At 71.3% G+C, this 111,606-nt stretch carries 102 protein-coding genes, 3 tRNA genes, 1 other RNA gene and 2 pseudogenes (1 of these 108 only partly in view); 58 read left to right on the top strand and 50 right to left on the bottom strand.

Annotated elements, in window-relative coordinates; all coding sequences use genetic code 11:
• The 5 genes from ACFOY6_RS04540 to ACFOY6_RS04520 all read right to left on the bottom strand — a co-directional run.
• Positions 1 to 798: the 5' portion of a cryptochrome/photolyase family protein gene (locus ACFOY6_RS04540; protein ID WP_379649185.1), read on the bottom strand. The gene continues 633 nt to the left of window position 1, outside the view; the window shows 798 of its 1,431 coding nt (coding positions 1-798); its start codon is at positions 796 to 798; its stop codon lies beyond the left edge, outside the window.
• Positions 795 to 1,502, bottom strand: a complete 708-nt coding sequence (pdeM, locus tag ACFOY6_RS04535) for a ligase-associated DNA damage response endonuclease PdeM (protein WP_379649183.1) — start codon at positions 1,500 to 1,502, stop codon at positions 795 to 797. Before pdeM ends, ACFOY6_RS04540 begins: the two co-directional genes overlap by 4 nt.
• Positions 1,503 to 1,590: 88 nt before the next feature.
• A complete protein-coding gene (locus ACFOY6_RS04530) occupies positions 1,591 to 4,143 on the bottom strand; it encodes a ligase-associated DNA damage response DEXH box helicase (RefSeq protein ID WP_379649181.1) in 2,553 nt (850 codons plus the stop codon).
• Positions 4,144 to 4,208: 65 nt separating this feature from the next.
• The gene (locus ACFOY6_RS04525; RefSeq protein ID WP_245906029.1) at positions 4,209 to 4,709 is read right to left on the bottom strand and encodes a hypothetical protein; all 501 of its coding nucleotides are present in this window, start codon (positions 4,707 to 4,709) and stop codon (positions 4,209 to 4,211) included.
• Complete coding sequence (locus tag ACFOY6_RS04520) at positions 4,706 to 5,200, bottom strand: hypothetical protein (RefSeq protein WP_181377954.1); 495 nt, start codon at positions 5,198 to 5,200, stop codon at positions 4,706 to 4,708. Before ACFOY6_RS04520 ends, ACFOY6_RS04525 begins: the two co-directional genes overlap by 4 nt.
• A 146-nt stretch (positions 5,201 to 5,346) precedes the next feature.
• On the opposite strand from ACFOY6_RS04520, the gene ACFOY6_RS04515 reads away from it, so the two are divergent.
• The gene (locus tag ACFOY6_RS04515; protein ID WP_109515024.1) at positions 5,347 to 6,126 is read left to right on the top strand and encodes an OBAP family protein; all 780 of its coding nucleotides are present in this window, start codon (positions 5,347 to 5,349) and stop codon (positions 6,124 to 6,126) included.
• Between the two features lie 46 nt (positions 6,127 to 6,172).
• Here ACFOY6_RS04515 and pcaB read toward each other — a convergent pair whose 3' ends face one another.
• From pcaB to ACFOY6_RS04480, 7 genes are all read right to left on the bottom strand, one after another.
• Positions 6,173 to 7,525 (bottom strand): 3-carboxy-cis,cis-muconate cycloisomerase, encoded by a 1,353-nt coding sequence (gene pcaB, locus ACFOY6_RS04510; RefSeq protein ID WP_109515025.1) that lies wholly within the window; start codon positions 7,523 to 7,525, stop codon positions 6,173 to 6,175.
• A gap of 5 nt (positions 7,526 to 7,530) precedes the next feature.
• Positions 7,531 to 8,085, bottom strand: a complete 555-nt coding sequence (pcaG, locus tag ACFOY6_RS04505; RefSeq protein ID WP_379634977.1) for a protocatechuate 3,4-dioxygenase subunit alpha — start codon at positions 8,083 to 8,085, stop codon at positions 7,531 to 7,533.
• Entirely contained in the window at positions 8,082 to 8,798 is a 717-nt protein-coding gene (pcaH, locus tag ACFOY6_RS04500) for a protocatechuate 3,4-dioxygenase subunit beta (protein ID WP_379649178.1), read from the bottom strand. The genes pcaG and pcaH overlap by 4 nt, the downstream gene beginning before the upstream one ends.
• Positions 8,795 to 9,952, bottom strand: a complete 1,158-nt coding sequence (pcaDC, locus tag ACFOY6_RS04495; RefSeq protein WP_379649176.1) for a bifunctional 3-oxoadipate enol-lactonase/4-carboxymuconolactone decarboxylase PcaDC — start codon at positions 9,950 to 9,952, stop codon at positions 8,795 to 8,797. Before pcaDC ends, pcaH begins: the two co-directional genes overlap by 4 nt.
• Before the next feature lie 83 nt (positions 9,953 to 10,035).
• Positions 10,036 to 11,358, bottom strand: coding sequence for a TRAP transporter large permease (locus ACFOY6_RS04490; protein ID WP_379649174.1), 1,323 nt, complete (start codon positions 11,356 to 11,358; stop codon positions 10,036 to 10,038).
• Positions 11,355 to 11,858: a TRAP transporter small permease gene (locus ACFOY6_RS04485; RefSeq protein WP_379649172.1), complete on the bottom strand. Its 504-nt coding sequence runs from the start codon at positions 11,856 to 11,858 to the stop codon at positions 11,355 to 11,357. The genes ACFOY6_RS04490 and ACFOY6_RS04485 overlap by 4 nt, the downstream gene beginning before the upstream one ends.
• Before the next feature lie 138 nt (positions 11,859 to 11,996).
• Positions 11,997 to 13,040, bottom strand: coding sequence for a TRAP transporter substrate-binding protein (locus ACFOY6_RS04480; RefSeq protein ID WP_379649170.1), 1,044 nt, complete (start codon positions 13,038 to 13,040; stop codon positions 11,997 to 11,999).
• Between the two features lie 221 nt (positions 13,041 to 13,261).
• Between ACFOY6_RS04480 and ACFOY6_RS04475 the strand changes: the two genes are divergently transcribed.
• Positions 13,262 to 14,605 carry a globin-coupled sensor protein gene (locus ACFOY6_RS04475; protein WP_109515032.1) on the top strand — a complete coding sequence of 448 codons (1,344 nt, stop codon included), beginning with the start codon at positions 13,262 to 13,264 and terminating at the stop codon, positions 14,603 to 14,605.
• 21 nt (positions 14,606 to 14,626) lie between these two features.
• Here ACFOY6_RS04475 and ACFOY6_RS04470 read toward each other — a convergent pair whose 3' ends face one another.
• Positions 14,627 to 15,541: an ABC transporter permease gene (locus ACFOY6_RS04470; RefSeq protein WP_379649168.1), complete on the bottom strand. Its 915-nt coding sequence runs from the start codon at positions 15,539 to 15,541 to the stop codon at positions 14,627 to 14,629.
• A complete protein-coding gene (locus ACFOY6_RS04465) occupies positions 15,531 to 16,349 on the bottom strand; it encodes an ABC transporter ATP-binding protein (RefSeq protein WP_379649166.1) in 819 nt (272 codons plus the stop codon). Before ACFOY6_RS04465 ends, ACFOY6_RS04470 begins: the two co-directional genes overlap by 11 nt.
• Positions 16,350 to 16,559: 210 nt before the next feature.
• Between ACFOY6_RS04465 and ACFOY6_RS04460 the strand changes: the two genes are divergently transcribed.
• Together ACFOY6_RS04460 and ACFOY6_RS04455 are read left to right on the top strand one after the other, a co-directional pair.
• Complete coding sequence (locus tag ACFOY6_RS04460) at positions 16,560 to 18,005, top strand: NAD(P)H-hydrate dehydratase (RefSeq protein WP_379649164.1); 1,446 nt, start codon at positions 16,560 to 16,562, stop codon at positions 18,003 to 18,005.
• 109 nt (positions 18,006 to 18,114) lie between these two features.
• Positions 18,115 to 19,512 (top strand): malonyl-CoA decarboxylase, encoded by a 1,398-nt coding sequence (locus tag ACFOY6_RS04455; protein WP_109515036.1) that lies wholly within the window; start codon positions 18,115 to 18,117, stop codon positions 19,510 to 19,512.
• A 63-nt stretch (positions 19,513 to 19,575) separates the two neighbouring features.
• Here ACFOY6_RS04455 and ACFOY6_RS04450 read toward each other — a convergent pair whose 3' ends face one another.
• A complete protein-coding gene (locus ACFOY6_RS04450; RefSeq protein WP_379634951.1) occupies positions 19,576 to 20,358 on the bottom strand; it encodes an EAL domain-containing protein in 783 nt (260 codons plus the stop codon).
• A gap of 168 nt (positions 20,359 to 20,526) precedes the next feature.
• Here ACFOY6_RS04450 and ACFOY6_RS04445 point away from each other — a divergent pair, with 168 nt between their 5' ends.
• Positions 20,527 to 22,920, top strand: a complete 2,394-nt coding sequence (locus tag ACFOY6_RS04445) for a 1-deoxy-D-xylulose-5-phosphate synthase N-terminal domain-containing protein (RefSeq protein WP_379649161.1) — start codon at positions 20,527 to 20,529, stop codon at positions 22,918 to 22,920.
• Between the two features lie 48 nt (positions 22,921 to 22,968).
• Here ACFOY6_RS04445 and ACFOY6_RS04440 read toward each other — a convergent pair whose 3' ends face one another.
• A complete protein-coding gene (locus tag ACFOY6_RS04440; RefSeq protein ID WP_109515450.1) occupies positions 22,969 to 24,171 on the bottom strand; it encodes a pyridoxal phosphate-dependent aminotransferase in 1,203 nt (400 codons plus the stop codon).
• Positions 24,172 to 24,321: 150 nt separating this feature from the next.
• On the opposite strand from ACFOY6_RS04440, the gene ACFOY6_RS04435 reads away from it, so the two are divergent.
• The 25 genes and pseudogenes from ACFOY6_RS04435 to ACFOY6_RS04315 all read left to right on the top strand — a co-directional run bounded on the left by ACFOY6_RS04435 (position 24,322) and on the right by ACFOY6_RS04315 (position 49,413).
• Positions 24,322 to 24,406 (top strand) — tRNA-Leu (locus ACFOY6_RS04435).
• Positions 24,407 to 24,450: 44 nt separating this feature from the next.
• Positions 24,451 to 24,816 (top strand): annotated as a pseudogene (locus ACFOY6_RS04430) (trigger factor); the annotation flags it as partial.
• Between the two features lie 627 nt (positions 24,817 to 25,443).
• Positions 25,444 to 26,232: pseudogene (tig, locus tag ACFOY6_RS04425) on the top strand (trigger factor); the annotation flags it as partial.
• Between the two features lie 215 nt (positions 26,233 to 26,447).
• Positions 26,448 to 27,089, top strand: a complete 642-nt coding sequence (gene clpP / locus ACFOY6_RS04420) for an ATP-dependent Clp endopeptidase proteolytic subunit ClpP (RefSeq protein ID WP_109515039.1) — start codon at positions 26,448 to 26,450, stop codon at positions 27,087 to 27,089.
• A gap of 157 nt (positions 27,090 to 27,246) precedes the next feature.
• On the top strand, positions 27,247 to 28,503 hold the full coding sequence (gene clpX / locus ACFOY6_RS04415) for an ATP-dependent Clp protease ATP-binding subunit ClpX (protein ID WP_109515040.1): 1,257 nt from the start codon (positions 27,247 to 27,249) through the stop codon (positions 28,501 to 28,503).
• A gap of 144 nt (positions 28,504 to 28,647) precedes the next feature.
• Positions 28,648 to 31,065, top strand: a complete 2,418-nt coding sequence (gene lon, locus ACFOY6_RS04410; protein WP_109515041.1) for an endopeptidase La — start codon at positions 28,648 to 28,650, stop codon at positions 31,063 to 31,065.
• 262 nt (positions 31,066 to 31,327) lie between these two features.
• Positions 31,328 to 31,600 (top strand): HU family DNA-binding protein, encoded by a 273-nt coding sequence (locus ACFOY6_RS04405; RefSeq protein WP_181377955.1) that lies wholly within the window; start codon positions 31,328 to 31,330, stop codon positions 31,598 to 31,600.
• A gap of 126 nt (positions 31,601 to 31,726) precedes the next feature.
• Positions 31,727 to 31,798, top strand: a tRNA-Val gene (locus ACFOY6_RS04400).
• Between the two features lie 121 nt (positions 31,799 to 31,919).
• Positions 31,920 to 31,996 (top strand) — tRNA-Asp (locus ACFOY6_RS04395).
• Positions 31,997 to 32,221: 225 nt separating this feature from the next.
• Entirely contained in the window at positions 32,222 to 32,590 is a 369-nt protein-coding gene (locus tag ACFOY6_RS04390) for an NADH-quinone oxidoreductase subunit A (RefSeq protein ID WP_109515043.1), read from the top strand.
• A 7-nt stretch (positions 32,591 to 32,597) separates the two neighbouring features.
• Positions 32,598 to 33,158 (top strand): NuoB/complex I 20 kDa subunit family protein, encoded by a 561-nt coding sequence (locus ACFOY6_RS04385; protein WP_109515044.1) that lies wholly within the window; start codon positions 32,598 to 32,600, stop codon positions 33,156 to 33,158.
• The gene (locus ACFOY6_RS04380; RefSeq protein ID WP_379649157.1) at positions 33,151 to 33,816 is read left to right on the top strand and encodes an NADH-quinone oxidoreductase subunit C; all 666 of its coding nucleotides are present in this window, start codon (positions 33,151 to 33,153) and stop codon (positions 33,814 to 33,816) included. The genes ACFOY6_RS04385 and ACFOY6_RS04380 overlap by 8 nt, the downstream gene beginning before the upstream one ends.
• On the top strand, positions 33,813 to 35,030 hold the full coding sequence (locus tag ACFOY6_RS04375) for an NADH-quinone oxidoreductase subunit D (protein WP_109515046.1): 1,218 nt from the start codon (positions 33,813 to 33,815) through the stop codon (positions 35,028 to 35,030). The genes ACFOY6_RS04380 and ACFOY6_RS04375 overlap by 4 nt, the downstream gene beginning before the upstream one ends.
• On the top strand, positions 35,027 to 35,686 hold the full coding sequence (gene nuoE / locus ACFOY6_RS04370; RefSeq protein ID WP_379649154.1) for an NADH-quinone oxidoreductase subunit NuoE: 660 nt from the start codon (positions 35,027 to 35,029) through the stop codon (positions 35,684 to 35,686). Before ACFOY6_RS04375 ends, nuoE begins: the two co-directional genes overlap by 4 nt.
• 4 nt (positions 35,687 to 35,690) lie before the next feature.
• Positions 35,691 to 37,001, top strand: a complete 1,311-nt coding sequence (nuoF, locus tag ACFOY6_RS04365) for an NADH-quinone oxidoreductase subunit NuoF (RefSeq protein WP_109515048.1) — start codon at positions 35,691 to 35,693, stop codon at positions 36,999 to 37,001.
• A gap of 4 nt (positions 37,002 to 37,005) precedes the next feature.
• Positions 37,006 to 39,072: an NADH-quinone oxidoreductase subunit NuoG gene (gene nuoG, locus ACFOY6_RS04360; protein WP_379649152.1), complete on the top strand. Its 2,067-nt coding sequence runs from the start codon at positions 37,006 to 37,008 to the stop codon at positions 39,070 to 39,072.
• 6 nt (positions 39,073 to 39,078) lie between these two features.
• Positions 39,079 to 40,089 (top strand): NADH-quinone oxidoreductase subunit NuoH, encoded by a 1,011-nt coding sequence (gene nuoH / locus ACFOY6_RS04355; RefSeq protein ID WP_109515050.1) that lies wholly within the window; start codon positions 39,079 to 39,081, stop codon positions 40,087 to 40,089.
• 71 nt (positions 40,090 to 40,160) lie between these two features.
• A complete protein-coding gene (gene nuoI / locus ACFOY6_RS04350) occupies positions 40,161 to 40,649 on the top strand; it encodes an NADH-quinone oxidoreductase subunit NuoI (protein ID WP_109515051.1) in 489 nt (162 codons plus the stop codon).
• Positions 40,650 to 40,775: 126 nt separating this feature from the next.
• The gene (locus tag ACFOY6_RS04345; RefSeq protein ID WP_109515052.1) at positions 40,776 to 41,477 is read left to right on the top strand and encodes an NADH-quinone oxidoreductase subunit J; all 702 of its coding nucleotides are present in this window, start codon (positions 40,776 to 40,778) and stop codon (positions 41,475 to 41,477) included.
• Position 41,478: 1 nt separating this feature from the next.
• On the top strand, positions 41,479 to 41,790 hold the full coding sequence (gene nuoK / locus ACFOY6_RS04340; protein WP_181377956.1) for an NADH-quinone oxidoreductase subunit NuoK: 312 nt from the start codon (positions 41,479 to 41,481) through the stop codon (positions 41,788 to 41,790).
• A 4-nt stretch (positions 41,791 to 41,794) separates the two neighbouring features.
• Positions 41,795 to 43,711 carry an NADH-quinone oxidoreductase subunit L gene (gene nuoL / locus ACFOY6_RS04335; protein WP_379649149.1) on the top strand — a complete coding sequence of 639 codons (1,917 nt, stop codon included), beginning with the start codon at positions 41,795 to 41,797 and terminating at the stop codon, positions 43,709 to 43,711.
• Positions 43,708 to 45,219, top strand: coding sequence for an NADH-quinone oxidoreductase subunit M (locus ACFOY6_RS04330; RefSeq protein WP_379649147.1), 1,512 nt, complete (start codon positions 43,708 to 43,710; stop codon positions 45,217 to 45,219). The genes nuoL and ACFOY6_RS04330 overlap by 4 nt, the downstream gene beginning before the upstream one ends.
• 5 nt (positions 45,220 to 45,224) lie before the next feature.
• The gene (gene nuoN, locus ACFOY6_RS04325) at positions 45,225 to 46,643 is read left to right on the top strand and encodes an NADH-quinone oxidoreductase subunit NuoN (protein ID WP_109515055.1); all 1,419 of its coding nucleotides are present in this window, start codon (positions 45,225 to 45,227) and stop codon (positions 46,641 to 46,643) included.
• Between the two features lie 2 nt (positions 46,644 to 46,645).
• A complete protein-coding gene (locus ACFOY6_RS04320; RefSeq protein ID WP_379649145.1) occupies positions 46,646 to 47,404 on the top strand; it encodes a biotin--[acetyl-CoA-carboxylase] ligase in 759 nt (252 codons plus the stop codon).
• A 353-nt stretch (positions 47,405 to 47,757) separates the two neighbouring features.
• Positions 47,758 to 49,413 (top strand): ribonuclease J, encoded by a 1,656-nt coding sequence (locus ACFOY6_RS04315; RefSeq protein WP_109515057.1) that lies wholly within the window; start codon positions 47,758 to 47,760, stop codon positions 49,411 to 49,413.
• A 170-nt stretch (positions 49,414 to 49,583) separates the two neighbouring features.
• Here ACFOY6_RS04315 and ACFOY6_RS04310 read toward each other — a convergent pair whose 3' ends face one another.
• The 4 genes from ACFOY6_RS04310 to ACFOY6_RS04295 all read right to left on the bottom strand — a co-directional run bounded on the left by ACFOY6_RS04310 (position 49,584) and on the right by ACFOY6_RS04295 (position 53,504).
• Positions 49,584 to 50,264, bottom strand: coding sequence for an ABC transporter ATP-binding protein (locus ACFOY6_RS04310; RefSeq protein ID WP_109515058.1), 681 nt, complete (start codon positions 50,262 to 50,264; stop codon positions 49,584 to 49,586).
• Positions 50,257 to 51,510: a lipoprotein-releasing ABC transporter permease subunit gene (locus tag ACFOY6_RS04305; protein ID WP_109515059.1), complete on the bottom strand. Its 1,254-nt coding sequence runs from the start codon at positions 51,508 to 51,510 to the stop codon at positions 50,257 to 50,259. The genes ACFOY6_RS04310 and ACFOY6_RS04305 overlap by 8 nt, the downstream gene beginning before the upstream one ends.
• Before the next feature lie 8 nt (positions 51,511 to 51,518).
• Positions 51,519 to 52,829: a proline--tRNA ligase gene (proS, locus tag ACFOY6_RS04300; protein ID WP_379649142.1), complete on the bottom strand. Its 1,311-nt coding sequence runs from the start codon at positions 52,827 to 52,829 to the stop codon at positions 51,519 to 51,521.
• Between the two features lie 411 nt (positions 52,830 to 53,240).
• Entirely contained in the window at positions 53,241 to 53,504 is a 264-nt protein-coding gene (locus ACFOY6_RS04295) for a DUF1467 family protein (protein WP_109515061.1), read from the bottom strand.
• Between the two features lie 135 nt (positions 53,505 to 53,639).
• Here ACFOY6_RS04295 and dnaE point away from each other — a divergent pair, with 135 nt between their 5' ends.
• From dnaE to gloA, 16 genes are all read left to right on the top strand, one after another.
• Positions 53,640 to 57,095 carry a DNA polymerase III subunit alpha gene (gene dnaE / locus ACFOY6_RS04290; protein ID WP_379649140.1) on the top strand — a complete coding sequence of 1,152 codons (3,456 nt, stop codon included), beginning with the start codon at positions 53,640 to 53,642 and terminating at the stop codon, positions 57,093 to 57,095.
• 228 nt (positions 57,096 to 57,323) lie between these two features.
• The gene (rpsB, locus tag ACFOY6_RS04285; RefSeq protein WP_245906035.1) at positions 57,324 to 58,172 is read left to right on the top strand and encodes a 30S ribosomal protein S2; all 849 of its coding nucleotides are present in this window, start codon (positions 57,324 to 57,326) and stop codon (positions 58,170 to 58,172) included.
• 41 nt (positions 58,173 to 58,213) lie between these two features.
• Positions 58,214 to 59,125 (top strand): translation elongation factor Ts, encoded by a 912-nt coding sequence (gene tsf / locus ACFOY6_RS04280; protein WP_379649137.1) that lies wholly within the window; start codon positions 58,214 to 58,216, stop codon positions 59,123 to 59,125.
• 224 nt (positions 59,126 to 59,349) lie between these two features.
• Positions 59,350 to 60,069 (top strand): UMP kinase, encoded by a 720-nt coding sequence (gene pyrH, locus ACFOY6_RS04275; protein WP_379649134.1) that lies wholly within the window; start codon positions 59,350 to 59,352, stop codon positions 60,067 to 60,069.
• Between the two features lie 22 nt (positions 60,070 to 60,091).
• A complete protein-coding gene (frr, locus tag ACFOY6_RS04270) occupies positions 60,092 to 60,664 on the top strand; it encodes a ribosome recycling factor (RefSeq protein ID WP_379649132.1) in 573 nt (190 codons plus the stop codon).
• Positions 60,665 to 60,689: 25 nt separating this feature from the next.
• Entirely contained in the window at positions 60,690 to 61,481 is a 792-nt protein-coding gene (locus ACFOY6_RS04265; RefSeq protein ID WP_379634938.1) for an isoprenyl transferase, read from the top strand.
• Between the two features lie 3 nt (positions 61,482 to 61,484).
• On the top strand, positions 61,485 to 62,354 hold the full coding sequence (locus ACFOY6_RS04260) for a phosphatidate cytidylyltransferase (protein WP_379649131.1): 870 nt from the start codon (positions 61,485 to 61,487) through the stop codon (positions 62,352 to 62,354).
• Complete coding sequence (dxr, locus tag ACFOY6_RS04255; RefSeq protein WP_379649129.1) at positions 62,345 to 63,532, top strand: 1-deoxy-D-xylulose-5-phosphate reductoisomerase; 1,188 nt, start codon at positions 62,345 to 62,347, stop codon at positions 63,530 to 63,532. The genes ACFOY6_RS04260 and dxr overlap by 10 nt, the downstream gene beginning before the upstream one ends.
• A 111-nt stretch (positions 63,533 to 63,643) precedes the next feature.
• Positions 63,644 to 64,747, top strand: a complete 1,104-nt coding sequence (gene rseP, locus ACFOY6_RS04250) for an RIP metalloprotease RseP (protein WP_379649209.1) — start codon at positions 63,644 to 63,646, stop codon at positions 64,745 to 64,747.
• A 219-nt stretch (positions 64,748 to 64,966) separates the two neighbouring features.
• The gene (gene bamA, locus ACFOY6_RS04245) at positions 64,967 to 67,294 is read left to right on the top strand and encodes an outer membrane protein assembly factor BamA (protein WP_379649127.1); all 2,328 of its coding nucleotides are present in this window, start codon (positions 64,967 to 64,969) and stop codon (positions 67,292 to 67,294) included.
• Positions 67,295 to 67,320: 26 nt separating this feature from the next.
• Positions 67,321 to 68,082, top strand: coding sequence for an OmpH family outer membrane protein (locus ACFOY6_RS04240; protein WP_109515069.1), 762 nt, complete (start codon positions 67,321 to 67,323; stop codon positions 68,080 to 68,082).
• Between the two features lie 5 nt (positions 68,083 to 68,087).
• On the top strand, positions 68,088 to 69,194 hold the full coding sequence (lpxD, locus tag ACFOY6_RS04235) for a UDP-3-O-(3-hydroxymyristoyl)glucosamine N-acyltransferase (protein ID WP_109515070.1): 1,107 nt from the start codon (positions 68,088 to 68,090) through the stop codon (positions 69,192 to 69,194).
• Between the two features lie 5 nt (positions 69,195 to 69,199).
• Positions 69,200 to 69,691 carry a 3-hydroxyacyl-ACP dehydratase FabZ gene (gene fabZ, locus ACFOY6_RS04230; protein WP_109515071.1) on the top strand — a complete coding sequence of 164 codons (492 nt, stop codon included), beginning with the start codon at positions 69,200 to 69,202 and terminating at the stop codon, positions 69,689 to 69,691.
• A gap of 4 nt (positions 69,692 to 69,695) precedes the next feature.
• Positions 69,696 to 70,577, top strand: a complete 882-nt coding sequence (gene lpxA, locus ACFOY6_RS04225; RefSeq protein WP_379649124.1) for an acyl-ACP--UDP-N-acetylglucosamine O-acyltransferase — start codon at positions 69,696 to 69,698, stop codon at positions 70,575 to 70,577.
• A gap of 51 nt (positions 70,578 to 70,628) precedes the next feature.
• Positions 70,629 to 71,477 (top strand): LpxI family protein, encoded by an 849-nt coding sequence (locus ACFOY6_RS04220; RefSeq protein ID WP_367604195.1) that lies wholly within the window; start codon positions 70,629 to 70,631, stop codon positions 71,475 to 71,477.
• Positions 71,478 to 71,491: 14 nt separating this feature from the next.
• Positions 71,492 to 71,905 carry a lactoylglutathione lyase gene (gene gloA, locus ACFOY6_RS04215; RefSeq protein ID WP_109515074.1) on the top strand — a complete coding sequence of 138 codons (414 nt, stop codon included), beginning with the start codon at positions 71,492 to 71,494 and terminating at the stop codon, positions 71,903 to 71,905.
• 51 nt (positions 71,906 to 71,956) lie between these two features.
• Here the strand turns inward: gloA and ACFOY6_RS04210 are convergent, their stop codons facing one another.
• Positions 71,957 to 72,766, bottom strand: a complete 810-nt coding sequence (locus ACFOY6_RS04210) for an alpha/beta hydrolase (RefSeq protein ID WP_379649122.1) — start codon at positions 72,764 to 72,766, stop codon at positions 71,957 to 71,959.
• 202 nt (positions 72,767 to 72,968) lie between these two features.
• Positions 72,969 to 73,421 (bottom strand): acyl-CoA thioesterase, encoded by a 453-nt coding sequence (locus ACFOY6_RS04205; protein WP_109515076.1) that lies wholly within the window; start codon positions 73,419 to 73,421, stop codon positions 72,969 to 72,971.
• A 256-nt stretch (positions 73,422 to 73,677) separates the two neighbouring features.
• Between ACFOY6_RS04205 and minC the strand changes: the two genes are divergently transcribed.
• From minC to minE, 3 genes are read left to right on the top strand one after another with little or no spacing between them, the layout of a single operon-like run.
• Positions 73,678 to 74,430 (top strand): septum site-determining protein MinC, encoded by a 753-nt coding sequence (minC, locus tag ACFOY6_RS04200; protein WP_109515077.1) that lies wholly within the window; start codon positions 73,678 to 73,680, stop codon positions 74,428 to 74,430.
• A gap of 33 nt (positions 74,431 to 74,463) precedes the next feature.
• Complete coding sequence (minD, locus tag ACFOY6_RS04195; RefSeq protein ID WP_109515078.1) at positions 74,464 to 75,282, top strand: septum site-determining protein MinD; 819 nt, start codon at positions 74,464 to 74,466, stop codon at positions 75,280 to 75,282.
• A complete protein-coding gene (minE, locus tag ACFOY6_RS04190; RefSeq protein WP_109515079.1) occupies positions 75,279 to 75,632 on the top strand; it encodes a cell division topological specificity factor MinE in 354 nt (117 codons plus the stop codon). The genes minD and minE overlap by 4 nt, the downstream gene beginning before the upstream one ends.
• A 22-nt stretch (positions 75,633 to 75,654) precedes the next feature.
• Here the strand turns inward: minE and ACFOY6_RS04185 are convergent, their stop codons facing one another.
• The 5 genes from ACFOY6_RS04185 to ACFOY6_RS04165 all read right to left on the bottom strand — a co-directional run bounded on the left by ACFOY6_RS04185 (position 75,655) and on the right by ACFOY6_RS04165 (position 82,978).
• Positions 75,655 to 76,518 (bottom strand): DMT family transporter, encoded by an 864-nt coding sequence (locus tag ACFOY6_RS04185; protein ID WP_109515080.1) that lies wholly within the window; start codon positions 76,516 to 76,518, stop codon positions 75,655 to 75,657.
• The gene (locus tag ACFOY6_RS04180) at positions 76,518 to 76,706 is read right to left on the bottom strand and encodes a hypothetical protein (protein ID WP_109515454.1); all 189 of its coding nucleotides are present in this window, start codon (positions 76,704 to 76,706) and stop codon (positions 76,518 to 76,520) included. Before ACFOY6_RS04180 ends, ACFOY6_RS04185 begins: the two co-directional genes overlap by 1 nt.
• 72 nt (positions 76,707 to 76,778) lie before the next feature.
• Complete coding sequence (locus tag ACFOY6_RS04175; RefSeq protein WP_109515081.1) at positions 76,779 to 77,231, bottom strand: MarR family winged helix-turn-helix transcriptional regulator; 453 nt, start codon at positions 77,229 to 77,231, stop codon at positions 76,779 to 76,781.
• Between the two features lie 63 nt (positions 77,232 to 77,294).
• The gene (locus ACFOY6_RS04170) at positions 77,295 to 81,041 is read right to left on the bottom strand and encodes a translocation/assembly module TamB domain-containing protein (protein WP_379649118.1); all 3,747 of its coding nucleotides are present in this window, start codon (positions 81,039 to 81,041) and stop codon (positions 77,295 to 77,297) included.
• On the bottom strand, positions 81,041 to 82,978 hold the full coding sequence (locus ACFOY6_RS04165; RefSeq protein ID WP_379649115.1) for an autotransporter assembly complex protein TamA: 1,938 nt from the start codon (positions 82,976 to 82,978) through the stop codon (positions 81,041 to 81,043). The genes ACFOY6_RS04170 and ACFOY6_RS04165 overlap by 1 nt, the downstream gene beginning before the upstream one ends.
• Positions 82,979 to 83,003: 25 nt before the next feature.
• On the opposite strand from ACFOY6_RS04165, the gene ACFOY6_RS04160 reads away from it, so the two are divergent.
• Both ACFOY6_RS04160 and ACFOY6_RS04155 read left to right on the top strand, forming a co-directional pair.
• Positions 83,004 to 84,161 (top strand): amidohydrolase, encoded by a 1,158-nt coding sequence (locus tag ACFOY6_RS04160; RefSeq protein WP_109515084.1) that lies wholly within the window; start codon positions 83,004 to 83,006, stop codon positions 84,159 to 84,161.
• A gap of 135 nt (positions 84,162 to 84,296) precedes the next feature.
• Positions 84,297 to 85,124: an aldo/keto reductase gene (locus ACFOY6_RS04155; RefSeq protein ID WP_379649112.1), complete on the top strand. Its 828-nt coding sequence runs from the start codon at positions 84,297 to 84,299 to the stop codon at positions 85,122 to 85,124.
• Between the two features lie 10 nt (positions 85,125 to 85,134).
• Here ACFOY6_RS04155 and dnaQ read toward each other — a convergent pair whose 3' ends face one another.
• Genes dnaQ through ACFOY6_RS04140 form a run of 3 tightly spaced genes read right to left on the bottom strand, consistent with a single transcriptional unit; the run spans position 85,135 to position 87,285 of the window.
• Positions 85,135 to 85,848, bottom strand: a complete 714-nt coding sequence (gene dnaQ, locus ACFOY6_RS04150) for a DNA polymerase III subunit epsilon (protein WP_379634905.1) — start codon at positions 85,846 to 85,848, stop codon at positions 85,135 to 85,137.
• Positions 85,845 to 86,429: a dephospho-CoA kinase gene (gene coaE, locus ACFOY6_RS04145; RefSeq protein ID WP_379634903.1), complete on the bottom strand. Its 585-nt coding sequence runs from the start codon at positions 86,427 to 86,429 to the stop codon at positions 85,845 to 85,847. The genes dnaQ and coaE overlap by 4 nt, the downstream gene beginning before the upstream one ends.
• 10 nt (positions 86,430 to 86,439) lie before the next feature.
• Positions 86,440 to 87,285 (bottom strand): shikimate dehydrogenase, encoded by an 846-nt coding sequence (locus tag ACFOY6_RS04140; protein ID WP_109515455.1) that lies wholly within the window; start codon positions 87,283 to 87,285, stop codon positions 86,440 to 86,442.
• Positions 87,286 to 87,404: 119 nt separating this feature from the next.
• Here ACFOY6_RS04140 and gshB point away from each other — a divergent pair, with 119 nt between their 5' ends.
• Positions 87,405 to 88,349, top strand: coding sequence for a glutathione synthase (gene gshB, locus ACFOY6_RS04135; protein ID WP_109515456.1), 945 nt, complete (start codon positions 87,405 to 87,407; stop codon positions 88,347 to 88,349).
• Positions 88,350 to 88,409: 60 nt separating this feature from the next.
• On the opposite strand, the gene ACFOY6_RS04130 is transcribed toward gshB, so the two are convergent.
• Entirely contained in the window at positions 88,410 to 89,477 is a 1,068-nt protein-coding gene (locus ACFOY6_RS04130) for a YeiH family protein (protein ID WP_379649110.1), read from the bottom strand.
• 118 nt (positions 89,478 to 89,595) lie between these two features.
• Here ACFOY6_RS04130 and ACFOY6_RS04125 point away from each other — a divergent pair, with 118 nt between their 5' ends.
• Entirely contained in the window at positions 89,596 to 90,489 is an 894-nt protein-coding gene (locus ACFOY6_RS04125) for a LysR family transcriptional regulator (protein WP_379649108.1), read from the top strand.
• On the opposite strand, the gene ACFOY6_RS04120 is transcribed toward ACFOY6_RS04125, so the two are convergent.
• From ACFOY6_RS04120 to ACFOY6_RS04080, 9 genes are all read right to left on the bottom strand, one after another.
• Complete coding sequence (locus ACFOY6_RS04120; RefSeq protein WP_109515090.1) at positions 90,483 to 90,806, bottom strand: FtsB family cell division protein; 324 nt, start codon at positions 90,804 to 90,806, stop codon at positions 90,483 to 90,485. The two genes, ACFOY6_RS04125 and ACFOY6_RS04120, sit on opposite strands and share 7 nt — an antisense overlap.
• Positions 90,807 to 90,980: 174 nt before the next feature.
• The gene (gene eno, locus ACFOY6_RS04115) at positions 90,981 to 92,258 is read right to left on the bottom strand and encodes a phosphopyruvate hydratase (protein ID WP_109515091.1); all 1,278 of its coding nucleotides are present in this window, start codon (positions 92,256 to 92,258) and stop codon (positions 90,981 to 90,983) included.
• Positions 92,259 to 92,394: 136 nt separating this feature from the next.
• On the bottom strand, positions 92,395 to 93,921 hold the full coding sequence (locus tag ACFOY6_RS04110) for a CHASE domain-containing protein (protein WP_379649105.1): 1,527 nt from the start codon (positions 93,919 to 93,921) through the stop codon (positions 92,395 to 92,397).
• Positions 93,922 to 94,114: 193 nt separating this feature from the next.
• Positions 94,115 to 95,743, bottom strand: coding sequence for a CTP synthase (locus ACFOY6_RS04105; RefSeq protein ID WP_109515093.1), 1,629 nt, complete (start codon positions 95,741 to 95,743; stop codon positions 94,115 to 94,117).
• Positions 95,744 to 95,919: 176 nt separating this feature from the next.
• Positions 95,920 to 96,285, bottom strand: a complete 366-nt coding sequence (gene secG, locus ACFOY6_RS04100; protein WP_379649103.1) for a preprotein translocase subunit SecG — start codon at positions 96,283 to 96,285, stop codon at positions 95,920 to 95,922.
• A gap of 115 nt (positions 96,286 to 96,400) precedes the next feature.
• A complete protein-coding gene (locus tag ACFOY6_RS04095; protein ID WP_379649101.1) occupies positions 96,401 to 97,603 on the bottom strand; it encodes a sensor histidine kinase in 1,203 nt (400 codons plus the stop codon).
• Between the two features lie 143 nt (positions 97,604 to 97,746).
• Positions 97,747 to 98,265 (bottom strand): CinA family protein, encoded by a 519-nt coding sequence (locus ACFOY6_RS04090; protein ID WP_379649099.1) that lies wholly within the window; start codon positions 98,263 to 98,265, stop codon positions 97,747 to 97,749.
• 2 nt (positions 98,266 to 98,267) lie between these two features.
• The gene (locus tag ACFOY6_RS04085; protein ID WP_379649097.1) at positions 98,268 to 98,789 is read right to left on the bottom strand and encodes a phosphatidylglycerophosphatase A family protein; all 522 of its coding nucleotides are present in this window, start codon (positions 98,787 to 98,789) and stop codon (positions 98,268 to 98,270) included.
• The gene (locus tag ACFOY6_RS04080; protein WP_379649095.1) at positions 98,789 to 100,852 is read right to left on the bottom strand and encodes a transglycosylase SLT domain-containing protein; all 2,064 of its coding nucleotides are present in this window, start codon (positions 100,850 to 100,852) and stop codon (positions 98,789 to 98,791) included. Before ACFOY6_RS04080 ends, ACFOY6_RS04085 begins: the two co-directional genes overlap by 1 nt.
• Positions 100,853 to 101,017: 165 nt before the next feature.
• Between ACFOY6_RS04080 and dapA the strand changes: the two genes are divergently transcribed.
• On the top strand, positions 101,018 to 101,896 hold the full coding sequence (dapA, locus tag ACFOY6_RS04075) for a 4-hydroxy-tetrahydrodipicolinate synthase (RefSeq protein WP_379634886.1): 879 nt from the start codon (positions 101,018 to 101,020) through the stop codon (positions 101,894 to 101,896).
• A gap of 107 nt (positions 101,897 to 102,003) precedes the next feature.
• Entirely contained in the window at positions 102,004 to 102,489 is a 486-nt protein-coding gene (gene smpB, locus ACFOY6_RS04070) for an SsrA-binding protein SmpB (protein WP_109515099.1), read from the top strand.
• A 20-nt stretch (positions 102,490 to 102,509) separates the two neighbouring features.
• On the opposite strand, the gene ACFOY6_RS04065 is transcribed toward smpB, so the two are convergent.
• From ACFOY6_RS04065 to ssrA, 9 genes are all read right to left on the bottom strand, one after another.
• Entirely contained in the window at positions 102,510 to 102,734 is a 225-nt protein-coding gene (locus ACFOY6_RS04065; RefSeq protein ID WP_379634884.1) for a ribbon-helix-helix domain-containing protein, read from the bottom strand.
• 10 nt (positions 102,735 to 102,744) lie between these two features.
• Positions 102,745 to 104,169, bottom strand: a complete 1,425-nt coding sequence (locus tag ACFOY6_RS04060; protein ID WP_379649093.1) for a class II fumarate hydratase — start codon at positions 104,167 to 104,169, stop codon at positions 102,745 to 102,747.
• A 97-nt stretch (positions 104,170 to 104,266) separates the two neighbouring features.
• A complete protein-coding gene (locus ACFOY6_RS04055; RefSeq protein WP_109515102.1) occupies positions 104,267 to 104,623 on the bottom strand; it encodes a hypothetical protein in 357 nt (118 codons plus the stop codon).
• A 122-nt stretch (positions 104,624 to 104,745) separates the two neighbouring features.
• On the bottom strand, positions 104,746 to 105,150 hold the full coding sequence (locus ACFOY6_RS04050; RefSeq protein WP_379649091.1) for a VOC family protein: 405 nt from the start codon (positions 105,148 to 105,150) through the stop codon (positions 104,746 to 104,748).
• Between the two features lie 2 nt (positions 105,151 to 105,152).
• Positions 105,153 to 105,572, bottom strand: a complete 420-nt coding sequence (locus ACFOY6_RS04045) for a RidA family protein (RefSeq protein WP_109515104.1) — start codon at positions 105,570 to 105,572, stop codon at positions 105,153 to 105,155.
• Positions 105,573 to 105,582: 10 nt separating this feature from the next.
• Positions 105,583 to 105,834: a DUF1272 domain-containing protein gene (locus ACFOY6_RS04040; protein WP_109515105.1), complete on the bottom strand. Its 252-nt coding sequence runs from the start codon at positions 105,832 to 105,834 to the stop codon at positions 105,583 to 105,585.
• Positions 105,835 to 105,844: 10 nt separating this feature from the next.
• Complete coding sequence (locus ACFOY6_RS04035) at positions 105,845 to 107,446, bottom strand: fumarate hydratase (protein WP_379634880.1); 1,602 nt, start codon at positions 107,444 to 107,446, stop codon at positions 105,845 to 105,847.
• Between the two features lie 276 nt (positions 107,447 to 107,722).
• On the bottom strand, positions 107,723 to 108,256 hold the full coding sequence (locus ACFOY6_RS04030) for an SspB family protein (RefSeq protein WP_109515106.1): 534 nt from the start codon (positions 108,254 to 108,256) through the stop codon (positions 107,723 to 107,725).
• Positions 108,257 to 108,359: 103 nt separating this feature from the next.
• Positions 108,360 to 108,687: a transfer-messenger RNA gene (ssrA, locus tag ACFOY6_RS04025) on the bottom strand.
• A 392-nt stretch (positions 108,688 to 109,079) separates the two neighbouring features.
• Here ssrA and thyX point away from each other — a divergent pair.
• The 3 genes from thyX to ACFOY6_RS04010 are packed head-to-tail and all read left to right on the top strand — an operon-like array spanning position 109,080 to position 110,611.
• Complete coding sequence (thyX, locus tag ACFOY6_RS04020; protein WP_109515107.1) at positions 109,080 to 110,018, top strand: FAD-dependent thymidylate synthase; 939 nt, start codon at positions 109,080 to 109,082, stop codon at positions 110,016 to 110,018.
• 10 nt (positions 110,019 to 110,028) lie between these two features.
• A complete protein-coding gene (locus ACFOY6_RS04015; RefSeq protein WP_379634878.1) occupies positions 110,029 to 110,355 on the top strand; it encodes a hypothetical protein in 327 nt (108 codons plus the stop codon).
• A gap of 40 nt (positions 110,356 to 110,395) precedes the next feature.
• Positions 110,396 to 110,611 carry a hypothetical protein gene (locus tag ACFOY6_RS04010; protein WP_109515109.1) on the top strand — a complete coding sequence of 72 codons (216 nt, stop codon included), beginning with the start codon at positions 110,396 to 110,398 and terminating at the stop codon, positions 110,609 to 110,611.
• Here the strand turns inward: ACFOY6_RS04010 and ACFOY6_RS04005 are convergent.
• A partial coding sequence (locus tag ACFOY6_RS04005; RefSeq protein WP_379649088.1) for an Mrp/NBP35 family ATP-binding protein occupies positions 110,601 to 111,606 on the bottom strand: 1,006 nt, incomplete at its 5' end. The two genes, ACFOY6_RS04010 and ACFOY6_RS04005, sit on opposite strands and share 11 nt — an antisense overlap.

Here is a 111,606-nt window from a genome sequence, read left to right as displayed (position 1 = left end):
CGTCGTGTCGCCGATGCCGCCCGCCGCGTGCCAGGCCTGGCGCGGCGAGATCTCGCCCCAGTGCAGGTGCGGCGAGAGGCGGGAGGTGCCGTCCTCACCGGGGAAGTCGCGCGCGCGGTCATAGCCCTCGGCGGTGGCGTCCACGAAGTCGTGCAGCCGGGCCGCGGCGGCGTCCTCGCCGGGCGTCCAGTATTCGGGGAAGGCGGCGGCCCAGTCCGGCTGCCGGGGCAGCAGGCCGAGGCCGGCCAGCTTCTCGCCCTGGCAGGGGTGCTTCACGCCCTTCAGCCGGCCCGGCGCCGGGATGGGCGGCGGCGGGTCGCCCAGCGCCATGACGGCGCGCGAGAAGGGGGTGTAGACCGCGTAGGGCTTGCCCTGCTGGGTGCGGATGCGCTCCGGCTCCACCAGCAGGCCGGAATTGTGCAGCGCCAGCGTGCGGCCCTCGGCCTCCAGCGCCTTCGCCACCGCCTCGTCCCGCGCGCGCGCCCAGGGCGCGTAGAGGCGCCCCGCCTGCACCGTCCGCGCGCCGGTCGCGGCGGCGAGGCGCGGGATCAGCGTGGCGGCCTCGCCGCGCAGCAGCAGCAGCGGCGCGCCGGCCCGCTCCAGCGCGGCGGCGAGGGCGGCGAGGCTGTGGTGCAGCCACCAGCGATGCGCGCCGCCCGGCGCCCAGCGCCCGGCGGCGGCATCGTCCAGGATATAGACGGGCAGCACCGGGCCGTCCGCGGCGGCATGCAGGGCGGGGTTGTCGGCCAGGCGCAGATCGTGGCGCAGCCAGAGCAGGGCGGGGGGTGTCTCGGTCATGGCACCGATGTGGGCTCGGGCCGCGTCTTGGAGAGGGCCGCGAGGTGCTTCATCGGGCCGACGGCGAAGCTGAACAGCCGCTCCTTCCCCAGCAGGAAGGCACGGCCCCCGCGCGGGAACAGCGCCGCCACGGGCGGCGCGGTGATGGAGAGCCCGCCCGTATAGGCGCCGAAGGCCGGCATCAGCAGCCGCCGCGCATCGGCGAGGAAGCAGGGGCGCTCCACCGGGCCGCAGCGCGTGGGCATGGCGGCGCGGGGGTGGAAGTGGCCGCTGACCTCGCCGGGGCGGGCGCCGGGCTGCCCCTCGTGCCGGAACAGCAGCGGGCCGAGGGAAAGCTCCTCCACCGCCTCGCCGGGCAGCGCCTCGGGCGGCAGCGGGTCGTGGTTGCCCAGCACCCAGCTCACCCGCCGCCCCGCCAGCAGGTGCAGCAGCGTGGCGCGGTCCGTGGCGTGCAGGCGGGCGGCGCCGGCGGCGTCGTGGAAGCTGTCGCCCAGGAAGACCAGATGCGCCGGGCTGTAGCGCCGCAGCAGCGCCGCCAGCCGCGCCAGCGTCTCCCGCGTGTCGTAGGGCGGCACCAGCTGGCCGCGCGCGGCGAAGTGGCTGCCCTTCTCCAGATGCAGATCCGAGAGCACGAGCAGCTGTTGCGCCGGCCAGAAGAGCGCGCCGGCCGGATCGAGGGCCAGGCGTTCGCCAGCCAGATGCAAGGGAGCGGAAATCATTGCTTCAACTGCGTTACCGGACGGAGGGCGGGGCGGGAAGGGGCGTTTTGGGGCGCGGGCGCCGATGCGGCGCTCAATGCGCCCCGTGGCGCAGCTTCTGCCGGGCGTAGCGCGGCGGGCGGCGCGCCCCGCGTGGCTCCCGGGGCGGGCGGGGCGTGGGGTGGGGGTCCAGCATCTCCAGCCCCAGCGTGCCGGTGAAGTGCTCGGCGCCCTCGGTCGCTTCGTCCACCAGCGCCTCGGCCTCGGCCAGCAGCGCGTCCTCGGCGGTGCCGGAGACCCATTCCCGCCCCTCCTCGATCAGCGCCGGCACGGCGAGCGGCGAGACGCGCTCCAGCTCCACATGGCGGATGCGCCCCTGGATGCGCGCCAGCAGCGCGCCGATGCGGCCGACATCGGTGAGCCCCGCCGCCGCCTCGGCGCGCGTCGCGCGCAGCAGGATGTGGTCGGGCTGGTGGCGGCGCAGCACGTCGTAGATGAGGTCGGCGCCCATGGTCATCTGCCGGCCGGACTTCTCCTGGCCGGGGTGGTTCTTCTCGAGCAGCCCGGCGATGGTGGCGATGTTGCGGAAGGTGCGGCGCAGCATGGAGCTGTCGGCGATCCATTCCTCCAGCTCCTCGCCGAGCAGGTCCTCGGTGAAGAGGGCGGCGGCGTCGGCCACGGGGAAGGCGGACCATGCGGCCACCACATAGTCGGTTGCGAGGAAGCCGAGCGGGCCGAGCCCCAGCCGCTCCATCCGCTTGGTGACGAGCATGCCCAGCGTCTGGTGCGCCAGCCGCCCCTCGAAGCAGTAGGCCACGGTGAACCACCGCCCGCCGCGCGGGAAGCTTTCTATCAGTAGCCCTTCGGCGGGGGGCAGCTCGGAGGCGTGGGCCTGGAGCTTCAGCCAGTCCCGCACGGGCGCGGGCAGGGCCCGCCACTGGCGCGGATCGGCCAGGATGCCGCGCACCCGGCGGGCGAGGTGGGTGGAGAGCGGCAGCCGGCTGCCGGCATAGGCGGGCACGCGCGGCTCGCCCTCGCCGCCGCGGCTGACGATGACGGCACTGACATCGAGCGCCTCGTAGCGCAGCACCTGGCCGCCGAAGATGAAGGTGTGCCCCGGCTCCAGGGTGGAGACGAACCATTCCTCCACCTCGCCCAGCACCGGGCCGCCGCGCAGCCGCACCTTCATCAGCGGCGTCTCGACGATGGTGCCGAGATTCATCCGCAGCTGCCGTGCCACCTGGGGCCCGCGCACATGGACCAGCCCCTCGGCGTCCTGGAACAGCTTGCGGAACCGCTCATAGCCGGAGAGGGCGTAGCCGCCATCCGCGACGAAGCGCAGCACGTCGTCGAAATCCTGGCGGGCGAGGGCGGCGTAGGGGGCGGCGCGGGTCACCTCGGCATAGAGGCCGTCGGGGTGGAAGGGGGCGTGGCAGGCCATGGCCAGGATGTGCTGGGCCAGCACGTCGAGCCCCCCGGGGCGGGGCGGGTCGCCATCCACCTCGCCGGCGGCCACGGCCTGCACGGCGGCGCGGCACTCGATCACCTCGAAGCGGTTGGCCGGCACCAGCGCGGCGCGGCTGGCCTCGTCCATGCGGTGGTTGGCGCGGCCCACGCGCTGCAGCAGCCGCGCCACGCCCTTGGGCGCGCCGACCTGGATCACCTGGTCCACCGCGCCCCAGTCGATGCCGAGGTCGAGCGAGGCGGTGGCGACCACGGCGCGCAGCTTCCCCGCCGCCATCGCCGCCTCCACCTTGCGGCGCTGCTCGACGGTGAGCGAGCCGTGGTGCAGCGCGATGGGCAGGTTGTCCTCGTTCAGCCGCCACAGCGCCTGGAAGGCCAGCTCCGCCTGGGCACGGGTGTTGACGAAGACGATGCTCACCGCCGCCGCGCGCAGCCGGGCATAGACCTCGGGCATCGAGGCCAGCCCCATATGCCCGCCCCAGGGCAGCCGCCCCTCGGGGAGGATGACGTCGAGCGCCGGCGCGGCGCCGCCGGTGGCGCGCACCAGCCGCACGCTTTCGGGCCGGGCGTCCGGCGCCACCCAGGCGGCGATGGCCTCCGGGTGCGCCACGGTGGCGGAGAGGCCGACGCGGCGCAGCCGTGGCGCCAGGGTGGAGAGCCGCGCCAGGCAGAGCGCCAACTGGTCGCCGCGCTTGCCGCCGGCCAGGGCGTGCACCTCGTCCACCACGGCGCATTCGAGATTGCCGAACATCGCCGCCGCCTCGGGCAGGGAGAGCAGCAGGGTCAGGCTCTCCGGCGTGGTGAGCAAAATGTGTGGCGGCTCGGCGCGCTGGCGGGCGCGGCGGTTGGCGGGGGTGTCGCCGGTGCGGGTCTCGATGCGGATATCGAGGCCCATCTCCTCGACCGGCGCCGTCAGGTTGCGGGCGATGTCCACCGCCAGCGCCTTCAGCGGCGAGATGTAGAGCGTGTGCAGCCCCTCATGCGGGGTGCCGGCCCGGGCCGCGCGGTGCAGGCCGGCCAGGCTGGGCAGGAAGCCGGCCAGCGTCTTGCCGCCGCCGGTGGGGGCCACCAGCAGGGCGGATTCCCCCGCCTCGGCGGCCGCCAGCATGGCCAGCTGGTGCGGGCGGGGGCGCCAGCCGCGCGCGGCGAACCAGCTTGCAAAAGGTTCCGGCAATGTTCGCATCGGTGGGGGCGGATATGGCGGTGTTTCCACCCCCTGCCAAGCTTGGCCTTTCCGGCCGGGGGCGTTTACTGCAACGCGCCCCAGCGATCGACCGCCGGCTCCGCGCTGGCCCATTTCCAGCCCTCCGCCTGGCGGCAGGCGGTGGCGACGAACAGCCCCTCGGGCGGCGCCTCCGGCTTGTCGCCGGCCACCGAGAACAGCACCTCGCGGCAGGCGGCCAGCGGCGTGTCGATCACCCGCGTCACCTGGAGCTGTCCGGCCGCGTCGCTGTAGCCGAAGGGCAGCTCGTGGGCGATCTGCCAGGGGCGGCTCTCGCCCGGCGCCATCTCGCCGGCGGCGCGGGCGATGGCGTCCTGCTCGTCCCGCTTCAGCCCGCGCATCCAGCCGCCGATGGCGGCATTGGTGGCGGAGCGGACGCCGAGGCCCACCGCGTAGCCCACCGCCGGGTTGGCGGTGACGGCGCCGGTGGTGGCGCCCGAGACGCCGCCGGCGATGCCGCCGATCAGGTCGCAGCCGCCCAGCAGCAGCGCGCCCAGCGGCAGCGCCGCCAGGGAAAGGCGCCTCACTGCAGCGCCCCCCAGCGCTCGGTGGCCGGCTCGGCGCTGGCCCATTTCCAGCGCGTGCCGTTCTGGCAGATGATGGCAGTGTAGAAATCGGCCGCCTGCTTCTCGGCCTCCACCGAGAAGACGATCTCGCGGCAGCGCAGCGAGAGGGCGCCGATCTCGCGGCTGACCGTCACCTGCCCCGCGCGGTCCTCGGCGATGGGCAGGCTGTGGGCGATCGACCAGCGCGCCACGCGGCCCGCCGGCAGCGGCCCGGCGGCACTGGCGATGCTGTCCTGCTCGGCGCGCTGCAGGCGGCGCTGGGTGTATTGCAGCCCCGCCCGCGCCGCCGACTGCACGCCGATGCCGATGCCGGCGGCCACCGCGCCATTGTCCGTCACCGCGTCGGCCAGGGCGGCGCCGCCGATGCCGGCGAGGTCGGCCGAGCCTTCCGAGAGCACGGCGTTGCAGCCCGGCAGGACTGCCAGCAGGGCGAGGAGGAACACGGGCTTCATCGTTGGGCATCCCTCCCGGGCCATGGGTCTGGCTTCCGGGATAGCCCGGTTTTCCACCCCGGGCCAAGCCCGGCCCTGGCCCGGAGGCGGGAACGAGCGCGTGCCCGCCCGGTTCCGACCCCATCGCCACGGACCGGGAGGATGCCATGAACCGCCTGAAATCACCGACGGGCCGCCGCGCCTTCGGCGCCAGCCTGGCGGCCGGGGCCGGCGCCCTGCTCTGCGCCTGCGGCCAGGCGCGCGCCCAGCATGCGGCGGCGCCGGAGGTGCCGGGCGGGCCGCCCTCCACCCGCAGCCGGGCGCTCGGCGCGGGGGCGGCGCTGCTGCAGGCCAAGGCGCCGCTGAACGCCATGGACCTCTACCTGAACGGCTTCCACTTCTACGCCGACGAGGCGGGCCGCCCGGTCGAGGCGCACCACTACTGCACCCATCTGACCGAGGAGATGCACCAGTGCGTCATCTTCGACAGCAACGAGGAAGGGGCGCGGCTGATCGGCATCGAGTACATCGTCTCGGAGCGCCTGTTCCGCGAATTGCCGGAGGAGGAGAAGCCGCTCTGGCACAGCCACCACTACGAGACCACCTCCGGCCAGCTGGCCATGCCCGGCGTGCCGGAGGCGGTGGAGACGGTGGCGATGCGCCAGCTCTCCACCACCTACGGCAAGACCTGGCACACCTGGCAGGTGGACCGTGGCGACGCCCTGCCGCTCGGCATTCCGCGGCTGATGATGGGCTACACCGCCGACGGCCAGCTCGACCCGGCGAAGCTCGCGGCGCGGGACGAGAAGCTGGGCATCGACACGGCGGCGAAGCGCCGCGCCCGCGCCGAGATCCCGGTGCCGGAGGTGGCCCCCGGCGCCAATGCCTGGGAAGGCGGCCAGACCCCGCAGCTCCGCCTCGAGCAGGTGCCCGTGCGGAAGCCCTGAGCCTGCGGCCGGGGGAGGGGAAGCCCTTCTCCCTCCCCGGCGGTGGCTACGGGTCGAGCCGTTGCAGCACCCGGTCGATGAAGGCGTCCGTCGCGCCCAGGTAGTTGGCCGGCTCGGTCAGCCGGGCGATGGCCGCCTCGTCGAGCGCCGCGCTGATGCATTCGTCGCGGCGCAGCGCCTCGGCCAGCGGGATGGAATCCGCCAGGGCCACGTCGCAGGCATGGTGCACCGCATCATGCGCCGTGCCGCGGCCGATCAGCTCGGCCAGCGCCATCATCACCGCCTCGGCCATGATGAGGCCGCCGCTGGCATCGAGGTTGCGGCGCATCCGGGCGCCATCCACCGTCAGCCCCTCGGCGATGGTGACGGCCTGGGCCAGCGCGCCATGCGCCAGGGTGAAGGCCTGCGGCAGGGCCAGCGGCTCGGCCTGCCAGGGGCCGGTGCCGCGCTCCTGGTCCACCGCCATGGCGCCGAGCATCTGCGGCACCAGCGCGTGCACGCCACGCGCCTGCGCCAGCACGTATTCGCAGGCAATCGGGTTGCGCTTCTGCGGCATGGTGGAGGAGCCGCCGCGCCCCGGTGCATGCGGCTCGAACACCTCCGCCACCTCGCTCTGCATCAGCAGCATCACGTCCGTGGCGAGCTTGGAGAGCGCGCCGGTGAGCAGGCCGAGGAAGCAGACGGCCTCCGCCATGGTGTCGCGCGCGACATGCCAGGGCGCGTCCGGCATGGCGAGGCCGAGCTCCTCCGCCAGCGCCTCCGCCACCTCCAGCCCACGCCCGCCCAGCGAGGCGAGGGTGCCGGCGGCGCCACCGAACTGCACCTTCAGCAGGCGCGGCAGCAGCTGGTCCAGCCGCTCCCGCATGGTGATCAGCGGCGAGAGCCAGATGGCGCATTTGTAGCCGAAGGTGACGGGCAGCGCGTGCTGCAGGTGGGTGCGCCCCGCCATCACCAGCCCGCGGTGCTCCCGCGCCTGCCGGGCCAGCGCCTGGTTCAGCCGGTCCAGGTCGGCGCCCAGCAGCGCGAAGGCCTCGCGCAGCTGGAGCACGATGGCGGTGTCCATGATGTCCTGGGTGGTGGCGCCCCAATGGGTCCAGCGCCCCGCCTCGGTGCCGGCGAGCAACGAGAGCTGCTTGACCAGCCCCACCACCGGGTAGCCGGTGTTGCGCGTGGCGCGCGCCAGCGCCGGCAGGTCCAGCTTCTCGATCGAGGCCACCTCGGCGATGGCCGTGGCGGCTTCCTCGGGGATGATGCCGAGCCGCGCCTGGGCGCGGGCCAGCGCCGCCTCCACCGCCAGCATCTGCCCGATGAAGGCCCGCTCGCCGATCACCGCCCGCATGGCATCGGTGCCGTAGAGGACGGAGAGCACGGCGCCATCGGCTGGGTTGACGGAAAGCATGCGGCTCAGATCTCCAGGAACACGGTTTCGCCCTCGCCCTGCAGGCGGAGGTCGAGCACCCATCGCGCCGCGCCCTCGGGGCGGGCGATCAGGGTGGCGCGGCGCTCCGGCTCGGCGATGGCGGCGAGCAGCGGGTCGGTCTCGTTCAGCGCCTCGCCCGCGAAGTAGAGGCGGGTGACGAGCGGCTTCAGCAGGCCGCGGGCGAAGATGGAGAGTGCCACATGCGGCGCCTGCCAGCCATTGCCGCCGCCGGCCGCCGGCACCGGGCCGGGGCGCAGCGTGACGAAGCGGTAGCGCCCCTCGCGGTCGGTGGCGCAGCGGCCGAAGCCGTGGAAGGGGCCGTCGTAGCGGCCATCCGGGCCGGCCTGCCAGATCTCCACCATCGCATCCGTCACCGGGCTGCCGGCGCCGTCGGCGATGCGCCCGGCCAACTCGATGCGGCTGGTAGCGAGGCCGGCATTCGGCCCGTCGGCACGCAGCAGGTCGGCCCATTCGGGATGGTCGATCAGGTGCCAGTAGGGGCCGGCGGTCTGGCTGGCGGTGGCGCGCGCGCCGCTCATTCCGGGTGGTCCTCCTCGAAGGGCGTCGCGGCACGGCCACGGAGCACGATATCGAACCGGTAGCCCAGCGCGCGGTTCGGCTGGGTGATGCCGAGGTCGAAGCGCGCCACGAGCCGCTCCCGCGCGGCGGCATCGGGCGTCGCGTTGAAGATGGGGTCGAGCGGCAGCAGCGGGTCGCCGGGGAAGTACATCTGGGTGATCAGCCGCTGCGCGAAGCCGGCGCCGAACAGGCTGTAGTGGATGTGCACCGGGCGCCAGGCATTGTGGTGGTTGCCCCACGGGTAGGCGCCGGGGCGGATGGTGGTGTAGCGGTACCAGCCTTCCTCGTCGGTGAACACCCGCGCCTGGCCGGAGAAATGCGGATCGAGCGGCGCGTCATGCGTGTCGCCCGGGTGGGCGTAGCGGCCGGCGGCGTTGGCCTGCCAGATCTCCAGCATGGTGCCGCGGAGCGGGCGGCCATCCTCGTCCAGCACCCGGCCGGCGACGATGATGCGCTCGCCCACCGCCTCGCCGCCGGCATGGCGCGTCATGTCGGGCATCGGCGCGTAGAGGGCCGGGCTCATCGCCGGCGCGGTGGTCTCGGTGGGGCCGTGCGGCACGCGCAGCAGCGGGCGCACGGGGTGGCGCAGCCGCGTGCTGCCGTAATCCGGCACGTCGTACTCCGGCTGGGTGCCTGGCCGGGGCCGGCGATAGCCGTCCGGGCTTTCGGTCATGTCGCTTCCTCCATGGCGCGCAGCGTCTCCTTGGCGAGCTTCAGCGCGTGATTGGCCACCGGCACGCCGGCATAGGCGCCCACCTGCAGCAGCAGCTCGGCCAACTCCTCCGGCGTCACGCCGGTCTGGCGCGTGGCCTTCACATGCAGCACGAACTCCTCATGCCGGCCGAGGGCTGCCATCATGGCAAGAGTCAGCAGGCTGCGCGCGTGGCGGGAGAGGCCGGGGCGGGTCCAGATCTGCCCCCAGACGTTGCGGGTGATGTAGTCCTGGAAGGGCGCGTCCAGCGCCGTGACGGCGGCGCTGGCGCGCGCCACATGCGCCTCCCCCAGCACGGCGCGGCGCACGGCGAGGCCCGCCTCCAGCGGGTCCGGCGCGGGCGCGGCCAGGGCGCCGAGATGCGCCAGCATCGCCGCCGTCACCGTCTCCGCCGCCTCGTAGTTCGGGATGTGCCGCATCCCTGGCAGAACGACGAGGCCGGCGCCGGGGATGCCGTCGCGCAGCGCCTCGGCCGCCGCGATGGGCGAGGCCGGGTCCAGCTCGCCCACCAGCAGGGTGGTGGGGGCGCGCACGCGGCCCTCCACCCCGGCGGCGCGCGCGTCGCGCAGCGCGGCGGCGGCGCCGGCATAGCCCTCCGCGTCGGTGCGCAGCAGCATGGTGCGCAGGCCGAGGCCGGAGGGCGCGTCGGGCTGCGACACCCAGCGCGGCATCACGGCATCGGCCAGCACCTGCGTGCCCTCGGCCCGCACGGCGTCGATGCGCGCCTGCCAGGTGGCGGGGTCCGGGTACTCCAGCGCGGCGCCGATCAGCAGCAGGGAAGCGACGCGTTCCGGGAAATCCGCCGCCAGCTGCAGCGCGATGCGCCCGCCGATGGAAAGCCCCGCCACATGCGCGCGCGTGATGCCCAGCGCGTCGAGCAGCGCCACCACGTCCCGCGCCAGCCCCTGCATGGTGTGGTCGCCCGGCGTCACGCCGGTGAGGCCGTGGCCGCGCATGTCGGGGCGGATGACGCGGAAGCACCGCGCCAGGGCCGGGGCCTGCGGGTCCCAGACATGCTGGGTGGTGCCGATGGAGTGCAGCAGCACCAGCGGCGGCGCATCCTGCGGACCCTCGACGACGCAATGGACCAGATGATCCGCAATCTGGATGAACATGGCTTTTGCCGATCCGCCTTGTATCGATGTGCCGCGACGGTCGCGCCCGCGGTGGCGCCGGTCAATACCCCGTGAAATGCGGCTCAGCCCAGCCACCGCACCAGCGCAAGGGACAGCGCCGGAAAGGCGACGCAGAGCAGCAGCCTTACCACGTCCATGGCCAGGTAGGGCAGCACGCCGCGGTAGATGCGGGCCATCGGCACGTCCCGCGCCAGGGCGGCGACGACGAAGACGTTCAGCCCGATCGGCGGCGCGGTGAGGCCGATGCCCACCACCACCAGCACCAGCACGCCGAACCAGATCGCCGTCTCCTCCGGCGTCAGGCCGAAATCGAGCGCGGTGACGACGGGGAAGAAGATCGGCAGCGTCAGCAGGATCATCGCCAGCTCGTCCATCACCGCGCCGAGCACGATGTAGCTGAGCAGCAGCAGCGCCAGGATGCCGTAGGGCGGCAGCGCCTGCTCCGAGATCCACAGCGCCAGCAGGTCCGGCGCCTGGGTCAGCGCCAGGAAGGCGTTGAACACCTCGGCGCCAAGCAGGATGACGAAGATCATCGCCGTGGTCTCGGCGGTGCCGCGCAGCGCCTGCCACAGCCCGGCAAGGCCCAGGCTGCCGCGCAGCAGCGCCACCGCCAGCGTCGCGACGACGCCGATGGCCGCGCTCTCGGTCGGCGTGAAGACGCCGCCATAGATGCCGCCGACCACGATGACGGCGATGGCCAGCACCGGCAGCACGGCGCGCAGCGCGGCGCGGCGCCCGGCGGCGGAGAGGGCGGGGGCGGGGGGCATCGCCTCCGGCCGGCGCCGCGCCAGCAGCAGGATGGCCAGCGTATAGAGCGCCGCCGCCAGCAGCCCGGGGATGAACGCCGCCATGAACAGCTTGGCGATATTCTGCTCCGTGCTGATGGCATAGACCACCAGGATGACGCTGGGCGGGATCAGGATGCCCAGCGTGCCGCCCACCGCGATGGTGCCGGCGGCGAGGCCGGGCTCGTAGCCGTGGCGCCGCAGCTCGGGCAGGGCGGCGCGGCCGAAGGTGGCGGTGGTGGCCACCGAGGAGCCGCACACCGCGCCGAACGCCGCGCAGGCGCCGATGACGCCGATGGCCAGGCCCCCGCGCCGCTGGCCCACCAGCGCCTGGGCGGCGGTGAACAGGTCGCCCGCCAGCCCGCCGCGCTCGGCGATGGCACCCATCAGGATGAAGAGAGGGATGACGGAGAAGGTGTAGCTGGCGAAGAGATGCCAGGGCGTGGCCTTCAGGTAGTTGGCCAGCACCTCCCACCCCACGATGTGCTGGTAGCCGAAGGCGCCCACCAGCAGCATGGCCAGCCCCACCGGCGCCCGCAGCGCGATGAGCAGCAGCAGCGCGCCGAAGCCGGTGCCGGCGAGCAGGAACTCCTCGCTCATGGCTTCTCCGCCGCCTGCAGGGCGCAGCGCAGCGCCGCCAGGGCGGTGGCCAGCAGCGCCAGCGCGCCGAGGCCGATGGCCCACCACAGCGGCATGGAGAGCACCATGCTGCGCGTGTCGCTGCGCCACGCATCGAGCGCGCCGAGCACCATGCGCCAGCCCAGCAGCGCCGCCGCAGCGGCCCAGACGAGATTCCAGAAGGCGTCGATGACGCGGCACAGCCCGGTGGGCAGCCAGCTCGTGAAGCTGTCCACCAGGATGTTGGCGCGCCGCAGCGTGCCGAAGGCCAGGAAGCCGAACACGGCGAGGCCCGAGCCGGCCTGCACCAGCTCGAAATCGCCCGGGATGGGCTGGCCCAGCAGCCAGCGCCGCAGCACGCTGGCCGCGGTGAGCAGGGCGGTGGCCAGCAGCATGGCGCCGCCGGCCAGCATCAGCGCCCGGCAGAGCAGCGCCACCGGGCCATGCTGCGGCCGGCCTCCGGGGGAGGCGGTCAGGGCCATTGGGTACGGCTCCGGCAGGGGGCGGGGGTCATGGCGGGGCCTCCTGGGGCGGCGGCGTTCGGGCGGGACGCCGGCTGGCCCCGGGCGCGGGGCGCCGGCCGGCGGAGGCGGCGCGGACGGCCCGCCCGGGCCGCGGCTTCAGGCGGCGTAGCGGGCGAACAGCGCGCGGGCATCGGCCAGCAGGGCCGCGCCATCGACATTGCGCCCCTGCATCTGGCCGAGCCATGCCTCCGTCACCGGCGCGCAGGCGGCGCGCCAGCGCTCCGCCTCGGCCGGCTCCAGCTCGATCAGCGTGTTGCCGCGGCGGCGCGCCTGCTCGGAGACGATGACGGCCTGCTCGTCCAGCATGGCGCCCACCATGGCGGCGGCGGCCTGGCCGGACTGCGCATCCAGCACCGCGCGCAGGTCGGCGGGGAGAGACTGGTACTTCGCCTTGTTCATCGCCAGCACGTTGGTGGCGACATAGAAGGTGGGGCTGCCGGGGAAGGCGGTGTGGTTGCGCACCAGCTCCTGCAGCTTGATGGAGGGCACCACCTCCCACGGCACCACGGCGCCGTCCAGCACGCCCTGGGTCAGCGCCTCCGGCACCTGCGGCACCGGCATGCCGACGGGCGCGGCACCGAGCGCGCGCAGCCCCTCGCCGGCCTGCCGCGTCGGGAAGCGCAGCTTCATGCCGCGCAGATCCTCGAGCTTGCGCACCGGGCTGCGGGAGTGGATCAGTCCGCCATCATGCGACCAGAAGCAGAGCGGGTGCACCTCGCCGAACTCATCGGCCAGGTGCCTCTCGGCGAAGGCCTGGGTGGCGCGTGCATTGGCCAGGCCGCTGCGGTTGGCGGTGAAGGGCAGCTCCAGCGCCTCGATGCGGGGGAAGCGGCCGGCGGTGTAGCCGGGCAGGGTCCAGATGATGTCGGCCACGCCGTCGCGCGCCTGGTCGTAGAGCTGCGGCGGCGCGCCGCCGAGCTGCATGGCGGGGAAGATGCGGATCTTCAGCCGGCCGGCCGAGGCCTCCTCCACCTTCTTCGCCCAGGGCGCCAGGAAGTTGCGGTGCACGTTGGAGACGGCGGGGAGGAAGTGGTGCAGCCGCAGCGTCACCTCCTCGGCGCGCGCGGGGCGGGGGCCGAGCAGGGCGGGCGCGGCGAGGGCGGCGGAGGCCAGCCCCAGCAGATGGCGGCGTTGCACCATGGACGGTTTCCTTATGTCTTCCGGACGGCGGGCGGCGGTCGGGCGGCCTCCAAACTTTCTAACGTGACGCCAGTGACGGCCGCAATCATCTTGCGCGTCCGCCGGGCGGGACCGGCCGAGGCACGGGGAAAGGCCCACTCAGCGTTTCCTTAATCCTCTTCGTACAGAGTCGAAGCGCCTGAAACATCCAACGCTTGCCGCCCCACGGCCAGAGGTTCCGCATGACAGTTTCCATCCCACCCGAGCTGCGGCAGCGCCTGTCCACCTTCGGCATCACCGCGGAGGATCTGGAAGTGCTTCCGAGCCTGCGCGACTTCGCCGAGAAGACCCTGCCGGGCCTTCTGGAGCGGGGCCTCTCCCGCCTGGCCAGCTGGCCGGAGGCGATGGCGGCCCTGCGCCACCCGGAGGTGCACCGCCTGCGGGTGGCGCACTGGCAGCGGGTGGCCACGGGACAGCTGGATGCGGGATTTCTGGAATCGGCGGAGGCGCTGGGGGTGGCGTTGCACCGCCATGGCATGCCGATCTACGGGGTCGGCCTCTGCGGCGTCACCACCCTGAACCTGATCAGCGAGGAGCTGGGCCTGAACCCGCCCGGCCCCGGCTGGGTGCGGCGGGAGGCGGCCCGCAAATTCGCCCTGCGGCTGAGCCTCTCGCATGTCGCCTGGCTGCATTGCGAGCTGCTGCTGGAGTGTTTCACGCGGGCCGAGAAGGCAGCGCGGACCAGCCTGACCAACCGTCTCGTCGGCACCTTCGAGCAACGCATGAGCGGCGTGGTGGAGGAGCTCGGCCAGTCGGTGCGGCAGATGGAGGAGGCTGTCCAGGTCATCGTCGGCAATGCGGGCCGCATCGGCGAGGTGTCCGGCACGGTGGCGCAGTCCGCCGCGCGGGCGGACCAGGATGTGCAGGCGGCCGCCAGCTCGGCCGAGCAGCTCACCAATTCGGTCGGCCAGATCAGCCGCCAGCTCGGCGAGGCGACCCGCATCGCCGCCCGTGCCGTGGAGGATGCCCGCCGCACGGACACGGTGGTGCAGGCCCTGGCCGAGGGCGCCAAGCGGATCGACGACGTGGTGAGCCTCATCAACAGCATCGCCGGCCAGACCAACCTGCTGGCGCTGAACGCCACCATCGAGGCGGCGCGGGCCGGCGAGGCGGGCAAGGGCTTCGCGGTTGTGGCCAGCGAGGTGAAGAACCTCGCCAACCAGACCGCCAAGGCCACGGAGGAGATCAGCGGCCAGATCGGGCAGGTGCAGGGCGCGACGCGCGAGGCGGTGGCCGCGATCGAGAACATCGCCCGTACCATTGACGAGATCAACCAGATCGCCGCCGCCATCGCCGAGGCGGTCGCGCAGCAGGGCCAGACGGCCGACGCCATTGCCCGAACCGTGCAGCAGGCCGCCGCCGGCAACCGCCGCGTCAGCGAGATGATGCGCGGCTTCGAGGCGGATGCCTCCTCCGCCCGCCAGGTGGCCGGGCAGCTCAGCAGTGCGGCCGGCGGTCTCGGCGGCCATTCCCGCTCGCTGCGCCAAGCGATGGATGGCTTCATGAGCGAGGTGCGCAGCGCCTGACGCAAAGCCCGGGGGAGCGGCTCAGGCGCCGCCGCCCACCCCCGACACCTGCTGCTCGCCCTGGCCGCGCATCGCCCAGCCGGTGGTGCGCTGCTCGATGGCGGCGGCCACCGCATACATGGCCACGCCCATGAAGGCCGTGACCATCAGCCCGGCGAAGACCAGCGGCACGTCGAAGCGGCTGCTGGCCAGCATCATCAGCTGGCCGATGCCCTTGTTGGCCGCCACCGTCTCCGCCAGGATCGAGCCGACGAAGGCCACCGTGATGGCGATCTTCAGCGAGGCGAAGAAATAGGGCATCGCCCGCGGCAGCCCCACCTTGCGGATGATGTCGAGCGGCCGGGCGCCCAGCGCCCGCAGCACGTCGCGCAGCTCCGGCTCCACGGTGGCGATGCCGGTGGCCACGTTCACCACGATCGGGAAGAAGCTGATCAGGAAGGCGGTGATGATGGCGGGCACCGTGCCGATGCCGAACCAGATCACCAGGATCGGCACCACCGCCACCTTGGGCACCGAGTTGAAGCCGATCAGCAGCGGGTAGAGCCCGTGGTAGAGCAGGGTGGAGGAGCCGATCGCCACCCCCAGCGCCAGGCCGAAGAGGATGGCCAGGCCGAAGCCCACCAGCGTCGTCATCAGCGTCTGCCAGGCATTCTCCAGCAGCGGCTGCCACCACTGCACCATGCTGGCGGCGATGGCCGAGGGGGCGGGCAGGATGAAGGCATCGATGGCGAAGCCATGCACCGCCGCCTCCCACAGCAGGAAGGTGCCGAGGATGATCAGCCAGGGCAGCAGCCCCTGCAACCGGCGGCGGCGGCGGGCGGCGGCGGCCATCGCCTCCACGCGCCGGGCATTGGCGTCCCCGCGGCGGGGGGCTGGGGCGTCGCCGCGCGGCGGGGCTGGGGCGCCTTCGCCCTGGGGGCCGGCGTCATGCGGCATGGTCGGTCTCCTGCCCCTGGCGGGCGGCGTTGATGTGGTCGCGCAGCTCGTGCACCAGGGCCTGGAACTCGGCGGTGTAGGTGTCATCCAGCCGGCGCGGGCGGGGGAAGGGGACGCGCCGCTCGGCCAGGATGCGGCCGGGGCGGGAGGACATCACCAGCACCCGGTCGGCCAGATACACGGCCTCCTTCAGGTCGTGCGTCACCAGGATGACGGTGGGCTTCAGCGTCAGGCAGACCTCCTGCAGCTGCGCCCAGAGATCCTCGCGGGTGAAGATGTCGAGCGCGCCGAAGGGCTCGTCCAGCATCAGCAGCTGCGGGTCGTGGATCAGGGCGCGGCAGAGGCTGGCGCGCTGCTGCATGCCGCCCGAGAGCTGGTAGGGGTACTTCCCCTCGAAGCCGGCGAGGCCGACCATGGCGAGAAGCTGCCGCGCCTTCGCCTCATAGGCGGCCCGCTCGGCGCGCAGGCGGCGGCGGTGCGGCTCCACCACCTCCAGCGGCAGCATCACATTGGCCAGGATGGTGCGCCAGGGCAGCAGGGTGGGGTTCTGGAAGGCCATGCCCACCATGGGCAGCGGCCGGTCCACCTCCTGCCCGCCGACAATGACGCTGCCGGCGCTGGAGGGCCACAGCCCGCTCACCAGCTTCATCAGCGTGGACTTGCCGCAGCCCGAGGGGCCCACCACGGCGACGAACTCGCCCCGCGCCACGGAGAGCGTGGCATTGCGCAGCGCCAGCGTGCCCTCGGCCCCGCCATAGCGCATCGAGACCTGATCGATCTCGACGAAAGGTCGCTCCACCGCCGCCATGCCGCACCTCCACCCTGCCGGTCCCGTTGACCGGGGGCCAACTGCCAGCCCAGCCCAGGCGAAGCAAGCGCCGCGCCAGGGGGTGGGGCCGGAAAGCGCGGGCGGCGGCACGGTTCTGCCCGCCCGCTGGGCAATCCGGCCCGGCCGGGCGCAACGCCGCCGGGCAGGGCGCGTTCCCGCCATATCCCGAGCGCGCTAGCCTGGCCTGGCATGATGATCGACGCCCTCCTCACCCCCTCCGAGATGGCGGAGGCCGCCGGCGCCGCCGCCGCCGCCGGCCATGCCGGCCTCGCGCTGATGCGCGCGGCCGGCGGCGCGGTCCAGCGCGCGGTGCGCCGGCGCTTCCGCCCCTGCCGCGTGCTGGTGCTGGCCGGCCCCGGCAACAATGGCGGCGATGGCTATGTGGCGGCGCGCCTGCTGGAGCAGGCGGGCTGGCCGGTGGCCGTGGCGCCCCTCGCGGCCCCGCGCCCGGGCACCGATGCCGCCACGGTGGCCGCCGAATGGCGCGGCCCGGTGGTGCCGCTGGATGCCACCGAGATCGGCCGGGCCGGGCTGGTGATCGACGCGCTGTTCGGCGCCGGCCTCGCGCGGCCGCTGGCGCCGGATCTGGCCTCGCTGCTGCGCGGCGCCACGGCGCCGCTGGTGGCGGTGGATGTTCCGTCGGGGCTGGATGGCGCCACCGGCCAGCCGCTGGGCGGCTTCGCGCCGCAGGCGGTGCTCACCGTCACCTTCTTTCGCCGCAAGCCGGGGCACCTGCTGCTGCCGGGGCGGGCGCTTTGCGGCACGGTCGAGCTGGCGCAGATCGGCCTGCCGGAGAGCGTGCTGCCCGGCATCGGGCCGCGCGCCTTCCGCAACGGTCCGGGGCTGTGGGCACTGCCGCGCCGTGATGCCGGGAGCCACAAGTTCAGCCTGGGCCATGTCACCCTCCTGGCCGGGGCGGAGATGCCGGGTGCCGCCCGGCTGGCGGCCGGGGCCGCGCGGCGGGCCGGGGCCGGTCTGGTGACGGTGGCGGCGCCGGATGCCGCCCCCGCCGCCCTGTTCCGCGCCGGCGAGCCGGGGCTGCTGGTGAGCGAGGCGCCCCCCGCCGCGCTGCTGGAGGATGCCCGGCGCAATGCCTGGCTGCTCGGCCCCGGCCTGCCGGCGGGGCCGGAGGCGCTGGCGGTGCTGCGCCAGGTGGTGCGGGCCGGGCGCGCCGTGGTGGCCGATGGCGGCGCGCTGACGGCTGCCGCCGGCAACCCCGGGGCGCTGCATGGCGCGGCGGTGCTGACGCCCCATGCCGGGGAATTCGCCCGCGTCTTCGGCCCGCCCGGCGCCGACCGGCTGGCCGCCGCCCGCGCCGCCGCCGCGCGGACCGGCGCGGTAACGGTCCTGAAAGGCGCCGACAGCATCATCGCCGCGCCGGATGGCCGTGTGGCGATCAACGACCATGCGCCGCCCGCCCTGGCCACCGCCGGCAGCGGCGATGTGCTGGCCGGGCTGGTGGCCGGGTTGCTGGCGCAGGGCATGGCGCCGTTCGAGGCGGCCTGCGCCGCTGTGTGGCTGCATGGCGAGGCGGCGTTCCGTGCCCTGGGCGGCGCGCCGCCGCAGGCGCCGCTGGTGGCGGAGGCGCTGCTGCCGGAGATCGGCGCGAGTATCGCCGCACGCCTTTCCTTTTGACCCTGGGCTGCGGCAGATTGCTCACCACATGTTTCATCAGATTTCAGGATCGCGTGGTCCACACTGCCGTCGAGGGTCTCCCGGCCCGGGCTGAATGGAGGAGGGATCAATGTCGGATGTCGCCGTCGCCGAAGTCGGCTTCTTCGATCGGGCGCTGAAGAAGGTCTCGCTGCTGTGGCGGGACATGGCCTCCTCTGTCTCCACCCCGGCCGAGGGGCTGTCCTGGGAGGCGCGGATGCGCGCCTGCCTGGAGGCGCGCGGTGGCGAGGTCTCCGCCCGGGCACGCGCCGCCGACCTGGCGCAGGCCTATCTGGGGCTGGACGAGACGGGACGGGTGGCCTTCTTCAGGGCGCTGGCCGGCTTCGACTCCGACCCGGCAGCGGTGGAGGGGGCGATGCGCGAGGTGAGCGCGGCGCCGGACGCCGCCGCCCGCGCCAGCGCCAAGGCGAAGCTGCGCCGGGTGCTGGAGCCGCCGCGCCTGCGGCTGCTGACGCAGTTCACCTCCATCCCCAACGGCATGAAGTTCCTGGTGGATCTGCGCGCCGACCTGGTGCGGCTGATGGGGGCCGACCCGATGCTGCGGGCGCTGGACGCCGACCTGCGCAGCCTGCTGGGAAGCTGGTTCGACCTCGGCTTCCTCGACCTGCGGCGGATCGACTGGAACTCGCCCGCCGCGCTGCTGGAGAAGCTGGTGGGCTATGAGGCGGTGCACCGCATCCGCACCTGGCGGGACCTCAAGAACCGGCTGGATTCCGATCGCCGCTGCTACGCCTTCTTCCACCCCCGCATGCCGGAGGAGCCGCTGATCTTCGTCGAGGTGGCGCTGGTGAAGGGGCTGTCCGGCTCGGTGCAGACGCTGCTGGACGAGCGCGCCCCGGTGCAGGACCCCCGCGCCGCGGACACGGCCATCTTCTACTCCATCAACAATTGCCAGCGCGGGCTGGACGGCATCTCCTTCGGCAATTTCCTGATCAAGCGGGTGGTTTCGCTGCTGTCGGAGGAGTTCTCGAACCTCAAGACCTTCTCCACCCTCTCCCCCATTCCCGGCTTCCGCCGCTGGCTGGAGGAGCAGCTCATCGAGCCGCACCCGAAGCTGCTGACGGAGGAGGAGAACAAGCAGCTTGTCGAGCTCTCCGGCCTGGCCGACGGCAATGCCGCGCTGCGTGCGCTGCTGGGCGGCCGCCGGCCGCTGACCGAAGGGTGGGGGCCGAAGACCGAGCCGGTGCTGACGCGGCTCTGCGCCCGCTACCTGGTGCTGGAGACCGGCCGCGGCGGCCGCCGTGCGCGCGACCCGGTGGGGCATTTCCACCTCTCGAATGGCGCCCGGGTGGAGCGGATCTGCTGGCGCGGCGACATCTCGGAGAAGGGGATGCGCGAGAGCCTCGGCTTCATGGTCAACTATCTCTACGACCCGGCCAAGATCGAGGATTACCACGAGGGCTATGTCGGCGAGGGCAGCCGCGCCGCCGCCACCGCGCTGCGCAAGCTGGCCCGCAGCGGGCCCTGAACCCGTAGCCCCTGAACTACAGTCCGGGGACGACTAGCCGGCCCTGGTCCCAGGGTGGGGACCTCACCTCGGCAGGGGAGACGGGACGGGAAGGGCGTTGAAGCCGGGCCGCGCGAACAGATAGCCCTGGAACAGCGTGACTCCGAGTTCCCGCAGCACCTGGAGCTCGCCTTCCGTCTCCACGCCCTCCGCCACCACCTGGATGGACAGGTCCCGGCACATCGCGACGGTATGGCGCAGGATGATGCGCCGTGCGGCGTCCGTATCCGCCCCACGCAGCAGCCCCATGTCGAGCTTGACGATATCGGGCTGGAACATGGCCAGCAGGTTGAGGCCCGACCAGCCGCTGCCGAAATCGTCGATGGCGGTGCGGAAGCCGGTGGCGCGGTAGGTGGAGAGGATGTTGAGCAGGTGCGCGGGGTCCGCCATCGCCTCCCCCTCGGTGAACTCGAAGATCAGGCGCTCGCGCGGCAGGCTGACGCGGCGGGCCGCCTCCAGGCTGGCACGGATGCAGGCCTGGGGCTCGTACACGGCGTTGGGCATGAAGTTGATGGAGAGCGAGGCCTCCGTCCCGCCCAGCCCCAGCGCCGCCGCCTGCTCGATCGCCTGCACGCGGCAGCGCTGGTCGAAGGCATAGCGGTTGTCCGGCCCCACCTGGGCGAGGACGTGGCTGGCCGGCTCCCCCTGCGCCCCGCGCACCAGCGCCTCATAGGCAAAGATGGCGGTGCCGCCGGGAATCAGGGCGACGATGGGCTGGAAGGCCATAGCGATCGGCGGCAGGCTTGCCCGGGCCTCCGAGCGGCATCCAAGGCAGCCGCGCGCGGAGGGCAGAGAATCGTGCGGCATGGGGAAGGACCTTTGTGCAGACGGCAAGCCTGCGACCTTGCACCAATCCGACGGCCGCCTCGTCCCGGTTGATAAGGTCAAGTGGTGAACATGCGGTGACTTGGTGGCGGGCCCAAAGCCTCCTAGGCTGGCCTGGTCCAGGACCAGATCACCCGGAAAGGGGAGCCCATGAACGCCACGCCAGACCGGCGCGCGCTGCGCGCCGCGGAAGACCCCGCCCGGCGCCTCCGCCTCCTGCGCGCACTGGAGAAGAAGCTCCTCTGGCTTTCGGCCTGGACCATCCACAATGCCAACCACATCCGCCCCAACCGGGACGGGCTGAAGGTGGGCGGGCACCAGGCCTCCTCCGCCTCGGTCGCCGCGATCATGACGGCGCTCTACTTCGACATCCTGCGGCCGCAGGACCGGGTGGCGGTGAAGCCGCATGCCGGGCCGGTGTTCCACGCGGTGAACTACCTGCTGGGCCGGCAGGAGCGGGAGAAGCTCACCACGCTGCGGCAGTTCGGCGGCATCCAGCCCTATCCGAGCCGGGTGAAGGACGGGGCGGAGGTGGATTTCTCCACCGGCTCCGTGGGCCTCGGCGTGGCGCTCACCTCCTTCGCCGCGCTGGTGCAAGACTATGTGCACCTGCACGGGCTGGCGCGGGAGGGCATGCCCCAGGGGCGGCACGTCGCCATCGTGGGCGATGCGGAACTCGATGAAGGCAACATCTACGAGGCCCTGCTGGAGGGCTGGAAGCACGACATCCGCGATGTCTGGTGGGTGATCGACTACAACCGCCAGAGCCTCGATTCCGTGGTGCCGGACCGGCTGTTCGGCCGCATCGAGGGGCTGTTCCGCGACATGGGGTGGAACGTTGTCACCCTGAAATACGGCCGCAAGCTGGAGGCCGCCTTCGCCCGCGAGGATGGCGAGCATCTGCGCCGCTGGATCGACGACTGCCCGAACAGCCTCTACTCGGCGCTCACCTTCCAGGGCGGCGCCGCCTGGCGCGCGGCGCTGCTGGCGGAGTTGGGGCGCATCGACGGCATCCGTGCCATCATCGACCCGCTGACGGACGAGGAACTCGGCGCTCTGATGACCAACCTCGGCGGCCACGACATCGAGACGCTGACGGAGGCCTTCCGCGCCCAGGAGGCGGCGGGGGACCAGCCCACCTGCTTCATCGCCTACACGGTGAAGGGCATGGGCCTGCCCTTCGCCGGGCACAAGGACAACCATGCCGGGCTGATGACCCGCGAGCAGATGGAGGTGTTCCGCGCCGAGATGGGCATCCGCCCCGGCCATGAGTGGGACCGCTTCGAGGGGCTCGACATCCCGGAGGACGAGCTGGCCGACTTCCTGGCCGGCCTGCCCTTCGCGCAGAAGCTGACGCCGGAGGGGCGCTGCCTCTCGGCGTCCGAGGTGCCGGTGCCGGCCACGCTCAGCCCGCCGCGCCTGCCGCCCAACAGGATGCTCTCCACCCAGGCAGGCTTCGGCGAGATGCTGGCCGAGATCGGCCGCGGCGGGCGCGAGACGCAGGCGATGGCCAGCCGCATCGTCACCACCAGCCCGGACGTGACGGTCTCCACCAGCCTCGGCCCCTGGGTGAACCGGCGCGGCATCTTCGACCGGCACCTGAAGAACGACGTGTTCCGCGATGCCAAGCTGGCCTCCGCGCAGCGCTGGGGCATGTCGCCCAAGGGGCAGCATGTGGAGTTGGGCATCGCCGAGCAGAACCTGTTCCTGGTGCTGGGCGCGCTGGGGCTGGCGGACCGGATGCACGGCGCCCGGCTGCTGCCGGTCGGCACGGTGTACGACCCCTTCGTCAACCGCGGCCTCGATGCGCTGATCTATGCCTGCTACCAGGATGCGCGCTTCCTGCTGGTCTCCACCCCCTCCGGCCTGACGCTGGCGCCGGAGGGCGGGCAGCACCAGAGCAGCAACACGCCGCTGCTCGGCATCGCGCAGGACCGGCTGGCGAGCTACGAGCCGGCGCACACGGACGAGCTGGCCATCCTGCTGCGCCACGCCTTCCACCACATGCAGCAGCCGGATGGCTCGGCGGTGTGGCTGCGGCTTTCCACCCGCGGCATCGCGCAGCCCGAGCGGGTGCTGGACCCGGCGGCGGTGATCGCCGGCGGCTACTGGGCGGTGGCGCCGGAGCCCGGCGCGCGCATCGCCATCGCCTACCAGGGCCCGGTGGCGCCGGAGGCCATGGCCGCCTTCGAGGCGCTGCGGGAGGAGGAGCCGGGGGCGGGGCTGCTCGCCATCACCAGCCCGGACCGGCTGCATGCCGGCTGGCTGGCGGCGCGGCGCGCGGCGCGGCAGGGGCCCGGGGCCGCGTCGTCAGCGATCGAGCGGCTGCTGGCGCCGCTGGCGCCGGGTGCCGCCATCGTCTCGGTGCTGGATGGCCACCCGGCGGCGCATGCCTGGATGGGGGCGGTGCGCGGCCAGCGCGTGGTGCCGCTGGGCGTGGACCGTTTCGGCCAGTCCGGCGACATCCCCGACCTCTACCGGGAATACGGCCTGGACACCGACGCCATCCTGGACGCCTGCGCCCAGGCGCTTCTGGAAAGCTGACAGAGAAAAGAAGGGGGCTTCCGGGGGAATTCCTTCCCCCGGACCTTTTTACTTCCTGAAGAACTCGCTCAGCCGCCGCACCGTCTCGCGTGCCAGCGCCGTGTCGATGGCGAAGCACAGCCGGAGCTTGCCCTGCCCGGAGGGCCCGAAGGCGGTGCCCGGCGCCAGCCCCACCTTGGCTTCGCGCAGGATGCGGACGGCGAGTGCCTTGGCGTCCGTCTCCCCCTCCACCGAGAACATCACGTAGAAGCTGCCTTCCGGCGCCTCGGCGCGGATGCCGGGGATGGCGGCCAGCCCCTCGCAGATGATGCGGCGGCTCTCCTGGCAGCGCCCCACCATGGTGCGGATGAAGTCGTCCCCCTGCTCCAGCGCGGCGATGCAGGCGTACTGGATGAAGGTGGGGATGCTGGTGGTGTTGTACTGGCCGAGATTGTCGAACACCGCGGCCATGCCCTCGGGGAAGATCAGCCAGCCGGCGCGCCAGCCGGTCATCGCCCAGTTCTTCGAGAAGGTGTTGCTGACCAGCAGCCTGTCGGTGCCGTCGCAGATCTCGAGGAAGGAGGGGGCGATGGCGTTGCCGTAGGTGAAGTGGTTGTACACCTCGTCCGACAGGATCCAGAGGCCGTGCTTCCGGGCGAGGTCGCGCACCGCCTCCATCTCGGCCCGCGGCATCACCCAGCCGGTCGGGTTGGAGGGGGAATTGATGGCGATGACGCGGGTGCGGGGCGTGATGGCGGCGGCGATGTCCTCCAGCGCCAGGTGGAAGCCGCCCGCCTCGGTCTGCCGCAGCGCCACCGGCACCGGGCTGCCCCCCAGCACGCGCACCGTCTCGGCCAGGTTCGGCCAGTGGGGGGCGGGGAAGATCACCTCGTCGCCCGGGCTGAGCACGGCCTGCAGGCCCTGCATGATGGCGTTCATGCCGCCGGCGGTGAGGGTGAAGCGGCTGGCCGGCACCTCCACCCCCCAGTGGCGGCGGTGGTAGTCGGAGAGCGCTTGGCGCAGCCGGGGCAGGCCGAGGGCGTAGGTGTAGCGGGTCTGGCCCTCGCGCATGGCGGCGGCGGCGGCCTCGACGATGAAGGGCGGGGTGGGCAGGTCGCCCTCGCCGATCCAGAGCTTGATCACCTCCGGGTCGTCCCGCCCCAGATCGGCGATCTCGGCGATCTGGTTGGTGGACAGGGCGCGGATGCGCTCCGGCAGGTCGTCCAGCGGCGCGTGGAGGGCGGGGGAGGAGGCTGTGGTGGCGGTGCTCATGCGGACCTCGGGCATCGTCCAGACTGTGTGCCGGGCGCCGCGCAGCCGCGCAAGCGGGATGGAATGGGCGCCGATGACGGCGGGGACCCTTTCAAAGACGATGCCACTGCGCTAAACGCGCCCCCTTATGGAGACGCCGGGACTGCGTTCGCGGGCGTGGTGGAACTGGCAGACACGCTGGATTTAGGTTCCAGTGGCGCAAGCCGTGGGGGTTCAAATCCCTCCGCCCGCACCACCGGCGACCGGCGCAGGACTGAATTTCAGGAGCATGGTGTGGCGATGCAGGTGACCGAGCTGGCAGCCGAGGGGCTGAAGCGGGCCTTTACCGTGGTGGTTCCGGCGGCTGATATCGCCGCGGCGCGCGATCAGCGTCTGGTCTCGCTGGCCAAGGAGATCCGCATGCCGGGCTTCCGCCCCGGCAAGATCCCGATGGGCGTGGTGAAGCAGCGCTACGGCTCCGCCATCATGGGCGAGGTGCTGGAGGAGCAGGTGCAGTCGGTCACCAAGACGGTGATCGACGAGCGCGGCCTGCGCCCGGCCATGCAGCCCAAGATCGAGCTGGTGAATTTCTCGGAGGGTGCCGACCTCGAGTTCAAGATCGAGCTGGAGCAGCTGCCCGAGATCCCGCTGCCCGATTTCTCGGCGATCAGCCTGGAGAAGCCGGTGGCCAAGGTGGGCGACGAGGACGTCACCAAGGCGCTGGAAGGCATCGCCTCCCGCAACCGCGCCATGGAGGATGTGGCCGAGTCCCGCCCCGCCGCCCAGGGCGACGTGGTGGTGACGGATTTTGTCGGGCGGCTGGTCGAGGGGAAGGAGCTGCTCTCCGGCGAGCCGGCGCAGAGCTGGAAGCTGACCCACGCGGGCGGTAGCGGGAGCCTGGAGCCGGCGGAAGGTGGCGCCCAGGTCAAGCTTTTGGAGGCCAAGGCGGCGCGCATCGTCTTCGCGGCCGGACTGCCTGCCGAAGGCGGCGCTTCCTTGACGCTGTCCTTCCGCTGGAAGGCTGACGCCGCCCTGCCGGAGAGCGCCAAGTCGGTCGTGTTCTTCGAGCTGCAGGACGGCGGCACCGTCCTGCAGTCCGGCGAGACGCAGATCGCCAATCCTGGCCCGGCCGAGTCGTCCGTGACCGCGAGCTGGACCGTGCCGGCGGATGCCAAGGGCCAGTTGCGCGTCAGCGTGCGCATCGAGCTGGGTGGCAAGCAGGACGACACCATCCTGACCGTGACCCAGGCGAGCCTGCGCCAGGGTGGCGATGCGGCCGGGCTTTCCGAGCCCTTCCCCGGCGGCACGGGCACGGACATGCCGGTGGAGATCGGCGGCAGCGGGTTCATCCCCGGCTTCGCCGAGGGTCTGGAGGGCATCCAGGTGGGTGAGACCCGCCATGTGGACGTGACCTTCCCGGCCGAGTACGGCGCCGCCGAGCTGGCCGGCAAGCCGGCCCGCTTCGAGCTGACTGCCAAGAAGCTGCAGAAGCCGGTCGATGCCGCGCTGGACGACGAGTTCGCCAAGAAGCTCGGCCTGGCCAGCCTGGACGAGCTGAAGCAGCGCATCACCGAGACGCTGCAGGGCGAGTACGACCAGCTCTCCCGCCTCAACGTGAAGCGCAAGCTGCTCGACGCCCTCTCGGCCCAGGCCAGCTTCGAGGTGCCGCCCTCGATGGTGGAGGCCGAGTTCGCCCAGATCTGGCAGCGGGTCGAGGCCGACCTGAAGGCCGGGCAGCTGGACGAGGAGGACAAGGGCAAGGATGAGGAAGCGCTGAAGAGCGACTACCGCGCCATTGCCGAGCGCCGCATCCGCCTCGGGCTGCTGCTGTCCGAGATCGGCCGCAGCAACAACATCCAGGTGACGAACGAGGAACTCTCGCGCGCCATGCGCACCGAGGCCCAGCGCTACCCGGGCCAGGAGCGGCAGGTGCTGGAGTTCTTCCAGAAGAACCCGCAGGCGATCGAGAATCTGCGCGCCCCGATCTTCGAGGAGAAGGTCGTCGACTTCATGCTCGAACTGGCCCAGGTCACCGAGAAGGAAGTGCCGGCGGGCGAGCTCTCGGCCGATCCGGCCGGCTGAGCACCGCCTCAGGGCCAGGTGAGACCGCGGGCCGGGGGTGGATTTGCCGCTCCCGGCCCGCTGCCATGTGCGCCGGCCCTCTTTCGCGCCGGCTCCGGCTGCCCCATGTTAACCTGTGAAGCTTTAGGGTGACGGTGGCGGGCCGGTGCCGGGGCGCCGCGGGCAGGGGCCCGCGGGAGGGTTCCGGGGCACCCGCTGCCGCGAGAGGATGCAAAATGCGGGACCGCGATCCGGTCGAACTGTACAACAACCTCGTCCCGATGGTCATCGAGCAGACCGCCCGGGGCGAACGGGCCTTCGACATCTATTCGCGCCTGCTGAAGGAGCGGATCATCTTCCTGACGGGTCCGGTCTACGACCAGATGTCGTCGCTGATCTGCGCCCAGCTGCTGTTCCTGGAGAGCGAGAATCCGAACAAGGATATCGCGTTCTACATCAACAGCCCGGGCGGCGTGGTCTCGGCCGGCCTCGCGATGTACGACACCATGCAGTACATCCGCAGCCCGGTCAGCACCGTGTGCCTCGGCATGGCCGCCTCGATGGGCAGCCTGCTGCTGACGGCCGGCGAGAAGGGCAAGCGATTCGCCCTCCCCAACAGCCGCATCATGGTGCACCAGCCCTCGGGCGGGGCGCAGGGGCAGGCCACGGACATCGAGATCCAGGCGCGCGAGATCCTGGCGCTGCGCAAGCGGCTGAACCAGATCTACGTGAAGCACACCGGCCAGCCGATCGAGGAGATCGAGCGCAAGCTCGAGCGCGACAGCTACATGTCGGCCGAGGAAGCGAAGGAGTTCGGGCTGATCGACCAGGTGGTCGAGGAGCGGCCCACGACCCCGGCGGAAGCGCCGAAGGGGTGACATGGCACCGGGGCCGCACAGTCCCGGGGCAGACCCGCAGGGCGGGGGTGGGAGCGGCGCGGGCCGCCCGCCCCTGTTCCAACTTCCCCCTGGATGACAGGGGGGCTACAGTCCCGCAAGATCGCCCGGCCCAACGCCGGGGGGTCCAGGAGCGCGCATGAGCAAGTCCGGCGACTCAAAGAACACCCTGTATTGCTCGTTCTGCGGCAAGTCGCAGCACGAGGTACGCAAACTCATCGCCGGCCCGACGGTCTTCATCTGCGACGAGTGCGTCGAACTCTGCATGGACATCATCCGTGAGGAGCACAAGACGCATCTGGTGAAGTCCCGTGACGGGGTGCCGACCCCGCGCGAGATCTGCAAGGTGCTGGATGATTACGTGATCGGGCAGGAACACGCCAAGCGCGTGCTCTCGGTTGCGGTGCACAATCATTACAAGCGCCTGGCCCACGGCGCGAAGACCGGCGAAGTCGAGATCGCCAAGTCCAACATCATGCTGGTCGGCCCCACCGGCTCCGGCAAGACGCTGCTGGCCCAGACCCTGGCGCGCATCCTCGATGTGCCCTTCACCATGGCCGACGCTACCACGCTGACCGAGGCCGGCTATGTCGGCGAGGATGTCGAGAACATCATCCTCAAGCTGCTCCAGTCGGCCGACTACAATGTGGAGCGGGCCCAGCGCGGCATCGTCTATATTGACGAGGTCGACAAGATCAGCCGCAAGTCGGACAACCCCTCGATCACGCGCGACGTGTCGGGCGAGGGCGTCCAGCAGGCGCTGCTCAAGATCATGGAAGGCACCGTGGCCTCCGTGCCGCCGCAGGGCGGGCGCAAGCACCCGCAGCAGGAATTCCTGCAGGTCGACACCTCGAACATCCTCTTCATCGTCGGCGGCGCCTTCGCCGGCCTCGAGAAGATCATCGCCGGCCGCGGCAAGGGCTCGGGCATCGGCTATGGCGCCGAGGTCAAGGGGCCGGATGAGCGCCGCACCGGCCAGATCCTGCGCGAGGTGGAGCCCGAGGACCTGCTGAAGTTCGGCCTGATCCCGGAATTCATCGGCCGCCTGCCGGTCATCGCCACGCTCGACGACCTGGACGAGAAGGCGCTGATCGAGATCCTGACCAAGCCAAAGAATGCCCTGGTCAAGCAGTACCAGCGCCTGTTCGAGATGGAGGCCACCAAGCTGACCTTCACCGAGGACGCGCTGCGTTCGGTCGCCACCCGCGCCATCCAGCGCAAGACGGGCGCCCGCGGGCTGCGTTCCATCATGGAAGGCATTCTTTTGGGCACCATGTTCGACCTTCCCGGTTTGGAAGATGTCGAGGAGGTGGTGGTGAACAAGGAGGTGGCCGAAGGCCGCGCCGCCCCCCTGTTCATCTATGGTGAACGGGCGGCGGAGCAGTCTTCCGCATGAGGTCGGCCCGGCCTGGAACGCGGGGCTGGCCTGCATGGCTTGCCCAGCGCACCGGCCGGTCCCATCTCCTGGGAGAACCCCGTGGCGCGGGGCCGTGCCGAGAAGCGGGCGGGCCTGCGCCGACTGTCCTGAGTGAGGTCCCCTATGGCGGATAAGAAACCCGAATTGACGAGCGGTGAACTGCTCCCCGTGCTGCCGCTGCGGGACATTGTCGTCTTCCCCCACATGATCGTTCCCCTCTTCGTGGGCCGGGAGAAGAGCGTCCGCGCCCTGGAGGCGGTGATGCGGGAGGACAAGCAGATCCTGCTCGTCGCCCAGCGCAACGCCGCGCAGGACGACCCGGGCGCCGAGGACCTGTACGATGTCGGCACCGTCTCCACCGTGCTGCAGCTGCTCAAGCTGCCGGACGGGACCGTCAAGGTCCTGGTCGAGGGTGGCAAGCGGGCGCGCGTGCTCGGCTTCAAGGAAACCGACCAGTACTTCGAGGCCTACACGGCCCCGCAGGAGGAGGATGCCGCCGAGTCGCCCGAGATCGAGGCGCTGGCGCGCACCGTGGTCGGGCAGTTCGAGCAGTACATCAAGCTCAACAAGAAGATCGCGCCCGAGGTGTTGGTCTCGATCAACCAGATCGAGGATTCGGCCAAGCTCGCGGACACGGTCGCCAGCCATCTGAACCTGAAGATCGCCGAGAAGCAGGAGCTGCTCGAGATCGGCAGCGTCTCGGCCCGGCTGGAGCGTGTCTTCGCCCATATGGAGAGCGAGATCGGCGTTCTTCAGGTGGAGAAGCGCATCCGCAACCGCGTCAAGCGGCAGATGGAGAAGACCCAGCGCGAGTACTATCTGAACGAGCAGCTGAAGGCGATCCAGAAGGAGCTGGGCGAGGGCGAGGACGGCAAGGACGAGTCGGCCGAGCTGGAGGCCAAGATCAAGGCCACCAAGCTCTCCCCCGAGGCGCGCGACAAGGCGCTGGGCGAGCTGAAGAAGCTCCGCTCCATGTCGCCGATGAGCGCCGAGGCGACGGTGGTGCGCAACTACCTCGACTGGATCCTCTCCATCCCGTGGAAGAAGAAGTCGAAGGTCCGCAACGACCTGGCCAAGGCCGAGGAGGTGCTGGACGCCGACCATTACGGGCTGGACAAGGTGAAGGAGCGGATCCTGGAGTACCTGGCGGTGCAGTCGCGCTCGCCCAAGGTGCGCGGCCCGATCCTCTGCCTGGTCGGCCCCCCGGGCGTCGGCAAGACCAGCCTCGGCAAGTCCATCGCCAAGGCCACCAACCGCAACTTCGTGCGCATGTCGCTGGGCGGCGTGCGGGACGAGGCGGAGGTGCGCGGCCACCGGCGGACCTATATCGGCTCCATGCCGGGCAAGGTCATCCAGGGCATGAAGAAGGCCAAGACCTCCAACCCGCTCTTCCTGCTGGACGAGATCGACAAGCTCGGCGCCGACTGGCGCGGGGACCCGTCCTCGGCCCTGCTCGAGGTGCTGGACCCGGAGCAGAACTCCACCTTCGGCGACCACTACCTGGAGGTGGATTACGACCTCTCGGACGTGATGTTCGTCACCACGGCCAACTCCCTGCGCATGCCGCAGCCGCTGCTGGACCGCATGGAGATCATCCGCATCCCCGGCTACACCGAGGATGAGAAGGTGCAGATCGCCCGCCGCCACCTGATGCCCAAGGTCACCGAGGCCAACGGGCTGAAGGAGAACGAGTGGAGCGTGACGGACGAGGCGCTGCTCGACCTGGTGCGCTACTACACGCGCGAGGCCGGCGTGCGGAACCTGGAGCGCGAGGTGGGCGGGCTGGCCCGCAAGGCCGTCAAGGAGATCGTCTCCAAGAAGGCCAAGAAGGTCGCCATCAACCGCAAGAACCTCGAGAAGTACGCGGGCGTGAAAAAGTTCCGCTACGGCGAGGCCGAGGCGGAGGACATGGTGGGCGTCGTCACCGGCTTGGCCTGGACCGAGGTGGGCGGCGAGATCCTGACCATCGAGTCGGTGCTGGTGCCCGGCAAGGGCAAGGTGCAGACCACCGGCAAGCTGGGCGACGTGATGCAGGAGAGCGTCTCCGCGGCGCTGTCCTATGTCCGCAGCCGCTCGGCCAGCTTCGGCATCAAGCCGACGCTGTACGAGAAGCGGGACATCCATGTGCATGTGCCGGAGGGCGCGACTCCGAAGGATGGCCCCTCCGCCGGCATCGCCATGGCGACGTCCATCGTCTCCGTGCTGACCGGCATCCCGGTGCGCAAGGATGTCGCCATGACGGGCGAGATCACGCTGCGTGGCCGCGTGCTGCCGATCGGCGGGCTGAAGGAGAAGCTGCTGGCGGCGCTGCGCGCCGGCATCACCACGGTCTTCATCCCCAAGGACAATGAAAAGGATCTCGCCGAGATCCCGGACAACGTGAAGAAGGGGCTGACGATCAACGCCGTCTCGCATGTGGACGAGGTGATCAGCAAGGCGCTGGCGCGCCCGCCCGAGGCGATCGACTGGTCTGAGCCGGAGGAGGCCCCGCCGGCCGCCGCCGATGGCAAGGCCGCCCAGCCGGCCAGCCTGCCGCATTGATTCGCTCTGGCGCGGCCTCCAGGCCGCGCCGGACAGGCTTCTGAACCCGGGGGAGGGATACCTTCCCCGGCTTTTTTTGTGGCTTCCAGGGGCATGGCGACGCTCGCGCCGTGACCGGGCTGCATCAGCCCCGGAAATTGGCCGCGGCCGGCCGGCTTGCCTTCAGCGCGGCGTTGACGGCGGAAAAATCGGCTGCCTAGTGTCGCCGACGATACGGGCCGGCTTCCGTTGGCCCCGACCCCCCAGGGCGAGGATGAACCACGTGAACAAACAGGATCTCGTCGCGGTTGTCGCCGAGACGGGCGAGCTTTCCAAGGCCAAGGCCGGCGAGGTGCTCGACGCGGTGTTCGACGCGATCAGCCAGTCGCTGAAGGCGAAGCAGGAAGTCCGCCTGGTGGGCTTCGGCACGTTTTCCACCTCGCGCCGCAAGGCCGGCAAGGGGCGCAACCCGCGCACCGGCGAGGAGATCGAGATCGCCGCGTCCGTCACGGTGCGCTTCAAGGCCGGCAAGGCGCTGAAGGACGATCTGAACTGAGACTCCGCGCGTCTCCGGCCGCGGTCTGGCCGGGGCAGGGCCGTGGGGCTGGCAGCGATGCCGGCCCCGTGTTGTTTTAAGGCTTGGCCAAGGGCGTGCGGGGAGGGTATCGCAGCCCTGCTGTGCGGGCACTTAGCTCAGCGGTAGAGCGCCTCGCTTACACCGAGGATGCCGGCGGTTCGAATCCGTCAGTGCCCAATCCTGCGCAGGGCGGCCCAGCGGGAGCTGGTCAGTTCTGCATCAAATCAATCGGCGCTAATCTGCTTTTCGCCGATTGACACAAACCGGGCGGCGCCGTATTTCCCGCCCCACGACGCAAGCGGGTGTAGCTCAGTTGGTTAGAGCGCCGGCCTGTCACGCCGGAGGTCGCGGGTTCGAGCCCCGTCACTCGCGCCAGTCGCATCGGCAAAACGCCGCCCCGGGAAGATCCGGGGCGGCGTTTTGGCTTGCGTCGCTTTCATTTTTCAATGTTCAGCAATGCCCTCCGGGCTATGGCGAAGCGTGCGTTGGGGGGGTAATGTCCGCCCAGCGTTGCGCTACGGCATGCCCCGTGGCGTGACTGGCCATGCGCTTCCCTGCGCATGGCACTGTTGGGCCGCAGGCCCGAGGGACGGACGCATCATGACCCAGCCCCTGCTGGCGAACTATTTCCCGATCCTGGTCTTCCTGGCCATTGCCGCGGGCATCGCCGTGGCGATGGTGGGCGGCAGCGTGCTGGCGGCCCGCCAGAAACCGTATGCGGAAAAAGTCTCCGCCTATGAGTGCGGCTTCGAGCCGTTCGACGACACGCGCCGGCGCTTCGATGTGCGATTCTACCTCGTCGCCATCCTGTTCATCATCTTCGACCTCGAAGTGGCCTTCCTGTTCCCCTGGGCGGTGGCGCTGGGCGACATCGGCTGGCTGGGTTTCCTCTCGATGATGGCGTTCCTGGGCGTGCTGACGGTGGGCTTCATCTACGAATGGCGCAAAGGCGCCCTGGACTGGGAGTGAGCCGCCAATGAGCGCGAGCAACCAAAGCGACCTGAGCTGGAACCGGCAGGGTCTGCCGCCGGGCCCCGAGCAGGACGCCGTCATCAAGGGCGTCACCGGCGAGATCGAGGATAAGGGCTTCGTCGTCGCCAATATCGACAAGGTGGTGAACTGGGCGCGTACCGGCAGCCTGTGGCCGATGACCTTCGGCCTGGCCTGCTGCGCCGTGCCGATGATCCATGCCTACATGCCGCGCTACGACCTCGACCGCTTCGGCGTCATCCCGCGCGGCTCGCCGCGCCAGTCGGACGTGATGATCGTGGCCGGCACGCTGACCAACAAGATGGCTCCCGCGCTGCGCAAGGTCTATGACCAGATGGCCGAGCCGCGCTGGGTCATCTCCATGGGCAGCTGCGCCAATGGCGGCGGCTACTACCACTACAGCTACAGCGTCGTCCGCGGCTGCGACCGGATCGTGCCGGTGGACGTCTATGTGCCGGGCTGCCCGCCGACCGCCGAGGCGCTGGTCTATGGCGTGCTGCAGCTCCAGAAGAAGATCCGCCGGACGGGGAGCATCCTCCGTGGCTGACCAGACCGCGATCGAGACCGCCGAGGCGCCGCGCGCGCCGACGGCGAATGAGGCCCTGCTCGCCGCCGTGCTGGGCGCCATCCCTGAGGGGGCCGTGCTCGGCTCCCAGGTGGCGCGCGGCGCCGAGGTGGAAATCCGCGTGCGGCGCGAAGCCCTGCACGCCGTGCTGCAGATGCTGCGCGACGATCCGCGCTTCGCCTTCCAGCAGTGCATGGATATCTGCGGCGTCGACTGGCCTGGCCGGCCGGAGCGCTTCGAGGTGGTCTACAACCTCCTCTCGATGACCCACAATCACCGCATCCGCGTCATCACCACGACCGATGCGGCGACGCCCGTGCCCACCGTGGTCGACCTGTGGCCCTCCGCCACCTGGTTCGAGCGCGAGGCGTGGGACATGTACGGCATCGTCTTCGAGGGCCAGACCGACCTGCGCCGCATCCTCACCGATTACGGCTTCGAGGGGCACCCGCTGCGCAAGGACTTCCCCCTGACCGGCTTCGTCGAGGTCCGCTACGACCCGGAGCGGCAGGCGGTGGTCTATGAGCCGGTGAAGCTGACGCAGGATTTCCGCAACTTCGATTTCCTCTCGCCCTGGGAAGGCATGACGACGCTTCCCGGCGACGAGAAGGTGCATCTGAACCGGATCGGCCGCGAATGAGCCTGAGCACCGAAGACACCCCGGCCGCCGGCGGCACCCGCACGGTCGAGATCGACAGCCACACCATCAATTTCGGCCCGCAGCATCCGGCGGCGCACGGCGTGCTGCGCCTGATCCTGGAGATGCAGGGCGAGGTGGTGGAGCGTGCCGACCCGCATATCGGCCTGCTGCACCGCGGCACCGAGAAGCTGATCGAGCACAAGACCTACCTCCAGGCCCTGCCCTATTTCGACCGCCTGGACTACGTGGCGCCGATGGCGCAGGAGCATTGCTTCGCCCTGGCCGTCGAGAAGCTTCTCGGCATCGAGGCGCCGATCCGCGCGCAGTACATCCGTGTGCTGTTCGCCGAGATCAGCCGCGTCCTGAACCACATCCTGAACATCACCACCTATGCGCTGGATGTGGGCGCGACGACGCCGAGCCTCTGGGGCTTCGAGCAGCGCGAGGTGCTGCTGGAGTTCTACGACGCCACCTCCGGCTCGCACTACCACGCCAACTACTTCCGCGCCGGCGGCGTGCTGAAGGATCTGCCGGCCGGGCTGACCGACCGCATCGCGGCCTGGGCGGAGCAGTTCCCGAAATTCGTCGACGACATCGAGCGCCTGCTGACGGGCAACCGCATCTTCAAGCAGCGCACCGTCGATATCGGCATCATGACGGCCGAGGAGGCGATGGAATGGGGCTTCTCCGGCCCCTGCATCCGCGCCTCGGGCTGCGCCTGGGATTTGCGCCGCAGCCAGCCCTACGACGTGTACGACCAGCTCGACTTCGAGATCCCGGTGGGCAGCCATGGCGATTGCTATGAGCGCTACCTGGTCCGCATCGCCGAGATGCGCGAGAGCCTGAAGATCATCAAGCAGTGCCTGGCGCAGATGCCCGGCGGTCCGGTCAAGATCCCGGACAGCAAGATCGTCTCGCCGCGGCGGGGTGAGATGAAGCGCTCGATGGAGGCGCTCATCCACCACTTCAAGCTCTACAGCGAGGGCTACCACGTGCCGGCGGGCTCCACCTACACGGCGGTCGAGGCGCCGAAGGGCGAGTTCGGCGTCTATCTGGTGGCCGACGGCACCAACCGCCCCTATCGCTGCAAGATCCGCGCCCCTGGCTTCGCGCATCTGCAGGCGATGGAGAAGCTGTCGAAGGGCCACATGCTGGCGGACGCCGTCTCCGTCATCGGCAGCCTGGATATCGTGTTCGGAGAGATCGACCGGTGAGCGCCCCGCATTCCCCCCACCACGAGGAGCCGGCGAGCTTCGCCTTCGACGCCGAGAGCGAGGCGCAGATCGAGAAGATCCTGAAGCGCTATCCGGAAGGCAAGCAGGCCAGCGGCGTCATCCCGCTGCTCTACGTCGCGCAGAAGCAGATGGGGCGTGCCACCGGCAGCGCCTGGGTGCCGCGCGTGGCGATGGACACGATCGCGGAGCGCCTCGGCATGGCGCCGATCCGCGTCTACGAGGTCGCCACCTTCTACTTCATGTTCAACACCAAGCCGATCGGCCGGTTTCACCTGCAGGTCTGCGGCACGACGCCCTGCTGGCTGCGCGGCTCGGACGAGGTGCTGCGTGCCTGCAAGGATGCGGGCCACCTCAAGGGCTATGGCGACACCAGCGAGGACGGTTTGTTCACCATGACCGAGGTGGAATGCCTCGGTGGCTGCGTGAACGCGCCGATCCTGCAGGTGGATGACGACTACTACGAGGACATGGACTACGAGAGCACGGTGAAGCTGCTCGAGGCGCTGAAGCGCGGCGAGCGGCCGAAGCCGGGCAGCATGCAGGGCCGCCAGGGCAGCGCGCCAATCGGCGGGCCGGAGACGGTGCTGGATATTCCCATGCGGGATGCGGCCCCCGGCCGCGCGGGGGAGGAGTGAGACCATGGCGCTGAGCGACAAGGACCGCATCTTCACCAACCTCTACGGCCTGCATCCGTGGAACCTGAAGGATGCGCAGCGGCGCGGCAGCTGGGACGGCACCGCCGCCATCATCGCCAAGGGGCGGGACTGGATCATCGAGGAGATGAAGCAGTCCGGCCTGCGCGGCCGTGGCGGCGCGGGCTTCCCGACCGGCATGAAGTGGAGCTTCATGCCGAAGTCGAACCCGGATGGGCGCCCCTCCTACCTCGTCGTCAATGGCGACGAGTCGGAGCCGGGCACCTGCAAGGACCGCGACATCATCCGCAACGATCCGCACCTGCTGATCGAGGGCTGCCTCTATGCCGGCGTCGCCATGGGCGCGCATGCCGGCTACATCTACGTGCGCGGCGAGTACTACAACGAGATCCAGGTCCTCCAGGCGGCGATCGACGAGGCGTATGAGGCCGGGCTGCTCGGCCCCAACGCCGCGGGCAGCGGCTGGGATTTCGACCTCTACGTGCACCGCGGCGCCGGCGCCTATATCTGCGGCGAGGAGACGGCGCTGATCGAGAGCCTCGAGGGCAAGAAGGGCATGCCGCGGCTGAAGCCGCCATTCCCCGCCGCCGTCGGCCTCTATGGCTGCCCGACCACGGTCAACAACGTCGAGACCATCGCGGTGGTGCCCGCCATCCTGAAGCGCGGCGCGAGCTGGTTCTCCAGCTTCGGCCGGCCGAAGAATGTCGGCACCAAGATCTTCTGCATCCAGGGCCATGTGAACAAGCCCTGCAACGTGGAAGCCGAGATGAGCATCCCAATGCGGGAGCTGATCGAGCGCTATGCCGGCGGCGTGCGCGGGGGGTGGGACAACCTGCTGGCCGTCATCCCCGGCGGCTCCTCGACGCCGCTGCTGCCCAAGCACATCTGCGACGACGTGCTGATGGATTTCGACGCGCTGCGCGAGCACAAGTCGGGCCTCGGCACGGCGGGCGTGATCGTGATGGACAAGTCCACCGACATCATCAAGGCGATCGCCCGCCTGGCGCAGTTCTACAAGCATGAGAGCTGCGGCCAGTGCACCCCGTGCCGCGAGGGCATGGGCTGGCAGAAGCGCCTGATGGACCGCATGGTCGAGGGCCGCGCCGAGATCGCCGAGATCGACGTGCTGGAGAGCGTGACCCGCCAGATCGAGGGCCACACCATCTGCGCGCTGGCCGATGGCGGCGTCTGGCCGGTGCAGGGGCTGATCCGCCACTTCCGCCCGCTGATGGAAGAGCGCATCCGGGAATACCACGCCAAAAAGAGCGGCGGCGCCATGCCGCTGGCCGCGGAGTAAGACCATGGCGAAGGTCACGATCGACGGCATCGAGGTCGAGGTCCCGAACGGGGCCACCGTCCTCCAGGCCTGCGAAGCAGCGGGGAAGGAAATTCCCCGCTTCTGCTATCATGAGCGGCTGAGCGTCGCCGGCAATTGCCGCATGTGCTTGGTCGAGGTGGAGAAGGCGCCGAAGCCGGTGGCTTCCTGCGCCTACCCCGTGGCGGACGGCATGAAGGTGTTCACGGACAGCGCGCTGGTCCGCAACGCCCGCCGCAACGTCATGGAATTCCTGCTGATCAACCACCCGCTCGATTGCCCGATCTGCGACCAGGGCGGCGAGTGCGACCTGCAGGACCAGGCCACCGCCTATGGCGGCCAGGGCGGCCGCTACCGCGAGCAGAAGCGCGCGGTGAAGGACAAGTATCTCGGCCCGCTGGTCAAGACGATCATGACCCGCTGCATCCAGTGCACCCGCTGCGTGCGCTTCGCGACCGAGGTCGCGGGCGTGCCGGAGCTGGGCGCCACCGGCCGCGGCGAGGACATGCAGATCGGCACCTATGTCGAGAAGGCGCTGACCACCGAATTGTCGGGCAACCTGATCGACATCTGCCCGGTCGGCGCGCTGACCAGCCGCCCCTACGCCTTCGTCTCCCGCCCCTGGGAGCTGCGCAAGACGGACAGCGTCGATGTGCTGGACGCGGTCGGCGCTGCCATCCGCGTGGACACCCGCGGGCCCGAGGTGCTGCGCATCCTGCCGCGCATCAATGAGGAGGTGAACGAGGAGTGGATGGCCGACCGTGGCCGCTTCTCCTTCGACGGCCTCAAGCGCCGCCGGCTGGACCGCCCCTGGATCCGCGTCGAGGGCAAGCTGAAGCCTGCCTCCTGGCAGGAGGCCTTCGCGGTCATCGCCGAGCGGCTGAAGGGCATCCCCGGCCAGCGTCTCGGCGCCGTGGCCGGCGATCTGGTGGACGCCGAGAGCGCCTTCGCGCTGCGCGAGCTGATGGTGGGCCTCGGCTCGGCCAATCTCGACTGCCGGCAGGATGGCGCGGCGATCGATGTCTCGCGCCGCGACTACTACCTGTTCAACTCGGGCATCGCCGGCATCGACGAGGCGGATGCGCTGCTGCTGATCGGCACCAACCCGCGCAAGGAAGCGCCGGTGCTCAATGCACGCATCCGCAAGCGCTGGTCCTCCGGTGCGCTGAAGGTGGCGAGCATCGGCCCGGCCGGGCTCGACCTCACCTACAAGGCAGAGCATCTGGGGGAGGGGCCTGACGCCCTCGCCACGCTGCGCGATGGCGGCCACGCCTTCGCCGAGGTGCTGAAGGGTGCGAAGCGCCCGATGATCGTGCTCGGCCGCGCTGCCGTGGCGCGCCCGGATGGCGCCGCCATCCTGGCCGCCGCCTGGGCGCTGGCCGAGAGCGTCGGTGCGCTGAGGCCGGAGTGGCATGGCTTCAACATGCTGCACCTGTTCGGCGGGCAGGTCGGCGCGCTCGATGCCGGCTTCGTGCCGGGCGAGGGCGGGCTGGACCTGGCCGGCATGCTGGGCGGCGGCGTCGATGCGCTGTGGCTGCTGGGCGCCGATGGCTTCGAGCCCGGGCTGATCCCGCCCGGCACCTTCGTCATCTACCAGGGCCACCATGGCGACCGGGCGGCGGCGCGGGCGGATGTCATCCTGCCCGGCGCGGCCTATACGGAGAAGGACGGCACCTACGTCAACACCGAGGGCCGGGTGCAGCGGGGCCGCATGGCCCTGCACCCGCCGGGCGAGGCGCGGGAGGATTGGCGCATCATCCGTGCCGCCGGCGCGGCGCTGGGCGTGAGCCTCGCCTTCGACACGCTGGACGCGCTGCGGGCCCGCATGGCGGCGGCGAACCCGGTCTTCGGCATGGTCGATGGCCGGATCGCCGAGGGTTGCCACGACACCGCCGGGCCGAGGCTGGCGGAGGGCGCGGCGCCGGAGGCCACGTCCTTCACCCTCCCGATCACCGATTACTGGCAGGCGGATGCGATCAGCCGCGCCTCGGAGACGATGGCCGAGTGCAGCCGCATCTATAACGACGCCACACCCAAGCTGGCGGCGGAGTAACGCGGCATGGACGCTTTCCTCGCATCCCCCATCGGCATCCTGGCGCTGACGGTCGCGCAGACCCTGGCGCTGCTGGTGCCGCTGCTGATCGCGGTGGCCTACCTCACCTATGCCGAGCGCAAGGTGATGGCGGCGATGCAGATGCGGAAGGGCCCGAACGTGGTCGGCCCCTTCGGCCTGCTGCAGCCTTTCGCCGACGCGCTGAAGATGCTGCTGAAGGAGACCATCATCCCGTCGGGCGCCAACCGGGCGCTGTTCATCCTGGGCCCGATGCTGACGCTGATCCTGGCGCTCATCGCCTGGGCGGTGATCCCGGTGAATGATGGCTGGGCGATCGCCGACATCAATGTCGGCGTGCTCTACCTGCTGGCCATCTCCTCGCTCGGCGTCTACGGCATCGTCATCGCCGGCTGGGCCTCGAACTCCAAGTACGCCTTCCTCGGCGCGCTGCGCTCGGCGGCGCAGATGGTCTCCTACGAGGTCTCGATGGGCCTCGTCATCGTGACCGTGCTGCTCTGCGTGGGCAGCCTGAACCTGAGCGAGATCGTGCGCGCGCAGAAGACGGTGTGGTTCGCCATCCCGCTCTTCCCGATGTTCGTGATCTTCTTCATCTCGACGCTCGCCGAGACGAACCGCCCGCCATTCGACCTGGCCGAGGGCGAGTCGGAGCTGGTGGCGGGCTTCATGGTGGAATACTCCTCCATGACCTACGCCCTGTTCTTCCTGGGCGAATACGCCAACATGATCCTCATGTCGGCGATGACCAGCATCCTGTTCCTGGGTGGCTGGCTGCCGCCGATGGACATCGCGCCCTTCAACTGGGTGCCGGGGCCGATCTGGTTCATCCTCAAGATCATGCTCTGCCTGTTCACCTTCATCTGGGTGCGTGCCACCTTCCCGCGCTACCGGTACGACCAGCTGATGCGGCTGGGCTGGAAGATCTTCCTGCCCTTCAGCCTGGTCTATCTGGTGCTGACGGCCTTCGTGCTGAAGCTGACGGGGTGGCTGCCGGTATGAGGTGCCCTGTCGCGATGATGACGCTTGTCGATATGAGTGGCGCGGGCTACCCCCGCGCGGCGAGGTGAGAAATGGCAACGCTTGACCGCGTGGCGCGCAGCCTGCTGCTGACCGAGCTGGCCTCGGGCATGGCGCTGACGCTGAAGTATTTCTTCAGTCCCAAGACCACGATCAGCTACCCCTTCGAGAAGACCGCGCTCTCGCCCCGGTTCAAGGGCGAGCACGCGCTGCGCCGCTACCCCAACGGGGAGGAGCGGTGCATCGCCTGCAAGCTGTGCGAGGCGATCTGTCCGGCGCTGGCCATCACCATCGAGGCCGAGCCGCGCGAGGATGGCAGCCGCCGCACCACGCGCTACGACATCGACATGACGAAGTGCATCTATTGCGGCATGTGTGAGGAAGCCTGCCCGGTCGATGCCATCGTCGAGGGGCCGAATTTCGAGTTCGCGACGGAGACGCGCGAGGAACTGATCTACAACAAGGATCGGCTGCTCGCGAATGGCGACCGGTGGGAGCCGGAGATCGCCAAGCGCCTCGAGCTCGACGCGCCCTACCGCTGAGTTCCGCGGCGGGGGCGGTCCGGTCCGTGCCTCCCCCGCGGCTTTCCTTCACGGCCCCGTCCTCCTGCCAGGACGGCTCTCTCGGAACGGTGCCATGATGCTGCATCTGCACGCGGGCGGGCTACGATGATCGCCGCACTCGCCTTCTATGTCTTCGCGGCCATCCTGATCGCGTCCGCGGTCATGGTGGTGACCAGCCGCAACCCCGTGCACAGCGTGCTGTTCCTGATCCTGGCGTTCTTCAACGCCGCGGCGCTGTTCCTGATCGCGGGGGCCGAGTTCCTGGCGATGATCCTGGTCATCGTCTATGTGGGCGCGGTCGCGGTGCTCTTCCTCTTCATCGTCATGATGCTGGACATCGATTTCAGCCGCATGCGGGAGGGGCTGCAGCGCTACGCGCCGATCGGCGCCGTCATCGGCGGCATCCTGTTCCTCGAACTGCTCTTCGTGTTCGGCAGCTGGCAGTTTGCGCCGGACGCCGCCACGCTGCGGCTGAACGCGACGCCGGGCCCAGAGGTGACCAACACCGAGGCGCTGGGCCAGCTGATCTACACGGACTACATCTACCTGTTCCAGGTGGCCGGGCTGATCCTGCTGGTGGCAATGATCGGCGCCATCGTGCTGACGCTGCGCGACAAGCCGGCCAACAGCAAGCGGCAGGATATCGGCGTGCAGGTGGCGCGGGCCGAGGCGGTGAAGCTCGCCAACCCGCCCTCGCGCGCCGGCCTCGGCCAGCTCGGCATCATCCGCCGGCCGCTGCCGGAGGCGCCGAAGCCCAAGGCGGTGGGCCACGACCACCACGACCATCACGGCGGGGGGCACCACTGAGATGCTGACCATCGGTCTTGGCCACTACCTGACGGTGAGCGCCATCCTCTTCGTGCTGGGCGTGCTGGGCATCTTCCTCAACCGGAAGAACGTCATCGTCATCCTGATGTCGATCGAGCTGCTGCTGCTCTCGGTGAACCTGAACATGGTGGCCTTCTCGGCCGCCCTGCAGGACCTCACCGGCCAGGTCTTCGCCCTGTTCATCCTGACCGTGGCGGCGGCCGAGGCGGCCATCGGCCTGGCCATCGTCGTCATCTACTTCCGCAATCGCGGCAGCATCGAGGTGGAGGATATCTCCACCCTGAAGGGTTAAGCCCATGTATGTCGGTGCGGTTTTCTTCCCGCTGCTCGGTGCCTGCATCTCCGGCTTCTTCGGCCGCTGGATCGGCGACAAGGCGGCGCAATGGGCCACCGTGATCTGCATGGCGCTGGCCGCCATCTGCGGCGTGAGCGCCTTCATCCAGGTCGCCTACGGCCATGCGCCGGCCACGCTGGAGATCGCCACCTGGCTCGATGTCGGCGGGCTGCAGCTCTCCTGGGCGCTGCGCTACGACACGCTGGCGGCGGTGATGGTGGGCATGGTGACGGTCGCCTCCACCATGATCCACCTCTACAGCGTCGGCTACATGTCGCATGACCCGACGCAGCCCCGCTTCTTCGCCTATCTCTCGCTCTTCACCTTCATGATGCTCATGCTGGTGACGGCCGACAACCTGCTCCAGCTCTTCTTCGGCTGGGAGGGCATCGGCCTCGCGAGCTACCTGCTGATCGGCTACTGGTACGAGAAGGAGAGCGCCAACCGCGCGGCGATGAAGGCCTTCATCGTCAACCGCGTGGGCGACCTCTTCTTCATGCTGGGCATGGGCCTGACCTTCTGGACCTTCGGCAGCATCGAGTTCAACACCATCTTCCAGGGTGTCGAGGCGGCGCGTCAGGTCACCTTCGCCGGCTTCCCGGTGGTCGAGGTGATCGCGCTGCTGTTCTTCCTGGGCGCCATGGGCAAGTCGGCCCAGATCGGCCTGCACACCTGGCTGCCGGACGCGATGGAGGGCCCGACCCCCGTCTCCGCCCTCATCCATGCGGCGACGCTCGTCACCGCCGGCGTGTTCCTGATGGCGCGCATGTCGCCCGTCGTGGAGTACGCGCCGAACGTGCTGGGCTTCATCACCTTCATCGGCGCCACCACGGCCTTCTTCGCCGCCAGCGTCGGCATGGTGCAGAACGACATCAAGCGGGTCATCGCCTACTCGACCTGCTCGCAGCTCGGCTACATGTTCTTCGCCATCGGCGTTGGCGCCTACCAGGCGGCGGTGTTCCACCTCTTCACCCACGCCTTCTTCAAGGCGCTGCTCTTCCTCTCGGCGGGCTCCGTGATCCACGCCATGTCGGACGAGCAGGACATCCGCAAGATGGGCGGCATCTGGAAGAAGATCCCGGTCACCTACGCCATGTTCTGGATCGGCTCCCTGGCGCTGGCCGGCGTGCCTTACTTCGCCGGCTACTACTCGAAGGACTTCGTGCTGGAGGCGGCCTATGCCGGCCATGGCTGGACGGCGAAGTACGCCTTCCTCATGGGCATCGTCGCCGCCTTCATGACGGCCTTCTACTCCTGGCGCCTGATCATCCTGACCTTCCACGGCACGCCGCGCGCGGACCATCACACGATGGAGCACGTGCATGAGAGCCCGGCGGTCATGCTGATCCCGCTCTTCGGGCTGGCGGTGGGCGCGCTGTTCGCCGGCGCATACTTCTCCGGCGACTTCGTCGGCCACCATTGGGCCGAGTTCTGGAACGGCTCGATCGTCAACGCGCCGCACAACCACATCATGCACGAGGCGCACGAGGTTCCCTCCTGGGTGCCGCTGGCGCCGACGGTGGTGGGCGTCGCCGGCATCGTCCTGGCCTATGTGCTGTACATGTTCCTGCCGCACCTGCCGGGGCGCATCGCCGCGGCGGTGCCGGGGCTGTACCGCTTCCTGCTCAACAAGTGGTACTTCGACGAGCTGTATGACCGCGCCATCGTCCAGCCGCTGCGCCGCCTCGCCGTGCAGCTCTGGAAGGTGGGCGACGTCAAGATCATCGACGGCATGCCGAACGGCGCCGCCAGCCTCACGGCGCAGGCCTCCGGCCGCGTGGTGCGCTTCCAGACGGGCCGCGTGGCGAACTACGCCTTCGCCATGATCATCGGCCTCGTTCTCTTCGTCAGCATCTTCCTGTTCGGGGTCGGCCGATGAACGCCGCGGGTTTTCCCCTGCTCTCGCTGCTCACCTTCCTGCCGCTGGTGGGCGCGGGCATCATCCTGTTCGTGCGGGGGGAGGAGGCGGTCGTCGCCTCCAACGCCCGCTGGACGGCGCTGTGGACCAGCCTGATCACCTTCGGGCTCTCGCTGATCCTGTGGTTTCAGTTCGACAAGAGCACGGCGGACTTCCAGTTCGTCGAGCAGATGAGCTGGATGCCGGAGTTCGGCCTCGGCTACCACATGGGCGTGGACGGCATCTCGGTGCTGTTCGTGCTGCTCTCGACGGCACTGACGCCGCTCTGCATCCTCTCCTCCTGGGAGGCCATCCAGAGCCGCGTGCGGGAATACATGATCGCCTTCCTCGTCCTCGAGACGATGATGGTCGGCATGTTCGCCTCGCTCGACGTGGTGATGTTCTACATCTTCTTCGAGGGCGTGCTGATCCCGATGTTCCTGATCATCGGGGTCTGGGGCGGTGCACGGCGGGTCTACGCCGCCTACAAGCTGTTCCTCTACACGCTGCTCGGCTCGCTGCTGATGCTGCTGGCCATGCTGGTGCTGTGGTACCAGGCCGGCACCACCTCGATCCCCGCCATCTTCGAGCTGACCATCGCGCCCAGCACGCAGATGTGGCTGTTCCTGGCCTTCTTCGCCTCCTTCGCCGTGAAGGTGCCGATGTGGCCGGTGCACACCTGGCTGCCGGATGCGCATGTCGAGGCGCCGACCGCCGGCTCCGTCATCCTGGCGGGCGTGCTGCTGAAGATGGGCGCCTACGGCTTCCTGCGCTTCTCGCTGCCGCTGCTGCCGCAGGCCACCGAGTGGTTCGCGCCGCTGATCTTCGCCCTCTCCGTCGTCGCGGTGGTCTACACCTCGCTGGTGGCGCTGGCGCAGGAGGACATGAAGAAGCTGATCGCCTATTCCTCGGTCGCCCATATGGGCATCGTGACGATCGGCATCTTCACCCTGAACCACCAGGGCATCTCGGGCGCCATCTTCCAGATGCTGAGCCACGGCGTGGTCTCCGGCGCGCTCTTCCTCTGCGTGGGCGTGCTGTATGACCGGGTGCACTCGCGCGAGATCGCCCGCTATGGCGGCGTCGCCAAGATCATGCCCAGCTACGCCATGGTGTTCATGCTGTTCACCATGGGCTCGGTCGCGCTGCCCGGCACCGCCGGCTTCCCGGGCGAGTTCCTGGTCATCGTCGGCGCCTGGCATGCCAACCCCTGGGTGGCCTTCGGCGCCGCCCTCGGCATGATCCTGGGCGCGGGCTACATGCTCTACCTCTACCGCCGGGTGGTGTTCAGCAAGATCACGCGCGAGGACCTGAAGGCCCTATTGGACCTCAGCCCGCGCGAATACGTCACCTTCGCGCCGCTGATCCTGCTGACGCTGTGGATGGGCATCTACCCGTCTTCCTTCCTTTCCTTCTTCGAGGCCAGCGTGGCGGCCCTCGTCTCGCGGCATGAGGCCGCGATGGCGCTGCCGCGCCTGGCCGGGATGTGACCGGCATGAACTGGACCCTCGTCCTCCCCGAGCTGGTGCTGGCGCTTGCCGGGCTGGCGGCGCTGGTCGCCGGCGTGCTGCCGAAGCGCGACACCAGCTTCGCCATCAACATGGGCGTGTTCGGCGCCATGCTGCTGGCCGCCGTGCTGGTGATGGCGCAGCCGGAGGGCACCGCCTTCGCCGGCCAGTATGTGTCGGACGCCTTCACCCGCTTCATGAAGCTCCTTGTGCTGGCCGGCGCCGCGCTCGGCCTGCTCGTGGCGATGGACTGGAACGTGAAGGAGGGGCTCGCCAAGTTCGAGTTCCCGCTGCTGCTGCTGTTCAGCAGCCTCGGCATGATGGTCATGGTCTCGGCCAACGACCTGATCGCGCTCTATCTGGGCCTCGAGCTGCTCTCGCTCTCGCTCTATGTCATCGCCGCCTTCAACCGGGACAGCGAGCGCTCGGCCGAGGCGGGGCTGAAATACTTCATCCTGGGCTCGCTGGCCTCCGGCCTGCTGCTCTACGGCGCGAGCCTCATCTATGGCTTCGCCGGCTCCACCAATTTCGACCGCATCGCCGATGCGGTGAGCGCCACCGAAGGCGTGCCCTTCGGCCTGGTGGTGGGCCTCGTCTTCGTGCTGGCGGCGCTGGCCTTCAAGGTCTCGGCCGTGCCCTTCCACATGTGGACGCCGGATGTCTACGAGGGCGCGCCGACCCCGGTCACGGCCTTCTTCGCCTCGGCGCCCAAGGTGGCGGCCATCGCGCTGCTCACCCGCGTCGCCGCCGGCCCCTTCGGGGAGCTGGTGGAGCAGTGGCAGCAGGTGCTGATCCTGGCCTCGCTGGGCTCGATGATCCTCGGCGCGCTCGCCGCCATCGGGCAGAAGAACATCAAGCGCCTGATGGCCTATTCCTCCATCGGCCATATCGGCTACGCGCTGATGGGCTTGGCGGTGGGCAGCGACCTCGGCATCCGCGGCCTGCTGCTCTACATGGCCATCTACCTCTTCACCAATGTCGGCGCCTTCGCCGTGCTGGTGGCCATGCGCCGCAACGGCCGCGCCCTGGAGGGGATCGACGACCTTGCCGGCCTCGGCAGGACGGACCCCGCCATGGCGCTGGCCATGACGGTGTTCATGCTCTCCATGGCCGGCATCCCGCCGCTCGCCGGCTTCTTCGGCAAGCTCTACGTCTTCCTGGCGGCTGTCTATGGCGGCTACTGGACCCTGGCGGTGGTCGGCGTGCTCACCTCGGCCGTCTCCGCCTACTACTATCTGCGCGTCATCAAGGTGATGTACTTCGATGCGGGCGAGGCGCTGGATGCGCGCCCGACCAGCCTCTCCGTCGTCCTGGCGGGGACCGGGCTGTTCACTGTGTTCTTCTTCGCCTTCCCGGCGCCCTTCCTGGCCGCGGCGCAGGCGGCCGTGGCCGCTCTGGTGGGGTGAGGGTGACAGGCGCCGCCCGCGCGTGGCGTCTGCGCGTTCATGACGAACTGGCCAGCACGCAGGATGGCGTGCTGGCCGCCGCCCAGGCGGGCGAGCCGGAGGGGCTGGCCATCCTGGCCCGCCGGCAGAGCGCCGGGCGCGGCACGCAGGGGCGGTCCTGGCGCTCGCCCGAAGGCAATCTCTACCTCTCCTTCCTGTTGCGTCCCGAGGGCTCGGCGCGGGAACTGCCGCAATGGTCGCTGCTGATGGCCGTCGCGCTGGCCGAGGCCTTGGCGCCGCTGCTGCCGGATCCGGACCGCCTACGCCTGAAGTGGCCCAATGACGTGCTGCTGGATGGTGCCAAATGCGCCGGCATCCTCACCCAGGCCGCGCCGGGGGAGGGGGGAGGCATCGCCTGGCTGGTCTTCGGGATCGGCGTGAACCTGGCCGAGGCTCCGCTTCTGCCCGACCGGCCCACCGCCAGCCTGCGCCAGGCCGGCGTCACCCCGCCCGAGCCGGTCGCCTTTGCCTGGTCGCTCCTGTCCTCGGTGGATCGCTGGCGCGGGACTCAGGCCATGGAAGGCTTCGCCCCCGTGCGGGAGGCCTGGACGGCACGCGGCCCGGCCCTGGGCGCCACCCTGAGGCTCAGCCGGCCGGAAGGCGGCTTCGAGGGCCGCTATCGGGGCCTGTCGGACGATGGCCGCCTTTTGCTGGACACCGCCTCCGGCCGCCGCGCCCTGGCTTCGGGCGAGGTTCTGGCGGCGCCAGCCATGGGTGCATGAGCAGCGCCGTCCGCAATCCGTGATTGGTCCAGACCGCGTTCTGCCGATGCATTTGGCCCCGGGCTGGGGTTATGTGAACAAGATGAGACGGGAACGGGCGCGACTCAGGCCTGTTGAGGCCTCGACGGCGTGGGTTTGCGGCAGCGCCACCGGCTTGGATGGCCGCTGCGGAGGCAAGACGCGGAGCGCCCCATCTGAGGAGCGGCGGTTGGCTTTTCCGCCGCTGCGCCCCATTTGTTCTTTTACGAGTTTGCCTGACGCGCCAGGGCCCCGGAAGGGCGCTGGACTGACGAGGGCCAAGGAACCTGCCCCTTGGGGCAAGACTTCATGAACATCACCACTGGCGAGCATCAATGAACAATAACGGAGACTTGGCCTTCATCCCGCTCGGCGGGACGGGGGAGATCGGCCTCAACCTGAACGTCTATCGCTGCGACGGGCAGCTTCTGGCGATCGATTGTGGCATCGGCTTCGGCGGGGCTGAGCAGCCCGAGGCGGAAGTTATGGTGCCTGACCCCGCTTGGCTGGCCGAACGCCGCGACAAGCTGCTGGGCCTGGTCATCACCCACGCGCATGAGGACCATCTCGGCGCCGTCGCGCCGCTCTGGCCGCAGCTGCGTTGCCCCGTCTATGCCAGCCCCTTCGCGGCCGCCGTGCTGCGCCGCAAGCTGGGCGAGGCCGGGCTGATGGGGCAGGTCAAGCTCATCACCGTGCCGCTCGGCGGCACGTTGCAGCTTGGGCCGTTCGGCCTGCAGTTCATCCGCGTCACCCACTCGGTGCCGGAGCCGCAATCCATCGCCATCCGCACGCCCTATGGCACGGTGCTGCACACCGGCGACTGGAAGCTGGACCCCGACCCGCTGGTGGGCGAGCCGACCGACGAGGCGGCCTTCGCCGAGCTGGGCCGGGAAGGCGTGCTGGCCATGGTGTGCGACAGCACCAACGCCCTGGTGGAAGGCCATTCCGGCAGCGAGGGCGAGGTGCGCCGCAACCTCACGGCGCTGATCCGCCAGCTCAAGGGCCGTGTCGCCGTCACCTGCTTCGCCACCAATGTGGCGCGGGTGGAATCCATCGCGCTGGCCGCCCAGGCGGCGGGGCGCAAGGTGGCGCTGTTCGGCCGCAGCCTGCGCAATGCCGAGGCCGCCGCCCGCGAATGCGGCTACATGCGCGAGGTGCCGCCCTTCATCCACGAGGATGATGCGGACGACGTGCCGGACGACCAGCTGCTGATCATCTGCACGGGCAGCCAGGGCGAGCAGCGCTCGGCCATGTCCAAGATCGCCGCCGACACCCACCCCCGCATCTCGCTGGGCGAGGGGGACACGGTGATCTTCTCCTCCCGCATGATCCCCGGCAATGAGCGCGCCATCCTGCGCATGCAGGACGAGCTGGCGCGCGGCGGCTGTCGGGTGATGACGGCGGACGACCACATGGTGCACGTCTCCGGCCACCCGGCGCGGGACGAGCTGAAGCGCCTCTACAGCCTGGTGAAGCCGCGCTTCGCCGTGCCGGTGCATGGCGAGTGGCGCCACCTGCAGGAGCATGCCGCGCTGGCCCGCGAGATGGGCGCCACGCCGGTGCTGGTGGAGGATGGCGACGTGCTGCGCCTCGGCCCGCTCTCCGGCAACGCCACGCCCGATGTGGTGGAGGGGGTGCCCACCGGCCAGCTGGCGCTGGATGGCGAGAGGCTGCTGCCGCTGGAAGGCGGCGTGCTGGGTGCGCGGCGGCGGATGCTGTTCAACGGCATCGTCATGGCCTCGCTGGCGGTCGATCAGTCGGGCCGCGTGCTGGGCAACCCGGTGGTTTCCGCCCCCGGCCTGTTCGACATGGGCGACAGCGAGCCAGGGCAGATTGCCGACGAGCTGGCCCGCGCCGTCTCCGACATGCCGCCCGCCCTGAAGCGGGAGGACGACACGCTGCGCGACGCCGCCCGCACCGCGCTGCGCAAGGCGATGGGGCGCCGGCTGCGCAAGCGGCCGAGCGTCGAGATCCACCTGCTCCGGGTCTGAACGCAAAAAGCTGAGGGGGCGCCCCCTCAGCTTTCTTTCTTCTTTTTCTGGAGAAAAAGAAGCAAAAAGACTTTTCTGGATCTGCGTTGCGCCATCAAGAAGCGGGCGCCAAACTGACAAAAGTTTTTTGGTTCTTTTTTCCAAAAAAGAACGTCACTCCAAGCACTTCTTCAGGCCGCGACCACCTTGCCATCGCGCAGGGTCACGACCCGGTCCATGCGGGCCGCCAGATCCGGGTTGTGGGTGGCGATCAGCGCCGCCACGCCGGCGCCCCGCACCGCCTCCAGCAATTGCGCGAAGACCCGGTCCGAGGTGGCCACGTCCAGGTTGCCGGTCGGCTCGTCGGCCAGCAGCAGGCCGGGGCGGTTGGCGAGCGCGCGGGCGATGGCCACGCGCTGCTGCTCGCCGCCCGAGAGACGGCCGGGGCGATGCTGCTCGCGGCCTTCCAGGCCGAAGCCCGCCAGCAATTCCTGGGCGCGTTGCGCGGCGGCCTTCTCGGCGGTGCCGAGCGCCATCTGCGGCAGCACCACATTCTCCAGCGCCGTGAATTCCGGCAGCAGGTGGTGGAACTGGTAGACGAAGCCGATGTTGCGGCCGCGCAGCGCGCTGCGCGCCTCGTCGCCCAACGTGCCGGCGGCGCGGCCGTCGATGAACACCTCGCCGCCATCCGGCTTCTCCAGCAGCCCCGCCAGGTGCAGCAGGGTGGACTTGCCGGTGCCCGAGGGCGCCACCAGCGCCACGATCTCCCCCGCCCGCAGCACCAGATCGGCACCGCGCAGCACGGGCAGCTCGCCCGCCTCCGTGCGGTAGCGCCGCTCGACGGCGGCCAGGCGCAGCCTTGGCTCATTCATTGCGGAGCGCCTCCACCGGGTCGGTGCGCGCGGCGCGCCAGGAGGGGTAGAGCGTGGCCAGGAGGGAGAGGCCGAGGCCCATCAGCACCACCTGCGTCACCTCGCTTGGGTCCACCACCGCCGGCAGGCGGGTGAGGAAATACACCTCCGGGCTGAACAGCTGCGTGCCGGTAAGCGATTGCAGGAACTGCCGGATGTGCTCGATGTTGAGGCAGAAGACCAGCCCGAGGCCGAAGCCGATGGCGGTGCCGAGCACGCCAATCGAGGTGCCGCAGAGCAGGAAGATGCGCATCACCGCGCCGCTGGTGGCGCCCATGGTGCGCAGGATGGCGATGTCGCGCCCCTTGTCCTTCACCAGCATGATCAGCGAGGAGACGATGTTGAACGCCGCCACGATGATGATGAGGGTGAGGATGAGGAACATGACGTTCCGCTCCACCTGCACGGCGGCGAAGAAGGAGGAATTGGCCGCCTGCCAGTCCAGCACCCGCACGGGGGTGGGGGAAAGCGCCTGGGTGATCTCGCGCGTCACCGCCCGCACATTGTCCGGGTCCTGCACGAAGACCTCGATCTGCGAGGCGGCGTCGCGCATCTGGAAGTAGAGCTGCGCGGCGGGGAGGGGGAGGAAGACGTAGGAGCTGTCATACTCGTTCATCCCCGCCTCGAACATCGCCACCACCGTGTAGGCGCGCAGGCGGGGCACGGTGCCGATGACGGTGGCGCGGCCCTGCGGCGAGACGAGCGTCACCTTGTCGCCGATCCGCAGGCCGAGCTTCTGCGCCAGCCGCGTGCCGACCAGGATGGCGTCCTCGCCCTGGAAGGCGTCGAGCGAGCCGGCGCGGATGTTGCCCGCCAGCAGCGGCCGGGCGCGCAGATCCTCCGGCTTGATGCCGCGGGCGAGGCCGCCCGTGGCGCCGCCGGCCTCGCTGGTCAGCAGCACCTGCCCCTCGACCAGCGGGGTGGCGCTGGCCACGCCCGCAAGCTGCCGCACCCGCTCGGCGATGTCGTCGTAGTCCCGCAGGCCGCCGGGGCCCGCGGCATGGATGCCGAGATGCCCATTCAGCCCCAGGATGCGGCCCAGCAATTCCTGCCGGAAGCCGTTCATCACGCTCATCACGATGATCAGCGTGGCGACGCCGAGCGCGATGCCCACCAGCGAGAAGCCGGCGATCACCGAGACGAAGCGCTCGCCCTTGCGCGCCCGCAGGTAGCGGAACGCGACCTTCCGTTCGAACGCCCCGAACATGCCGCCCCTTACTTCCCGAGGATCTGCGCCAGCGCGGCCTCGATCGAGACCTCCTGGCGCTCGCCCGTGGCGCGGCGCTTCAGCTCGATGATGCCGTTGGCGGCGCCGCGCGGGCCGATGATGGCCTGCCAGGGATAGCCCGCCAGATCGGCGTCGTTGAACTTCACGCCGGCGCGCTCGGGGCGGTCGTCATACACGGCCTCCTGGCCGAGCGAGGCGTAGAGCTTCTCGCACAGCGCGTCGGTCGCCAGGTCGCCGGACTTCAGGTTGAGGATGGCGCAGCGGAAGGGCGCCACGGCATCCGGCCACTTGATGCCGGCCTCGTCGTGGTTGGCCTCGATCAGCGCGCCAAGCAGGCGGGAGACGCCGATGCCGTAGGAGCCCATCTGCGGCACCAGCGGGTTGCCGTCCGGCCCCGCCACGGTCAGGCCCATCGACTTCGAGTACTTGTCGCCGAAATAGAAGATGTGGCCGACCTCGATGCCGCGGGCCGAGACCTGGTTCTCCGCGCCGATGGCGTTCCAGGCCGCCTCGTCATGCATCTCGTCGGTGGCGGCGTAGCGGCTGGTCCAGAAATCGACGGTGGGGTTCAGGTCACCCTCATAGTCGGGCTTCTGGGCCAGCACGTCGAATTCCAGCAGGTCCTTGTGCAGGTAGACCTGGCTCTCGCCCGTCTCGGCCAGGATGATGAACTCGTGTGACAGGTCGCCGCCGATGGGGCCGGTGTCCGCGCGCATCGGGATGGCCTTCAGCCCCATGCGGGCGAAGGTGCGCAGATAGGCCACGAACATCTTCTTGTAGGAGAGGCGGGCGGCCTCGGCGTCGATGTCGAAGGAATAGGCGTCCTTCATCAGGAACTCGCGGCCGCGCATCACGCCGAAGCGGGGGCGGATCTCGTCCCGGAACTTCCACTGGATATGGTAGAGGTTGCGCGGCAGGTCGCGGTAGGACTTGGCGTAGGACTTGAATATGTCCGTCACCATTTCCTCGTTGGTCGGGCCGAAGAGCATCTCGCGCTCATGCCGGTCCGTGATGCGCAGCATCTCCTTGCCATAGTCGTCGTAGCGGCCGGACTGGCGCCAGAGCTCTGCGCTCTGGATCGTCGGCATCAGGATCTCCTGGGCGCCGGCGGCGTCCTGCTCCTCCCGCACGATCTGGCTGACCTTCTGCAGCACGCGCAGGCCGAGCGGCAGCCAGGCATAGATGCCGGCGCTGGTCTGCCGGATCATGCCGGCGCGCAGCATCAGCTTGTGCGAGGCGATCGAGGCCTCGGCGGGGATTTCTTTGAGGGTCGGCAGGAAGGCGCGGGAGAGGCGCAAGGGATTCAGCTCCGGTCGGACTACGGCCGGCGGAAGGTAAGGGCGCGGCGCCGGATGCGCCAGGGGGAGAGGGGCAAGGTGCCTTGCTCCATGCTGCGCCGCAATAAAAATACGATTAATTCACGGTTGGCGACATTTTTCGATGATCGTTCCGGCTTTTTGCTTGGAATGTCGTCGCCCGGGCGATACAAACAGAAAAAAGGGCCACACCCCGAAAGGTGCGGCCCGAGTTTAGGGAGGAAACGCCAGTCACACGGCAGGAAGAGAACCAGCTCTCTTCCTGGGACTGATGGTGCAGCGCCCCCTCTGGCGCCGCAACGCAAAATCACCCGTCAATCGCCATAAAAATAGGCGCCTGCAACGCATCTGCCCAAAAGCGGGCAGATGCGGTTCTTTTTCTGGCCTGACAGCCTAATTAGTAGGCATGGCCAGCCAGCCTTCGCGGAAGCTCAGCCAGGGGCTGTTGATCACCCATGCCAGCCCGGCCCAGATGACGGCCGAGATGAGGGTGGTCAGGAGCGCCTTCTTCAGCAGGCCGGGCGCCTGCGGCGCACCGCGCCAGCCGCCCGTGGCGGTGTCGCCCTCGCTGTCGGGCTGAACGCCGATCGGCAGCACGGCGAAGAGCACCGTCCACCAGACCAGGAAATAGACCACAAAGCCGGTGAACCAGTTCATCGCCGCGCTCCCTGCCGCATGGCGGCGGAGATAGGCGCTTCCCGCTGTCTCGGCCAGGGGCGGGGTGGCCGGCGCATGGCCGCCCGGCCCGGCTGGGCCATCCCGCCGCCGGGGCGGCCGTGCTAGAAAGGCGGCATGACCGACAGCTTCGTCCATCTGCACACCCATTCCGCCTATTCCCTGGCCGAGGGGGCGATCAAGGCGGAGAAGCTGGCCGAGCTGGCGCGGGCGGACGGCCAGCCGGCCGTGGCGCTGACCGACACGGCCAACATGTTCGGCGCGCTGGAGTTCGCCAAGGCCTGCGCCGGCAAGGGGGTGCAGCCCATCATGGGCTGCCAGCTCTGGCTCTCCCGCTCCGCCGCCGACCCGCGCCCCGAGGTGCTGCGCCTGGCGCCGGATTGCGTGGTGGCGCTGGCCACCAACGCGCAGGGGCTGGAGAATGTGCAGCGCCTCTCCTCGCACGGCTTCCTGCGGGACGATCCGTCGGGCAAGCCGGCCATCACGCTGGAATTGCTGCAGCAGCACGCGGAGGGGGTGTTCCTGCTGACGGGCGGCACCTGCGGCCCGCTGGGGCGGCTGCTGCAGGAGGGCAGGCGCGACGCCGCGCGGCACCTGCTGGACGCGCTGAAGGAGAGCTTCGGCGACCGGCTGGCGGTGGAGCTGACCCGGCACGGGCTGGAGGTGGAGCGCGGGCTGGACCCCGCCCTGGTGGCGCTGGCCGATGCCGCCGGGCTGCCGATCGTCGCCGGCAACGATGTCTACTTCGCCAAATCCGGCATGTACGAGGCGCATGACGCGCTGCTCTGCATCGCCGAGGGGCGGACCCTGGCCGAGCCCGACCGCCGCCGCCTGACCGCCGAGCACTACTTCAAGTCGGCCGTGGAGATGCGCCGCCTCTTCGCCGACCTGCCGGAGGCCTGCGACAACACCCTGGCCATCGCCCGCCGCTGCGCCATCATGGCCGAGAGCCGCAAGCCGGAGCTGCCCATCTGCCCCAAGGTGCAGCCCGGCATGACCGAGGCCGAGACGGTGCGCGACATGGCCGCCCGCGGCCTGGAGGCGCGGCTCGACGCCCAGGGCACCCCCGCCACGCCGGAGGCCCGCGCCGTCTACCGCGACCGGCTGACCTTCGAACTGGACGTGATCGAGAAGATGGGCTTCTCGGGCTACTTCCTGATCGTGGCGGACTTCATCCAGTGGGCGAAGGGGCAGGGCATCCCGGTGGGGCCGGGGCGCGGCTCGGGCGCCGGCTCGGTCGCCGCCTGGGCGCTGCTGATCACCGACCTCGACCCGCTGCGCTTCGGCCTGCTCTTCGAGCGCTTCCTCAACCCCGAGCGCGTCTCGATGCCGGATTTCGACATCGACTTCTGCCAGGAGCGGCGGGACGAGGTGATCCAGTATGTCCGCCGCGAATATGGCGAGGACCGGGTGGCGCAGATCATCACCTTCGGCCGCCTCCAGGCCAAGGCGGTGGTGCGCGATGTCGGCCGCGTCATGGGCATGCCCTATGGCCAGGTGAACAAGATCGCCGAGCTGATCCCGTTCAACCCGGCCAAGCCCGTCACGCTGCAGCAGGCGATCGACGGCGAGCCGCGGCTGCAGGAGATGCGCGAGGCGGACGAGACGGTGGAGCGGCTGATGGAGACCGCCCTGGTGCTGGAGGGGCTCTACCGCAACGCCTCCACCCACGCGGCGGGCGTGGTGATCGGCCGCAAGCCGCTGATTGACACGGTGGCGCTCTACCGCGACCCGCGCTCGGACATGCTGGTGACGCAGTACTCCATGAAGTACGTGGAGAACGCCTCCCTGGTGAAGTTCGACTTCCTCGGCCTCAAGACGCTCACCGTGCTGCAGCGGGCGGTTGAGATGCTGGCCGAGCAGGGCATCGAGATCGACCTCGCCACCCTGCCGCTGGACGACAGGAAGACCTACGAGATGCTGGCGCGCGGCGATTCCGCCGGGGTGTTCCAGTTCGAAGGCCAGGGCATGCGGGACTGCCTGCGCATGATGCGCCCCGACCGCTTCGAGGACCTGATCGCCGCCGTCTCGCTCTACCGCCCCGGCCCGATGGCCAACATCCCGGCCTATTGCGCCCGCAAGCATGGCGAGCCCTGGGAGCCGGTGCACCCGGCCATGCGCCACCTGGTCGAGGAGACCTACGGCATCCTGGTCTACCAGGAGCAGGTCATGCAGATCAGCCAGGACGTGGCCGGCTACAGCCTCGGCGGCGCCGACCTGCTGCGCCGCGCCATGGGCAAGAAGATCCGCTCCGAGATGGAGGCGCAGCGCAAGATCTTCGTCGATGGCGCGGTGAGGAACGGCGTGCCGGAGGCCAAGGCGGGCGAGATCTTCGACCTGATGGAGAAGTTCGCGGAATACGGCTTCAACAAGTCGCACGCCGCGGCCTATGCGCTGGTCGCCTATCACACGGCCTATCTCAAGGCGAACTACCCGGTGGCCTTCCTGGCCGCCTCCATGACCTTCGACATGGACAAGACGGAGAAGCTGGCCAACCACATGCAGGAGGCCGCCCGCCTCGGCATCCCCGTGCTGCCGCCGGACGTGAACCGCTCGGCCGCCGATTTCCGCACCGAGATCCGGGAGGAGGACGGCAAGCCCTGCATCCGCTTCGCCCTGGCCGCGGTGAAGCGCGTCGGCATGCAGGCGATGAAGGACATGGTGAAGGCGCGGGACGGGAAGGGGCCGTTCCGCTCCATCGCCGACTTCGCCCAGCGCGTGGACCCCAAGCTGCTGAACAAGATGCAGCTGGAGAACCTGGCCCGCGCCGGCGCCTTCGACAGCCTGGAGAAGAACCGGGCCCGGATGACCGCGAGCGCCGAGGTGATCCTGCGCCGCGCCCAGGCGGCCGCCGAGGAGCGGACCTCCAGCCAGATCGGCCTGTTCGGCGGCGGGGATGCGAAGCCCGAGCCGCTGCGCATGCCGCAGGTGAACGAATGGCCGGAACTCGAGCGGCTGAGCCAGGAGGCGGAGGCGGTGGGCTTCCACCTCTCCGCCCACCCGCTCGATACCTACAAGGAGGTGCTGCGCAAGCTGCGCACCACGCCCATTGCCCAGCTCCAGATGCGGGCCGAGGCGGGGGCGGGCATGCTCAAGATCGCCGGCACGGTGGTGAACAGCAAGGAGCGCACCACCCGCACCGGCAGCCGCATGGCCTGGGTGCGGCTCTCCGATTCCTCCGGCAGCGTGGAGGTGACGCTGTTCTCCGAGACGCTGCTGAAGAACCGGCCCCTGCTGGTGGAGGGCACCGCGCTGCTGATCACGGCCGAGGCGCGGATGGATGGCGAGAACCTGCGCCTGACCGCCCAGGCCGTGGAATCGCTCGACAAGGCGGCGAGCGGGGTGGGGCAGATGCTGCGCCTCGGCATCGAGGACATGGCGGCGGTGGAGCCGATCCGCGCCCTGCTGGCGCGCGAGGGACAGGGCAAGGGCACCGTCATCCTGGTGCCGCGCCTCGCCGAGGGGCAGGAGGTGGAGGTGATGCTGCCCGGCCGCTGGAACGTCTCGCCCCGGCTGACGCAGGAGATGAAGGTGCTGCCCGGCGTGGTCGCGCTCTCCGCGCCGCCGGGCTGACGCCCCGGGCCGCAGCCTGCGGGCAGGGGGCGGCAGGGCCGATAGGGCTTGCGGCGGGGCGCCGGTTGCGCCATATGGCCCGCGCCGGCCCGGGTCCGTTCCCCAGGCCGGTCATTCCGCACGCGGTGCGCCCTTCCGTCTCCGGGCGAGCAGGGTCCGGTCCCGGGGAGACATCCCGGGCTTAGCGCCGCGGAGGCTCAACCGGACGTGACGTGAAGGACCGCCCCCATGGCGATGCCCGAAGTTTCCCTGCGCCAGCTGCTCGAGGCCGGTGTCCACTTTGGCCACCACACCCGCCGCTGGAACCCGCGGATGGCGCCGTACATCTTCGGCGTGCGCAACCAGGTGCACATCCTGGACCTGCAGCAGACCGTGCCGATGCTGGACCGCGCGCTGCGCACCGTGCGCGACGTGGTGGCCGGCGGTGGCCGCGTGCTGTTCGTCGGCACCAAGAAGTCCGCCGCCGAGTACGTGGCCGAGGCCGCGACCCGCTGCGGCCAGTACTACGTCAACCACCGTTGGCTCGGCGGCATGCTGACCAACTGGAAGACCATCACCGGCTCCATCAAGCGCCTGAAGCAGATGGACGAGCAGCTCGGCGGCAACACCCAGGGCCTCACCAAGAAGGAAGTCCTGATGCTGACGCGCGAGCGCGAGAAGCTCGACCGCGCGCTGGGCGGCATCCGCGAGATGGGCGGCCTGCCGGACATCATCTTCGTCATCGACGTGGTGAAGGAGAAGCTGGCGATCGAGGAGGCCAACAAGCTCGGCATCCCGGTTGTCGCCGTGGTCGACTCGAACGCCGATCCGGAGGGCGTGGCCTTCCCGATCCCGGGCAATGACGACGCCATCCGCGCCATCAACCTGTATTGCGACCTGATGGCCGCCGCCGTGTTCGACGGCATCAGCGCCGAGCTGCAGGCCTCCGGCGTCGACATCGGCGCGGGCGAGGACCTGCCGGTCGACGACCTGGCGGGCATCGACGGCGCCGTGGCCGAGGGTGTCGAGGGCGCGGCGGTGGCCGAGGCCGAGGCGGCCGTTGGCGGCCCGGACGCGCCGGTGGCGCCCCAGGCCTGACGCAGACCGCCTGAACCAGACCGCGAGACAGGAGCATCCCCATGGCTGAGATCACCGCCGCGATGGTGCGCGAGCTGCGCGAAAAGACCGGCGCCGGCATGATGGACTGCAAGAAGGCGCTGGTGGAGAACGGTGGCGACACCGAGGCCGCCATCGACTGGCTGCGCAAGAAGGGCCTTGCCGCCGCCGCCAAGAAGTCCGGCCGCGTGGCCGCCGAAGGGCTGATCGGCACCGCCACCGGCCCGCAGGTGGCCGGCATGGTCGAGGTGAACGCCGAGACCGACTTCGTGGCGCGCAACGAGCTGTTCCAGAACTTCGTCTCCGAGGTGGCCGGCCTGGTCCTCTCGGTGGGCGAGGATGTGGAGGCCCTGAAGGCGGCCACCTACCCCGGCACCACCCACACGGTGCAGGACGAGCTGACCCGCCTGATCGCCACCATCGGCGAGAACATGACGATCCGCCGCGCCAAGCGCTTCACCGTGCCGTCCGGCGCGGTGGCGACCTATGTCCACTCGGCGGTGAAGCCGGGCCTGGGCAAGATCGGCGTGGTCGTGGCGCTCGAGGCCGCCTCGGAGATCGAGGCGCTGGAGACGCTGGGCCGCCAGATCGGCATGCACGTCGCCGCCACCCGCCCGGAGGCGCTCGACATCTCCGCGGTGGACAGCTCCGCCCTGGAGCGCGAGCGGTCGGTGCTGACCGAGCAGGCCCAGGCCTCCGGCAAGCCCCCCGCCGTCATCGAGAAGATGGTCGAGGGCCGCATCCGCAAGTACTACGAGGAAGTGGTGCTGCTGGAGCAGGTCTGGGTGCATGACGGCGAGAGCCGCGTGAAGGCCGTGGTGCAGAAGGCCGGCGCCAAGCTGACGGGCTTCGCCCGCTTCCAGCTCGGCGAGGGCATCGAGAAGCAGAGCAGCGACTTCGCCGCCGAGGTCGCGGCGGCCGCCGGCACGGTCTGATCCGCGCCTGACAGGAAGGGGCGGGGGCACGGCCATGCGGCCGTCGCTCCCGCCTTTCCGCATCCGCATACCGCTGCGGCGCCAGCCGCGCGGGATGTGCGATTTCCCGCCGGAGCGGCCGGGAAGTGCCACACTCCCGATGCCGTGTGCTTGCCGCGCACCGGCCCGCTGCCTATCGTGCCGCGCTCCTGCGCACCCTGCCCCCTGATGCTGGAATCGAACCGATGTCGAGCCCGATCTACAAGCGTGTCCTGCTGAAGCTCTCGGGCGAGGCGCTGATGGGGACGCGCGACTACGGGCTGGACAACGCCACGGTCCGCGCCATCGCCCAGGACATCAAGGGCGTGGTGGCGCTCGGGGTCGAGGTCTGCGTGGTGGTGGGGGGTGGCAACATCTTCCGCGGCGTGGCCGGCGCCTCCTCCGGCATGGAGCGCGCGCAGGCGGACAGCATGGGCATGCTGGCCACCGTGATGAACGCGCTGGCCATGCAGAGCGCGCTGGAGCGGGCCGGGGTGCCCACCCGCGTGCAGTCCGCCATCCCGATGAGCAGCGTCTGCGAGCCCTTCATCCGCCGCCGGGCGGAGCGGCACATGGAGAAGGGGCGGGTGGTGATCTTCGCCGCCGGCTCGGGCAACCCCTTCTTCACCACCGACACCGCCGCCGCGCTGCGCGCCGCCGAGATGCGCTGCGACGCCCTGTTCAAGGGCACGCAGGTCGATGGCGTCTATTCCGCCGACCCGCGCAAGAACCCGAATGCCGAGCGCTACGTCACGCTCACCTACCTCGACATGCTGGCGCGCGACCTGGCGGTGATGGACGCCGCCGCGATCAGCCTGGCGCGCGAGAACAAGCTGCCGATCATCGTCTTCAACATCCACGAGCAGGGTGCCTTCACCGCCGTGATGCAGGGCGAGGGCCGCTTCACCACCGTCGTGGACCAATAAGAGAGAGAAGGAGGCCCGCGCCATGGCCGCACCTGCCGATCTGAGCACGCTGAAACAGGACCTGGCCCGCCGCATGGACGGCGCGATGGAGTCGCTGAGGAAGGAATTCTCCGGCCTGCGCACCGGCCGCGCCTCGCCGGCGCTGCTGGAGCCGATCCGCGTCGAGGTCTATGGCTCCAACCAGCCGCTGAACCAGGTGGCCAATGTCTCCGTCTCCGGCCCCTCGATGCTCTCCGTGCAGGTGTGGGACCGCCAGGCCGCCAAGGCGGTGGAGGTGGCCATCCGCGATTCCGGCCTCGGGCTGAACCCGCAGGCCGAGGGCCAGGTGATCCGCGTGCCGCTGCCGCCGCTGACGCAGGAGCGGCGCAACGAGCTGGCCAAGCAGGCGGCCAAGTATGCCGAGGCCGCCAAGGTGGCGGTGCGCGGCGTGCGGCGCGACGGCAACGAGCAGATCAAGGGCTGGGAGAAGAAGTCCGAGATCGGCAAGGACGAGGCGGCGAAGTGGTCCGACGAGGTGCAGAAGCTGACCGACCAGATGATCAAGAAGGTCGACGAGCTGCTCGCCGAGAAGGAAAAGGACATCAAGGCGGTCTGAGGACGTCCTGGAACAGCGTGGCAGCATGAGCGCGGCGCCTCTCAACCAGACTCTGGCCAGCGGCGCCGTGGCGGCGCTGGCGGAGACCCCTTCCTCCCAGACGGCTGGTCCCCAGGGTGGGCCCCTCCATGTGGGCCTCATCATGGACGGCAACCGCCGCTGGGCGCAGGCACGGGGCCTGCCGCGGGCGCTTGGCCACAAGGCGGGGGTGGAGGCGGTGCGCCGTGCCGTCCGGGCGGCGGGGGAGGCGGGGCTGCCCTGGCTCACCCTGTTCGCCTTCTCCTCCGAGAACTGGCAGCGCTCGGCCGACGAGGTGCGCGACCTCACCGGCCTGCTGCGCCTCTATTTGCGCCACGAGGTCGGCGCGCTGGCGAAGAACGGCGTGCGGCTGCGCGTCATCGGCGAGCGGGAACGCTTCGGGCCTGAGATGATGGCGGCCATCGCCGACGCCGAGGCCGCCACGGCGCACAACACCCGGCTGAACCTGACCGTGGCGCTCTCCTACGGCGCGCGGGCCGAGATCGCCGCCGCCGCCCGCGCCCTGGCGCGGGAAGCGGCCGCCGGCCGGATCGACCCGGAGGCGATCGACGCCGCCGCGCTGGAGGCCCGCCTCTCCACCCATGGCATGCCGGACCCGGACCTGATCATCCGCACCTCGGGCGAGCAGCGCCTGTCCAACTTCCTGCTCTGGCAGTCGGCCTATGCCGAGTTCGTCTTCCTCGACGTGCTGTGGCCGGACTTCCAGGCCACGCATCTCCAGGAGGCCCTGGCCGAGTACCGCCGCCGCTCGCGGCGCTTCGGCGTGGGCGCCGGCTGAGGCATGGCCCAGCCGCCCGCGACCTCCCCCGCCGCCGATTCCGCCAAGCGCTGGCGGGACCTGAAGAAGCGCGCCCTCTCCGCCGCCGTGCTGGGGCCGGGGGCGGTGCTGTGCATCTGGCTCGGCGCGGTGCCCTGGACGGCGCTGATGACCGTCGCCATCGCCCTGCTCACCTGGGAGTGGGTGCGGCTCTGCGGCCTGCGCAGCCGTGCCTGGCCGGGCGTCGCGGTGCCGGCGGCGGTGTTCGTCGCCTGCGCCCTCTCGGTGTTCGGGCTGACGGTGCCGGCGCTGGCCTGCCTTTTCGCCGGCTTCCTCGGCACCTGGATCGGCGCGCCGCGTCTGCGCCGGCGCACGCCGCCGCCGCCCGCGCTCTGGCTGGCGGCCGGGGTGCTCTACATCGGCATCGCCGGCATCGCCCTGATCGAGCTGCGGCACGACAATGACGCCGGGCGCGGCAACGTGCTGTTCCTGTTCCTGGTGGTCTGGGCCAGCGACATCGGCGCCTATCTGGTCGGCCGGCTGATCGGCGGGCCGAAGCTGGCGCCGGCCATCTCGCCGGGCAAGACCTGGTCGGGCGCGGCGGGCGGGCTGCTCAGCAGCATGGGCATCGGCTGGCTGGCGGCCGACTGGCTGGCCCCCGGCAACCCGGACGTCGCCAAGGTGCTGATCGTGGCCGCCCTGCTCGGCATCGCCACCCAGCTCGGCGACCTGCTGGAAAGCGCGGTGAAGCGCCACTTCAAGGTGAAGGATTCCTCGATGCTGATCCCCGGGCATGGCGGGCTGCTGGACCGGCTGGACGGGCTGCTGGCGGCCGCGCCGGTCGCCGCCCTGCTGGCCTTCGGCGTCGGCTACGGGGTGCCCCTGTGGCGGTGATCCCCGGCGCCTCGGCCCCGCGCAGCGTCACCATCCTGGGCAGCACCGGCTCGGTCGGCCGCAGCACCGTGGCGCTGCTGGAGGCGGCGGAGCCGGGGCGCTTCCCCGTCGTCGCGCTGGTCGCGGGGCGGGATGCCGCGGGGCTGGCCGCGCAGGCGCTGCGGCTGCGCCCGCAGATCGCCGTGCTGGCCGACGCGGCAGCGGGCCCCGAGCTGGCGCGGCTGCTGGAGGGCAGCGGCATCGCCACGGCCGCCGGGCCGCAGGCGGTGCTGGAGGCGGCCGCGCGGCCGGCGGACTGGACCATGGCCGCCATCGTCGGCGCCGCCGGGCTGGAGCCCACCCTGGCCGCCCTGTCCCATGGCGGCACGCTGGCGCTGGCCAACAAGGAGGCGCTGGTCTGCGCCGGCGACCTCGTGCTGGCCGCCGCGCGGGCCAGCGGCGCCACCCTGCTGCCGGTCGATTCCGAGCACAACGCCATCTTCCAGGCGCTCGACACGCGCGACCCGTCGGCGATCGAGCAGATCGTGCTCACGGCCTCGGGCGGGCCGTTCCGCGAGATGCCGCTGGAGCGCATGGCGCAGGTGACGCCCGAGCAGGCGCTGCGCCACCCCGTCTGGTCGATGGGCGCCAAGATCAGCATCGATTCGGCCACCATGATGAACAAGGGGCTGGAGCTGATCGAGGCGGCGCGGCTCTTCCCCGTGCCGGAGGCGAAGCTGGCCGTGCTGGTGCACCCGCAATCGGCGGTGCACGGCATGGTGCAGTATTGCGACGGCTCGATCCTGGCGCAGCTCGGCTCGCCGGACATGCGCACCCCCATCGCCCACGCCCTGGCCTGGCCGGCGCGGATGGCGGTGGATGTGCCGCGCCTCGACCTCGCCGCCCTGGCGCGGCTGGAGTTCTTCGCCCCCGACCCGGTGCGCTTTCCGGCGCTGCGCCTGGCGCGGGAGGCCTTGCGGGCCGGGGCCGGGGCCCCCACCATTCTGAATGCCGCGAACGAGGCGGCCGTCGGCCTGTTCCTGCAGCGCCGTCTCGGCTTCCTCGACATCGCCGCCGTGGTGGAGGAGACGCTGGCGGCGCTGGGCGCCCCCCCGATCCCCGATATTCCCGCCGTCCTGGCGCTGGACGCCGCGGCACGGCAGGATGCCCTGGCGCGCGCCGCCCGCCGCGCCGCCTGAACCCGCCCGGCGCGGCGCGCGGCATGACTTCGTGCCGCCGGCCCGCCGGCCCGGCACCCCCCTCGGCAAGCCGCGGCGCTGCCCGCCTCGGCCGGAGACGCGACCTTGGACATGCTGCCTGAGCCCTTCCGCTCCATCATCGCCTTCATCCTGGTGCTGGGCGTGCTCGTCTTCATCCATGAGCTGGGCCACTACCTCGCCGCCCGCTGGCGCGGCGTGCATGTGGAGGTGTTCTCCATCGGCTTCGGCCGGCCGATCCGCCAGTGGGTGGACCGGCGCGGCTGCGAGTGGCGCATCGCCTGGCTGCCGCTGGGCGGCTTCGTGAAGCTGCACGGCCAGGAGGGGCCGGACGACGCGACGCCGGAGCAGCGCGCCCGCTGGCGCCAGGGCGAGACCTTCCACGACAAGCCGGTGCGCGACCGCGCCATCGTCGTCGCCGCCGGGCCGGTGGCCAATTTCCTGCTGGCGGCCGCGCTGTTCGCCGGCCTCTACATGACGGTGGGGCAGCCCCAGCCCACCGCCACGGTCGGCACGGTGGTGGAGAACAGCGCCGCCGCCCGCGCCGGCCTGCTGCCCGGCGACCGCATCCTCAGCCTCGACGGCGCGGCCGTCAGCCGCTTCGAGCAGATCCAGGCGCATATCCAGCCGCGCGCCGGCCAGCCGGTGGAGATCCGCATCCAGCGCGGCGGCCAGGAGCAGGCGCTGCGCGCCACGCCGGACAGCCGCGCCGCGGGCGAGGCGACGGTGGGCGTGCTCGGCATCTCCGGCGGGGCGCCGGAGTTCAACCGCCTCAACCCCTTCAGCGCCCTGGCCGCCGGCATCGCCCAGACCTGGGACGTGACGGTGCAGACCCTGGCCGGGCTGTGGCAGATGATCGCCGGCCAGCGCGGCACGGAGGAGCTGGGCGGGCCGCTGCGCATCGCGCAGATCTCGGGCCAGGTGGCGCAGCTCGGCATCGCCAGCCTGGTCTCCTTCATGGCCATCCTCTCGGTCAACCTGGCGCTGATCAACCTCTTCCCCATCCCGGTGCTGGATGGCGGTCACCTGCTGTTCTACGCCGCCGAGGCCATCCGCGGCCGGCCGCTGCCGCCGCGCGCGATCGAGTACGGCTTCCGCGCCGGCTTCGCGCTGCTCATCGCGCTGTTCATCTTCGCCACCTTCAACGACCTCTCGAGCCTCGGCGTGGTGCGCTGGGTGAGCGGGCTGGTGGGCTGACCGGACAGGCGGGGGAGGGGTCCTCCTTCCCCGCCCGGCTCAGGCGATGTTGATGCCTCGGCCGGTAAGGCCTTGGGGTGGCTGCTGAAACTTCCTGAACGGCCGATGGGCAAGTGGGGGTGGCGGGGCGCGCTGTTCCCCGCTAGTCTCCCGCGGCCCGAGACGCCCCGTTTTCGGCGGTTTTCCCTTGGCCCCCTTCAACCGGCCCGGATCCGACCTTTGCACGCTACCCGCGCCCTCCTGCTCGCCGCCACCTGCCTCGTGCCCGTGCTGCTCCCGCCCGAGGCGGTGGCGCAGCCAAGGCGCGGCGCCGCCGCCGCGGCCCAGCCCGCCAACGGCGTCATCCGCCAGATCGACGTGGAGGGGAATCAGCGCATCGAGGCGGATACCGTCCGCTCCTACATGCTGGTGCAGCCGGGGGACGCCTTCGACTCCGACCGGCTGGACCGCAGCCTCCGCACCCTCTTCGCCACCGGCCTGTTCCGCGACGTGCAGATCGGCCGCCAGGGCGACCGGGTGGTGGTGCGGGTGCAGGAGAACCCGATCGTCAACCAGGTGGCGTTCGAGGGGAACAGCAAGCTCTCGGACGACACGCTGCGCCCCGAGGTGCAGCTGCGCCCGCGCGCCGTGTTCACCCCCGCCGCCGCCCAGGCGGACCGCCAGCGCCTGCTGGAGCTCTACGCCCGCCGCGGCCGCTTCGCCGCGCGCGTCGAGCCCAAGGTGATCGAGCGCGACCAGAACCGGGTGGACCTCGTCTTCGAGATCACCGAGGGCGACGCGGCGCTGATCAGCCGCATCAACTTCGTTGGCAACGAGAACTTCTCCGACAGCCGGCTGAAGGAGATCGTCTCCTCGCGCGAGGCGGCCTGGTACCGCCCCTTCAGCTCCTCCGACACCTATGAGCCGGAGCGGCTGAACTTCGACCGCGAGCTGCTGCGCCGCTACTACCAGCGCCAGGGCTACGCCGACGTGAACGTCACCGGCGCCACCGCCGAGCTGGCGCCGGACCGCAGCGGCTTCTTCGTCACCTACACCATCAACGAAGGCCCGCGTTACAGCGTCGGCAAGGTGGAGATCACCTCCGCCCTGCGCAACGTCACCGCCGAGCGCCTGCAGCGCGTGATGGAGATCTCGCCCGGTGACCGGTACGATGGCGACGCCGTCGAGCGCATGGTGCAGACCCTGACCGACGAGGCCAACCTCGCCGGCGCGCCCTTCGTCGAGGTGGAGCCGCGCGTGACGCGCGACCGCCAGGGCCGCAAGGTGGACCTGGTCTTCGAGGTGAAGGAAGGCCAGCGCGTCTACGTCAACCGCATCGACATCACCGGCAACACCCGCACGCAGGACCGCGTCATCCGCCGCGAGTTCCGCATCGCCGAGGGGGATGCCTTCAACGCCGCGCAGGTGCGCCGCTCGCGCCAGCGCATCCGCGACCTGGGCTATTTCCAGGACGTGCAGATCAACCCGGTGCCCGGCGCCACGCCGGACCAGGTGAACCTGAACACCAATGTCGTCGAGCGCGCCACGGGCGAGATCTCGATCGGCGGCGGCTACTCCACCGATGCGGGCGCCCTGGCCGATCTCGGCCTGCGCGAGCGCAACATCCTCGGCACCGGCATCGACGCGCGGGTGAACACCACCCTGGCGCAGCGCCGCAGCCAGGTGGACCTCTCCGTCACCGACCCGTCCTTCATGGACCGCAACCTCGCCGTCGGCGTCGACCTGTTCTACGTGGTGCGCGACCTGACCGACTATTCGGGCTACGAGGAGCGCCGCGCCGGCTTCAGCCTGCGCGCCGGCTACGAGTTCAACGAGCGGCTGCGCCAGTCCTGGTCCTACACCCTGTCGCGCCGCAACGTGTTCAACGTGCTGGACGACGCCTCGATCTACATCCAGGAGCAGAAGGGCGTCACCGTCCTGTCGCAGATCGGCCAGACGCTGACCTACGACACGCGCGATTCCCGCCTCGACCCGCGCGACGGCTACGTGCTGCGCCTGGGCACCGACCTGGCCGGCCTCGGCGGCGACGTGAACTACCTGCGCACGCGCCTCGACGGCACCTACTACGTGCCCTTCGAGCGGCTGCTGGGCGACCCGGACTACGTGCTCGCCATCTCCGCCGGCGTCGGCCACATGTTCAGCTATGGCGGGCGCGACAAGGATGAGCGGATCATCGACCGCTTCTTCCTCGGCGGCGAGAACCTCCGCGGCTTCGCCGTCGCCGGCGCCGGCCCGCGCGACACCAGCACGCAGGATGCCCTTGGCGGCCGCACCATCTGGACGCAGACCACCGAGATGCGCTTCCCGCTCCCGGTGCCGTCCGAGCTTGGCCTGCTCGGCCGCGCCTTCGTCGATGTCGGCTCGCTCACCGGCATCGATTCCGCCCCCAACATCGTCGATGACTCGTCCCCCCGCGTGGGCGCGGGCGTCGGCATCTCGTGGCGCAGCCCGTTCGGTCTGATCAACATCGACCTGGCGCAGGCCCTGGTGAAGAAGTCCTACGACGAGACGCAGGTCTTCCGCTTCGGCTTCGGCACGCGCTTCTGAGCCTAATACGACGGAGTTTCCCGAACATGGCGCGACGCGTCTCCGCAGCGCTTGCGATGGCCCTGATGTCCTCCACCCTGCTCTCGGGCGGGGTGGCGATGGCCCAGCAGCAGGAGTGGTTCGTTCCTCCCAACCAGGCGCAGCAGCAGCAGCCTGCCCAGCGCCCGGCCCAGGCGCCGCAGCAGCGCCCCGCGCAGCGCGCCGTGCAGCCCAACCCGGCGCCGCTGCCGCCCGGCGAGCCGCCGCCGAATGCCGTCATCGGCATCGTCGACGTGCCCGAGGTGCAGCGCAACTCCACCGCCTTCAACAAGGTGCGCGAGGAGATCGAGAAGCGGCGCCAGAAGCTGAACGACGACCTGCAGCGTGAGCAGACCCGCTGGCGCGAGGAGCAGCAGCAGCTCGTCAACCAGCGCGCCAGCCTCTCGCCCGAGGAGCTGCGCACCAAGGAGCGCGACCTGCAGGAGCGGGTGACGGACAGCCAGCGCATCTTCCGCGACCGCAGCCGCAACATCGAGCAGGCGGCGCAGCAGGCGCTGCAGGAGATCGAGCAGGCGCTGGCGGTGGTGATCCGCCAGGTCTCGGCCAGCCGCAAGGTGAACATGGTGCTGCCGCGCGCCGTGGTCATCTACAACGAGCCGCCCTTCGACCTGACGGGCGAGGTCTCCACCCAGCTCAACAAGGTGCTGAAGTCGGTGACGCTGGCGGCGGAGGATGCCCCGGCGCCCGCTCCCGCGGCGGCCCGTCCGGCCCAGCAGGGCCAGGGCCAGCAGGCGCCGCGGCGGAACTGAGCGCGATGGCGGCTGACCCGCGCTTCCACGCGGGCACCGGCCCGCACCGCCTGGACCGGATCGCCGCGGTGGCGGGACTGCCGGAAGGCAGTCTCGGCGCCGATGCGGCGCGCCTCTTCGAGGATGTGGCGCCGCTGCACGAGGCGGGGCCGGCGCAGATCGCCTTCCTCGACGGCCGCCGCCACCTGGCCGCGCTGCGCGAGAGCCGGGCGGGCGCCGTCATCCTGCCGCCGGACCTGGCCGGCCAGGTGCCGGAAGGCTGCGTGGCGCTGCCCTCGCCGGCGCCCCACCTGGCCTTCGCCCGCGTGGCGGCGCTGTTCCACCCGGCGCCCGCGCCGCTGCCCGGCATCCACCCCACCGCCGTCGTCGCCGCCGACGCCGTGCTGGGGGAGGGCAGCGAGGTCGGGCCCTACGCCGTGATCGGCGCCGGCGCGGTGCTGGGCGCGCGCGCCTATGTCGGGCCCCATGCCGTGATCGGCCCCGGCTGCGTCTTCGGCGACGATGCGCGCATCCATGCCCATGCCAGCGCCATCTGCTGCATCGCCGGCCACCGCGTCACGCTGCACCACGGCGCGCGGGTGGGGCAGGAGGGCTTCGGCTTCACGCCGACGCCGGAGGGCCGCTACGTCACCATCCCGCAGCTCGGCCGCGTGCGGCTGGGCGACGAGGTGGAGATCGGCGCCAATGCCTGCGTCGACCGCGGCGCGCTGGGCGACACGGTGCTCGGCCCCGGCACGCGGCTCGACAATCTGGTGCAGATCGGCCACAACGTGAGCACCGGCCGTGGCTGCGTCATCGTCGCGCAGGTCGGAATCTCCGGCTCCACCCGGCTGGGCGACTACGTGACCATCGCCGGCCAGGCCGGGCTGACCGGGCACCTGACCATCGGCAGCAAGGCGCGCATCGGCGCCCAGGCCGGCGTCCAGAGCGACGTGCCGCCTGGGCAGGATGTGACCGGTTCCCCCGCGATGCCGGTGAAGGATGCCTTGCGGGCCGCGCTCTACCTGCGGAAATTGGGTGCCCGTAAGGGAACCGGCTCCGCCGCGGCCACCGCCCGGGAAACGGCAGAACAGAAGGGGCCGCCAGCAGGGCGGCCAGGACATACGGACTGATCGGCATGGACCAGCAAGAACAGCCGGCCTCGGACGAGGCGGCGCACAAGCAGAATCTGGAGACCTGCGACATCGCGCGCATCATGCGCGCCATTCCGCACCGGTATCCTTTCCTGCTGCTCGACCGTATGGTGGAGATGAAGCTGGGCGAGAGTGCCATCGGCATCAAGAACGTCACCATCAACGAGCCGTTCTTCCAGGGCCACTTCCCGAGCCATCCGGTGATGCCGGGCGTGCTGATCATCGAGGCGATGGCGCAGACCGCCGCCGTGCTGGTGGTCGAGACGCTCGGCCCCAGCGCGCATGGCAAGATCGTCTATTTCATGAGCATCGAGAACGCCAAGTTCCGCCGCCCCGTGGTGCCGGGAGACCAGCTGCGGATTCACATCAACAAGGACCGTCAGCGCGGCAATGTCTGGAAGTTCAACGCCGTGGCGCGCGTCGATGGCGTCGCCGTGGCGGAAGCCAGCTACGCCGCGATGATCATGGACCGCTGAGCGGATGCTCGATCGCGTGACGCAGACAGACAACACAGCCCCCGACCCGATCCACCCCACCGCCGAGATCCACCCCACCGCCATCGTCGCGCCGGGCGCGCGCATCGGCGCAGGCTGCCGCATCGGGCCGTGGTGCACCGTCGGGCCGGACGCCGTGCTGGCCGAAGGCGTGGTGCTCACCTCCCATGTCATCGTCGAGGGCCATGCCGAGATCGGCGAGAAGGTGCTGGTCAGTCCCTTCGCCACCATCGGCCTGGCGCCGCAGGACCTGAAGTACAGGGGCGAGCCCACCCGCGTGGTCATCGGCGCCCGCACCATGATCCGCGAGCACGCCACCGTGCACCGCGGCAGCATCGGCGGCCATGGCATCACCACCGTGGGCGCGGATTGCCTGCTGATGGTCAACGCCCATGTCGGGCATGACTGCACGCTGGACCACCACGTCATCCTCGCCAACAACGTGATGCTGGGCGGGCATGTCGAGATCGCCGACACGGTGTTCGTCGGCGGCGGCGCGGCCATCCACCAGTTCGTCCGCATCGGCCGGCAGGTGGTGGTGGGCGGCATGAGCGGCGTGGAGGCGGACATCATCCCCTTCGGCGCCGTCATGGGCAACCGCGCCCGGCTGACCGGGCTGAACCTGATCGGCCTCAAGCGCCGCGGCTTCCCGCGCAGCCAGATCCACACGCTGCGCGCCGCCTACCGCAGCCTGTTCCGCACCGCCGGCGTCTTCCAGGACCGCGTGGACATCACCGAGGCCAGCTTCGGCGAGGACCCGGTGGTGCAGGAGATCCTGGCCTTCATCCGCGCCGACAGCCGCCGCGGCCTCTGCCGCGCCGGCCGCGAGCTGCTGGATGAGGAGGAAGGCGCCGAGGCCGCGGCGTGACAGGCGCCGGGGCCTGAGCCGGTGTCTTCGCCCGTCATGCCGCGGACTGGAATGCCGCCGCTCGGGATGATCGTCGGCGGCGGGCTGCTGCCGCAGCGCGCCGCCGCCGCCGCCGCCGCCGCCGGCCGCGTGCCGCATGTGGTGGTGCTGGAAGGCTTCGGCGAACCGCGCGACTATGCGGCCTATCCGCACATCGTCTGCCGCCTCGGCGCCGCCGGCCGCATGCTGGAGTGGCTGCGCGCCGCCGGGGCGCGCGACCTGGTGCTGGCCGGCCGCGTCTCCCGCCCCAGCTTCTTCGCGCTGCGGCCGGATGCGGGGGCGGCGAGGATGCTGCCGCGCATCGGCATGCGTGCCTTCGGCGGCGACGATTCGCTGCTGACCGCCGTGCTGCGCGTGCTGCGCGAGGAGGGCTTCAACCCGATGGAAGCCTATGCCGTGCTGGAGGACTTGCTGGTGCGCGACCCCACTGCCCTGACCACCCATCTGCCGGACGAGGATGCCCGGCGCGACATCCGCCGCGGCCTCGCCGTGGTGCGGGCGCTCGGCGCCGTCGATGTGGGGCAGGGGGCGGTGGTGCAGCAGGGGCTGGTGCTGGCCGTCGAGGCGATCGAGGGCACCGACGCCATGCTGGCCCGCGCCGGCACGCTGCGGCGCGAGGGGCCGGGCGGCGTGCTGGTGAAGATCCTGAAGCCGGGCCAGGACCGGAGGGTGGACCTGCCCACCATCGGGCCGGACACGGTGGCCAATGCCGCCGCCGCCGGCCTGCGCGGTATTGCCATCGAGGCGAACGGCACCATCATCGTCGACCGTGCGGCGACCGCCGCGGCGGCCGAGGCGGCCGGACTGTTCCTGCTGGCCATCGACCCGTCGCACGAAGCCTGGTCCGAAACCATCTCCTGACAGGGAAACACCCCATGAGCAGCTTCCTGCACACCATGATCCGCGTCGGCAACCTGGAGCGGAGCGTGGATTTCTACACGCGCCTGCTCGGCATGCAGGAGCTGCGCCGCAACGACGTGCCGGACGGCAAGTACACGCTGGTCTTCGTCGGCTACGCACCGGAGAGCACCGGCGCCGGCGTCATCGAGCTGACCTACAATTACGGCGTGGACAAGTACGAGCTGGGCAACGCCTTCGGCCATCTCGCCATCGGCGTGCCGGATGTCTATGCCACCTGCGAGAAGCTGCGCGCCGAGGGCGCCAAGATCACGCGCGAGCCGGGGCCGGTGAAGTTCGGCACCACCGTGATCGCCTTCGTCGAGGACCCGGACGGGTACAAGATCGAGCTGATCGAGCGCAAGTCGGCGGAAGCCGGGACGCGCGGCTAACAGGCGTCCCCGCCCGGGGGAGGCTGTCCCCCGGGCCCCGCCCACCGGCCCTCAGGCCTCCTCGATCAGCGCGCGCGCCGCGTGGCAGAGCAGGCCGTCCGGCGCGCGCAGCGTCTCCAGCAGCGTCGCCTCGTCCAGGCCGGGCAGCGGCAGCAGCGGGGCGGCGCAGCCTTCCCGCTGCCGCAGCGCGTGGAAGGCGCGGGACTGCCGCTGCGCCGCCTCCGGCTCCGCCTCGCCATAGGCCAGCGCGAAGGGCTTGCGCACCACCGGCAGGCGCTGCGGCGAGAGCACCTCCACCTCCAGCGGCGTCAACCCCAGCCTCTCCTCCAGCGATCCCAGCTCGTAGAGGCCGGAAAGGCCGAGCCCGGCCTTCACGCGCGGATGGCCGAGCAGCATGGCGGCCAGATGCGCGCCGGAGTTCCAGCCGCAGAGCAGCACCGGCCCGGTGATGCCGTGCAGCGGCCCCTGCGCCGCCAGCCAGTCGAGCGCGCGGTGACCCTGCCGGACGATGCGCGTCAGGCTGGCCTCCGGCATCAGGCTGTGGCCGGGCAGGGCGGCCGACCAGCCATGCGCCAGCAGCCCCTGCGCCAGCGCGCCGAAGCCCTGCCGGCCGCCTTCCCGCCAGCCGCCGCCATGCAGCAGCACCACGCAGGGCGCGGCGGGGTCGATGGCGGGGTAGAGATCCCACCGGCAGGCCTCGGCGGCCGCGTAGGGAAGGTCCAGCCTGCCGGGCCGGGCGGCCCGCAGCGCCCGCGAATCCTCCGCCCACTGGCCGGCCAGCTCCGCCGCCGAGAGGCCCGGCCCGCCGCGGCGGAGCACCGTCCGTCCACCCTGCGGCGCGGCCTGCGGAGGCGGGATCATCGCCTCGCCCCACCTGGGTGGCGGTCCTTCAAGGGCGCCGTGCAGCGGTAGGGATGCGACATGCCGGGACACTCCTTGCTCGGGCCGTCCTGGCCCTTTGCAACCGGCGTGCCGCGCCGGGCGAGGCCGGGGCCGGCGGTCCCCGGGCCTGCCCGGCGGGTGCGGCGGCCGCCCACCCCTTGTGCAGTTGCGCCGCGGCGGGTCAGCCCGGCGGGGAGACGAGCAGCGGTGCCAGCGCCTCGCGCAGGGCCGGCGGCACCGGCACGGTCTGCCGCTGCGTCGCCGCGTCCACCTGCACATGGATGAAGTGGCCCTCGGCGCAGGCCAGATCCTCGCCCGGGCGGAACAGCCCGATCTCGTAGCGCACCGAACTGCGCCCGACATGCGCGACCCGCAGCCCGCCCGCCAGCACATCCGGGAAATGGGCCGGGCTGTGGAAGCGGCACATCGTCTCCACCACCACGGCCAGGCTGGAGCCGGGATCGGCCGGGGTGGGCTGCAGGCCGCGCCCGGCCAGGAACAGCGCCACCAGCGTGTCGAAGTAGAAGTAGTAGGCGGCGTTGTTGATGTGGCCGTAGCTGTCCTGGTCGCCCCAGCGGGTGGGGATGTCCTGGAAGTGCCGGTACTCGGCCCGGCGGGGGATGCTCTTGCTCATGCGCGGGGCGCGGTCCTTGTCGTGATGCGGGGCTGCAATGCGGGGCGGGCTGTGGCACGCCGCCCACGCCCGGCGGCAAAAATCCGCGCGGGGGGGCGGGGTTTGCGCGGCCTGGGCTTCGCCCTGGCGCGTGGGCCTTGTATAAAAGAAGAATTCCTGGCGAACAGGGCGCCGATCGGTGGCAATATGCCGCCGCCGGCCCGCCCGGCCTGCCGGAGTCCCGCAACCCGACCAGCCAGGATCGTTTCCGCGCACGATGTCAGCACCCGCCGCCAATCCCCGCCTTGAGCCATTCCGGCTGCGCGGCGCGAATTTCAATCTGCTGGTGCTCCGGCTGCTCGATCCACGGCACGAGGTGATTGTTCCTGCCCTCGGCGACCAGTTCCGCCGCGCGCCCGGCTTCCTGCGCTTCGCGCCGCTGGTGATCGGGCTGGACGACCTGGCGGTGGCGCCGCACGAGGTGGATTTCGCCACCCTCGCGGCCGAGCTGCGCCGCATCGAGATCATGCCCATCGGCACCGTGGGCGGCTCGCCGGAGATGAAGGCCGCAGCCCAGAGCGCCGGCCTGCCGCCGCTGCGTGCCGCCGGCGCGCAGGAGGAGGTGGCGCTGGCGCCGCCGCCCCCGCCCGCCGCCAGCAGCGAGCCGCCGCCCGCGCCGCCGCTGCCGCCCGGGTCGATGCGCCCCACCGTCATCGTCGATCACGCGGTGCGCGCCGGCCAGCGCATCTGGGCCCAGGGTGCCGATCTTATCATCAACGGCACGGTCAATCCGGGCGGCGAGGTGATTGCGGACGGCAACCTGCACGTCTATGGCGCCCTCCGGGGCCGGGCCATCGCCGGCGGGGCCGACAATATGGAAGCGCGCGTCTTCGCGTTGAATTTCGATCCGGAACTGGTTTCCATCGCCGGCTACTACGCCGTGCGGGAGGGGCTGACGGACGCGCCGATCGGCAAGCCGGCGCAGGTGCGGCTGATCGGCGAGAACATGCGGTTTGACCGGCTGGGCTGAGCCCGCTTCCCACCCGGCAGAGAGGAGAGACCAATGGCGCAAGTGATCGTGGTGACGTCGGGCAAGGGAGGGGTCGGCAAGACCACAAGCTCCGCCGCCTTCGCCACCGGTCTCGCCCAGAGCGGCAAGAAGACGGTGGTCATCGACTTCGACGTCGGCCTGCGCAACCTCGACCTCATCATGGGCGTCGAGCGCCGCGTGGTGTTCGACATCGTCAACGTCATCAGCGGCGAGGCGCGGCTGAACCAGGCGCTGATCCGCGACAAGCGGGTGGACACCCTCTCGATCCTCCCTGCCAGCCAGACGCGGGACAAGGACGCCCTCACCAAGGAGGGCGTGGCGCAGATCATCGACGAGCTGAGCCAGGATTTCGACTACATCGTCTGCGACAGCCCCGCCGGCATCGAGAAGGGCGCGCTGCTGGCCCTCTACTTCGCCGACCAGGCGATCATCGTCACCAACCCGGAAGTCTCCTCCGTCCGGGACAGTGACCGCATCCTCGGCGTGCTGCAGTCCAAGTCGCGCCGCGCCGAGGAGAAGAAGGAGCCGGTGAAGGAGCACCTCCTCGTCACCCGCTACGCGCCGGAGCGGGTGGAGAGGGGCGAGATGCTGAAGCTCGAGGATGTGCGCGAGATCCTCGCCATCCCGCTGCTCGGCGTCATCCCCGAGAGCGAGAGCGTGCTGAAGGCCTCCAACACCGGCAGCCCGGTGATCCTGGACGACGTGTCGAACGCCGGCCAGGCCTACAAGGACGCGGTCGCCCGCTTCCTGGGCGAGGACCGCCCGCACCGCTTCATCGACCCGGAGAAGCGGGGCTTCCTGTCGCGCCTGTTCGGGGGGAGGGCCGCATGAGCTGGCTCGACGTCTTCCGGGGCAAGAGCAAGCCGCCGCCCAGCGCGGGTGCCGCCAAGGAGCGGCTGCAGATCGTGCTGGCGCATGAGCGCATCAGCCGCACGGGCGACGATTTCCTGCCGCGGCTGCAGAAGGAGCTGATCCAGGTGGTGGCGCGCTACGTCGCCATCGACCCGAAGGCGGTGAACATCTCGCTCGACCGCGGCGGCGACATGAGCACGCTGGCGATCGAGGTGGAACTGCCGGCGCCGGAGAAGCCCAAGCCCGGCGCCGACGCCCCCGCCGGCAAGGCGGCCGCGCCGGAAGCGCCGGCCGGCAGCAAGGCCGAGGCCGGCCAGAAGGCCTCCTGAAGCCCGGGGAACCGGCGCGGCCTCAGCGGCCGCGCCGCACCAGGTAGAGGGTGGCGCCGAGCATCACCACCGTGCCGGCCAGCAGCGCCAGGCCCGGCCGCTCGGCATAGATGGCCCAGCCCAGCATGGCGCTGGCCGGAATCTGCGCATACTCGATCGGCGCCAGCAGCCCGACCTCCGCCCGCCGCGCCGCGGCCGAGGCGGCGAGGTCGCTGCCCAGCGCGAACAGCGTGCCGCCCACCAGCATGGCCAGGGCGAACAGGCTCGGCGTCTGCCAGACGAAGGCCGAGACCGGCCCCCAGAACAGCACCGAGATCACCGAGTACCAAGCCACCACCCGCACCGGCGGCTCGGTGGCCGAAAGGGCGCGGAAGGTGATCAGCACCAGGGCGCTGCACATCCCCGCCGCCAGCGCCGCCGGCGTGCCGAGCGAGAGGCTGCCCCCCGGCTGCGCGACGATCAGCACGCCGACGAAGCCGATGGCAGCGGCCAGCGCCCGGTCGCGCCGCACCGCCTCGTGCAGCAGCAGCGCCGCCAGCGGCAGCACCCAGAGCGGGCGGGCGCTCATCATCGCCACAGCGTCCGCCAACGGCAGCAGGGTGATGGCGAGGAGCTGGAGCAGGAAGGTGGCGATGCCGGCGGCACCGCGCGCCAGGTGCAGCTTCGGCCGGCGCGTGGCCAGCGCCGCGATGGGGCCGGCGCGCAGGATCCAGGGCGACAGGATGGCCAGGGTGATCAGCCCGCGCGCGAAGGGCACCAGCGGCACCGGCAGCCCCTCGCGCAGGGCGGCGCGGTAGCAGGCATTCACCCCCGCGCCGCACAGGGCGGCCAGCAGCATCAGCCCGATGCCCGCCAGCGCGGCGGAGGGCCGGCGGGCCAGCGGCATCAGCGGCGGGGCGCGAGCTCGGATTCCAGCGCCTTGATCTTGGCGGTCAGCGACTCCCGCAGCGAGGCGGCGGCGTGCGGCTTCAGCGCCGCCAGCGCCTCCTTCAGGTCGCGCAGCTGGCGCTTCTTCTCCTCGGTGGTGCGGGAGATGGGACGATTGCCGGAGAGCTGGCCGTCGAACGCACGCATGGTCGTCATGTCCTTGTGGCAGGGGCCGCGCATCCTGTGCGGGCGCGCAGGGAAAGAGGAAGGAGAGGCGTCTCAGAGACCGTTCAGCTTGCGCAGCAGGCAGAGCAGGGCCTCCCGCTCCGCCGCGTCCAGCGGCTGGGCGATCCGGTCCTCATGCTCTCCCACACGGGCCTTGAAGGGCGGCAGCAGCGCCATCCCCTCGGCGCTCAGGCGCAGGGCCTGGGCGCGCCGGTCGCTGGGAACCGCATGCCGCTCCACCAGCCCGCGCTCGGTGAGGCGCTGCATGGCCGGGCTCAGCGTGGACTTGTCCAGCGCCGCGGCCGTGGCGAGCTGCCCGAGGGTGATGCCGGGATTGGCCTCCACCAGGCAGAGCAGCGCGAACTCCCCGGAGGTGATGCCGAACTCGGCCGTGCTCTCGGTGAAATCCAGCAACATGCGGGTATGGGCGCGGCGCAGCAGATGCCCGAGCAGCCCCGGCAGGGGCCCCAGGTCGATCGGCTCCTGCCTGAATCGCTCCGCGTCCATGGCCGCAGCATAGCGCAGCCGGCGATGGGGCGGAACGGGCGCCGGGGGGCGGTCTTCCCCGGCTTAGTACTCGAACTCGTAGGAAAGGCCGATGCGCTCGCCCGTCTCGCCGCCGGTGCTGCTCTCCAGCTTCAGCCTTGGCGTCAGCTCCACCTCGACGCCGACGCGCGGCCCGCCCTCGGCGCCCTGCTCGACGCCGACATAGACGCCCTGGCCGACATAGCCGCCCGCCTGCACCGAGGGGTTCTCCAGCCCGCCCTCCTGGTTGCCGACGCCGAGCCGGTCCAGCCCCAGCCGGTCCGCCAGCCGGCCCAGGAAGCCGCGCCCGCCGCCGGGCGCGACGCCGGCCAGGTTGGCGACGCCCCCCGCGAGCTGCGCGATCTCCAGCGGCGAGAGCTTGTCCACGGGGCGGCCGAACAGCAGCCGCGCCAGCACCTCGTCCTGCGGCAGCTCCGGCTCCGAGGTGAAGCTGATCTCCGGCTTGCCGGGCTCGCCGGTGACGGTGATGGTGATGGTCACGCCCTGGGCATTGGTGCTGGCCTCGAAATCGAGGTGCGGCTGCAGGTCGCCAGTGAAGGTGATGGCGCCGCGGTTGAAGACGATGCGCCGGTCGAGCAGCTGGAAGGTGCCGCGCCGCATGGTGAAGGCGCCCGCCGGCTGCGGGTCCGCCGCCGTGCCGCCGACGCGCAGCGTGCCGCCCAGCTCCGCGTCGAGCCCACGGCCGCGCACCAGGATGGATTGCGGCGCCTCCACCGTCACGTTCAGCCGGATGGGCGGCGCGGCGGGGCCGGGCTCGGGTGGCGCGGGGGCGCCGGCGCCACGCTCGCGCACATCGCCCAGCGTGGCCACGCCGCCGCCGGGCAGCGCCTGCGGGATGTTCACCACCACCCGGCGCAGCCGCACCGTGCCGCCCAGCGCCGGGTCGGTCTGCAAGGGCCCGGTGAAGCGGAGGTCGGCATCCAGCAGCGCCGTCACCAGCTCGCTCTGCACCGGCGTCGCGTCGCGCGCGGTGATGGCGATGTCGATGGGGATGCCGGCGGCCAGCGGCTGCGCGCTGCCGCGCGCGGTGATGCTGCCATTGCCGGCACGCGCCACGAAGTTCTCGAGCAGCACCTGGTCGCCGCTGGCGCGCAGCCGGCCGTTGATGCCGGTGAGGCGCAGGCCGAAGAGCGGGTTGCGCACCTCGCCGCCGGAGAGGGTGGCGGTGCCATTCAACGCGGGCGCGCCCAGCGTGCCGGAGGCGCCGCCATCGAGCACGATGCGGCCGGTGACGCGGTTGGCGCTGCCGCCCAGGCTCGGCGTCAGCAACGGCTGGAGGTTGGCCTGGCCGCTGAGGCTGGCCGAGAGCGGCGCCTCGGCCCCCGGCCCCTGCGGCAGCTCGGCGCGGGCGTCGAGCGTCACCATGCTGCCCATGCGCAGCGCGGCGCTGGCCCGCACCGCGCCGTTGCCGGCCCGCTGCGCCTCGACCCGCAGCGTGGCGGCGGGCCAGCCGCGCGACCACGGCGCCTCGGCGCGCAGCCCGGTGCCGTTGAGGGTGGCGTTGACCTCCGGCGCACTGGTCGGGCCGGTGATGCGCGCCTCGCCCACCACGGTGCCGGAGAGGCGCGGCTCGGGCGCGAACATGTTGACCAGCGAGGCAGGCAGGGCGGCCAGCGCCACGCGGATGTCGGCCCGCTCCGGCCCCCAGCGGCCGCTGACGGTGAGGTTGCCCGCCGGCCGCGCGGCGAGGCGCAGGCCGGGGATCTCCACCGCGCCGGAATTCGGCAGCAGGATGGCGCCGGGTGCCGCGAGGCGGATGCCCATCTCGCCCTGCGCCGCCTCCAGCACGGCGATATCGACCCGCATGCCCTCGTCATTGCGGCTGAAGCGGCCGCGGCCCTCGACATTGGCCTGGGGCAGCCCGGCGCGGATGTTCCAGTCGAAGGCGGCATCGGTGCCCTTCACCAGGGCGTTGGCGCTGTAGCGCTGGCCGCCGACCTCGACATTCGGCGCCTCGATGCGGGCGTCGATGCTCTGGCGGCCCTCGGGGGTCGGCGCCAGCTTCGCCTCGACGCGCAGCCGCCCGGCCACCGGCTGGCCAGCCAGCTCGGAGAGCGGCGCGAGGTTCTCGGCGGCGATGGTGGCGGTGCCGTCGAACAGGGTGGTGGCGGTGTTCAGCGTGCCGTCCACCTGGCCACGGATGGGGCCGAAGGTGATATCGCCCTCGGCCAGACGCACCAGATCGCCCTCCTGCGCCGCGCGCAGGGCGAGGGCGATGGGCTGGCCCTCGGCCCGGCCGGTCAGGCGCAGCGTGCCGGCCATGCCGCTGACGGAGGGGATCTCCGCCACCAGCTCCGGCGATTCGACACGCCGCCCGGCGACGAACAGGCCGGGGCTGGCCGCCTTGAGCGCGATGGCGGGGTCGGCCGCGGGGCCGGTGACGCGGGCATCGACGGCGATGGGGCCGGACAGTTCCGGGCGGATCGCCTTCAGCTCCGGCACATCGAGCCGCGCCGTGAGGTCCAGCACGTCCCAGCCGCTGCCCTCGACATGCAGGCGGGCGCCCTGGCCACGCACCTCCAGGCTGTCGATGCGGAAGGCGGTGCCGCGGTAGTCGGCCTCGGGGTTGGGGCCGAGCACGGCGCCCATCGGGTCCGGGCCGCGCAGGCCGCGCGGGCGGAGCTGCGCCTGGATGCGTTCGCCATCCTCCACCCGGGCGGTGAGGGTGATACCCTCCCAGCCGATGATCTCCGGCACCAGCGGCGCCAGCTCCGCCGAGTTCGCGATGCGCGCCTCGGCCTCCAGCAGCGCCAGGCTGCCGCGCGCGGTGATCTCGCCGGCGCGGGCGGAGAGGCGGAGATTCTCCAGCTCCGGCTGGCCGCCGGCGGGCAGCTTCGCGCCCAGCGTGAAGTCGATGGCGCGCACCGGCTCGGGCGCCAGGTTGGCCGGCGCGTCGAGATGGCCGGCGAGGGTGAGGGCGCCGCCGCCCGCCGCGTCCAGCGCCACGCGGCCCTCCGCGTTGAAGCCGGCGAGCTCGCCAAAGGCGGCGCGGGCGCGCAGATCGGCGCCGCTGGCCGGGCCGTCCAGCCGCAGGGTGAGATCGGCCGGCGCCTGCGGGATGCCGAGCGCGGTGGCCAGCACGCCGCCGGGCGGCTCCTGCGCGCGCAGGTCGGCCAGCAGCCGCGCCTGCGGGTCGAGGCCCAGCTCCAGGTCGAGCCGGCCCTCGGCCTCCAGCCGCTGCACGGCGAGCTTCGCCTGCAGGGCGGCGGCGACGAGGCTGACCTCGCCGTTCAGCGAGAGAGCGAAGCCCGAGGGACCATGGGGGGCGGGGCCGTGCTCCTCCACCGTGGCCGCCACCAGCTCGCGCGGGATCTCGATGCGCTCCACCGCGAGGCGCTCCAGATGCACCGCCACGGGCAGGTTCGGCAGGGTGGGGATGGGGCCGCCCTCGGTGGTCTGCGGCTCCGGCTCCGGGGCGGGTTCGCCGGCCTCGGGCAGGCGCAGCAGCGCCACGCGGCGGGCGGTGAGCGCCTCGATGCGCAGGTCGCGCGAGAGCAGGGCGCGCAGGTCGAGGTCGAGGCGGGCATCCTCCACCTCCAGCCAGGGCCCCTGCGAATCGGCCATGGTGAGGCGGGCGAAGCCGGGGGCGCCGGGAATGGGGCCGTGCAGCCCCTCGATGGTCAGGCCGGGGACGAAACGCTGCGCGAGGTCAGCCAGCAGGCGCTGGCCGGGCGCGGTGTTGGCGCCCACCAGCACGCCGCCCAGCAGCAGCACGGGCAGCAGAATCAGAATCGCGAGCAGGCCCAGGGCCCAGCGGAGCACCCGGCGCATCAGAAAGCCTGCCCGATGCCGACATAAAGGCCGAAGGCGGAATCCCCGCTCTCCTTGTTGAGGGGGATGGCGATATCGGCGCGCAGCGGACCGATGGCCGTGAGGTAGCGCACGCCCAGGCCGGCGCCGACCTTGAGGTTGCCGAAATCCGGCGTCGGGTCGCGCGTCACGGAGCCGGCATCGACGAAGGCCGCCATGCCGATCGGGCCGCTGATGCGCTGGCGCAGCTCGACGCTGCCCTCCACCAGGGAGAGGCCGCCCGCCGGCTCGTCGCTGGCCGTGCGCGGCCCGACGGACTGGTAGGAATAGCCGCGCACCGAGCCGCCGCCACCCGCGTAGAAGCGCTTGTCGGGCGGCACGCCGCCGAAGGAGGCGCCGACGATGCTGCCCACCACGCCGCGCAGCGCGATGATGCTGCCCTTGTCGCCGCTGACGTCGAAATAGGTGCTGCCCTGGGCACGCAGCCGGGTGAAGGCATTGCTCTCGCCCAGCGAATAGATCGGGTTGACCAGCAGCGCGGCACGGATGCCGCGGCTCGGATTTAGCGGGTTGTCCGTGTCGTTCCAACGCAGCTGCCCGATCAGGCCGAGCAGCTGGTAGTTCGTCGTCACATTGTCCTGGGTGACGCGGCTGAACTCGATCTGCGGGCCGAAGCCATAGGTCAGGCGGGGCGAGAATTCCCGCTCCAGCAGCGCGCCGAGGGTGAAGGCATCGCGGTCATAGGCGTCGGGGCGCTCGCGCAGGGCGGCGATGTCGAAGGTCAGGGTCTGGTTGCGGCCGGCGAACCAGGGGGTGCGCAGGCTGGCGCCGATCTTGCCGCCCGTGTCGCTGGTGTCGCCCGTGGTGCCGAGGCGGTTGACCTCCGCCTCCAGCCGCAGCCGCTCGGCGCCGCCGAACAGGTTGCGGTGCTCCCAGTAGGTGCTGAAGGTGGGGCCGTAGCGCGTCTCGTAGGCGGCGCTGAAGCCGATGGCGTGCAGGGGCCGCTCGGCCACGGTGAAGGTGAGGGGCAGGTCGCCCGCCTCGTCCAGCCGCTCGCCGGCACGGGCCCGCACGGTGCTGAACACGCCGAGGCTGAGCAGGTCCCGGCGCTTCTCGTCGATCGCCTTCTGGCTGTAGCCCTGGCCCTGCATCGGGGCGACGATGCGGGCGAGCAGGTCGCTGTCGGTGCGCTCCTCGCCGCTGACGCCGGGCCGGGCGAATTGCGGGCGCGGGCCGGGGGCCACGGTGAAGGTGACCTCCATGCGGTTCGTGTCATGGTCCACCGTCACGCGGCGGCGCACGGCGGCGAAGGGATGGCCGGCATTGCGCAGCGCGTCGCGCAGCCGCCCCTCGGCATCCAGCACTGGCTGGGCGCGGGCGGGGTCGCCCTCCTTCAGCCCGGTCTCCCCGGCATCGGCGATCGAGGCGCCGGCGGGTTCGGCCTGCAGCCGCACGGGCGCCAGGCGGTATTGCGGCCCCGGCTCCACCATGACGGAGACCGGCACCGGCTCCGCATTGCCCTCGCGCGCCAGCAGGCGCTCGGCCAGGCCCGGGCTGTCCGGCGCCTGACCGTCGATGGCGATGCGGGCGCTGCCGCCGTAATAGCCTTCGGAGCGCAGCGCATCGCGCATGTTGTCGGTCTCGGCCAGGGCGCGGCCGATCAGCCCGTAGGCATCCACCGGCGCGCTCTCGCGCAGCCGCTCCAGCGCGGAGGCATTGCGGATGGCGGTGTCCAGCGCCTCGTCGCCGGTTTCCGGCAGGGCCACGGTATAGGCGAGATTGGCCTCATCCTGCGGCGCCTCCGGCTGGCTGGCGGCCGGCGTGCCTGCGGCCCCGCTTTCCGCCCCCCGGCTTTCCGGCGCAGGCTGGGCGAAGGCGCGCAGCATGGCCGTGAGGGGAAGGGCACCCGCGACGGCGGCGGACAGGGCGACAAGGGCAAGTCGGGATTTGAGGCGCATCGTCTTAGGGAGTATGCCCTAGCACATGGATCCGACTCTTGCCGAAACACTCACGCGTTGGCGCAGGCATCTCCACGCCAACCCCAGCCTCACCCTGCATGAAGGGCCAACCGCCAAGTTCGTGGTGGACAAGCTGAGGGAGCTGGGTGTGACCGACATCGTCACCGATGTTGGGGGTCATGGCGTGGTGGCAACCCTGCACCGGCCCGGCAGCAACCGCAGCGTCGGCCTGCGCGCCGACATGGACGCGCTGCCGATCGAGGAGGCGGCGCAGGATCTGGCCTGGCGCAGCACCAACCCGGGCGTGATGCATGCCTGCGGACATGACGGCCACACCACGGCGCTGCTCGGCGCCGCGGCGCTGCTGATGCAGGATGAGAGCTGGTCCGGCACGGTGCGGCTGGTGTTCCAGCCGGCCGAGGAGGGCGGCGGCGGCGCCGCCTCCATGGTGCGCGACGGGCTGTTCCGCCGCTTCCCGATGGACCGCATCTTCGGCTGGCACAACTGGCCGGGCCTGGCCGCGGGCACCATCGCGGTGCATGACAGCGCGGTGATGGCCGCCGGCCGGCGCTTCGAGATCGTCGTGGAGGGCCATGCCGGCCACGCTGCGCTGCCGCACCTGACGCGTGACCCGATGGTGGCCGCCGGCCACGCCATCGTCGCCTGCCAGTCCATCGTGGCGCGCAACCTCGACCCGATGGAAACCGGCGTCGTCAGCCTGACCATGATCCATGGCGGCGAGGCGGAGAACCAGATCGCCGCCCGCGTCACCATCAAGGGCAGCATGCGCTTCATCAAGCCGGAGGTCGGGCGGGAGATCGAGGCGGGGCTGCAGCGCGTGGCGGAGGGCGTCTCGGCCACCTTCGGCGTGCAGGCCACCAGCCGCGTCTGGGGCGGCGTGCCCGTCACCGCCAACCACCCGGAGGCGCGTGAGCTGGCGGCCGGCGCGGCAGCGGCGGTGACCACGCTCCGCCGCGACATCGGGCCCGCCATGACCGGGGAGGATTTCTCGCACTTCCTGCATGAGGTTCCTGGCGCCTTCGTCTGGATCGGCAACGGCCCGGCCGAGGGTGGATGCGAGCTGCACAACCCGCATTACGACTTCAACGACGCCGTGCTGCCGGTGGCCAGCGGCTTCCTGGCGGAGACCGCCCGGCGTGCCCTGGCACAGGAGCCCGGCTGAAGGCAGCGTGGCGCGCATCTTCCGCCTGCCGCGGGAAACGCCGGAGGCATGGCCCAGGTTGCGCCGCGCAACCTGCCGTGGCCGCCACGGTTCCCGCCGCACCGACTTTTGCCACCCCCCGCCGAGGAAGACCGCATGATCCCGCTTGCCCGCTCGCCCCGCATCGCCATCCCCAAGCTCGGGCTCGGCACCTGGAAGCTGGCCGGGCCGGAGGGGCAGGCGGCGGTGGAGAGCGCTCTGGCGCTCGGCTACCGCCATCTCGACACCGCCGACCGCTACGGCAACGAGGCGGAGGTGGGGGCCGGCCTCGCCGCCTCCGGCGTGGCGCGGGGGGATGTCTTCCTCACCAGCAAGGTCTGGTACGACAACCTGGCCCCCGCCGCGCTGCGGCGCTCGCTGGAAGGCTCACTGGCCAAGCTGGGCACGGACCATCTCGACCTGTTCCTGATCCACTGGCCGTCGCCGGAGATGGACCTCGCCGCGGCGGTGGCGGCGCTGGAGAAGGCGAAGGCGGAGGGGCTGGTGCGCCGCTGGGGCGTCTCCAACTTCCCGCTCGGGCTGATGCGGCAGCTGGAGGCGATGGGCGCGGAGCCCGCCTGCCTGCAGGTGGAATACCATGTGCTGCTCTCGCAGCAGCCGCTGCTGGAGTGGTGCCGGCCGCGCGGCATCGCGCTCGCCGCCTATTCGCCGCTGGGGCAGGGGGCGCTGGCCAGCCAGCCGGTGCTGGCGGAGATCGGCCGCAGGCACGGCGCCACGGGGCTGCAGGTGGCGCTGGCCTGGCTGCTGCGGCAGGAGATGGTGGTGGCCATCCCCAAGGCCAGCCGGCGCGAAAGCCAGCAGGCCAATCTCGACGCCGTGGCGCTGGCGGAGAGGCTGGACGCGGCGGATGTCGCCGCCATCGACGCGCTGCCGAAGGACTGGCGCCGCGTGAACCCCGACTTCGCGCCCGACTGGAACAGCTGAAGGCGGCGCCTCAGCCGCCAGGCTTCTCCCCGCCGCCGAGCAGCGTGGCCCAGACCGGGTCCTTGAGCTTGCCCAGGAAGGCGGTGTGGGCGGCGATCTCCGCCTCGCTCGGCACGACCGGGCGCGGCGCGCGCGCCACCGGCGCGGCATCGAGCTCGATCGCCGCCGGCGCCGCCACGCGCGGGGCCGAGGCCAAGGCGAGGTCCGGCTGCTTGCCGCCCATCAGCTCCAGATAGACCTGCGCCAGCAGCTGCACGTCGAGCAGCGCGTTGTGCGCGGTACGCATGGAGTTGTCGATGCCGTAGCGGCGGCAGAGCGCGTCCAGGCTGTTGGGCAGGCCGGGGAAGCGCTTCTTGGCCAGCACCAGCGTGTCCACCATGCGCGCCCGGTCGATCACGGGGTGGCCGGCCTTCTTCAGCTCGAAATCGAGGAAGGCGAAGTCGAACGGGGCGTTGTGCGCCACGACCGGGTCGTCGCCCAGGAACGCCAGCAGGGCGGGGGCGATCTCGGCGAATTTCGGCTTGTCCCGCAGCATGTCCCAGGTGAAGCCGTGCACCTTGGCGGCTTCCTCCGGCACCTCCCGCTCGGGGTCGATGAGCTGGTGGTAGAAGAGGCCGGTGGGGACGAGGTTGACCAGCTCCACCGCCGCCACCTCCAGCACGCGGTCGCCGGTGGCGGGGTCGAAGCCGGTGGTCTCGGTGTCGAGCACCAGGGCACGGCTCATCGGTCGTTCTCCAGCAGGCGGCGGATGGCCCGGCGCGCATGGCCGCGCGACAGGCCGGTGCGGATGACATGGTCGGCGCGCCGGCGCTTCTCGGCATCCGGCGTCTGGCGGGCGAGGATGGCGTCCAGGCGCTCCGGCGTCATGCCGCCGCGGGCCAGCACACGGGCGCGCTGCACGGCGGCGGGGGCGGAGACAACCACCACCGCGTCGCACCGCGCCTCGCCGCCGGTCTCGAACAGCAGCGGGATGTCGAGCACCACGAGGCGCCGCCCGGCGCGGCGGGCGCGGGCCAGGAAGCGCCGCTCCTCCGCCCGCACCAGCGGGTGGACGATGCCCTCCAGCCGGCGCAGCGCGGCGCGGTCGGCCAGCACCACACGGCGTAGCGCCTCGCGGTCCACCGCGCCGTCGCGCACCGTGCCGGGGAAGGCCTCGCCGATCGGCCCCACGGCCCGGCCGCCGCGCCCCTGGAGGCGATGCACGGCGGCATCGGCATCGAACACCGGCACCCCGAGCCGCCGGAAGGTGGCGGCGGCGGTGGACTTGCCCATGCCGATGCCGCCCGTCAGGCCCCAGATCTTCACGAAGCCACCTTCATGCGGGGTGGCGCGGGATGTCGGCGGCGACGAAGTCGCGCAGCGCCCGGTCCACCACCGGCTCCACCCCGAACCAGGCGGCGAAGCCGGGCCGCGCCTGGTGCAGCAGCATCCCCAGCCCGTCGACGCCGCGCAGGCCGCGGGCGCGGGCGGCGGCCAGCAACGGCGTCTCCAGCGGCACATAGACGGCATCGGCCACCACCGCATGGGCGGGGAGGGGGGCGAGGTCGATCTCCAGCGGCGGCTGGCCGGCCATGCCGAGGCTGGTGGAATTGACCAGCAGCGCCGCGCCCTCCAGCGGCGGCGCCTCGGCCACCGCGACGGGGCCACCCAGCGCCCCGGCCAGCGCCTCGGCGCGCGCCCGGTTTCGGTTGACCAGGGTCAGGCGCGGGCAGCCGGCGTCGAGCAGGGCGGCGGCGATGGCGCGCGCCGCGCCGCCGGCGCCGAGCAGCACCGCCGGGCCATCCGCCGCCCGCCAGCCCGGGGCCTGCTCCCGCACGCTCTCCAGGAAGCCGTAGCCATCGGTGTTGGAGCCCTCGATGCGGCCCTCGCGGAACACCAGCGTGTTCACCGCCCCGGCGCGGCGGGCGCTCTCCGCCACCGAATCGCACAGGGCGAAGGCCGCCTCCTTGTGCGGGATGGTGACGTTGGCGCCCTGGAAGCCGAGCGAGACCAGGGCGCGCACGGCCTGCGCGAAGTCTTCCGGCCGCACCTGGAGCGGGATGTAGGTGCCGTCGATGCCGTGCTGCCGCAGCCAGTGGCCATGCAGCCGGGGGGAGCGCGAATGCGAGGCCGGCCAGCCCAGCACGCCGGCCAGCCTGGCCTTGCCGGTGAGGATCGTCATGCGCCCATGAATCGGGCGTGGCGGCGGCTTGGTCAATGGGCCGCCGCCACGCCCCCTGGCATTCCGCGCCCGGCAATGCCACCACTTGGGGCGACGAAACGGCACACACGGAGCATTCCATGGCGCGTGGCTTGAAGGTCGCGGTCCAGATGGACCCGATCCAGGGGATCAACATCGACGGCGACAGCACCTTCGTGCTGATGCTGGAGGCGCAGGCGCGGGGCCACCAGCTCTGGCACTACCATGTGAAGGACCTGACGCTGGCCTCGGGCCGCGTGCTGGCGCGGATGCAGCCGGTCGAGGTGCGGCGGGAGAAGGGCAACCACTACACGCTGGGCGAGGCGGCGGAGCACGACCTCTCCACCATGGATGTGGTGCTGATGCGGCAGGACCCGCCCTTCGACATGGCCTACATCACGGCCACGCACATCCTGGAGCACATCCACCCCAAGACCCTGGTGGTGAACGACCCGGTGCATGTCCGCAACGCGCCGGAGAAGCTGTTCGTGATGCAGTTCCCGGAGCTGATGCCGGACACCATCATCACGCACGACCCGCTGGAGGTGCGGAAGTTCCGCCAGAAGCATGGCGACATCATCGTCAAGCCGCTGTTCGGCAATGGCGGGGCGGGCGTGTTCCACCTGCGCCCCGAGGATGGCAACCTCAACTCCCTGCTGGAGATCTTCGCCGAGCGCTCGCGCGAGCCGCTGATGATCCAGCAATACCTGCCGGCCGTGCGGCTGGGCGACAAGCGCATCATCCTGGTGGATGGCGTGCCGATGGGCGCCATCAACCGCGTGCCGGCCGAGGGAGAGAGCCGCAGCAACATGCATGTGGGCGGCCGCCCCGAGGCGGTGGCGCTGACCGAGCGGGACAAGGAGATCTGCGCCCGCATCGGCCCCGCCCTGAAGGAGCGCGGCCTGATCTTCGTCGGCATCGACGTGATCGGCGACTATCTGACCGAGATCAACGTCACCTCGCCGACAGGCCTGCAGGAGCTGGCCCGCTTCGACGGCGTGCACCTGGAGAAGGCGATCTGGGACGCCATCGAGGCCAAGCGCTGAGACTCGAAGCAAAAAGATAGGGGTCCGGGGGAATTCCTTCCCCCGGCCTTTTTTCGGTGCTCAGACCAGCCGTATCAGCAGCAGGCTGACCAGCCCCAGCGCCAGCAGCGAGAGCATCACGGTGGCGGTAACCCGCCCGCCGGCCTTGGCCACCATCCGCACATCGACGCCGAGCCCCAGCGCCGCCATGGCCAGCAGCGTCAGCACGCCTGTCAGGGTGGCGAGCGGCGCCAGCAGCGCCTGCGGGATCAGCCCCAGCGCACGCAGCGCCATCAGCCCCAGGAAGCCCAGGATGAACCAGGGCACCAGCTTGGCCAGGCCCAGCTTTTGACCACCCGGCTTCTTCCCCTCCCGCTGCCCGGCGAGCAGGGAGAGGCCCAGCACCACCGGCCCCAGCATCAGCACCCGCACCAGCTTGACCAGCGTGCCGAGCTGCACGGCGAGCGCCCCCACCGGCGCCGTGGCCGCCAGCACCTGCGGCACCGCATAGACGGTGAGGCCCGCCAGCACGCCGTATTGCAGCTCGCTCAGCCCCAGCACCGGCACCAGCAGCGGCAGCGACAACACCACTCCGACGCCGAGCACCGCCGTGAAGGCGATGGCGCTGGCCACGTCCTTGGCCTGGGCGCCGATCACCGGCGCCACGGCGGCGATGGCCGAGTTCCCGCAGATGGAGTTGCCGCAGGCCACCAGCATGGCCATGCGCTTCGGCAGGCCGAGCAGCCGCCCGAGGCCGTAGCTGAAGGCAATGGCCAGCAGCACCACCACGCCGATGCCCAGGATCAGCGCCGGCCCCGCCGCCAGCATGGCGGTGACGCTGAGCGAGGCGCCGAGCAGCATCACCGCCACCTCCAGCAGCGTCTTGGCGCTGAGGCCGATGCCGGGGGCGAAGCGGGCGGGCGGCACCCACAGGCTGCGCAGCGTGGTGCCGATGAGGATGGCCAGCACCAGCGAATCCAGCCAGGCCCGGCCGAGGAAATGCGCCTGCGCCTGCGACAGCAGCGCGGCCGCACCGCCGACGACGGCGCAGAGCAGCACGCCCGGCGCCATGCGCCGCAGCCAGGCCAGGGCGGGATGCCCGGTATTCTTGTCCGGAGAGGCGGCGAGGGCAGGAGGAACAGGCGGCATGACAGAACCGTGGCGTTTGGGTGACGCCCATCCTGCCGCGCGCCGTATCATCGATCCAACGCGTTGTTCTTGTCATTCCGTTCGATAAAATCGAACGGTTGCCCTTGGGAGACCCCGCGTGACCCTGGAACAGCTCCGCATCTTCCTGGCGGTGGCCGAGCGCGAGCATGTCACCCGCGCCGCGGCGGCGCTGCACCTGACGCAATCGGCGGTGAGCGCCGCCATCCGCGCGCTGGAGGGGCGGCATGGCATCGCCCTGTTCCACCGCATCGGCCGGCGTATCGAACTGACCACGGAGGGGCGCATCTTCCGCACCGAGGCCGCCGCCGTGCTGGCTCGCGCCGAGGCGGCGGAGCTGGTGCTCTCCGAGCTGGGCGGCACGCTGCGCGGCACGCTGCGGGTGCAGGCCAGCCAGACGGTGGCCAGCTACTGGCTGCCGCCGCTGCTGGTGCGCTTCCACGCCGCCTGCCCGGGCGTGACGGTGGAGGTGGGCGCCGGCAACACCACCAGCGTGGTGGAGGCGGTGCTGCGCGGCGAGGCGGAGCTCGGCTTCGTGGAAGGCGAGGTGGCCGAGCCGGCCCTGCGCCAGGCGGTGCTGGCGCGCGACCAGCTCGTCATCGTGGTGGGGCCGCGGCATCCCTGGGCGCGGGCCAAATCGCTCCGCCTCGCCGACCTGCCGCAAAGCCGCTGGGTGATGCGGGAGGCCGGCTCCGGCACCCGTGCCGCCTTCGAGGAGCTGCTGCGCGGCGCCGGGCTGCCGCCCGAGGCGCTCTCGGTGATCCTGGAACTGCCCTCGAACGAGGCGGTGCTGGCGGCGGTGGAGGCCGATGGCGGCGCCACGGTGGTGTCCGAGCGGGCGGCGGGGCCGCATCTGGCCGCCGGCCTGCTGGTGCGGGCGCCCATCGTCCTGCCGCCGCGCAGCTTCAAGGCGCTGCGGCACCGGGAGCGCTATTCCAGCCGCGCCTCACGGGCGCTGCTGGCCCTCGCGGGCGCGGTCGAGGCCGCTCAGTAGAGGCGCTTGTTGGGCCCGTAGGGCATCACCAGCTCGTTCTTGCCCACCATGTTGAGCAGGGCGCGGGCGCGCTCGTCGAGCTGGTCGCGGTCGATGCGGTCGCCGCGCAGGCCGGCGACGCGGCGCTCCATGGCGTCACGCTCGCTCTCGGCCTGGGCCAGGGTGATGCGCGCGGTCTCGATCTCGGCCGCCTTCGCCTCGCGCGCCAGCGAACCCACGCGGGGCCCGTGCACCGCGTACCACGCGAAATGCCAGATCAGCCCCGCGAAGATCAGCGGCAGCCACAGAACCTGGATTGTCCGCTTGATGGCCCGCATCGATCCCACTCCGCACACCGCACTGCAAGAAGGATTAACGGCAGGTGAAAGGTGACGTGCAAGAGGAGGATAGCGGCCGCTCCTGGTTTCGCGCGGCAGCGTGGCGCGGCGGCCACGAAAAAGCGAGGAGGCAAGGGCCGGGGGCGGCTGCGCCCCCGGCGTCCCGGCCGCGCCTCAGCGCTTCAGGATGGAACGGCCGGCATAGCGCGCGGCCGGGCCGAGGCCCTGCTCGATGCGGATGAGCTGGTTGTACTTGGCCAGCCGGTCCGAGCGGGAGAGCGAGCCGGTCTTGATCTGGCCGCAGTTGGTGGCCACGGCGAGGTCGGCGATGGTGCTGTCCTCCGTCTCGCCCGAGCGGTGCGACATGACGGCCGTGTAGCCGGCGCGGTGCGCCATCTCGACCGCTTCCAGCGTCTCGGTCAGCGAGCCGATCTGGTTCACCTTCACCAGGATCGAGTTGCCGGTCTTGCGCTCGATGCCCTGGCGCAGCCGCTCGGGGTTGGTGACGAACAGGTCGTCGCCGACGAGCTGCACCGTGCCGCCCAGGCGGTCGGTCAGCAGCTTCCAGCCCTCCCAGTCATCCTCGGCGCAGCCATCCTCGATGGAGATGATGGGGAACTTGGCGCAGAGGTTCGCCAGGTAGTCCACCATGCCGGCGGCGTCGAGCTTCTTGCCCTCGCCCTCCATGTCGTAGACGCCGCCCTTGAAGAACTCGGTGGAGGCGCAGTCGAGGGCGAACATGATGTCCTCGCCGACGCGGTGGCCGGCGGCCTCGCAGGCCTTGGCGATGAAGCCCAGCGCCTCATCGGCCGACTTCAGGTCCGGCGCGAAGCCGCCCTCGTCGCCCACATTGGTGTTGTGGCCGGCATCGTGCAGCGCCTTCTTCAGGCTCATGAACACCTCGGAGCCGATGCGCGCGGCCTCGGCGGAGGAGCCGGCGGCGACCGGCATGATCATGAATTCCTGGATGTCGATCGGGTTGTCCGCGTGCTGGCCGCCATTGATGATGTTCATCATCGGCACCGGCAGGGTGCGGGCGAAGACGCCGCCGACATAGCGGTAGAGCGGCACGCCGTAATGCTCGGCAGACGCCTTGGCGGTGGCGAGCGACACGGCGAGGATGGCGTTGGCGCCGAGACGCGACTTGTTCGGCGTGCCGTCGAGCGCGATCATCGTCTCGTCGATCTTGACCTGCTCGGTGGCGTCCATGCCGGAGAGCGCGTCGAAGATCTCGCCCTCGACATTGGCGACCGCCTTCTGCACGCCCTTGCCGTGGAAGCGGGCCTTGTCGCCGTCGCGCAGCTCGACGGCCTCATGCGCGCCGGTGGAGGCGCCCGAGGGGACGGCGGCGCGGCCGATGGCCCCGCTGTCCAGCACGACATCGACCTCGACGGTGGGGTTGCCGCGCGAATCGAGGATCTCGCGGGCGATGATGTCGGCAATGGCGGTCATTCCGGGTCCCTCTGGATATGTCGGACGGGGTAAGTCGGACCCTGCGCGGATAGGATAGTGGGGCGGTGAGGGCAAGGGGCGCGGCCACCCACGATTCCGTATCCGCCCTGCCATATCCGGCCGGGACGCTCCCGCGTCAGCCGGCGCGGCTGGACGGCGCGGGAGGGGCGGTGGCGAGGCTGGCGCCGCGCTTGGCGGCGTACATGGAGTCATCCGCATGGCGCAGCAGCGCCGCGGCATCCGTGCCGTGCTCGGGATAGAGGGCGGCGCCGAGGCTGGCGCCGACCGAGAGGCGGTGCTCGCGATAGGTCATGGGCTGGGTGATCAGCGCCAGGATGCGGTCCGCCACGCCGCGCCAGAGGCTGCCCGTCGGCACCGACAGCAGCACCACGAACTCGTCGCCGCCGAGCCGCGCCACCGTGTCGGTCGGGCGCAGCGCGCCGCGCAGGCGCAGCGCCACCTGCCGCAGCACAACGTCGCCCGCCTCGTGCCCGAGCGTGTCGTTGATGGCCTTGAACCGGTCGAGGTCGATGAAGAGCAGCGCCAGGCGCGTCTGGTCCTGCTTCGCGGTCTCCAGCGCCTCCTTCAGCCGCTGTTCCAGCAGCAGGCGGTTGGGCAGGCCGGTCAGCGCGTCATGCGTCGCCTCATGCGCCAGCCGCGCCGCGATCTCGGCGGTCCTGTCGGAATGCCGGGCCATGCCGAGCAGCAGCCAGCGCACCACCAGGGTCAGCGCCACGCCGCTCAGCAGCACGGCGACCGGCAGCGGCGCCAGATGCGGCAGGGTGGCCGGCCGGCTGACCTCCACCACCCAGATGCGCCCGGCCATGGTCAGCGGCGCCTCCAGCCGCTGCGGCGCGCCGAGGAGGCTGGCCGGCGGGGCATTGGCCAGCTGGCTGTCGAACAGAAGCGCCGCCTGGCCTTGTCCCTCCCGCGCGTCGCCGCGGTCCTCGACGCGGATGCGGTAGCCTTTCAGATGCTCCTCCAGCAGGGAGGAGAGCAGGTCCGTGGTCCGGAACACGCCGCTTACCTGGCCAAGGAAGGCGGCGCGCCGCTGCGCCTCCGTCCAGAGCGGCGCATCGCGCCGGTACACCGCGTGGCGGATGACGAAGCCCGCGGCGCCCTGCAGCAGGGTGAGGGGCGGGGAGGCGATCGGCTCGCCCGTGTCGCGCGTGCGCTCCATGGCGCGGCGGCGGCTGGGCTCGGCGGTGTTGTCGTGGCCGAAGGCGGCCTCGTTGCCGGCCATCGGCTCGTTGTAGAGAACCGGGATGTAGAAGTCCCGCTCGCCGGCCGGGTGGATGGCGTAGTCCGGATAGCCATGCGGGTCGAGGCTGGTATCGGCCCGCACCTGGGCCTCGAAGGCAGCCTTCTCGGCAGCCGGCACCAGGGGCGCGTACTGGATGGCGATCACGCCCGGGAAGCGCTCCGGCAGGTGCAGGCTGTTGAAATGCTCGCGGAACTCGGCGCGGCTGACATGCCGGTGCACGCTGAACAGGCCGCGGAAGCCGGCCACCAGGTCCAGCGCCCGCAGCATCCGCTCCTCCACCAGGCGGGTGATGTGCTGGCTGGCCTGCTGGAAGCTGCGGCTGGCCTCCTCGTCGGTCCGGCGGGCGGTCATGTGCCAGGCCAGGAGCGACAGCACGAGGCCGCAGGCGAGCACGAACATGGCGGATTGCCGCAGGAGCGGCGCACGCCTGTTCAACGCCGTAGTGGCAACACCCATTCCTGCCCGTGCCTTCGCCCGCTCCTCCGCTCCAGACGGCACCAGCGCCATCCCCGGGAGGGATGGCGCCAGTCTCGGCTCTTGTTATTTCATTACCGTTAAAGGGCCGGAGGAAGGCCGCCGCGGCGGGGCGGGCTCAGACCAGCCGCGCCTGCTTCACCGCAGCGCCGACGAATCCGGCGAAGAGCGGGTGCGGCTGGAAGGGCTTCGACTTCAGCTCCGGGTGGTACTGCACGCCGATGAACCACGGGTGGTCCGGATACTCGACGATCTCCGGCAGCAGCCCGTCCGGCGAGAGGCCGGAGAAGCGCAGCCCCGCCGCCTCCAGCCGCTCGCGGTAGCCGATGTTCACCTCGTAGCGGTGGCGGTGGCGCTCCTCGATCTGCGCCTGGCCATAGACCTGCCGCACCAGCGAACCCTCGGTGAGGGCAGCCGGATAGGCGCCGAGGCGCATGGTGCCGCCGAGGTCGCCCTCGGCATGGCGCTTCTCCCGCTCATTGCCGCGCAGCCACTCGGTGAGCAGGCCGACCACCGGCTCCTCGCTGGGGCCGAACTCGGTGGAGGAGGCCTTGTCCAGCCCGACCAGGTTCCGTGCCGCCTCGATCACCGCCATCTGCATGCCGAAGCAGATGCCGAGGAAGGGAATCTTCCGCTCGCGGGCGAAGCGCACCGCCTCGATCTTGCCCTCCGCGCCGCGCTCGCCGAAGCCGCCTGGCACCAGGATGCCATGCACGCCGGAGAGCCGCTCCACCGCGTTCGGCGTCTCGAAGATCTGGCTGTCCACCCAGTCCAGCTTCACCTTCACGCCGTGCTGGATGCCGCCATGGGCCAGCGCCTCGGCCAGCGACTTGTAGGCGTCGAGCAGGGTGATGTACTTGCCCACCACCGCAATCTTCACCTCGCCCTCCGGGTTATCGAGCCGGTGGACGATGCGCTGCCAGTTGGACAGGTCCGGCTCGCCGTAGATCGACAGGCCGAAATGGCGCAGCACCTCGCGGTCCAGCCCCTCGGCGTGATACTGCAACGGCACGGCGTAGATGCTGGAGGCGTCGAGCGCCGGGATCACGCTCTCCGGCCGCACGTTGCAGAACAGCGCGATCTTGCGGCGCTCATTCTCCGGGATCGGGCGGTCGCAGCGGCAGAGCAGGATCTGCGGCTGGATGCCGAGGCCGAGCAGCTCCTTCACCGAGTGCTGGGTCGGCTTGGTCTTCAGCTCGCCGGCGGAGGGGATGTAGGGCACCAGGGTGAGGTGCATGAACAGGCTGCGCTGCGGCCCCAGCTCGTTGTGCAGCTGGCGCAGCGCCTCCAGGAAGGGCAGGCTCTCGATGTCGCCCACCGTGCCGCCGACCTCGACCAGCACGAAGTCCAGCCCGTCCGTGTCGGCCTTGGCGGCTTCCTTGATGGCGTCGGTGATGTGCGGGATGACCTGCACGGTGCCGCCCAGGTAGTCGCCGCGCCGCTCCTTGGCGATCACGTCGGCATAGATGCGGCCCGAGGTGAAGGAATCCCCCCTGGTCGCGTGCACGCCGGTGAAGCGCTCGTAGTGGCCGAGGTCGAGATCGGCCTCGGCGCCGTCGTCGGTGACGAACACCTCGCCGTGCTGATACGGGCTCATCGTGCCCGGATCGACGTTGAGGTAGGGGTCGAGCTTGCGAATGCGGACCTTGTAGCCCCGCGCCTGCAGGAGCGCGCCGAGGCTTGCCGCCGCGATGCCCTTGCCGAGAGAGGAAACCACGCCGCCGGTGATGAATACGAACCGCGTCATGGGCGACCTTTCTAACGCGCCGCGCGGCCGCCGGGAACCCGGCGGCACGGCAAGGCTGATGTTTCCACAATGCAAGGGTCCGGCCGGACCCCCGGTTCGGGCGCCGCCGCCAGGGCAGGGCTCCCATAAAAGCGGTTCGGGCGCCGGGGGGGTCCCCCGGCGCCCGATTCGGCGGATCAGTTGGTCGGCACGGAGGCCGGGGGCGGCGCCGCCGGCGGCTGGGCCGGGGCGGGCTGCGCCGCGTTGGGCTGGAGCGGCTGCTCGCCGGTGGCGACGGGCGGCGGCGGCGCGTCCAGGATGGCGCCGCGCCGGGCCTCGCCACGGCCGAGCAGCGCCATGGCCAGCGCCAGCACCATGAACAGGGTGGCCAGCACGCCGGTGGTGCGGGTCAGCAGGTTGGCGGTGCCGCGGCCGCTCATGAACGACCCCATGCCCTGCGAGGAGCCGATGCCGAGCCCGCCGCCCTCGCTGCGCTGCAGCAGGACGACGCCGATCAGCGCGAGGGTCACGAACAGATGCAGGACGAGCAGGACGGTCATCATGGCGGTGCGCTCTTAGCCGCGTTCCGCGGGCGGCGCCAGCGGCAAGGTGGCCCGCCGCCCCGCTTTGGCGGTGAAAGATGCCGCGCCCCCCGGCTGCGGGGACGCCGCGGCAGGGTCATTCCCGCAGCGAGGCCGGGTCGGGGATATCGAGGCGGAAGGTCGGGCCCTCCCAGCATGGCTCGCCGCCGAGCTTCTGGCTCAGCGCCAGGATCAGCCGCATGCCGAGTCCGTCGCTCTCCGCCGGGTTGAAACCGGGCGGCATGCCGCCGCCCTCGTCCGTCACCTCCAGGCGCAGCCCGCCGGTGGCGTCGTCGCGCAGGCAGCGGATGGAGACGGCACCGGCGCCATACTTGGCGGCATTGGTCACCACCTCGGTGACGATGAGGCCGATGGTGATGGCCTCATCGGCCGGGCATTCATGCGCATCGGCCAGCACCCGTATGGAGCGGCCGGAGTCGCGCAGCCCGGCCGAGCGCTCCAGGTCGCTGCACAGCCCGCCGAGATAGTCGCCCAGCTCCACAGAGCCGATGCGGTCGGACCGGTAGAGCCGGTCATGCACCAGGGCGATGGTGGAGACGCGCTGCGCCGCCTCCTCCAGCGCCTCCCGCGCACCGCCGGTCGAGAGGCGGGCCTGCAGGGAGAGGAGGGAGCGGGTGACGGTCAGGCTGTTCTTCACCCGGTGGTCCACCTCCCGCATCAGCAGGTCCTTCTCGCGCAGCAGGGCGTCGCGCGCGGCCACCGCCTCCTCCGCCTCGCGGGCGCGGGCGGCGGCCAGCTCGGCCAGACGCTGCATCTCGCGCTCCCGCAGCTCGCGGTCCAGCGCCAGGCCCAGCGTGTTGGCCAGGGCCTGGAGGAAGTTCACGTCGCGCGGGGTGAAGTCGCCATCGTCGCGGCTGTCCACCTCCAGCACGCCGAAGGGCTCGGCCTCGCCGCGGATGACCACGTTGACGGCGCGGCGGATCCCGTGCTCGGCCATCAGCGCCGGCGTGCGGAAGCGGCTCTCGCCGGCGAGGTGGTTGGAGATGACGGGGCGGCCGCTGCGGAAGGCGAAGCCGGCCGGGCTTTCCATGTCGCTGCCGATGCGCGCCGTGCCCACATTGCCCTCGCGCCAGCCCATGCCGGCCCGCAGCAGGAAGCATTGATCCTCGGGTTGGTATTCCAGCACCTTGCTGAAGCTGCCCCCCATGCCTTCGGCGGCCAGCCGCGCCGCCGTCTCCAGCAGGGGCTGCAGCCCCTCGCGCCGCAGCGCGGCAAGGCCGAGCTCCGCGATCAGCGCCTGCTGCCGCAGGCGTATGGTCAGTTCTTCGGTCGAATTCATGAAGTCACCCGGCCAGATTGCGGGATGCGCGGGGGGAGGGGGCGTTCCAGGGTGCCGCTCCGCTTCGGCTGCCGTGTCATAAGGGCGCAGGGCGGCGCGGTGAAATCCTTTTACCGCGAGCGGAACAGGCGGCGCGGCCGTGCCTAGACCGGCGCGCCCCCGGGGGCGGCGCTCCCCCGGGCCAGCTCGCCCACCAGGCCGAGGGCGGTGGCGACGCTCGCCGCCCGCACCGCATCCCGGTCGCCGGGGAAGACGCAGCGCCGGTGCAGGGTCTCCCCCCCGCGCCGGCTCGCCGCGATGTGCACCAGCCCCACCGGCTTGCCCGGCGTGGCGCCGCCCGGCCCGGCGATGCCGGTGAGCGAGACGGCGAGGTCGGCGCCGGAATCGCGCAGCGCGCCCTCCGCCATGGCGCGCGCCACCGGCTCCGACACGGCGCCATGCGTGGCCAGCATCGGCTCCGGCACGCCCAGCATCCGCGCCTTGGCGGCGTTGGAATAGGTGACGTAGCCCGCCAGCAGCGTGGCGGAGGAGCCGGGCACCGCCGTCAGCACGGCCGAGACCAGCCCGCCGGTGCAGCTCTCGGCGGTGGCGAGCGTCAGGCCGAGCGCCTGCAACTCCGCCAGCAGGGCGGCGGCGGCGGCGCGGGTGGTGGCGTCCAGCATCGTCAGAACCCTCCCTCGGGCAGGCCGAGCGCGGCGGCGGCGGCACGCAGCGCCAGGATCACGGCGGCGGCCAGGGCACCGGCGATGATGTCGTCCAGCATCACGCCCATGCTGCCCTTGCGGCGGTCCGCCCAGCCCACCGGGCCGGGCTTGGCGATGTCGAACAGGCGGAACAGCAGGAAGGCCAGGATCAGCCCCGGCGCGCCGGCGCCGAGCGGCAGCGCGGCGAGGGCGAGGCACTGGCCCGCCCCCTCATCCACCACCACCCAGCCGGGATCGGCGCGGGCCTCGGGCAGCCGCTCCACCGCCCACCAGCCGAGCAGGGCCAGCAGGGCGGCCAGCGCCAGGCAGCCCTCCGGCCCCAGCAGCGCCGCCGGCAGTACCAGGGCGGAGCCCCAGCTGCCCGGCGCCGGGCGCAGGAAGCCCACGCCGCCCATGCTGGCCACCAGACGCGGCAGCAGCCCGCCCGCCGCCAGGGCGGGGGTGGGAACGGGAAGGGGGGCGGGCGCCATCGGCTCGGACATCAGCGCGCGACGCCCACCGGCAGCCAGGGCTTCAGCGGGTGGTCGAGCGCGCCCTCGCCGGCCAGGGCGCGGTAGATGACGGCATTCTCCACCACGCGCTGGGCGTAGTTGCGGGTCTCGGAGAAGGGGATCTGCTCCATCCAGTCGATCATGTCCTGGCCGCCCGCCGCGGCGGGCGGGCGCGGGTCGCCATAGGTGACGAGCCACTCATCCACCCGGCGCGGCCCGGCATTGTAGGCCGCCGCCGCCATGGCGAGGTTGCCGAAGCGGGCGAGCTGGTCGGCCAGGTACTGCGCGCCGAGCCGCAGATTGTGCTCCGGCTGGCTGGTGAGCCAGCCGGGCTGGTGCGGCACGCCGAGCTGCCGCGCCACCAGGGTGGCGGTGCCGGGCAGCAGCTGCATCAGCCCCCGCGCATTCGCCGGGGAGAGGGCGGTGGGGTCGAAATTGCTCTCCTGCCGCGTCACCGCATAGACGAAGGCAGGCTCCACCCCGGCGCCATTCGGCGAAGCGGTGGCGGGCAGGGCGTAGGGGGTGGGCCAGCCCTCGGGCAGCAGCATCACCCCGTCGGCCCCGGCGCGGCGCGCCACCCACACGGCATGGTCCTGCCGGCCGATGCTGTTGGCCAGCCGCGCCGTCAGCACCTGCTCGGCGGCGTCCGGCGCCGTCTCCTCCAGCCGCAGCAGAAACAGGCGGGCGCGGGCGGTGTCGCCGAGGTCGGCGAGGGTCAGCACGGCCTGCACCAGCTCCTTCTCCAGGAAGGCCTCGGCGGCGCCGGGGGCGGGCTGCGGCGGGCGGGTGGAGGCGATGCGCGCGGCCAGCTGCGGCGCGGCCTCGCCCAGCGCCAGCGCGCCGAGCTGGCCGTAGAAGGCGGTGGGCAGGGCGGCGGCGGCGGCGTAGTGGCCGCGCGCCGCCTCGGCCTGCCCCTGCGCGGCGGCGGCGCGGCCACGCCAGTAATGCGCCCGGGCATTGGTGATGACGCTGTCGCTGTCCCGCCCCAGCACGGCGAAATGGCGGGCGGCGCGGGCCGGGTCCTCCAGCCGCCGCAGCGCGATGAAGCCGGCCAGGAACTCCGCCTCGTGCAGCCCCTCGCCGGCGCTCTGGCCATGCTGGGCGGCGGTGCGGTAGGCGTTGGGCACGTCGCCCAGCCGCAGCAGCTTGCGCGAGAGCACCTGCCGCTCCGTCCAGACGGCACGCGCCGCCTCGGGCGTGAGGTCACGCTGCAGGGGCTCGGCGCGCTGCCACACGGCGGCGGCCTCGCGGTCGCGCTCCTGCCGGCGGAGATAGCGGGCCAGTTCCAGCGACAGGCCGAGATCCTCGCCCGCGCGGGCCAGCGCCCCGGCCTCGGCGCCCGGCTGCTCGGCGGCCATGGCGAGGCGCAGCTCGGCGGCGAGGCGCGCCTCGGGCGGCAGCGGCGGCAGCAGCCGCGCGGCGGCGGCGCCCTGCCGCGCCCAGGCCAGGCGCTCATAGCGGGCGCGGTGGTCGGCCGGCGTCAGCACGCTGCCGAGGGCGGCCAGGAAGCCGGCCTCCGCGCCCGGGTCGGCGGGGGCGTCGCGCCAGCCTTCCTGCACCGCGCGGCGGGCGCCGGCGGCGTCGCCCTGGCGCTGCAGCGCCTCGGCATATTGCCGCACCGCCACCAGGCCGCGCGGCGGGGTGCGGGCGAAGAGGCGCAGGACCAGCGCGTCGTCGGCCAGCACCGGCAGGCTTTCCTCGCCGCGCAGCGCCAGGGTCTGCGGCAGCGGCCAGGCCGGGTTGGCGGCGATGAAGTCCGCCACCTCCTGCGCCGTGGCGAGGCCGCGCACCTGCAGCCGCAGCCAGGTGAAGATCTTCGCCGCCAGCGGGTCGGCGCCCTGGCTGGCAATGCTCTCGGCCTCGCTCCAGCGGCCGGCCTGCGCGGCCACCATGGCGGCGCGGCCGGTGGCGCGGGCGCTCTCCGTCGCCCAGGGCTGCGCTTCCGCCGTGGCGGCGAGAGGCGGCGCGAGGAAGGCCAGGGCCAGCAGCGGAGCGGCGAGCAGGCGGTGGCGGAGGGCGGGGCGGAAGCCAGGGCGGCGCGGCGCGGGGCACATGGGGCCGGACCCTAGCCGATCGGTCCCGCCTTGTCCCGCGCGGCGGAAGGGCAACCATGCGCGCGTGCCGCTTGTGTGGCGCCGCCGCCGCGCCTAGCTTCCCGCCTCTGCGGGCGCTCCGCCGCGCCACGCCGCCAGCCACTCCGGGAAGGAAAGTCTCGTCCGATGTTCAAGGGATCCCTCGTCGCGCTGATCACGCCGATGACCGAGGCCGGCGCCGTGGACGAGAAAGCCTTCCAGGATTTCGTCAACTGGCAGGTGGCTGAAGGCACCAGCGGCCTCATCCCCGTGGGCACCACCGGAGAGAGCCCGACCCTGTCGCATGAGGAGCACCACCGCGTGGTGGCGCTGTGCGTCGAGGCGGCGGGCGGGCGGGTGCCGGTGATCGCCGGCACGGGCAGCAACAGCACGGCCGAGGCGATCGAGCTGACCCGCCACGCCAAGGCGGCCGGCGCCGACGCCGCCCTGGTGGTGACGCCCTACTACAACAAGCCGACGCAGGAAGGCCTCTACCTGCACTTCACCGCCATCGCCGACGCGGTGGACCTGCCGATCATCATCTACAACATCCCGCCCCGCAGCGTGATCGACATGTCGGTCGAGACCATGGCGCGGCTGGCGAAGCACCCCAACATCATCGGCGTGAAGGACGCGACGGCGAACCTGACCCGCCCGCTGCACACCCGGCTCGCCTGCGGCACCGATTTCTGCCAGCTCTCGGGCGAGGACCACACGGCGCTCGCCTTCCGCGCCGCGGGCGGGGTGGGCTGCATCAGCGTGACGGCCAATGTGGCGCCGCGCCTCTGCGCCGAGATGCACGCCGCCTGGGAGGCCGGGCGGATCGACGAGGCCATGGCCATCCAGGACCGGCTGACGCCGCTGCACGACGCGATGTTCTGCGAGACCTCGCCCGGCCCGGTGAAGTACGCCGCCAGCCTGCTGGCCAAGTCCTCCGCCTTCTGCCGACTGCCCATGGCGCCGGTGGCCGATGCCACCCGGGCGCGCGTGAAGGCCGCCATGGTCACGGCCGGCCTGCTCAACTGAGGCGCCCGCCGCACTGAAACCGGGGCGGGGAGGGCGCCGTTCCTTCCTGCCCAACGCCTCCCCGCCGCCACCCTCCCACCCCCGGCGGGGACGAGACTGAGAGAACGATGGCCGAGCCCCGCAAGAAATCGCTGATCTCCCACGGCACCGCCGCGCAGAACCGCAAGGCGCGCTTCGACTACAAGATCGGCGACACCTACGAGGCCGGGCTGGTGCTGATGGGGCCGGAGGTGAAGTCGCTGCGCGCCGGCCGCGCCGCCATCGCCGAGGCCTGGGCCGGCGAGCGCGACGGCGAGCTGTGGCTGTTCAACTGCTACATCCCGGAATGGCAGGCGGGCAGCTTCGTCTCGCAGTTCGAGCCGCGCCGGCCGCGCAAGCTGCTGCTGAAGAAGAAGCAGATCGAGAGCCTGACCGGCGCCGTGGCGCGCGAGGGCGTGACGCTGGTGCCGCTGGAGATCCTGTTCAACGACCGCGGCATAGCCAAGGTCGTGCTCGGCCTCGGCGAGGGCAAGAACAAGGCCGACAAGCGCCACGCCATCGCCGCGCGCGACTGGCAGCGCGACAAGGCCCGGCTGATGCGCGACAAGGGCTGAACGGCTCTTCCTGGCAGGCCCTAGCCGGCGCCGCGGCCGAGCAGCGCCGCCACCCGCAGCGCGCTGGCCAGCGGCAGCTCGGGGTCTTCCCGCGCCGCGTCCAGCCGCTGCACCAGGGCGGAGAGGGCCAGCCCCTCCGCCGCCGCCATCGCCTCCAGCGCCGTCCAGAAGGCCGGCTCCAGCGCCACGCTGGTGCGGTGGCCGGCCAGGGTGAAGGAGCGCTTCTGGAGGTGGGCGCCGGTCATCGGCGGTGGCTCACCCGGCCCCGGCCAGGGTGGCGCCGGGGCTGACCATCTCCTCCGGCTTCACCCAGGCGTCGAAATCCTCGGGCTTCACATAGCCGAGCCGCTCGGCGGCGTCGCGCAGCGTCAGATTCTCGGCCAGCGCCTTCTTGCCGATTTGCACCGCCTTGTCGTAGCCGATGCGCGGGTTCAGCACCGTCACCAGCATCAGCGACTTCGCCAGGTTCTCGGCGATGCGCGGCCGGTTCGGCTCCAGCTTCTCCACCATGTTGTGGGCGAAGCTCTCGGCCGCGTCGGCCAGCAGCGTCACGGATTGCAGCGTGGCGTTGATGATGACGGGCTTGAAGACGTTCAGCTCCAGGTGCCCCTGCGCGCCGGCCACGGTGATGGCGGTGTGGTTGCCCATCACCTGCGCCGCCACCATGGTCAGCGCCTCGGACTGGGTCGGGTTGGTCTTGCCCGGCATGATGGAGGAGGACAGCCCGTCGGCGGGGATGAACAGCTCGGAGAAGCCGGAGCGCGGGCCGCTGCCCAGCAGGCGGATGTCGTTGCCGATCTTGGTGAGCGAGACGGCCAGGGTGTTCAGCACCCCCGACAGCTCGACGAAGGAATCCTCCGCCCCCATCCCCTCGAACTTGTTGGGGTTGGGCTGGAAGTCGAGCCCGGTGAGCGCGCGCACCCGCTCGCAGAAGGCGGTGTCGAAGTCAGGATGGCGGTTGAGGCCGGTACCGACGGCGGTGCCGCCCTGCGGCAGCAGGCGCAGCCGGGGCAGGGCGCCGCGCAGCCGGTCCTGGCCATGCGCCACCTGCGCGGCCCAGGCGGCGAATTCCTGGCCCAGCGTCACCGGCACCGCGTCCATCAGGTGGGTGCGGCCGACCTTGACGATGTCGCCCCATTCCGCCGCCCGCTTCTCCAGCGCCGCCCGCAGCACGCCGAGCGCCGGGATCAGCCGCTGCTCCACCGCCTCGGTGGCGGCGATGTGCATCATGGTGGGGAAGCTGTCGTTGGAGGACTGGCCGCGGTTGACGTGGTCATTGGGATGCACCGGCTTGCGGGTGCCGAGGGGCTGCCCCAGCATCTCGTTGGCGCGGTTCGAGATGACCTCGTTGGCGTTCATGTTGGTCTGGGTGCCGGAGCCGGTCTGCCAGACGGGAAGGGGGAAGTCGGCATCGCGCTCGCCCGCGGCGATCTCGGCGGCGGCGGCGATGATGGGGTCGGCGATCTCGGCCGGCAATTCGCCCAACGCCTTGTTGGCCTCGGCGGCGGCCTGCTTCTGCAGGCCCACGGCGCGGATCAGGATGCGCGGGAAGCGCTCCGTGCCGATCCGGAACAGGCGGCGGGCCCGCTCGGTCTGCGGGCCCCAGTAGCGGGCAGCCTCGATCTCGATGGTGCCGAGGCTGTCCGTCTCGGTGCGGGTCTCTGCGTGCGTCTCGGGCATGGGATGTCCCTTCCTGCGGTCCGGTTCAGGTAGGGAGCGAAGCAGACCCCGCACAGGTTGCCACGCCGCCGGATATGCCCCGCGGCGCGGTCACGGCTCACCAGCCGTAGTGGCGGCGCGGCGGGGGCGCGTAGTAGGCGACCGGCGGCGGCTCGTAATACACCACGGGCGGCGGGGGCGGCGGTGCGTAGTAAGCCACCGGCGGCGGCGCGTAATAGGCCACGGGCGGCGGCGGCGGGGCGTAGTAGTAGGCCGGCGGCGGTGCCGCCTGGGCGGTGGCGGCGCTGCCGACCAGCGCGCCCACGGCCAGGCCGCCGATGATGCCGGCCACGACCGCACCGCCATTGCCGCCACCGCGGTGGCGGTGCCAGTCCCCCGCCTGCGCGGCTGGGCTGGCGAGGCCAATGGCCGCCAGGGCGGCACCGGCAAGGAACAAGGAGCGGAACGGGGTCATGTGGGTCGCCCTCCTGGGCTCTATCCTCCCACTATAGCGCCGATTGGCGCCGGAATAAGGCGAAGCAGGGGCGCGATGATGGCGCGCCGGGCCTGCGCCCGGCGCGGGGCCGCCGCCTGCCCTCAGGCGCGGGCGCCGTAGGTGGCCAGCTCGATCAGGTTGCCATCCGGGTCCCGGCAATAGACGGAGGTGATGGGGCCGAGGGCCCCCGCCTTCGGCACAGGCCCCAACTCCACCGTCACGCCGCATTCGTGCAGGTGGGCGATGACGTCCTGCGCCGTGACGGCGACGACGAAGCAGAGATCCTGGCAGCCCGGGGCGGCGGCGGGGCCGGTGAACCACTCTTCCTGCGTCGCCGTCTCCGGGCGCAGGTTGATCTTCTGGCCGCCGAACCGCAGCGCGTTGCGGCGCTGCTCGCCGAAGGCCTCGCGGTCCATGCCCAGCACGCGCTGGTACCAGGAGGCCGTGATCTCCACATCCCGGCAGGTGATCACCAGGTGATCCAGCCGGTCCACCGCGAAACGCATGCTCAGCTTCCTCCCTCGCCGCGCGCCGGCTCATGCGGCGCCGGACGCAGCCGGGCTGTCACCTCGATCTCGATCCGCATGGCATCCGTCTGCAGCCCGGCATGGATCATGGTGGAGGCCGGGCGGGCCCGGCCCAGCCACCTCCGCGTGACGGGCCAGCAGAGCGGCCAGTCCTCCCGCCGCGGCACGATGAAGGTGGCGCGCACCACGTCGTCGAGCGTGGCGCCGGCCTGCTCCAGCGCGGCGGCGATGTTGCGGAAGGTCTGCTCGCACTGCTCCGCCACGCCCTCGGCGATGGTCATGGTGGCGTAGTCGTAGCCGGTGGTGCCGGAGACATAGACGGTGTCTCCCACCACCACGGCACGCGAGTAGCCGATCTCTTCCTCGAAGCGGCTGCCCGAGGAGATCAGGCGGCGTTCCATGCGGTACTCCTCAGCCCGTGGCGGCGGGGCAGGGTTGCGCCCGGCGGACCCGTTCCGCCTGGGCCGGGAAGCGCGCCAGCCTGTCGGCCGGGCGCACGGGGCGGGCCACCAGCTCTCCGCCGCAATTGGGGCACCGCCCGCCGAGCCGCGCCGTGGCGCAGTCCCGGCAGAAGGTGCACTCGAAGGAGCAGATCAGCGCCTGCCGCGAATCGGGCGGCAGGTCGCGGTCGCAGCATTCGCAATTGGGGCGGAGCGCCAGCATGGCCGCGCTCTTACTCCAGCCCGTCGTAGAAGTCGTTGCCCTTGTCGTCCACCACGATGAAGGCGGGGAAGTCCTCCACCTCGATGCGCCAGACGGCTTCCATGCCGAGCTCCGGGTATTCCAGCACCTCGACCTTGCGGATGCAGTCCTGCGCCAGCCGCGCCGCCGGGCCGCCGACCGAGCCCAGGTAGAAGCCGCCATGCGCCTTGCAGGCGTTGGTGACAGCCTTGGAGCGGTTGCCCTTGGCAAGCATCACCAGGCTGCCGCCGGCGGCCTGGAAGGCGGCCACGTAGCTGTCCATGCGGCCCGCCGTGGTGGGGCCGAAGGAGCCCGTGGGCAGGCCCTCGGGGGTCTTGGCCGGGCCGGCGTAGTAGACCGGGTGGTCCTTCAGGTATTGCGGCAGGCCCTCGCCACGGTCGAGCCGCTCCTGCAGCTTGGCGTGGGCGATGTCGCGCGCCACGACGATGGTGCCGGTGAGCGAAACGCGGGTCTTCACGGGATGCTTCGACAGCTCGGCGCGGATCTCGTCCATCGGCCGGTTGAGGTCGAGCTTCACCACCTCGCCACCCAGGATCTCGTCCGTGGTCTCGGGCAGGAAGCGGGCCGGGTCGTGCTCCAGCGCCTCCAGGAACACGCCCTCGGGCGTGATCTTGGCCTTGATCTGCCGGTCGGCCGAGCAGGAGACGCCGATGCCGATGGGCAGGGAGGCGCCGTGGCGGGGCAGGCGGATGACGCGCACGTCGTGGCAGAAATACTTGCCGCCGAACTGCGCGCCGATGCCCAGATTCTGCGTCAGCTTGTGGACTTCCTGCTCCAGCTCGCGGTCGCGCAGGCCGTGGCCGGACCTGTCGCCGGTGGCGGGCAGCTCGTCGAGGTAGCGGGTGGAGGCCAGCTTCACCGCCTTGAGCGTCGTCTCGGCCGAGGTGCCGCCGATGACGATGGCCAAGTGGTAGGGCGGGCAGGCGGAGGTGCCCAGCGTCTTGATCTTCTCCTCCAGGAAGGCCAGCAGCTTCGGCTTGTTCAGCACGGCGCGGGTCTGCTGGAAGAGGAAGGTCTTGTTGGCCGAGCCGCCGCCCTTGAGCACGAACATCATGTGGAACTCGTCCGCATGGTGGTCGCCGGGGGAGGCGTAGATGTCGAACTGCACGGGGAGGTTGTTGCCGGTGTTCACCTCCTCGAACATCGAGAGCGGCGCCATCTGCGAGTAGCGCAGGTTCGTCTCGGTATAGGTGCGGTGGACGCCGTAGGAGAGCGCCTCCTCCTCGTCCCCCTCGACCCAGACGCGCTGGCCCTTCTTGCCGAAGACGATGGCGGTGCCGGTGTCCTGGCACATCGGCAGCACGCCGCCGGCCGAGATGGAGGCGTTCTTCAGCAGGTCGAGCGCCACGAAGCGGTCATTGGCGCTGGCCTCGGGGTCCTTCAGGATCTTGGCGAGCTGCTCCAGGTGGCCGGGGCGGAGGAAGTGGGACACCTCCTTGCACGCCGTGAAGGCCAGCTGCTCCAGCGCCCCGGGCGAGACCTTGAGGACCTTCTTGCCCTCGACCTCGATGACCTTCACCCCCTCGATCGGCAGCTTCCGGTAGGTGGTGCGGTCCTCGCCCAGCGGCAGCATGGGGGAGTACTGGAAGCCCTTGCTGCGCTGGGAAACCGGGGTGCCCGCGTCGGTGTCGTTCAGCGGGGTGTCGGCCAGGGGGGCGGCGGGGGGAATGTTGTCAGGGGTCATCGGACGCTCCGGCAGCTCGGCAGAGGCAGGACAGCAGGGGCAGGGCGCCGCCGGACGGGCAGCGTCGCGCCGGGAGAGAGGTAGTGCAGCCCGCCGGGCAAGCCAACCGGCACGGGCCCCGAAGCGGGGCCTGCCCGTGGCGTCAGCGGGGGAGGGCGGTGCCGCTCAATCCCGGGTCGGGCGGCGGCGGAAGGCGTCGAGGCTCACCACCTGGGCAGGGCCTTCCGGCTCGGCCGGGGCAGGGGCCTCGGCCTCCGGCTGCTCCGCCATCGGAGAGGGCGCGACCTCGGCCCCGGCAGGCGCCGCCGCCTCGGCGGCCTCGGCCGAGGGAAAGCGCAGCCCCACCCGCACATGCGGGTCCCAGAAGGCGGTCAGGGCGGAGATCGGGATCACCAGCGTCGCCGGCACCCCGCCGAAGGACAGGCCGGCCGTGACGAAGCCCTGCTCCCGGTCGACCTTCAGGTCCCAGAACTGGTGCTGGAGGACGATGGTCATCTCCTCCGGGTAGCGGGCCTTGAGGTGACCGGGAATGGCGACGCCCGGCCGGTCGGTGCGGAAGGTGAGGTAGAAGTGGTGCTCACCGGGCAGGCCGTGCTCGCCCGCATGTTCCAGGGCGCGCAGCGCGACCTCGCGCATGGCGTCCTCGGTCCAGCGATCGTAAGGCAGCAGGCTTTCCGCCTGCCTGGTCTCATCCGTCATGCAGCATACCCCGGCAGACGCCCAGAAAACGCATGACCCATACCGGATGCTCCCCAGGTGCGGGAAGTGGTCCAGCGCAGGAAAGGGACGGGAGCGGCAAATCAGTGGGGGGATTCTGTTGCCCGGTTCCCCCCGGACCGCGCTTACCTATTGTTAGGCAGCGAGCGCCATGGTCTCGCGACCATTATCGTTGGCACTTGTGATTTAGCCCGATAACGGCGGTACAATGCCGGGCAAAAGACATGGCTTTACCACGCGCGTCGAGCCTGTTTCGTCCCCAGAAGCCCGCCAGACGATCCCTGGCGGCGATGCTGGTGGAGACGCCGGGCACTGCCCCCGGGTCCGCAACGCTTATTCCACATGCCGTTTATCGCCATAGTCCCCGAGGGGACGACGACGATATAGGCCGCCCCGCGGCGGAAATCGAGGGGGCGCTTCCGGAAAAGCGCCGCGCCCGCCCGTCCCACATCCCTGGCTTGTATGCCTCTGGCGTGCCGGAGGCGGCCGGCCCCGGCCGTGCTGGAACTCTGCCGGCCGGACTGTCCGGGTGGGGCGGGCCTCCGGTGGCATGAGCGCGTGAGCCAGGACCAGGGCACGGCGGGCCGGGCGATCAACATGCCGTGAAGGTCGTGCGCTTCCGCATGTGTGCCGCGCACCGGGCCCCGCAGATCGGCGCTGGTGGGATGGCCCCCTTTTGGCTAGACCCTGCGCGACCCGGAGCCCGGGGCCACCGCCCCGGGCCTCACCGCCTTTCGCGCCTTCTCCGGTTCCGCCTTCCGGCTTTCCGGCCGTGGCGGCTTCCGCACGCCCAGGATCTGAACCCATGGAACTCACCGCCGCGCAGCGTCAGGAACTCTCGGAAGCGCAGGCGGCGCGGACGGAGACGCGGCGCCCCACCGTGCCGGCCCTGGAGGCGATGCTGTTCGAGCCGCTGCCGGTGCTGGACCACGGCTTCGTCCGCGTGGTGGACTACATGGGCGACGACGCGGCGGTGGTGCAGGCGGCGCGCGTCTCCTATGGCCGCGGCACCCGCGCGGCGAACGAGGACCGTGGCCTGATCCGCTACCTGATGCGGCACTGGCACAGCACGCCCTTCGAGATGTGCGAGATCAAGTTCCATGTGAAGCTGCCGATCTTCGTGGCGCGGCAGTGGATCCGCCACCGCACCGCCAACGTGAACGAGTACTCGGCCCGCTACTCCATCATGGACCGGGAGTTCTACCTGCCCGCCCCGGCGCAGCTCGCCGCGCAGTCGGCCAGCAACCGGCAGGGGCGGGGGGATGTGCTGGAAGGGCAGGAGGCGGCCGAGGTGCTGGAGCTGCTGCGCCAGGACGCCATGCGCAACTACGACCACTACCAGGCCATGCTGAACCTCGATGAGGCCGGCAACACGCTCGACCCCGCCCGCCAGGGCCTGGCCCGCGAGCTGGCGCGCATGAACCTGACTCTGAACGCCTACACCCAGTGGTACTGGAAGACCGACCTGCACAACCTGCTGCACTTCCTGCGGCTGCGGGCCGACGCGCACGCGCAGTACGAGATCCGCGTCTATGCCGAGGCGATGCTCGCCGTGCTCGATGCCTGGGTGCCGGCGGTGGCGGAGGCGTTCCGCGACTACCGGCTCGGCGCCGTCACCCTCTCGGCGCAGATGCTCGGCGTGGTGAAGCGGCTGCTTGCGGGCGAGCCGGTGACGCAGGAGCAGAGCGGCCTCTCCAAGCGGGAATGGCGCGAGCTGATGGAGCAGCTCGGCCGCGCCGCCTGAGGCCCGCGCCATGGCCGCCGCACCCCGTGGCAGCACCGCCCGCGCGCCCCGCCGCGGCAAGGCCGCCGCGCCGCCGCGCCCCGGGCCGTGGCGGCGGCTGAAGGGCCTGCTGGGCGGCTTCTCCTGGCGCCGGTGGCTGGCGGTGTGGATCTGCGTGGCGGTGCTGCTGGTCGGCATCCCGCTGGCGCATGCCATGGTGGGCGATCTGGGCGCGCTGCTGCTGCTGACGGGCGTCGGCGGCTTCGCGCTCGGGCGCTCCACGGCGCCGCAGCGCGGCATGATGCGCGGCCAGGAGAAGGGCAGGGGCGCCGCGTCCGGCGCCCGCCGGGGATCGTGAGGACAGCCCGCAGGCCCTGGCTGCGGGGGAGGCATGGACGATGTTCTGGGTGATTCTGCTGCTGGTGCTGCTGCTGGGCTTCCCGCTGATGATGGCGCTGGCGGCCATCTCCTTCGGGCTCTGGCTGGCCTGGGCGGTGCTGGCCCTGGCCTGGGCCGTCATCACCTTCGTGGTGCATGACGCGGCCACGGCGCTGCTCGTCGTGGCCGCCCTCTGGCTCGGCTACCGGCTGGGGCGCCGCCGCCTCACTCCATGACGATGCGCGGCCCCTTCGCCGCCTCGCCCAGCTTCCGCCGCAGCCGCTGCGCGATGGCGCGGTAGCGCCCCGCCTCCTCGCTCTCCGGCCGCGCCATGACGATCGGCGTGCCGGCATCGGCCAGTTCGCGGATCTCGAGCTTCAGCGGCAGCTCGCCCAGGAACTCCACCCCCATCCGCTCGGCCTCGGCCCGCGCCCCGCCATGGCCGAAGATGTTGGCCGTGTGGCCGCAATTCGGGCAGCAGTAGTAGGACATGTTCTCGATCAGCCCGAGAACCGGCACCTTCACCTTCTCGAACATGCGCACGCCGCGCCGCGCGTCGATCAGCGCCACGTCCTGCGGGGTGGAGACGATGACGGCGCCGGCCAGCGGCACGCGCTGGCTGATGGTGAGCTGCGCGTCGCCGGTGCCGGGGGGCATGTCCACCACCATCACGTCGAGCGTGCCCCATTCCACCTGGCCCAGCATCTGCTCCAGCGCACCCATCACCATCGGCCCGCGCCAGATCATCGGCGTCTCCTCCTCGACGAGGAAGCCGATGGACATGGCCTTCAGCCCCCAGCGGGAGAGCGGGATGATGCGCCCTCCCGTGGCGCGCGGCTTCTCCCGCGTGCCGAGCATCTGCGGCAGGGAGGGGCCGTAGATGTCGGCGTCCAGCAGCCCGACCTTCAGCCCGTCCGCGGCCAGCGCCACGGCCAGGTTGACGGCGGTGGTGGACTTGCCGACGCCGCCCTTGCCCGAGGCGACGGCGATGATGGAGGTCACCTCGGGCAGCAGCATCGGCCCCTGGCCCGGGGCGGGGCGGGTGGCGCGGGCGGTGCCCGGCGCCGGAGCGGCGCCATGCGCGTGGTCATGCCCGTGCGCATGCCCATGCGCGTGCGGGGTGGTTGGCGCGGGGATGTCGCGGTGCGCCGTCAGCACGCAGGTGGCGGAGAGCACGCCGGGCACGGCGGCCGCCGCGCGCTCGGCCGCCGTGCCCGGCGTGCTCTCCGCC

It is taken from the genome of Teichococcus aestuarii (assembly GCF_042651065.1).
Classification (GTDB): domain Bacteria; phylum Pseudomonadota; class Alphaproteobacteria; order Acetobacterales; family Acetobacteraceae; genus Pseudoroseomonas; species Pseudoroseomonas aestuarii.
The sequence above is the reverse complement of the archived record's forward strand: the minus strand, read 5'-3'. Positions and strand labels throughout refer to the sequence as shown.

Coding starts and splice junctions, on each gene's coding strand:
- lpxD (WP_109515070.1), top strand. CDS start 68,088: ATGGCGGCTGACCCGCGCTTCCACGCGGGCACCGGCCCGCACCGCCTG.
- ACFOY6_RS04045 (WP_109515104.1), bottom strand. CDS start 105,572: ATGGAACGCCGCCTGATCTCCTCGGGCAGCCGCTTCGAGGAAGAGATC.
- ACFOY6_RS04440 (WP_109515450.1), bottom strand. CDS start 24,171: ATGAGCACCGCCACCACAGCCTCCTCCCCCGCCCTCCACGCGCCGCTG.
- ACFOY6_RS04165 (WP_379649115.1), bottom strand. CDS start 82,978: ATGCGCCTCAAATCCCGACTTGCCCTTGTCGCCCTGTCCGCCGCCGTC.
- ACFOY6_RS04515 (WP_109515024.1), top strand. CDS start 5,347: ATGAACCGCCTGAAATCACCGACGGGCCGCCGCGCCTTCGGCGCCAGC.
- dnaQ (WP_379634905.1), bottom strand. CDS start 85,848: ATGAGCCGTGCCCTGGTGCTCGACACCGAGACCACCGGCTTCGACCCC.
- ACFOY6_RS04080 (WP_379649095.1), bottom strand. CDS start 100,852: ATGTGCCCCGCGCCGCGCCGCCCTGGCTTCCGCCCCGCCCTCCGCCAC.
- ACFOY6_RS04305 (WP_109515059.1), bottom strand. CDS start 51,510: ATGTTCGGGGCGTTCGAACGGAAGGTCGCGTTCCGCTACCTGCGGGCG.
- nuoG (WP_379649152.1), top strand. CDS start 37,006: ATGGCGAAGGTCACGATCGACGGCATCGAGGTCGAGGTCCCGAACGGG.
- ACFOY6_RS04040 (WP_109515105.1), bottom strand. CDS start 105,834: ATGCTGGCGCTCCGCCCCAATTGCGAATGCTGCGACCGCGACCTGCCG.
- ACFOY6_RS04175 (WP_109515081.1), bottom strand. CDS start 77,231: ATGGACGCGGAGCGATTCAGGCAGGAGCCGATCGACCTGGGGCCCCTG.
- ACFOY6_RS04110 (WP_379649105.1), bottom strand. CDS start 93,921: ATGTTCGTGCTCGCCTGCGGCCTCGTGCTGTCGCTCCTGGCCTGGCAC.
- smpB (WP_109515099.1), top strand. CDS start 102,004: ATGGCCGAGCCCCGCAAGAAATCGCTGATCTCCCACGGCACCGCCGCG.
- ACFOY6_RS04465 (WP_379649166.1), bottom strand. CDS start 16,349: ATGGCGGCGGTGGAGCGACCTTTCGTCGAGATCGATCAGGTCTCGATG.
- pyrH (WP_379649134.1), top strand. CDS start 59,350: ATGTCGAGCCCGATCTACAAGCGTGTCCTGCTGAAGCTCTCGGGCGAG.
- dnaE (WP_379649140.1), top strand. CDS start 53,640: ATGACCGACAGCTTCGTCCATCTGCACACCCATTCCGCCTATTCCCTG.
- nuoL (WP_379649149.1), top strand. CDS start 41,795: ATGTATGTCGGTGCGGTTTTCTTCCCGCTGCTCGGTGCCTGCATCTCC.
- lon (WP_109515041.1), top strand. CDS start 28,648: ATGGCGGATAAGAAACCCGAATTGACGAGCGGTGAACTGCTCCCCGTG.
- nuoI (WP_109515051.1), top strand. CDS start 40,161: ATGGCAACGCTTGACCGCGTGGCGCGCAGCCTGCTGCTGACCGAGCTG.
- lpxA (WP_379649124.1), top strand. CDS start 69,696: ATGCTCGATCGCGTGACGCAGACAGACAACACAGCCCCCGACCCGATC.
- ACFOY6_RS04450 (WP_379634951.1), bottom strand. CDS start 20,358: ATGCCGCACGATTCTCTGCCCTCCGCGCGCGGCTGCCTTGGATGCCGC.
- ACFOY6_RS04030 (WP_109515106.1), bottom strand. CDS start 108,256: ATGACGGATGAGACCAGGCAGGCGGAAAGCCTGCTGCCTTACGATCGC.
- ACFOY6_RS04155 (WP_379649112.1), top strand. CDS start 84,297: ATGATCCCGCTTGCCCGCTCGCCCCGCATCGCCATCCCCAAGCTCGGG.
- ACFOY6_RS04490 (WP_379649174.1), bottom strand. CDS start 11,358: ATGAGCGAGGAGTTCCTGCTCGCCGGCACCGGCTTCGGCGCGCTGCTG.
- ACFOY6_RS04520 (WP_181377954.1), bottom strand. CDS start 5,200: ATGAAGCCCGTGTTCCTCCTCGCCCTGCTGGCAGTCCTGCCGGGCTGC.
- clpX (WP_109515040.1), top strand. CDS start 27,247: ATGAGCAAGTCCGGCGACTCAAAGAACACCCTGTATTGCTCGTTCTGC.
- eno (WP_109515091.1), bottom strand. CDS start 92,258: ATGACCGCCATTGCCGACATCATCGCCCGCGAGATCCTCGATTCGCGC.
- ACFOY6_RS04095 (WP_379649101.1), bottom strand. CDS start 97,603: ATGAATTCGACCGAAGAACTGACCATACGCCTGCGGCAGCAGGCGCTG.
- dapA (WP_379634886.1), top strand. CDS start 101,018: ATGTTCAAGGGATCCCTCGTCGCGCTGATCACGCCGATGACCGAGGCC.
- nuoH (WP_109515050.1), top strand. CDS start 39,079: ATGGACGCTTTCCTCGCATCCCCCATCGGCATCCTGGCGCTGACGGTC.
- pcaDC (WP_379649176.1), bottom strand. CDS start 9,952: ATGTTCATCCAGATTGCGGATCATCTGGTCCATTGCGTCGTCGAGGGT.
- ACFOY6_RS04375 (WP_109515046.1), top strand. CDS start 33,813: ATGAGCCTGAGCACCGAAGACACCCCGGCCGCCGGCGGCACCCGCACG.
- nuoK (WP_181377956.1), top strand. CDS start 41,479: ATGCTGACCATCGGTCTTGGCCACTACCTGACGGTGAGCGCCATCCTC.
- ACFOY6_RS04090 (WP_379649099.1), bottom strand. CDS start 98,265: ATGCTGGACGCCACCACCCGCGCCGCCGCCGCCGCCCTGCTGGCGGAG.
- ACFOY6_RS04050 (WP_379649091.1), bottom strand. CDS start 105,150: ATGCGTTTCGCGGTGGACCGGCTGGATCACCTGGTGATCACCTGCCGG.
- minC (WP_109515077.1), top strand. CDS start 73,678: ATGTCAGCACCCGCCGCCAATCCCCGCCTTGAGCCATTCCGGCTGCGC.
- ACFOY6_RS04055 (WP_109515102.1), bottom strand. CDS start 104,623: ATGACCCCGTTCCGCTCCTTGTTCCTTGCCGGTGCCGCCCTGGCGGCC.
- secG (WP_379649103.1), bottom strand. CDS start 96,285: ATGATGACCGTCCTGCTCGTCCTGCATCTGTTCGTGACCCTCGCGCTG.
- pcaH (WP_379649178.1), bottom strand. CDS start 8,798: ATGACCGAAAGCCCGGACGGCTATCGCCGGCCCCGGCCAGGCACCCAG.
- ACFOY6_RS04315 (WP_109515057.1), top strand. CDS start 47,758: ATGAACAATAACGGAGACTTGGCCTTCATCCCGCTCGGCGGGACGGGG.
- ACFOY6_RS04295 (WP_109515061.1), bottom strand. CDS start 53,504: ATGAACTGGTTCACCGGCTTTGTGGTCTATTTCCTGGTCTGGTGGACG.
- ACFOY6_RS04310 (WP_109515058.1), bottom strand. CDS start 50,264: ATGAATGAGCCAAGGCTGCGCCTGGCCGCCGTCGAGCGGCGCTACCGC.
- pcaB (WP_109515025.1), bottom strand. CDS start 7,525: ATGCTTTCCGTCAACCCAGCCGATGGCGCCGTGCTCTCCGTCCTCTAC.
- ACFOY6_RS04035 (WP_379634880.1), bottom strand. CDS start 107,446: ATGCTGCCGCTGGGCGAGGACCGCACCACCTACCGGAAGCTGCCGATC.
- ACFOY6_RS04460 (WP_379649164.1), top strand. CDS start 16,560: ATGATGATCGACGCCCTCCTCACCCCCTCCGAGATGGCGGAGGCCGCC.
- gshB (WP_109515456.1), top strand. CDS start 87,405: ATGGCGCGTGGCTTGAAGGTCGCGGTCCAGATGGACCCGATCCAGGGG.
- ACFOY6_RS04345 (WP_109515052.1), top strand. CDS start 40,776: ATGATCGCCGCACTCGCCTTCTATGTCTTCGCGGCCATCCTGATCGCG.
- ACFOY6_RS04260 (WP_379649131.1), top strand. CDS start 61,485: ATGGCCCAGCCGCCCGCGACCTCCCCCGCCGCCGATTCCGCCAAGCGC.
- thyX (WP_109515107.1), top strand. CDS start 109,080: ATGGAACTCACCGCCGCGCAGCGTCAGGAACTCTCGGAAGCGCAGGCG.
- ACFOY6_RS04060 (WP_379649093.1), bottom strand. CDS start 104,169: ATGCCCGAGACGCACGCAGAGACCCGCACCGAGACGGACAGCCTCGGC.
- ACFOY6_RS04480 (WP_379649170.1), bottom strand. CDS start 13,040: ATGGTGCAACGCCGCCATCTGCTGGGGCTGGCCTCCGCCGCCCTCGCC.
- ACFOY6_RS04475 (WP_109515032.1), top strand. CDS start 13,262: ATGACAGTTTCCATCCCACCCGAGCTGCGGCAGCGCCTGTCCACCTTC.
- ACFOY6_RS04445 (WP_379649161.1), top strand. CDS start 20,527: ATGAACGCCACGCCAGACCGGCGCGCGCTGCGCGCCGCGGAAGACCCC.
- tsf (WP_379649137.1), top strand. CDS start 58,214: ATGGCTGAGATCACCGCCGCGATGGTGCGCGAGCTGCGCGAAAAGACC.
- ACFOY6_RS04455 (WP_109515036.1), top strand. CDS start 18,115: ATGTCGGATGTCGCCGTCGCCGAAGTCGGCTTCTTCGATCGGGCGCTG.
- pcaG (WP_379634977.1), bottom strand. CDS start 8,085: ATGAGCGGCGCGCGCGCCACCGCCAGCCAGACCGCCGGCCCCTACTGG.
- rpsB (WP_245906035.1), top strand. CDS start 57,324: ATGGCGATGCCCGAAGTTTCCCTGCGCCAGCTGCTCGAGGCCGGTGTC.
- ACFOY6_RS04170 (WP_379649118.1), bottom strand. CDS start 81,041: ATGCGCCGGGTGCTCCGCTGGGCCCTGGGCCTGCTCGCGATTCTGATT.
- ACFOY6_RS04085 (WP_379649097.1), bottom strand. CDS start 98,789: ATGTCCGAGCCGATGGCGCCCGCCCCCCTTCCCGTTCCCACCCCCGCC.
- ACFOY6_RS04065 (WP_379634884.1), bottom strand. CDS start 102,734: ATGACCGGCGCCCACCTCCAGAAGCGCTCCTTCACCCTGGCCGGCCAC.
- ACFOY6_RS04140 (WP_109515455.1), bottom strand. CDS start 87,285: ATGACGATCCTCACCGGCAAGGCCAGGCTGGCCGGCGTGCTGGGCTGG.
- rseP (WP_379649209.1), top strand. CDS start 63,644: ATGCTGCCTGAGCCCTTCCGCTCCATCATCGCCTTCATCCTGGTGCTG.
- ACFOY6_RS04265 (WP_379634938.1), top strand. CDS start 60,690: ATGAGCGCGGCGCCTCTCAACCAGACTCTGGCCAGCGGCGCCGTGGCG.
- ACFOY6_RS04240 (WP_109515069.1), top strand. CDS start 67,321: ATGGCGCGACGCGTCTCCGCAGCGCTTGCGATGGCCCTGATGTCCTCC.
- nuoN (WP_109515055.1), top strand. CDS start 45,225: ATGAACTGGACCCTCGTCCTCCCCGAGCTGGTGCTGGCGCTTGCCGGG.
- ACFOY6_RS04385 (WP_109515044.1), top strand. CDS start 32,598: ATGAGCGCGAGCAACCAAAGCGACCTGAGCTGGAACCGGCAGGGTCTG.
- ACFOY6_RS04220 (WP_367604195.1), top strand. CDS start 70,629: ATGCCGCCGCTCGGGATGATCGTCGGCGGCGGGCTGCTGCCGCAGCGC.
- ACFOY6_RS04210 (WP_379649122.1), bottom strand. CDS start 72,766: ATGATCCCGCCTCCGCAGGCCGCGCCGCAGGGTGGACGGACGGTGCTC.
- ACFOY6_RS04180 (WP_109515454.1), bottom strand. CDS start 76,706: ATGCGTGCGTTCGACGGCCAGCTCTCCGGCAATCGTCCCATCTCCCGC.
- minD (WP_109515078.1), top strand. CDS start 74,464: ATGGCGCAAGTGATCGTGGTGACGTCGGGCAAGGGAGGGGTCGGCAAG.
- ACFOY6_RS04010 (WP_109515109.1), top strand. CDS start 110,396: ATGTTCTGGGTGATTCTGCTGCTGGTGCTGCTGCTGGGCTTCCCGCTG.
- ACFOY6_RS04485 (WP_379649172.1), bottom strand. CDS start 11,858: ATGGCCCTGACCGCCTCCCCCGGAGGCCGGCCGCAGCATGGCCCGGTG.
- clpP (WP_109515039.1), top strand. CDS start 26,448: ATGCGGGACCGCGATCCGGTCGAACTGTACAACAACCTCGTCCCGATG.
- ACFOY6_RS04330 (WP_379649147.1), top strand. CDS start 43,708: ATGAACGCCGCGGGTTTTCCCCTGCTCTCGCTGCTCACCTTCCTGCCG.
- ACFOY6_RS04205 (WP_109515076.1), bottom strand. CDS start 73,421: ATGAGCAAGAGCATCCCCCGCCGGGCCGAGTACCGGCACTTCCAGGAC.
- ACFOY6_RS04470 (WP_379649168.1), bottom strand. CDS start 15,541: ATGCCGCATGACGCCGGCCCCCAGGGCGAAGGCGCCCCAGCCCCGCCG.
- ACFOY6_RS04015 (WP_379634878.1), top strand. CDS start 110,029: ATGGCCGCCGCACCCCGTGGCAGCACCGCCCGCGCGCCCCGCCGCGGC.
- minE (WP_109515079.1), top strand. CDS start 75,279: ATGAGCTGGCTCGACGTCTTCCGGGGCAAGAGCAAGCCGCCGCCCAGC.
- ACFOY6_RS04160 (WP_109515084.1), top strand. CDS start 83,004: ATGGATCCGACTCTTGCCGAAACACTCACGCGTTGGCGCAGGCATCTC.
- nuoF (WP_109515048.1), top strand. CDS start 35,691: ATGGCGCTGAGCGACAAGGACCGCATCTTCACCAACCTCTACGGCCTG.
- ACFOY6_RS04105 (WP_109515093.1), bottom strand. CDS start 95,743: ATGACGCGGTTCGTATTCATCACCGGCGGCGTGGTTTCCTCTCTCGGC.
- frr (WP_379649132.1), top strand. CDS start 60,092: ATGGCCGCACCTGCCGATCTGAGCACGCTGAAACAGGACCTGGCCCGC.
- ACFOY6_RS04390 (WP_109515043.1), top strand. CDS start 32,222: ATGACCCAGCCCCTGCTGGCGAACTATTTCCCGATCCTGGTCTTCCTG.
- gloA (WP_109515074.1), top strand. CDS start 71,492: ATGAGCAGCTTCCTGCACACCATGATCCGCGTCGGCAACCTGGAGCGG.
- ACFOY6_RS04120 (WP_109515090.1), bottom strand. CDS start 90,806: ATGCGGGCCATCAAGCGGACAATCCAGGTTCTGTGGCTGCCGCTGATC.
- ACFOY6_RS04130 (WP_379649110.1), bottom strand. CDS start 89,477: ATGCCGCCTGTTCCTCCTGCCCTCGCCGCCTCTCCGGACAAGAATACC.
- ACFOY6_RS04530 (WP_379649181.1), bottom strand. CDS start 4,143: ATGCGAACATTGCCGGAACCTTTTGCAAGCTGGTTCGCCGCGCGCGGC.
- fabZ (WP_109515071.1), top strand. CDS start 69,200: ATGGACCAGCAAGAACAGCCGGCCTCGGACGAGGCGGCGCACAAGCAG.
- ACFOY6_RS04185 (WP_109515080.1), bottom strand. CDS start 76,518: ATGCCGCTGGCCCGCCGGCCCTCCGCCGCGCTGGCGGGCATCGGGCTG.